General features: G+C 65.2%; 99 protein-coding genes and 2 pseudogenes (1 of these 101 running past the window's edge). 48 read left to right on the top strand and 53 right to left on the bottom strand.

The annotated features are described in order from the left end of the window. The 3 genes from DY468_RS01860 to DY468_RS01850 all read right to left on the bottom strand — a co-directional run. Positions 1-175, bottom strand: partial view of a FadR/GntR family transcriptional regulator gene (locus DY468_RS01860; protein WP_164601840.1) — the beginning only. Its footprint begins 560 nt before the window's first position; only the first 175 of its 735 coding nucleotides appear in the window; it begins with the start codon at positions 173-175; its stop codon lies beyond the left edge, outside the window. A gap of 184 nt (positions 176-359) precedes the next feature. Next, entirely contained in the window at positions 360-1,379 is a 1,020-nt protein-coding gene (gene ilvC / locus DY468_RS01855) for a ketol-acid reductoisomerase (RefSeq protein ID WP_164601838.1), read from the bottom strand. Between the two features lie 193 nt (positions 1,380-1,572). Next, the gene (locus tag DY468_RS01850) at positions 1,573-2,448 is read right to left on the bottom strand and encodes an EamA family transporter (protein ID WP_164601836.1); all 876 of its coding nucleotides are present in this window, start codon (positions 2,446-2,448) and stop codon (positions 1,573-1,575) included. Between the two features lie 213 nt (positions 2,449-2,661). On the opposite strand from DY468_RS01850, the gene DY468_RS01845 reads away from it, so the two are divergent. Continuing rightward, positions 2,662-3,060 carry a host attachment family protein gene (locus tag DY468_RS01845; RefSeq protein WP_164601834.1) on the top strand — a complete coding sequence of 133 codons (399 nt, stop codon included), beginning with the start codon at positions 2,662-2,664 and terminating at the stop codon, positions 3,058-3,060. Positions 3,061-3,086: 26 nt separating this feature from the next. Here the strand turns inward: DY468_RS01845 and DY468_RS01840 are convergent, their stop codons facing one another. The 5 genes from DY468_RS01840 to miaA all read right to left on the bottom strand — a co-directional run bounded on the left by DY468_RS01840 (position 3,087) and on the right by miaA (position 7,773). Continuing rightward, a complete protein-coding gene (locus tag DY468_RS01840) occupies positions 3,087-3,431 on the bottom strand; it encodes a type II toxin-antitoxin system PemK/MazF family toxin (RefSeq protein WP_164601833.1) in 345 nt (114 codons plus the stop codon). After that, positions 3,428-3,763 carry an AbrB/MazE/SpoVT family DNA-binding domain-containing protein gene (locus DY468_RS01835; RefSeq protein WP_164601830.1) on the bottom strand — a complete coding sequence of 112 codons (336 nt, stop codon included), beginning with the start codon at positions 3,761-3,763 and terminating at the stop codon, positions 3,428-3,430. Before DY468_RS01835 ends, DY468_RS01840 begins: the two co-directional genes overlap by 4 nt. Positions 3,764-3,829: 66 nt before the next feature. Further along, complete coding sequence (gene ilvN / locus DY468_RS01830) at positions 3,830-4,372, bottom strand: acetolactate synthase small subunit (protein ID WP_107343983.1); 543 nt, start codon at positions 4,370-4,372, stop codon at positions 3,830-3,832. A 140-nt stretch (positions 4,373-4,512) separates the two neighbouring features. Then, positions 4,513-6,291: an acetolactate synthase 3 large subunit gene (locus tag DY468_RS01825; protein ID WP_164601828.1), complete on the bottom strand. Its 1,779-nt coding sequence runs from the start codon at positions 6,289-6,291 to the stop codon at positions 4,513-4,515. A gap of 531 nt (positions 6,292-6,822) precedes the next feature. Next, positions 6,823-7,773: a tRNA (adenosine(37)-N6)-dimethylallyltransferase MiaA gene (miaA, locus tag DY468_RS01820; RefSeq protein ID WP_164601883.1), complete on the bottom strand. Its 951-nt coding sequence runs from the start codon at positions 7,771-7,773 to the stop codon at positions 6,823-6,825. Here miaA and serB point away from each other — a divergent pair. Beyond that, positions 7,772-8,665 (top strand): phosphoserine phosphatase SerB, encoded by an 894-nt coding sequence (gene serB, locus DY468_RS01815; RefSeq protein WP_164601826.1) that lies wholly within the window; start codon positions 7,772-7,774, stop codon positions 8,663-8,665. The two genes, miaA and serB, sit on opposite strands and share 2 nt — an antisense overlap. 44 nt (positions 8,666-8,709) lie before the next feature. Here the strand turns inward: serB and DY468_RS01810 are convergent, their stop codons facing one another. Further along, entirely contained in the window at positions 8,710-9,252 is a 543-nt protein-coding gene (locus DY468_RS01810) for a hypothetical protein (protein WP_349644229.1), read from the bottom strand. A 375-nt stretch (positions 9,253-9,627) separates the two neighbouring features. On the opposite strand from DY468_RS01810, the gene DY468_RS01805 reads away from it, so the two are divergent. Then, on the top strand, positions 9,628-11,379 hold the full coding sequence (locus tag DY468_RS01805; RefSeq protein WP_164601824.1) for an ATP-binding protein: 1,752 nt from the start codon (positions 9,628-9,630) through the stop codon (positions 11,377-11,379). 4 nt (positions 11,380-11,383) lie between these two features. Here the strand turns inward: DY468_RS01805 and DY468_RS01800 are convergent, their stop codons facing one another. Then, on the bottom strand, positions 11,384-13,777 hold the full coding sequence (locus DY468_RS01800) for a TonB-dependent receptor (protein ID WP_502706204.1): 2,394 nt from the start codon (positions 13,775-13,777) through the stop codon (positions 11,384-11,386). 302 nt (positions 13,778-14,079) lie between these two features. Here DY468_RS01800 and DY468_RS01795 point away from each other — a divergent pair. After that, positions 14,080-14,559, top strand: a pseudogene (locus DY468_RS01795) (MgtC/SapB family protein). 8 nt (positions 14,560-14,567) lie between these two features. Here the strand turns inward: DY468_RS01795 and DY468_RS01790 are convergent. Then, positions 14,568-15,191 (bottom strand): ParB-like protein, encoded by a 624-nt coding sequence (locus tag DY468_RS01790; protein WP_164601822.1) that lies wholly within the window; start codon positions 15,189-15,191, stop codon positions 14,568-14,570. A gap of 242 nt (positions 15,192-15,433) precedes the next feature. Here DY468_RS01790 and DY468_RS01785 point away from each other — a divergent pair, with 242 nt between their 5' ends. The 8 genes from DY468_RS01785 to DY468_RS01750 all read left to right on the top strand — a co-directional run bounded on the left by DY468_RS01785 (position 15,434) and on the right by DY468_RS01750 (position 23,541). Continuing rightward, positions 15,434-15,787: a hypothetical protein gene (locus tag DY468_RS01785; RefSeq protein ID WP_164601820.1), complete on the top strand. Its 354-nt coding sequence runs from the start codon at positions 15,434-15,436 to the stop codon at positions 15,785-15,787. Between the two features lie 171 nt (positions 15,788-15,958). Continuing rightward, positions 15,959-16,240: an acyl carrier protein gene (locus DY468_RS01780; protein WP_011157577.1), complete on the top strand. Its 282-nt coding sequence runs from the start codon at positions 15,959-15,961 to the stop codon at positions 16,238-16,240. Positions 16,241-16,267: 27 nt separating this feature from the next. After that, positions 16,268-16,738, top strand: coding sequence for a 3-hydroxyacyl-ACP dehydratase FabZ family protein (locus tag DY468_RS01775; RefSeq protein ID WP_164601818.1), 471 nt, complete (start codon positions 16,268-16,270; stop codon positions 16,736-16,738). After that, positions 16,731-17,939 carry a beta-ketoacyl-ACP synthase gene (locus DY468_RS01770; protein ID WP_164601816.1) on the top strand — a complete coding sequence of 403 codons (1,209 nt, stop codon included), beginning with the start codon at positions 16,731-16,733 and terminating at the stop codon, positions 17,937-17,939. Before DY468_RS01775 ends, DY468_RS01770 begins: the two co-directional genes overlap by 8 nt. A gap of 10 nt (positions 17,940-17,949) precedes the next feature. After that, entirely contained in the window at positions 17,950-19,230 is a 1,281-nt protein-coding gene (locus DY468_RS01765; RefSeq protein WP_164601814.1) for a beta-ketoacyl-ACP synthase, read from the top strand. A 96-nt stretch (positions 19,231-19,326) separates the two neighbouring features. Beyond that, positions 19,327-20,349 carry a zinc-binding dehydrogenase gene (locus DY468_RS01760; RefSeq protein ID WP_013503178.1) on the top strand — a complete coding sequence of 341 codons (1,023 nt, stop codon included), beginning with the start codon at positions 19,327-19,329 and terminating at the stop codon, positions 20,347-20,349. After that, positions 20,349-21,281 carry a lipid A biosynthesis lauroyl acyltransferase gene (locus tag DY468_RS01755; RefSeq protein ID WP_164601812.1) on the top strand — a complete coding sequence of 311 codons (933 nt, stop codon included), beginning with the start codon at positions 20,349-20,351 and terminating at the stop codon, positions 21,279-21,281. The genes DY468_RS01760 and DY468_RS01755 overlap by 1 nt, the downstream gene beginning before the upstream one ends. 481 nt (positions 21,282-21,762) lie before the next feature. Next, on the top strand, positions 21,763-23,541 hold the full coding sequence (locus DY468_RS01750; protein WP_246700846.1) for a B12-binding domain-containing radical SAM protein: 1,779 nt from the start codon (positions 21,763-21,765) through the stop codon (positions 23,539-23,541). A gap of 15 nt (positions 23,542-23,556) precedes the next feature. On the opposite strand, the gene DY468_RS01745 is transcribed toward DY468_RS01750, so the two are convergent. From DY468_RS01745 to DY468_RS01705, 9 genes are all read right to left on the bottom strand, one after another. Next, entirely contained in the window at positions 23,557-24,672 is a 1,116-nt protein-coding gene (locus tag DY468_RS01745; RefSeq protein ID WP_164601808.1) for a polyamine ABC transporter substrate-binding protein, read from the bottom strand. 7 nt (positions 24,673-24,679) lie between these two features. Then, entirely contained in the window at positions 24,680-25,837 is a 1,158-nt protein-coding gene (locus DY468_RS01740) for an aminotransferase (RefSeq protein WP_164601806.1), read from the bottom strand. Positions 25,838-25,859: 22 nt separating this feature from the next. Then, on the bottom strand, positions 25,860-26,186 hold the full coding sequence (locus tag DY468_RS01735) for a rhodanese-like domain-containing protein (RefSeq protein WP_164601877.1): 327 nt from the start codon (positions 26,184-26,186) through the stop codon (positions 25,860-25,862). A 198-nt stretch (positions 26,187-26,384) separates the two neighbouring features. Further along, a complete protein-coding gene (locus DY468_RS01730; RefSeq protein WP_164601804.1) occupies positions 26,385-28,274 on the bottom strand; it encodes a potassium transporter Kup in 1,890 nt (629 codons plus the stop codon). Positions 28,275-28,505: 231 nt separating this feature from the next. Continuing rightward, positions 28,506-29,330: an OmpA/MotB family protein gene (locus DY468_RS01725; protein ID WP_164601802.1), complete on the bottom strand. Its 825-nt coding sequence runs from the start codon at positions 29,328-29,330 to the stop codon at positions 28,506-28,508. A 33-nt stretch (positions 29,331-29,363) separates the two neighbouring features. Continuing rightward, positions 29,364-30,137 (bottom strand): motility protein A, encoded by a 774-nt coding sequence (locus DY468_RS01720; RefSeq protein ID WP_164601800.1) that lies wholly within the window; start codon positions 30,135-30,137, stop codon positions 29,364-29,366. Positions 30,138-30,450: 313 nt separating this feature from the next. Then, on the bottom strand, positions 30,451-31,320 hold the full coding sequence (gene pssA / locus DY468_RS01715) for a CDP-diacylglycerol--serine O-phosphatidyltransferase (RefSeq protein ID WP_164601798.1): 870 nt from the start codon (positions 31,318-31,320) through the stop codon (positions 30,451-30,453). Positions 31,321-31,394: 74 nt separating this feature from the next. Beyond that, positions 31,395-32,093, bottom strand: coding sequence for a phosphatidylserine decarboxylase (locus DY468_RS01710; RefSeq protein ID WP_164601796.1), 699 nt, complete (start codon positions 32,091-32,093; stop codon positions 31,395-31,397). A 52-nt stretch (positions 32,094-32,145) separates the two neighbouring features. Then, on the bottom strand, positions 32,146-34,143 hold the full coding sequence (locus DY468_RS01705) for an ABCB family ABC transporter ATP-binding protein/permease (protein WP_164601794.1): 1,998 nt from the start codon (positions 34,141-34,143) through the stop codon (positions 32,146-32,148). 195 nt (positions 34,144-34,338) lie between these two features. Between DY468_RS01705 and DY468_RS01700 the strand changes: the two genes are divergently transcribed. Then, complete coding sequence (locus tag DY468_RS01700; protein WP_164601875.1) at positions 34,339-34,938, top strand: LOG family protein; 600 nt, start codon at positions 34,339-34,341, stop codon at positions 34,936-34,938. A gap of 188 nt (positions 34,939-35,126) precedes the next feature. Then, positions 35,127-37,196 carry a c-type cytochrome gene (locus DY468_RS01695; RefSeq protein WP_164601792.1) on the top strand — a complete coding sequence of 690 codons (2,070 nt, stop codon included), beginning with the start codon at positions 35,127-35,129 and terminating at the stop codon, positions 37,194-37,196. 24 nt (positions 37,197-37,220) lie between these two features. Here the strand turns inward: DY468_RS01695 and DY468_RS01690 are convergent, their stop codons facing one another. The 6 genes from DY468_RS01690 to cysS all read right to left on the bottom strand — a co-directional run bounded on the left by DY468_RS01690 (position 37,221) and on the right by cysS (position 44,424). After that, positions 37,221-38,630, bottom strand: a complete 1,410-nt coding sequence (locus DY468_RS01690; RefSeq protein ID WP_164601790.1) for an FAD-binding oxidoreductase — start codon at positions 38,628-38,630, stop codon at positions 37,221-37,223. An 11-nt stretch (positions 38,631-38,641) separates the two neighbouring features. Then, on the bottom strand, positions 38,642-40,201 hold the full coding sequence (locus DY468_RS01685; protein ID WP_164601788.1) for an acetolactate synthase large subunit: 1,560 nt from the start codon (positions 40,199-40,201) through the stop codon (positions 38,642-38,644). A gap of 204 nt (positions 40,202-40,405) precedes the next feature. Then, entirely contained in the window at positions 40,406-42,004 is a 1,599-nt protein-coding gene (gene cimA, locus DY468_RS01680) for a citramalate synthase (protein WP_164601786.1), read from the bottom strand. After that, positions 42,001-42,507 (bottom strand): GNAT family N-acetyltransferase, encoded by a 507-nt coding sequence (locus DY468_RS01675; RefSeq protein ID WP_164601784.1) that lies wholly within the window; start codon positions 42,505-42,507, stop codon positions 42,001-42,003. The genes cimA and DY468_RS01675 overlap by 4 nt, the downstream gene beginning before the upstream one ends. Then, a complete protein-coding gene (locus tag DY468_RS24880; protein WP_271102509.1) occupies positions 42,507-42,638 on the bottom strand; it encodes a hypothetical protein in 132 nt (43 codons plus the stop codon). The genes DY468_RS01675 and DY468_RS24880 overlap by 1 nt, the downstream gene beginning before the upstream one ends. 325 nt (positions 42,639-42,963) lie before the next feature. Next, on the bottom strand, positions 42,964-44,424 hold the full coding sequence (cysS, locus tag DY468_RS01670) for a cysteine--tRNA ligase (protein ID WP_164601782.1): 1,461 nt from the start codon (positions 44,422-44,424) through the stop codon (positions 42,964-42,966). 303 nt (positions 44,425-44,727) lie between these two features. Here cysS and DY468_RS01665 point away from each other — a divergent pair, with 303 nt between their 5' ends. Both DY468_RS01665 and DY468_RS01660 read left to right on the top strand, forming a co-directional pair. Then, entirely contained in the window at positions 44,728-45,036 is a 309-nt protein-coding gene (locus DY468_RS01665; protein WP_164601780.1) for a hypothetical protein, read from the top strand. A 196-nt stretch (positions 45,037-45,232) separates the two neighbouring features. Beyond that, positions 45,233-46,414 (top strand): DUF2865 domain-containing protein, encoded by a 1,182-nt coding sequence (locus DY468_RS01660; RefSeq protein ID WP_164601778.1) that lies wholly within the window; start codon positions 45,233-45,235, stop codon positions 46,412-46,414. Positions 46,415-46,466: 52 nt separating this feature from the next. Here DY468_RS01660 and DY468_RS01655 read toward each other — a convergent pair whose 3' ends face one another. Next, on the bottom strand, positions 46,467-46,892 hold the full coding sequence (locus DY468_RS01655; protein ID WP_164601776.1) for a cupin domain-containing protein: 426 nt from the start codon (positions 46,890-46,892) through the stop codon (positions 46,467-46,469). A 470-nt stretch (positions 46,893-47,362) separates the two neighbouring features. On the opposite strand from DY468_RS01655, the gene DY468_RS01645 reads away from it, so the two are divergent. Next, positions 47,363-47,938 (top strand): hypothetical protein, encoded by a 576-nt coding sequence (locus DY468_RS01645; RefSeq protein WP_164601774.1) that lies wholly within the window; start codon positions 47,363-47,365, stop codon positions 47,936-47,938. A 24-nt stretch (positions 47,939-47,962) separates the two neighbouring features. Here DY468_RS01645 and DY468_RS01640 read toward each other — a convergent pair whose 3' ends face one another. From DY468_RS01640 to rpiA, 6 genes are all read right to left on the bottom strand, one after another. Next, entirely contained in the window at positions 47,963-49,720 is a 1,758-nt protein-coding gene (locus DY468_RS01640; protein WP_164601772.1) for an NAD+ synthase, read from the bottom strand. A gap of 46 nt (positions 49,721-49,766) precedes the next feature. Then, positions 49,767-50,120, bottom strand: a complete 354-nt coding sequence (locus DY468_RS01635) for a diacylglycerol kinase (protein WP_164601771.1) — start codon at positions 50,118-50,120, stop codon at positions 49,767-49,769. Positions 50,121-50,450: 330 nt separating this feature from the next. Continuing rightward, positions 50,451-51,839, bottom strand: a complete 1,389-nt coding sequence (locus tag DY468_RS01630) for a class II 3-deoxy-7-phosphoheptulonate synthase (protein WP_164601769.1) — start codon at positions 51,837-51,839, stop codon at positions 50,451-50,453. Between the two features lie 186 nt (positions 51,840-52,025). After that, complete coding sequence (gor, locus tag DY468_RS01625) at positions 52,026-53,411, bottom strand: glutathione-disulfide reductase (RefSeq protein WP_164601767.1); 1,386 nt, start codon at positions 53,409-53,411, stop codon at positions 52,026-52,028. Between the two features lie 17 nt (positions 53,412-53,428). After that, complete coding sequence (locus DY468_RS01620) at positions 53,429-53,938, bottom strand: DUF2059 domain-containing protein (RefSeq protein WP_164601765.1); 510 nt, start codon at positions 53,936-53,938, stop codon at positions 53,429-53,431. A gap of 32 nt (positions 53,939-53,970) precedes the next feature. Beyond that, the gene (gene rpiA, locus DY468_RS01615; RefSeq protein WP_164601763.1) at positions 53,971-54,669 is read right to left on the bottom strand and encodes a ribose-5-phosphate isomerase RpiA; all 699 of its coding nucleotides are present in this window, start codon (positions 54,667-54,669) and stop codon (positions 53,971-53,973) included. Positions 54,670-54,819: 150 nt separating this feature from the next. Here rpiA and DY468_RS01610 point away from each other — a divergent pair, with 150 nt between their 5' ends. The 5 genes from DY468_RS01610 to DY468_RS01590 all read left to right on the top strand — a co-directional run bounded on the left by DY468_RS01610 (position 54,820) and on the right by DY468_RS01590 (position 59,898). Then, the gene (locus DY468_RS01610; protein ID WP_164601761.1) at positions 54,820-55,497 is read left to right on the top strand and encodes an HAD-IA family hydrolase; all 678 of its coding nucleotides are present in this window, start codon (positions 54,820-54,822) and stop codon (positions 55,495-55,497) included. 161 nt (positions 55,498-55,658) lie between these two features. Beyond that, the gene (locus DY468_RS01605; RefSeq protein WP_164601759.1) at positions 55,659-56,108 is read left to right on the top strand and encodes a hypothetical protein; all 450 of its coding nucleotides are present in this window, start codon (positions 55,659-55,661) and stop codon (positions 56,106-56,108) included. Positions 56,109-56,214: 106 nt separating this feature from the next. Then, entirely contained in the window at positions 56,215-57,249 is a 1,035-nt protein-coding gene (moaA, locus tag DY468_RS01600) for a GTP 3',8-cyclase MoaA (protein ID WP_164601757.1), read from the top strand. 173 nt (positions 57,250-57,422) lie between these two features. Beyond that, on the top strand, positions 57,423-58,019 hold the full coding sequence (locus DY468_RS01595; RefSeq protein ID WP_164601755.1) for a TRAP transporter small permease subunit: 597 nt from the start codon (positions 57,423-57,425) through the stop codon (positions 58,017-58,019). 37 nt (positions 58,020-58,056) lie between these two features. After that, positions 58,057-59,898, top strand: coding sequence for a TRAP transporter large permease (locus DY468_RS01590; RefSeq protein WP_164601753.1), 1,842 nt, complete (start codon positions 58,057-58,059; stop codon positions 59,896-59,898). A 200-nt stretch (positions 59,899-60,098) separates the two neighbouring features. Here DY468_RS01590 and DY468_RS01585 read toward each other — a convergent pair whose 3' ends face one another. Beyond that, entirely contained in the window at positions 60,099-61,190 is a 1,092-nt protein-coding gene (locus tag DY468_RS01585) for a TRAP transporter substrate-binding protein (RefSeq protein ID WP_164601751.1), read from the bottom strand. 247 nt (positions 61,191-61,437) lie between these two features. Continuing rightward, complete coding sequence (locus tag DY468_RS01580; RefSeq protein ID WP_164601749.1) at positions 61,438-62,553, bottom strand: Mrp/NBP35 family ATP-binding protein; 1,116 nt, start codon at positions 62,551-62,553, stop codon at positions 61,438-61,440. A gap of 297 nt (positions 62,554-62,850) precedes the next feature. On the opposite strand from DY468_RS01580, the gene DY468_RS01575 reads away from it, so the two are divergent. The 6 genes from DY468_RS01575 (at position 62,851) to DY468_RS01550 (ending at position 67,194) form a co-directional block, all read left to right on the top strand. Continuing rightward, positions 62,851-63,720, top strand: a complete 870-nt coding sequence (locus tag DY468_RS01575; RefSeq protein WP_164601747.1) for an NAD(P)-dependent oxidoreductase — start codon at positions 62,851-62,853, stop codon at positions 63,718-63,720. 163 nt (positions 63,721-63,883) lie between these two features. Then, a complete protein-coding gene (locus tag DY468_RS01570; RefSeq protein ID WP_164601745.1) occupies positions 63,884-65,479 on the top strand; it encodes a sensor histidine kinase in 1,596 nt (531 codons plus the stop codon). Between the two features lie 44 nt (positions 65,480-65,523). Then, positions 65,524-65,748: a DUF1289 domain-containing protein gene (locus tag DY468_RS01565; protein ID WP_164601743.1), complete on the top strand. Its 225-nt coding sequence runs from the start codon at positions 65,524-65,526 to the stop codon at positions 65,746-65,748. Positions 65,749-65,770: 22 nt separating this feature from the next. Further along, the gene (locus DY468_RS01560; protein ID WP_164601741.1) at positions 65,771-66,307 is read left to right on the top strand and encodes a TIGR02281 family clan AA aspartic protease; all 537 of its coding nucleotides are present in this window, start codon (positions 65,771-65,773) and stop codon (positions 66,305-66,307) included. A gap of 189 nt (positions 66,308-66,496) precedes the next feature. Beyond that, a complete protein-coding gene (locus tag DY468_RS01555) occupies positions 66,497-66,871 on the top strand; it encodes a type II toxin-antitoxin system RelE/ParE family toxin (protein WP_164601739.1) in 375 nt (124 codons plus the stop codon). Continuing rightward, positions 66,868-67,194 carry a helix-turn-helix domain-containing protein gene (locus DY468_RS01550; RefSeq protein WP_164601737.1) on the top strand — a complete coding sequence of 109 codons (327 nt, stop codon included), beginning with the start codon at positions 66,868-66,870 and terminating at the stop codon, positions 67,192-67,194. Before DY468_RS01555 ends, DY468_RS01550 begins: the two co-directional genes overlap by 4 nt. Before the next feature lie 22 nt (positions 67,195-67,216). Here the strand turns inward: DY468_RS01550 and dusA are convergent, their stop codons facing one another. From dusA to DY468_RS01530, 4 genes are all read right to left on the bottom strand, one after another. Beyond that, complete coding sequence (dusA, locus tag DY468_RS01545) at positions 67,217-68,206, bottom strand: tRNA dihydrouridine(20/20a) synthase DusA (RefSeq protein WP_164601736.1); 990 nt, start codon at positions 68,204-68,206, stop codon at positions 67,217-67,219. A 109-nt stretch (positions 68,207-68,315) separates the two neighbouring features. Continuing rightward, positions 68,316-71,399, bottom strand: coding sequence for an efflux RND transporter permease subunit (locus tag DY468_RS01540; protein WP_164601734.1), 3,084 nt, complete (start codon positions 71,397-71,399; stop codon positions 68,316-68,318). An 11-nt stretch (positions 71,400-71,410) separates the two neighbouring features. After that, entirely contained in the window at positions 71,411-72,532 is a 1,122-nt protein-coding gene (locus DY468_RS01535; protein ID WP_164601732.1) for an efflux RND transporter periplasmic adaptor subunit, read from the bottom strand. Positions 72,533-72,602: 70 nt separating this feature from the next. Further along, positions 72,603-74,141, bottom strand: coding sequence for an efflux transporter outer membrane subunit (locus tag DY468_RS01530; RefSeq protein WP_164601730.1), 1,539 nt, complete (start codon positions 74,139-74,141; stop codon positions 72,603-72,605). Between the two features lie 114 nt (positions 74,142-74,255). Here DY468_RS01530 and DY468_RS01525 point away from each other — a divergent pair, with 114 nt between their 5' ends. Together DY468_RS01525 and DY468_RS01520 are read left to right on the top strand one after the other, a co-directional pair. After that, on the top strand, positions 74,256-74,921 hold the full coding sequence (locus DY468_RS01525) for a TetR/AcrR family transcriptional regulator (protein ID WP_164601728.1): 666 nt from the start codon (positions 74,256-74,258) through the stop codon (positions 74,919-74,921). A gap of 318 nt (positions 74,922-75,239) precedes the next feature. Continuing rightward, positions 75,240-77,231, top strand: a complete 1,992-nt coding sequence (locus DY468_RS01520) for an adenylate/guanylate cyclase domain-containing protein (protein WP_164601726.1) — start codon at positions 75,240-75,242, stop codon at positions 77,229-77,231. A gap of 21 nt (positions 77,232-77,252) precedes the next feature. On the opposite strand, the gene DY468_RS01515 is transcribed toward DY468_RS01520, so the two are convergent. From DY468_RS01515 to DY468_RS01490, 6 genes are read right to left on the bottom strand one after another with little or no spacing between them, the layout of a single operon-like run. Continuing rightward, positions 77,253-77,810 (bottom strand): hypothetical protein, encoded by a 558-nt coding sequence (locus DY468_RS01515; RefSeq protein ID WP_164601724.1) that lies wholly within the window; start codon positions 77,808-77,810, stop codon positions 77,253-77,255. 48 nt (positions 77,811-77,858) lie between these two features. Further along, entirely contained in the window at positions 77,859-79,055 is a 1,197-nt protein-coding gene (locus tag DY468_RS01510) for a patatin-like phospholipase family protein (RefSeq protein ID WP_164601722.1), read from the bottom strand. A 29-nt stretch (positions 79,056-79,084) separates the two neighbouring features. Next, positions 79,085-79,366 carry a hypothetical protein gene (locus tag DY468_RS01505; RefSeq protein ID WP_164601720.1) on the bottom strand — a complete coding sequence of 94 codons (282 nt, stop codon included), beginning with the start codon at positions 79,364-79,366 and terminating at the stop codon, positions 79,085-79,087. A gap of 1 nt (position 79,367) precedes the next feature. Further along, a complete protein-coding gene (locus DY468_RS01500; protein ID WP_164601718.1) occupies positions 79,368-82,418 on the bottom strand; it encodes an efflux RND transporter permease subunit in 3,051 nt (1,016 codons plus the stop codon). Further along, the gene (locus tag DY468_RS01495; protein WP_164601717.1) at positions 82,415-83,488 is read right to left on the bottom strand and encodes an efflux RND transporter periplasmic adaptor subunit; all 1,074 of its coding nucleotides are present in this window, start codon (positions 83,486-83,488) and stop codon (positions 82,415-82,417) included. Before DY468_RS01495 ends, DY468_RS01500 begins: the two co-directional genes overlap by 4 nt. Continuing rightward, a complete protein-coding gene (locus tag DY468_RS01490) occupies positions 83,485-84,573 on the bottom strand; it encodes an efflux RND transporter periplasmic adaptor subunit (RefSeq protein ID WP_164601715.1) in 1,089 nt (362 codons plus the stop codon). The genes DY468_RS01495 and DY468_RS01490 overlap by 4 nt, the downstream gene beginning before the upstream one ends. Before the next feature lie 78 nt (positions 84,574-84,651). On the opposite strand from DY468_RS01490, the gene DY468_RS01485 reads away from it, so the two are divergent. From DY468_RS01485 to DY468_RS01470, 4 genes are all read left to right on the top strand, one after another. Then, complete coding sequence (locus DY468_RS01485; protein ID WP_164601713.1) at positions 84,652-85,275, top strand: TetR/AcrR family transcriptional regulator; 624 nt, start codon at positions 84,652-84,654, stop codon at positions 85,273-85,275. Positions 85,276-85,387: 112 nt separating this feature from the next. Then, positions 85,388-86,404, top strand: a complete 1,017-nt coding sequence (locus DY468_RS01480) for an LLM class flavin-dependent oxidoreductase (protein ID WP_164601711.1) — start codon at positions 85,388-85,390, stop codon at positions 86,402-86,404. 125 nt (positions 86,405-86,529) lie between these two features. Continuing rightward, entirely contained in the window at positions 86,530-88,053 is a 1,524-nt protein-coding gene (locus tag DY468_RS01475) for a helicase HerA domain-containing protein (protein ID WP_164601709.1), read from the top strand. Between the two features lie 97 nt (positions 88,054-88,150). After that, positions 88,151-89,260, top strand: coding sequence for an S-(hydroxymethyl)glutathione dehydrogenase/class III alcohol dehydrogenase (locus DY468_RS01470; protein WP_164601708.1), 1,110 nt, complete (start codon positions 88,151-88,153; stop codon positions 89,258-89,260). A gap of 260 nt (positions 89,261-89,520) precedes the next feature. On the opposite strand, the gene DY468_RS01465 is transcribed toward DY468_RS01470, so the two are convergent. Beyond that, positions 89,521-90,201 carry a TetR/AcrR family transcriptional regulator gene (locus tag DY468_RS01465; RefSeq protein WP_164601706.1) on the bottom strand — a complete coding sequence of 227 codons (681 nt, stop codon included), beginning with the start codon at positions 90,199-90,201 and terminating at the stop codon, positions 89,521-89,523. 162 nt (positions 90,202-90,363) lie between these two features. On the opposite strand from DY468_RS01465, the gene DY468_RS01460 reads away from it, so the two are divergent. The 3 genes from DY468_RS01460 to DY468_RS01450 are packed head-to-tail and all read left to right on the top strand — an operon-like array spanning position 90,364 to position 93,472. Next, positions 90,364-92,376: an FUSC family protein gene (locus DY468_RS01460; protein WP_164601704.1), complete on the top strand. Its 2,013-nt coding sequence runs from the start codon at positions 90,364-90,366 to the stop codon at positions 92,374-92,376. Beyond that, entirely contained in the window at positions 92,376-92,585 is a 210-nt protein-coding gene (locus DY468_RS01455) for a DUF1656 domain-containing protein (RefSeq protein WP_011157507.1), read from the top strand. The genes DY468_RS01460 and DY468_RS01455 overlap by 1 nt, the downstream gene beginning before the upstream one ends. 11 nt (positions 92,586-92,596) lie before the next feature. Beyond that, positions 92,597-93,472, top strand: coding sequence for an efflux RND transporter periplasmic adaptor subunit (locus tag DY468_RS01450; RefSeq protein ID WP_164601703.1), 876 nt, complete (start codon positions 92,597-92,599; stop codon positions 93,470-93,472). Positions 93,473-93,725: 253 nt separating this feature from the next. Here the strand turns inward: DY468_RS01450 and pqqE are convergent, their stop codons facing one another. The 5 genes from pqqE to pqqA all read right to left on the bottom strand — a co-directional run bounded on the left by pqqE (position 93,726) and on the right by pqqA (position 97,094). After that, positions 93,726-94,904 (bottom strand): pyrroloquinoline quinone biosynthesis protein PqqE, encoded by a 1,179-nt coding sequence (gene pqqE, locus DY468_RS01445; protein WP_164601701.1) that lies wholly within the window; start codon positions 94,902-94,904, stop codon positions 93,726-93,728. Continuing rightward, complete coding sequence (pqqD, locus tag DY468_RS01440) at positions 94,901-95,209, bottom strand: pyrroloquinoline quinone biosynthesis peptide chaperone PqqD (RefSeq protein ID WP_164601699.1); 309 nt, start codon at positions 95,207-95,209, stop codon at positions 94,901-94,903. Before pqqD ends, pqqE begins: the two co-directional genes overlap by 4 nt. 4 nt (positions 95,210-95,213) lie before the next feature. Next, positions 95,214-95,978 (bottom strand): pyrroloquinoline-quinone synthase PqqC, encoded by a 765-nt coding sequence (gene pqqC, locus DY468_RS01435; protein ID WP_349644225.1) that lies wholly within the window; start codon positions 95,976-95,978, stop codon positions 95,214-95,216. Further along, entirely contained in the window at positions 95,975-96,901 is a 927-nt protein-coding gene (pqqB, locus tag DY468_RS01430; RefSeq protein ID WP_164601695.1) for a pyrroloquinoline quinone biosynthesis protein PqqB, read from the bottom strand. The genes pqqC and pqqB overlap by 4 nt, the downstream gene beginning before the upstream one ends. A gap of 112 nt (positions 96,902-97,013) precedes the next feature. Next, positions 97,014-97,094, bottom strand: coding sequence for a pyrroloquinoline quinone precursor peptide PqqA (gene pqqA / locus DY468_RS01425; protein ID WP_013503240.1), 81 nt, complete (start codon positions 97,092-97,094; stop codon positions 97,014-97,016). Between the two features lie 337 nt (positions 97,095-97,431). Between pqqA and DY468_RS01420 the strand changes: the two genes are divergently transcribed. The 9 genes from DY468_RS01420 to DY468_RS01380 all read left to right on the top strand — a co-directional run bounded on the left by DY468_RS01420 (position 97,432) and on the right by DY468_RS01380 (position 109,420). Further along, complete coding sequence (locus tag DY468_RS01420) at positions 97,432-98,163, top strand: GntR family transcriptional regulator (protein WP_164601693.1); 732 nt, start codon at positions 97,432-97,434, stop codon at positions 98,161-98,163. Positions 98,164-98,310: 147 nt separating this feature from the next. Next, positions 98,311-99,588, top strand: a complete 1,278-nt coding sequence (frc, locus tag DY468_RS01415) for a formyl-CoA transferase (RefSeq protein ID WP_164601691.1) — start codon at positions 98,311-98,313, stop codon at positions 99,586-99,588. 168 nt (positions 99,589-99,756) lie between these two features. Then, a complete protein-coding gene (gene oxlT, locus DY468_RS01410; protein WP_164601689.1) occupies positions 99,757-101,049 on the top strand; it encodes an oxalate/formate MFS antiporter in 1,293 nt (430 codons plus the stop codon). Positions 101,050-101,149: 100 nt separating this feature from the next. Continuing rightward, positions 101,150-102,130, top strand: coding sequence for a 2-dehydropantoate 2-reductase (locus DY468_RS01405; protein WP_164601687.1), 981 nt, complete (start codon positions 101,150-101,152; stop codon positions 102,128-102,130). Positions 102,131-102,348: 218 nt separating this feature from the next. After that, positions 102,349-103,134, top strand: a complete 786-nt coding sequence (locus DY468_RS01400) for a fumarylacetoacetate hydrolase family protein (RefSeq protein ID WP_164601685.1) — start codon at positions 102,349-102,351, stop codon at positions 103,132-103,134. A gap of 248 nt (positions 103,135-103,382) precedes the next feature. Beyond that, the gene (locus DY468_RS01395; protein WP_164601683.1) at positions 103,383-104,378 is read left to right on the top strand and encodes an NAD(P)H-dependent flavin oxidoreductase; all 996 of its coding nucleotides are present in this window, start codon (positions 103,383-103,385) and stop codon (positions 104,376-104,378) included. Positions 104,379-104,423: 45 nt separating this feature from the next. Further along, positions 104,424-105,395, top strand: a complete 972-nt coding sequence (locus tag DY468_RS01390; protein WP_164601681.1) for a zinc-binding dehydrogenase — start codon at positions 104,424-104,426, stop codon at positions 105,393-105,395. Between the two features lie 131 nt (positions 105,396-105,526). Continuing rightward, positions 105,527-106,906, top strand: a complete 1,380-nt coding sequence (locus tag DY468_RS01385; RefSeq protein ID WP_164601680.1) for a cation-efflux pump — start codon at positions 105,527-105,529, stop codon at positions 106,904-106,906. 204 nt (positions 106,907-107,110) lie between these two features. Continuing rightward, a complete protein-coding gene (locus DY468_RS01380; RefSeq protein WP_164601678.1) occupies positions 107,111-109,420 on the top strand; it encodes a PAS domain-containing sensor histidine kinase in 2,310 nt (769 codons plus the stop codon). A gap of 307 nt (positions 109,421-109,727) precedes the next feature. Here DY468_RS01380 and DY468_RS01375 read toward each other — a convergent pair whose 3' ends face one another. Then, on the bottom strand, positions 109,728-113,198 hold the full coding sequence (locus tag DY468_RS01375) for an autotransporter domain-containing protein (protein ID WP_164601676.1): 3,471 nt from the start codon (positions 113,196-113,198) through the stop codon (positions 109,728-109,730). 404 nt (positions 113,199-113,602) lie between these two features. Here DY468_RS01375 and DY468_RS01370 point away from each other — a divergent pair, with 404 nt between their 5' ends. Together DY468_RS01370 and DY468_RS01365 are read left to right on the top strand one after the other, a co-directional pair. Then, on the top strand, positions 113,603-114,625 hold the full coding sequence (locus tag DY468_RS01370) for a helix-turn-helix domain-containing protein (protein WP_164601674.1): 1,023 nt from the start codon (positions 113,603-113,605) through the stop codon (positions 114,623-114,625). 78 nt (positions 114,626-114,703) lie between these two features. Beyond that, positions 114,704-114,961, top strand: a complete 258-nt coding sequence (locus DY468_RS01365) for a hypothetical protein (protein WP_164601672.1) — start codon at positions 114,704-114,706, stop codon at positions 114,959-114,961. A gap of 57 nt (positions 114,962-115,018) precedes the next feature. On the opposite strand, the pseudogene DY468_RS01360 reads toward DY468_RS01365, so the two are convergent. After that, positions 115,019-115,343 (bottom strand): annotated as a pseudogene (locus DY468_RS01360) (bifunctional [glutamine synthetase] adenylyltransferase/[glutamine synthetase]-adenylyl-L-tyrosine phosphorylase); the annotation flags it as partial.

Raw genomic sequence — 115,343 nt, 5'->3', positions numbered from 1 at the left:
GCATCGCATCCAGCACCGCCAGCGCCTCGCGCACCGAGCTGCGCGCCACCCCGAACCGCTCCGACAGTTCCCGCTCCGACGGCAGCCGATCGCCTTTCGCCAGCCGATGATGCTGCACGAACTCCAGCGTCTTGCGGACCGTATGGGAGGTCTCGGAATTGAGCGGGGGCGTCATAACTGACCCTACCAATCTGGTCAGACCAGATCAAGCAGGCGGGCTGCGGCGGATTGCACCAGCACCAAACGAAAACGGGACCGCGTCGCCGCGATCCCGTTTGCATCGAGTGTATCTGGAAGCCCAGCGCCGAGCACAGCGATCTCCCTCGCCCCGCTGTTGCGGGGAGAGGTGACTACCCGGCTTAGTTCTTCGACTTGTCGACCAGCGCGCCCTTCTTGATCCAGGGCATCATGTCGCGGAGTTTCGCGCCGACTTCCTCGATCGGGTGCTGCGCCAGCTTGGCGCGGGTGGCCTTGAACGAGGTCTGGTTGACCTTGTTCTCGAGCATCCAGTTGCGGGTGAAGATGCCGTTCTGGATGTCTTCCAGCACCCGCTTCATCTCCGCCTTGGTCTCGGCGGTGACGATGCGCGGACCGGTGACGTACTCGCCGTATTCCGCGGTGTTGGAGATCGAGTAGTTCATGTTGGCGATGCCGCCTTCATAGATCAGGTCGACGATCAGCTTCACTTCGTGCAGGCACTCGAAATAGGCCATTTCCGGCGCGTAGCCGGCTTCCACCAGCGTCTCGAAGCCGGCCTTGATCAGCTCGACCAGACCGCCGCACAGCACCACCTGCTCGCCGAACAGATCGGTCTCGCACTCTTCCTTGAACGAGGTCTCGATGATGCCGGCGCGGCCGCCGCCGATCGCCGAAGCGTAGCTGAGGCCGAGGTCGTGGGCATTGCCCGACGGATCCTGGTGGATCGCGATCAGGCTCGGCACGCCGCCGCCGCGCTGATACTCGGAGCGCACGGTGTGGCCCGGGCCCTTCGGCGCGACCATCAGCACGTCGAGGTCGGCGCGCGGCTCGATCAGGTTGAAGTGGACGTTGAGGCCGTGGGCGAACAGCAGCGCCGCGCCCTGCTTCATGTTGTCGTGCAGATGCTCGCGATAGATGTCGGCCTGCAGCTCGTCCGGCGTCAGCATCATCATCACGTCGGCCCACTTGGCGGCCTCGGCGACTTCCATCACCTTGAAGCCGGCGTTTTCGGCCTTCTTGGCCGAGGCCGAGCCCTTGCGCAGCGCGATCGCCACGTCCTTGACGCCCGAATCCTTCAGGTTCAGCGCGTGGGCATGGCCCTGGCTGCCATAGCCGATGACGGCGACCTTCTTGCCCTTGATCAGGTTCAGATCGGCGTCGCGATCGTAGTAAACTCGCATCCTCGTTCCTCTTTCTCGGCGGCCCGTCCCGCCCGTGCTGGTATGATCGGGCCAAGCCGGCCGACCGTTGAATTGCCGCTGGTTTTTAGGGGTCCGGGTGTCCGGACACAAGCCCGCGGCGGCGATTTGTGGCGGTTGGGACAGCATGGCTGCCGCGATACGAAAAACCCGCCGTTTAAGACTTTTGGCTCTCTCAGCCGACCTCCGGCAGTGGCGGCCGGGCGCGGCCGAACAGCAGCATGATGGCGAGGCCCGCGACCACGATCAGCATCCCGGCGAGCCGCAGCGGCCCGAACGTCTCCCCGAACACCAGGCTCGACGCCCCCGCCCCGATGAACGGCACCAATAACGCAAACGGCACCACCTGCGCGGAGCTATAGGCATGCAGCAGCCGTCCCCAGATCCAGTAGCCGATGGTGGTCGAGCCGACCGACAGCGCCAGCATCGCCGCCATTACGCCCGGCGACAGATGCGTCAGCGACTGAACGATGGCCGGGACGCCATCGCTGACCCAGGCGGCAAGCGCCAGCGGCGGCAGCGACGCCAGGCTGATCCAGGCGAATAGATCGAGCATCGGTACGTTGCGTGCTTGCCGCAGCAGCAGATTGGAAAAGGCAAAGGCGATCGGCGCCGTCATGGTGACGGCAAAGGCCAGCAGTGTGAAATCGTAGCCGACGGTGAAGCAGATCATCAGCAGGCCGCAGGCTGCGACACCAATCCCGGCCAGTTGCGCGCGGGTCGGTCGTTCCCCGAGCAGCACCGCCGCAAAGGCAATCGTGAACAGCGCCTGGCTCTGCACGATCACCGCCGTCAGCCCCGCCGGCACACCCTGGGCGATGCCCCAGCTCTGGGTCAGATACTGCCACACCAACAGCAGGCTGATGCCGATCCACACGGTCCAGGCCAGTTGCGGTCGCGGCAGCAGCAGGCATGGCAATGCGGTGATGGCGAAACGGAGCAGATTGAGCACCGTCGGCGACATTTCGGTCAGGGCGTAGCGTGTGAACACGAAGCCGAGGCCCCAGATCAATGCGATCAGCAGCGCGAGCGCCGTGTCGGCTGGCTTCATTTCGTTTCCGCCCTGCTCGGCCGCGAGGGTCGCGTGCCGTTGATGGTTCCTAGCTGATCATCGGCGCGCGCGTTAGCCTGCCGAGCGCGGACCTGTTCCGCGCAACGATGCCGCACCCGAGCGACGGAACGAAACGCAGGCCGAGCAGGTTGCCACAGCGAACGGCGATCTGAACAAGCCGTCTTCGCCCAATGAAGGAGCTGCATTCCCGTCATGACTCTGATCCCGCACAACGCCCTCGTCGTCGTCGCTGATGGCCGCGGCGCGATTTTGCTGCGCAACACCGGCAAGCCGGCCGAGGTAACGCTGCGTCACGAACGCAAACTCGAGCCGACCAATCTGGACGACGACGGCCCGTCAGGCTCGCGCCCCGAGGATCAGACCAAAAGTCAGACCGACGAGGCAACTTTCGCCAAGCAGCTCACCAACACGCTGAACAAGATGAAGCTCGACGGAGAGTTCGATCAGCTCGTACTGGTCGCCGACCCGCAGACGCTCGGTCAGATCCGCCCGATCCTGCACAAGACCGTCGAGGCTTCGCTGATCCGCTCGCTGGCGAAGGATCTCACCAACCACCCGCTCGACCAGATCGCCGAGGCGATCGCGGCGTAGCGGCATTACTGAAGCCGCCAGTTTGTCTACGTAACGGCGATGATGCCCAGAAGCGTACCCAATCGTGCGCGCACCTCTTCGAGCAGGGAATCTGGTGCGCGCTCCACGATCCGGAACATCCGGGAGCTGCGATGGATGGTCCTGATCTGATCGATTTGGACCGCACCTCGGGTCCTCATTCCTTCGGGGAGCGCGACATTGAAAGGCCAATCGCCCACCTTTGAGGTGATGGGACAGACGATCGCGCGGCTCGATCGCTCATGATACAAGCGCGGAGTCAGGATCAACGACGGGCGTCGTCTGCCCTGCTCCGTGCCGAGGACCGGGTCGAATTCAACCCATGCCACATCCCCGACATCGGGATCGCTCATTTGGGAGAGCGGTGTCGAACCGGCGTTCGACGCGGAGTTTCGGAAAGTTCGTCATCGATCGTGATTTCGCCCCGCGAGTACTCATCGTCGATAATTTCCGAACCGCGATCCGGCCCCCAATCGACCATCGGAGGCTCATTCGCGGGGTCCATCTGCGCGATGAGGTCTTCGAGGCGGTAGCGCGGACGGCGTGGCGCAGCCCTTACGCGCAACTCGCCGGCGTCGGTCCACATCTCGACTTCGCTTCCCGGAGCGATCTTTAAGTCTTCGAGAATCGTCTTGGGCAACCTCAGCGCAGCGCTATTGCCCCATTGAGCCACAAGACCCTTCATACCAGCCTCCGGCGTTTCGGATATCCAATGTATATCCGAAACGCACCGGTGCCAAGGGTTCGCCCCTTACATCCCCTCGGCGCCGCGGCCGATGGCGGCGACGCCGGTGCGGACCACTTCGACCAGCCCGAGCGGGCGCATCAGTTCGATGAACTGATTGATCTTCGACGAGTTGCCGGTGATCTCGAACACGAAGCTCTCGGTCGAGGCGTCGATCACCCGGGCTCGGAAGGCCTCGGCGAGCCGCAGCGATTCGACGCGATGCTCGCCGACGCCCCGTAGCTTGACCATCGCCAGTTCGCGCTCGATCGAACGGCCGCTCAGCGTCATGTCGACGACGCGATACACCGGGACCATGCGGTCGAGCTGGTTCTTGATCTGCTGGATCACCATCGGCGTGCCGGTGGTGACGATGGTGATCCGGGACAAGTGCTTCTGCGCCTCGGTCTCCGACACCGTGAGGCTTTCGATGTTGTAGCCGCGGCCCGAGAACAGCCCGATCACTCGGGCCAGAACGCCGGGCTCGTTCTGCACGATCACCGACAGCGTGTGAGTCTCGTTCGGATCGTGGCGCTCTTCCATGAAGTAAGCGGATGCGGGCTGGGTCATGTCTGTTCTCAGGTTTGAGCCGAATTGTCAGTGAGCGTCATTGCCGGGCTTGACCCGGCAATCCATCACTCTTGCGAAGATCGATGGATGCGCGGGTCAAGCCCGCGCATGACGTCGTTGTTGAAGCCAAGCGCCTTGGATCACACCAGCGCCTTGCCGCCGGCGAAGGCGGCTGCGGTGGCTTCGTCGGTAGCTTCGGCCGGCAGCAGCATTTCGTTGTGCGCCTTGCCCGACGGGATCATCGGGAAGCAATTCTCCAGCGCGGCAACGCGGCAGTCGAACAGCACCGGCTTGTTGACCTTGATCATGTCCTGGATCGCGCCGTCGAGATCCGACGGCTTGAACACCTGCATGCCGACCGCGCCGTAAGCCTCGGCGAGCTTGACGAAGTCGGGCATCGCCTCGGTGTAGGAATGCGACAGCCGGTTGCCGTGCAGCAGCTGCTGCCACTGCCGCACCATGCCCATGTACTGGTTGTTGAGGATGAAGATCTTGATCGGCAGCTCGTACTGCACCGCCGTCGCCATCTCCTGGATCGTCATCTGCACCGAGGCGTCGCCGGCGATGTCGATCACCAAGCTGTCGCGATGCGCCACCTGCACACCGAGCGCCGCCGGCAGGCCATAGCCCATGGTGCCGAGACCGCCAGAGGTCATCCAGCGCTTCGGCTGTTCGAAGCCGTAGAACTGCGCCGCCCACATCTGGTGCTGCCCGACCTCGGTCGTGATGTAGGTGTCACGGCCGCGGGTCGCCTCGTACAGCCGCTGGATCGCGTATTGCGGCATGATGACGTCGCTGCTCTTCTTGTACGCGAGCGAATTGCGCGCCCGCCAGCTCGCGACCTGCTGCCACCACGGCTTGATGTCCGGCTTCTTGGCCTCGGCCTTGAACACGCCGAGCAGATCCTCGAGCACCGTGGCGACGTCGCCGATGATCGGCACGTCGACCCGGATGTTCTTGTTGATCGACGACGGATCGATGTCGATGTGGATTTTCTTGGCGTTCGGCGCGAACGCGTCGGTGCGGCCGGTGATGCGGTCGTCGAACCGCGCGCCGATGCACAGCATGACGTCGCAACCATGCATCGTCATGTTGGCTTCGTAAGTGCCGTGCATGCCCAGCATGCCGAGCCAGTTCTTGCCCGAGGCCGGATAGGCACCGAGACCCATCAGCGTCGAGGTGATCGGGAAGTCGGTGATCTCGACCAGTTCGCGCAGCAGCCGCGACGCTTCTGGACCGGAATTGACCACGCCGCCGCCGGAATAGATCACCGGCCGCTTGGCATTCGCCAGCAACGCCACCGCCTTGCGGATCTGCGCCGGGTCGCCCTTGGTCTTCGGAACGTAGGAGACATGGACGTCGGCCTTGCGCGGCGGATGATAGGTGCCGGTGGCGAACTGCACGTCCTTCGGCACGTCGACCACCACCGGGCCCGGACGGCCCGACGTCGCGACATAGAACGCTTCGTGCAGCACCTTGGCCAGATCCTCGATCCGGCGCACCAGCCAGTTGTGCTTGGTGCACGGCCGGGTGATGCCGACGGTGTCGCATTCCTGGAAGGCGTCATTGCCGATCAGATGGGTCGGCACCTGCCCGGTGATGCACACCAGCGGGATCGAATCCATCAACGCGTCGGCGAGCGGCGTCACCATATTGGTGGCGCCCGGGCCCGAGGTCACCAGCACCACGCCCGGCTTTCCGGTCGAGCGCGCATAGCCCTCGGCCGCATGGCCGGCGCCCTGCTCGTGCCGGACCAGGATGTGCTGGACGTCGGACTGCTGGAAGATCTCGTCGTAGATCGGAAGGACCGCGCCACCCGGATAACCGAAGATGTGCTCGACACCGTGATCCTTCATCGCGCGGACGATCATCGCCGCACCGGTCATCTGGTTCGGATCGTGGCTGTTGCTGTCGCTCATGTTTAGGCTCCGGATGCGCCTCTGGCGCTGACGTTCGGGTGGTTCGGACAAACTGAAGTCGAAGCGTTCGGACAATAAAAAAGGGCCCTTCAAAGGCCCTCAGCGCACCGTCCGTTCGCGGGGTGGAGTCTATCCACCCCCGGCGGTGCGCCTGGGTACGATGACGAGAAGCAGGTCGGAAATTTTGTGTCGCATTCGGTCGGCTCAGCTTCCCAAAGGTTGCGCGCGGACCATTACCCCTCAAACCCTGAATGTCAAGGAGACGAAGATCCGAACGGATCAAACCTTAGCCGGATTCCAGGAAGCTCGCGAGCGTCAATAACAGGCAGTCGGCATGCCGCGGAGTAAGATGCGCGGATCGATACGCTGGGGCTGCGGCCTTCTGCGGAGGTGGTCGTGCCTGAACCTCCACGCCAGCGTCCCCTGCCCCAAGCGCGTCATTCCGGGGCGCTCGCGCCAGCGAGCGAACCCAGAATCCGGTGGTTCGGGGGTACGTCTGTGTTTCCAAAACTGTGAAATTCCGGGTTCGCGCTACGCGCGCCCCGGAATGACGGCGTTAAGCAACGCGCCTGCCTCCTCCGGCCGCACCCAGCGGAATTCCGGCAGCTGGTGCCGAAACCAGGTGAACTGCCGCTTGGCATAATGCCGGGTGTCGGCCGCACCGATCGCGGCGGCCTCGTCGAGGGCGATTTCGCCGCGCAGGTGCCGGATCAGCGCCGGCACGCCGTGGGCTTTCATCGCCGGCAGCAGCGGATCGAGCCGGCGCTCAGCCAAGACGGCAACCTCGTCCAGTGCGCCGGCCTGCAGCATCGCGGCGAATCGGGAGTCGATCCGCGCGTACAGCGCCTCGCGATCCGGGGCCAGGAATACCGCCACAACATCGTCCGGGGGCAACAACGGCGGCGAGGCCTGCTGGTGCCAGTCGGTCAATGGCCGGCCGGTCGCCAGCACCACCTCCAGCGCCCGCGCGATTCGGGTGCGGTCTGCGGGCGCCAGCCGCGCCGCAGCCTCCGGATCGTGGCCCGCCAGCTCCGCGTGCAGCGCCTGCACGCCGTCCCGGTCGAGCCGCAACCGCACGGCGTCGCGGACCTCGGCCGGCACCGGCGGCACCGCCGACAGTCCCCGCGTCAGCGCCTTGAAATATAGCCCGGTCCCGCCGATCAGGATCGGCAGCTGCCCGGCGGCGCGCGCGTCGGCCAGCACCGCGGCGGCGGCCTCGACATAAGCCCCGGCGGAGAAATTCACCGCGGCATCGACCGTACCGTAAAGGCGATGCGGCGCCAGCGCCTCCTCGTCCAGTGTCGGCCGGGCGGTGATGATCCGCAGGTCGCGATACACCTGCATCGAATCGGTATTGATCACGACACCGTGCCGCGCCTGTGCCAACCTCAGCGCCAAGGCCGACTTGCCGCTGGCGGTCGGCCCTGCGATAAGCACGGCCGCCGGCCGCCGGCCGCGCCGTTCCGGACCCTCCGCTGTCATGTCGCTCGTCGCTACGCTCATCTGCAATCCGAACAGTCCCGCGCTGGATTCGACCGTGATCGAGGGCGTGCGGGCAGTGCTGCCTCAGCCCAATGAAGCGGTCTGGCTGCACAACGAGGTCGCCGCCGACATTTTTTTCGCCAGCCCCGAAGATCCGCGGGTGCTCGCTGAGCGACTACGCACCGCCCGCGGCGACCTCCCGGTGGACGTCGTGGTGCAACCTGCCGCGACACGGCGCAAGAAGCTTTTTCTCGCCGATATGGACTCGACCATGATCGGGCAAGAATGCATCGACGAGTTGGCGGGCTTGGTCGGGTTGAAGGACCACGTCGCCGCGATCACCGAGCGAGCGATGCGCGGCGAGATCGAATTCGAGCCGGCGCTGCGCGAGCGCGTCGCGCTGCTCGAGGGGCTACCGCTCGAAGTGATCGGCCAGGTGCTCGACACCCGGATCACGCTGACGCCGGGCGGCCGCGCGGTGGTGCAGACGATGCGCGCCAATGGCGCCTACACCTGCCTGGTGTCTGGAGGCTTCACCCAGTTCACCCATGTGGTCGCCGAACGGCTCGGCTTTGCCGAGCACCGCGCCAACGAACTCCTGAGCCAGGACGGCAAGCTGACCGGCACTGTCGCCGAGCCGATCCTCGGCCGCGACGCCAAGCTGGCGACGCTGCTGGAGCTGCGCGAAGCCGACGATCTCGATGCGATCGACACCCTGGTGGTCGGCGACGGCGCCAACGATCTCGGCATGATCCAGGCTGCCGGTCTCGGCATCGCCTACCACGCCAAGCCGGCGGTCGCCGCAGCGGCCCACGGCCGGATCGACCATGGCGATCTCACCGCGCTGCTCTACGCGCAGGGCTATCGCCGGGACGAATTCGTCGAGGACTGATCCGGCCGCAAGGGCATTGTCGCGCAGCGGCAGCGTCCCATCGCTTACGGTAGCAGGTCCCGGCGATAGTGCTCGTGCAGCTCGGCCAGCATGACACCGGAGGCTGTCATGATCGCATGGATGTGCAGCACGAATGCCTCCGGCGGCGAAAAGCCCTTCGCCGGCGCAAGCTGCTCCAGCATCGCCGCCGCCTCGGATTGATCGCTCCCGCCCTCATCGGTGCGCAGCGTAGCTAACGGGGTCCGCTCGGGCCGCAAGACCGCCACCACGGCGCCATAAGGCCGGCTGCCGGCGGCAACCGCTTCACGCAGCGGCAGAGGCAACCGCTCGGGAATGTACCAGTTCTCTGCTTCCGACAGGACACGCCTGCCCCAATGCAGCCAGACTCGGCGGCGGCGCAGCGTCTCGCCTGCTCGAGGCTGCAGAGGTCCGTGATATCGATCGGCAGCCATCTCCTCGTCACCGTGCAGTGTGATCGCGATCGCTTCTGCGTCGCAAGGATGATGACGGCGACACCAAGCGATCAGCGCCGCTGTCGCGGTGTCGTGAGCTTTCATGACTCTCAGAAACTCGTCGACGCTGGTCACCAACTGTGTCCGGATCTGCACTCTCTGCCGCCCGCGAGTCGCGGCGCACGCGCCGGGTATCGATCTCCCGCACTGATTCCGCCATTGATCCATCCTCCAATGCGGCATCGCGTCATCGCCAGGACGGCATTCGATCGCCGGAGCATCCTTGTCATCGTCAACGGCGCGTTAATCCAGATCGCGCGAGTGTCATTCAAATGATGCACATCGTCGCCGACGAGAACCTCGACACAGGCCCCGACGGCCCTCGGACGCACGCCGGCCAACCGATCAAGGGCTGACGCGACGGCGCTCACTTAACAGTTTGTCCAACAACGCTGCCCATAGTCGCCCGCGACATTCGATCGTTCATCCGACATTCGTGAGTTGCGAGACATGGCAGAAGCTGTCGCTCAAGCGTCGTTCGGCAAGGTAATCTCGGTGCGCGGCTCCGGTGCGCGTGTCGGGTTGCTGGCGTCGAGCCGGCTGGTGCCCTCCGCGGTCCGCGCCACCGTGGGCCGCTTCATCAGCATCCGCACCGCGAGTTCCACCATCGTTGCAATCATCACTGAGGTCTCCAGCGAAAACCTCGCCGATACCGACGAGCACATCGCCGTCGCCTCCGTCGATCTGCTCGGCGAGATCCTGCCCGGTCCGCAGCGCCCCAAGTTCCAACGCGGCGTCACCAACTACCCGACCATCGGCGACGCAGTTGAACTGATCTCAAGTGAAGACCTGCGCATCATCTACGAGCCGAGTGGCTCGGACCAGATCAATGTGGGCACGCTGCAGCAGGATCCCTCGGTCGTCGCCTATGTCGATATCGAAGAGATGCTCTCGAAACATTTTGCCGTGCTCGGCTCGACCGGCGTCGGCAAGTCGACCGGCGTATCACTGCTGCTGAACGAAATTCTGAAATCGCGTCCTGCGTTGCGGATCTTCCTGCTCGACGTTCACAACGAATACGGTCGCTGCTTCGGCGATCGCGCACTGGTGCTGAACCCGCGCAATCTGAAGCTGCCGTTCTGGTTGTTCAATTTCGAAGAGATCGTCGACGTGCTGTTCGCCGGCCGGCCTGGCGTGGCGGAGGAACTCGACATCCTCGCCGAGGTGATCCCGATCGCCAAAGGCCTTTACGTGCAATACACCAACACCGACCGGCTGGGCTTCAAGCGGGTCGATCCGAAGACGATCGGCTACACGGCGGATACGCCGGTTCCGTATCGGCTCGTCGACCTGATTTCGCAGATCGACGAGCGGATGGGCAAGCTGGAGAACCGGTCCTCGCGCATCACCTACCACAAGCTGATCTCGCGCATCGAAACGGTGCGAAACGATCCGCGCTACGCCTTCATGTTCGACAACGCCAATGTCGGCGGCGACACCATGGCCGAGGTGATCAGCCATCTGTTCCGCCTGCCGGCCAACGGCAAGCCCATGACCATCATGCAGCTCGCCGGATTTCCGGCCGAGGTGGTCGACTCGGTGGTGTCGGTGCTGTGCCGGATGGCATTCGACTTCGGCCTGTGGAGCGACGGCGTATCACCGCTGCTGTTCGTCTGCGAAGAGGCCCACCGTTACGCTGCGGCCGACCGCGCCATCGGTTTCGGCCCGACCCGCAAGGCGGTGTCACGCATCGCCAAGGAAGGCCGCAAATACGGGGTCTATCTCGGCCTCGTCACTCAGCGCCCGGCCGAACTCGACGCGACGATCCTGTCCCAGTGCAACACGCTGTTCGCGATGCGGCTCGCCAACGACCGCGACCAGTCGCTGCTGCGCTCGGCGGTGTCGGACGCCGCTGCCAACCTGCTCTCCTTCGTTCCCTCGCTCGGCACCCGCGAAGTGCTGGCGTTCGGCGAAGGCGTGGCGCTGCCGACCAGGCTGCGCTTTAAGGAAGTCCCGGCGCAGCAGCTGCCGCGCAGCGATGCGGCGATTTCAACGATGCCGTCGGCCGCGGCCGGCAACGACATGCACTTCGTCGGCGCCGTGCTGGAACGCTGGCGCGGAGCCACCTCGCATCGCGACGTACCGAATGATCCCGTCACAACCGAGCGTCCGCTCGCCCGCACACTGGACGCCCCGATGCTACAGCCTTCGCTGGGTCTCGACCCCGATCGCTTCTCGCTGCTGAAAAAGCCGCTGCGCTGAAACCTCAGAAGTCGAAGCTCGCCGAGACCAGATAGGTCCGCGGCGCGCCGGGGCTGAGGATGCCGCGGCCGGTTGTCGCCCAGTAGTTCTCGCCGGTGACGTTCTGGACATTGGCCCGCAGGGTCACAGGAACTCGGTCGATCTTGGTGGCGTAGCGAACGCCCAGATCGAGCGTGGTCCAGGCCGGAATGCTCTGGGTGTTGGCCTGATCGTAGAACTGCGACGCGGTGTGGATCACCCGGCCGGTCATGGTTACGCCGCGAGCGGGCCCCGGCAGGTCGTATTCGCCGTAGAGATTGAGCTGCATCGTCGGGACGCCAACCGCCGTGTTGCCGTTGTAGACGGGATTAGACGCTTTCGTCAGCACGCCTTCGATCCAGCTCACGCCGCCGACGACGCGCAATCCCTCGACCGGCTGCCCGAACACATTGAGTTCGACGCCGCGATTGCGTTGTTCGCCATTGAGCGCAAACACCCTGGTGGTCGGATCGAGGAAGCCGTTCGGCTGCTTGATCTCGAAGCCGGCAACCGACACACCGACCGGGCCAAAGTCATATTTCGCGCCGGCCTCGACCTGCTTCGATACTGTCGCGGGGAAGCTCTGGTTGAGGTTGACCGCATTGGTCGGCGGCGCCGTCGAAGTCAGACCTTCGATATAGTTGGCGTAGAGCGACAGCCGCTCGATCGGCTTGATGACCAGACCGGCGCCCGGAGAAAACGCATCGTTGCGCGCATCGGACGTCACCAGGCCCGTCACTGGGCTCAGTGTCTTGGCGTCGATGCCCTGCCAGCGACCGCCGATCGTCAGCTCGACGCGATCATTCAGGATCGACATCGTATCGGCAATCGCGATGCTGCGGTTGAAGCGCTCCGCTGTCGTCGGCGAGGTCCGCGGCAGTCCGGCATCGCTGCGCGGCGGCGCGTACACCGGATTGTAGATGTTAGAGGTGATCGCCGCACCAACCGGAATGTTGGTCAGGCCGGTATCCTGCCAGAGGCCGGATGCCGCGACGCCGACCCGGTGCTTCACCGGTCCGGTGTCGAACTGGCCGCGCACCCCGACCTCGCCGGTGTTGCTGTTGGTCTGAAACGGAGTCAGTTGGATCGTATCGCGGTAGTCGCCACGCGCGTTGATGATCGACGGCAGACCGCCGAAATAGACCTGATGAAATTCGCTATGGCCGTAAGCGGCATAGACGGTGAGCTGATCGGTCAGATCATACTCGGCGCGGATCGCGGCCGATTTGTTGTTGCTGTCGCGATATTCCCAGGGCTGCTGCTGATTGATCCGCAGATCCGGCGCTTGCGGGATCGGAAAGCCCGGCAGCACCGAGCGATTGCGCAGCGGCGAATTGAAGTCGACCTTCTGATAGCCAAGGTCGAGGCCGACCCGCAGGCGTTCACCGCGATAATCGAGGGCGAGCGACGTGACGCCGTATTCCTGTTTCTGGTTGTCGATCGGCGTGCTGCCGGACTGATACGCGCCGTTGAAGCGGATTCCCCACTCGCCATTGGTCCCGTAACGTCGACCGACATCGATGGCGTTGTAGCTCTGCGCGTTGGAGATGAATCCGGTCGTGAACCGCGTCAGCGGCACGTCACCGGCGCGTTTCGGAATCAGGTTGATCGTCCCGCCGATCGTGCCGAACGGCGGCATGCCGCTCAGCATCGTGCTGGGGCCGTGCTGCACTTCGACGCGTTCGATCGGCTCGAGCGCCGGATTGAAGGAGTCGGCGACGCCGTACAGGCCGTTGAAGGCGATGTCCTGGGCAAACACGGGGAAGCCGCGAATGAAGAAGCCCTGGATGCCGCTGTAGGCCGGCACGTTGGAGCGCACGGAGGGATCGTTGCCGAGCACGTCGAGCAGTGTTCGCGACTGCTGATCGCGGATGAGCTTCTCGGTGAAGCTGGTGAGGCTGAACGGCGTCGACATCACGTCGCGGTTGCCGAGCAGACCGACGCCGGCACCGCGCGCAACCTGATCCCCGGGAAAGCCAGCCGGCAAAGTCGCCTGCAGAGCGCCTGCCGAAACCGGACGGGGCTGCGCTGCGGCGCTGGCCGGGTTCGGAGCACGCCGGTTGGCTGTTGATCGCGACGCTTGCGACGGCCTGCGCTGCGGGGACGTCGCCGCGGCCCGGCGGCGTGACGTCTCGACGACGATGGCAGGTAGTGAACGTCCTGTCGCGCTCGCCGGAGATTCCGTTGAAGCACCCGGAGCGGAAGCCGGCGCAGGAGCTTCCTGTGCAGCAGCCGGATGAGAGAGGAGGAGAACCGACGCACAGACAAACGACAGCGCTCCCGCTGCCGGGAAATTCAGGTCCTTCAACATGCCCCCCAAAAGATCTTCAGTCGGTGATGCCGCCTTGTGCTCGGCTGTGCAGATCACCAACGGCGCCATCCGATAAGCAAACGGCGGTAACGGGCACCACTAGAACCGTTCTAGCGTGCTGTTGAAGAAGCCAGCGGCATGTGTCCCAACGTGATTTTCCTTTGATGTGAGCACAGGCTTGCCCTCGAGATGCGAAGAAGTGTCGCACCTGCCCCACGCGGACTGATCGGCATCTGAGAGAGCCCAACGCGCGCGTGCTGGATCCGCCCATGACAACCTGATCGGCTCGAAGAACAGATCCGCAATCATCGCGTTATTCGGAACGGCACGACGCAAGCGGCACGGAGCTTCGACGCGAGGGAGGACTGGCGTTGCTACCCTGGTGGGACATCCTGCAGCGTCTTGGCGTCGCCGCGATTGCCGGCGGCCTGATCGGGCTCAACCGCGACCTCAAGAACAAGCCGATCGGGATGCGCACGCTGGCGCTGGTGGCGCTCACCTCCGCACTGCTGGTGACGCATGCCGATCATTCGGCGACGATCGATCAACTTTCCGATCCGACCAGCCGCGTGTTTCAGGGCATTCTCACCCGCATCGGCTTTCTCGGCGCCGGCGTCATCGTCCGCAGCGGCAACCGACTCGAAATCCACGGACTTACGACCGCGGCATGCACCTAGCTCGCCGCCGGCATCGGAATTGTCTGCGGTGCCGGCCAGTGGCTAATCGTCGGCGTGGCGCTGACGATCACCTTCGCGGTGCTGATCGGCGGACATCCCGCCGAGCGACTGCTCCATCGCCTGCTCGGCGGCGCCAAGGACGAACGCGGGCACCGCGCCGCGCCCGAAGATTGAAGCCGGGATCAAACGTCCGCGACCGGTCCGCACCAGCCGGGCAGATAGATCGCGTCCTTGCTTTTGGCGAGGGCCAGCGCCTTCTCGGTCGCGTTCTGAAAATCGGCGGTGACGCTCTTGCGCGACAGCCGTCGGCGCAGGAAGTCGGCCCACAGGAACTCGCTGAACGGAGTCGTGTCCTTGGCGTAGCCGCCGACGCGGCGCAGCTCGCCGGCCAGGCTGCGGAACGGGTCGTCCTCCAACTCCGCGACAGTCTTGGGAATCTCGCGGTAGTGATGCCGCTCGCCTTTGGCATCATATGGATACACCCAGCGCCGGCTGTCGAGCACCACCCAGAACGCCTCGCGATCGACCATGGTGAGATCGGCGATCACCGTGACCAACACGTCCTTGACGCCTTCGTCGTGCAGCGCCCGCGCCAGATGATGATGATCGATGACGTAGTGTTTTTTGCCCGGGCCGAGCACCACCGGGATCATGTGCTTGCCGAGCAGCTCGGCCTGCTTCTTCGCCTTGTGCTGACGCCAGCGCAGTCGCTTTTCCTTCACCTCGCGCATCCCGACCGTCATCTGAGTCGGCCGCAGCGACAGGATCGGGATCGTATGCAGCACCGGTTCGCGCGGGTTGGTCATCGCTGATCTCCTGAAGGCCGCGGTCCGGCCCGACTGTTTGTTGGCGTCGCCCTTTGGCAACGTAGCGCGCCACCTGCAGCCAAGCACGTCCAATTCGAAGAGCGCCGGGCGCGCTGCAAGGGCCGAGAACAGCGGATCGGACAGCCACGGCATCCGGTCTATTGCGGAGTTTTCCCGGCGCCGTATCCTTACTAGGATGCAAGAGTCGAACCCGTTCCGGGCGACGGCTGGGACCGACAGCGATGAAGAATCAGCGCATCATTAGCCTTCCCGACGACCACCGCGTGCTGCAATTCCGCCCCCGGGATGCGGCAGAGTTGCCGTCCGATCCGGATGATGCCCGCCCGTCCGCGACTATTCTGCCGTTCCGCCGGGCTGTTGCGCAGGTCGATCAGACCGAGGAGGTTGCCGTCTCCGACGAAGCCCCAGACGATTTTCGCCACCGCATGCTGACCAATATCGTCGCGCTGGCTCTCACCATCGGATTGACGGTGACGGGAATTTGGCTCGCCACCAGCATCGCCGATATGCGGCGAACTCAGGACTGCGTTCTGATGGGCCGGCACGACTGCGCGACAATTGCCGCACCGCGCTAGGCGATTCGCGAAAAGCGCCCCCGCCGCCTGCCCAAATCCCGCGCATTGGGCGGATTTGCCTGCCATTGAACTCAGGCCAACGCTCCGTTATACGGGCAATCGACTGTCACCAGGATGACGGCTGAAGCCGCCGTAAATCGGCCATTTCCGACATAATATCAAAGGCTTAAAATGACTTCCACATTCGATCGGGTGGCCACCATCATCGCGGAAACCTGCGACATTCCGCGTGAGACGATCACCCCGGAGAGCCATGCGATCGATGACCTGGGGATCGATAGCCTCGATTTCCTCGACATCGCGTTCGCGATCGACAAAGCGTTCGGTATCAAGCTGCCGCTCGAGAAGTGGACCCAGGAGGTCAACGACGGCAAGGCGACCACCGAGCAGTATTTCGTCCTCAAGAATCTCGCCGCTCGCATCGACGAACTGGTTGCCGCCAAGGGCGCGTAGTGGCGCGGTTCGGAAGCCGCCCACGCCATGAACCTTGAATATTTCCACCTGATCGACCGAATCGCCGAGCTTCGCCTCGCCGACCGCAGCATCACGGTCGAGGCGCGGGTGCCCGAGACCAGCACGATCTTCGAAGGTCACTTCCCCGGCTACCCTTTGATGCCGGGCGTTCTGCTGATCGAGACCATGGCCCAGAGTTCGGGATGGCTGCTGATCGCGCTGATGCAGTTTCAGCGCATGCCGTTCCTGGCAGCGGTCAAGGAAGCCAAGATGCGCACCTTCGTGACGCCGGGCGAGCTGTTGTCGATCGACGTCTCGGTGGTGCACGAAGGCTCCGGCTTCACCATGACCGAAGCGAAGATCAAGAGCGGCGGCAAGCTGGCGTGCAACGCGACGCTGACGTTCCGCCACGTCCCGTTTCCGCATCCCGACCTGCGCGGGCATATGGAAACGATGGCGAAGCAAATCGGATTTCCGGAGCAGATGATCCATGGCTGACACCACCACGTCCCGCGCCGAACCGATCGAAGCCTGGATTACCGGCATCGGCCTCGCCAGCTCGCTCGCCGAAGGGCTCGACGCGCATTGGGATGCGCTCAACGAACGCCGCGTCAACGTCGATACCAAGGGCTTTTCGCCCTACGTGGTGCACCCTTTGGCGCCGCTCAGCTTCGACAAGCAGATCCCGAAAAAGGGCGATCAGCGCCAGATGGAATCCTGGCAGCGGATCGGCACCTATGCGGCCGGTCTCGCGCTGGATTCCGCAGGCATCAAGGGCAACACCGAAATCCTGTCGCGGATGGACATGATCGTTGCCGCCGGCGGCGGTGAACGTGATCTCGCGGTCGATTCCGCGGTGCTCAACGCCGAGGGCTACGGCACCGTGCCGCCCGGCGCGCTCAACGAGCGCCTCATGAACGACCTGCGCCCCACCCTCTTCCTCGCCCAGCTCTCCAACCTGCTCGCCGGCAACATCGCGATCGTGCATGGCGTCACCGGCTCGTCGCGCACCTTCATGGGCGAAGAGGAAGCCGGCGTCGACGCTGCGCGAATTGCGCTGGCGCGGATCGCGGCCGGCCAGAGCGACATCGCGCTGATCGGCGCCGCCCAGAACGGCGAGCGCAAAGACCTGCTGATGCTCTACGAGTTCGGTGACTTCAATCTGAAGGACAACTACGCGCCCGTGTTCGCGCGCGGCCCGAAGGGCGGCTTCGCGCTCGGCTCGGGCGCAGCGTTCCTGGTGATCGAGTCGAAGGCGCATGCCGAGGCGCGCGGCGCCAAGCCCTATGCGCGGCTGAAGAATGTGGTCGCCGACCAGTCGCGCCGCAGCAATGCCGGCGACGTCACCGCGTCGCTGGAGAAGCTGTGGACGCAGCTCGGCCCCCGCGACGGTTCGGCCGCGATCATCACCGGCGCGACCGGTGCCGAGCCGGTGACCTCCGAGGAGACCGCATTCCTGCGCAATCACGCGAGCGCTCCGGTGCGCGGCACCGCGACCCCGTTCGGCCACGTGATGGAAGCGCAATTCCCGCTCGGCATCGCGCTCGCGGCGCTGTCGCTGTCGCGCGGCGCGCTGTATCCGCCGAACGACCCGACTGGTCTCGAAGTTGAAATGAATAAGACCCCCGACCAGATTGTCGTGATCGGGGCGGGCCACTGGCGCGGCGAAGGCATGGCGCTGGTCGAAGCCGTTCGGTAAGGGGGACGTAATGACCGTGACGCGGGACAAATTCGGCAGGCCGATCGTGGTCGTCACCGGCATGGGCGTGGTTACCTCGCTCGGCGCCGGCAAGACCGACAACTGGACCAAGCTCACCGCCGGCGAATCCGGCATCCGCACCATCACCCGCTTCCCGATCGACGGGCTGAAGAGCACGATGGCCGGCACCGTGGACTTCGTCCCGGTCGAGCCATTCTCCTCGGTCGTGCTCGGTGAAAAGCTCGCCGACCTCGCCACCGAAGAGGCGATCGCGCAGTCCGGCATCGGCAGCAAGGGCGACTTCCCCGGCCCGCTGTTTCTCGCGGTCGCGCCGGTCGAGCTGGAATGGCTGCCGCGCCAGGAATTGGCGCGCGCCACCGGCGCCAACACTGAGATCGATTACGACGCCCTGCTCCGCGTCAGCGGCGGCGGCGCATTCACGCAATATCACCGCCGCTTCCTGTTCGGCTCTGTCGCCGATCATCTCGCCGACACCTTCGGCACCAAGGGTTCGCCGATCTCGCTGTCGACCGCCTGCGCCTCCGGTGCAAGCGCGATCCAGCTCGGCGTCGAAGCGATCCGGCGCGGCGAAGCCGATGCAGCGCTATGCGTCGCGACCGACGGCTCGGTCAACGCCGAAGCGCTGATCCGGTTCTCGCTGCTGTCGGCGCTGTCGACCCAGAACGATCCGCCGCAGGCGTCCTCGAAGCCGTTCGCCAAGAACCGCGACGGCTTCGTGATGGCCGAAGGCGCCGGCGCGCTGGTGCTGGAGAGCTACGAGTCGGCGGTGGCGCGCGGCGCATCGATCCTCGGCGTGATCGCCGGCTGCGGCGAACTCGCCGACAGCTTCCACCGCACCCGCTCGAGCCCGGACGGCAAGCCGATCATCGGCTGCATCAACAAGACGCTCGCCGATGCCGGCATGAGCGTCGATCAGATCGACTACATCAACGCCCACGGCACCGGCACGCCCGAGAACGACAAGATGGAGTATCTCGGCATCTCCAGCGTGTTCGGCGAGCGGGCTTCGTCGCTTCCGGTGTCGTCGAACAAATCGATGGTCGGTCACACGTTGTCGGCGGCCGGCGCCGTCGAAGCGATCTTCTCGCTGCTGACGCTCGAGCATCAGCGGATTCCGCCGACCATCAATTACGATGTGCCTGATCCGGCAATTCCGCTCGACGTGGTGCCCAATCAGGCCCGCGACGCCCGCGTCACGACCGTGATGTCGAACTCGTTCGGATTCGGCGGCCAGAATGCGTCGTTGATTCTGACCCGCGAACCGACCTGATTGCCTCTCGGTCGCAGTTCCGGCCGCCGCGGTTGACGCCGCGGCCGCCAGCGGCGATACGCAGGGCGCAAGCCTCCAACCGTTCGGACGAACCCCATGCGCGCGCTCACCCTCGTTGCCGATCGCAATCTCGTGGTCGCCGACCTGCCGTCGCCCCCGCCCCCGGCGGCCGGCGAAGTGCAGGTCCGCATCGCCGCGGTGGCGCTCAACCACATCGACGTGTGGGGCTATCGCGGCATGGCCTTCGTCAAGCGCAAGCTGCCGATCGTGGTCGGCGCCGAAGCCTCCGGCACCATCGAAGCGGTCGGTGACGGCGTCACAGCGTTCAAACCCGGCCAGAAGGTCGTGATGTACGGCGCGCTGACCTGCGGCCACTGCAAAGCGTGCCAGGAAGGCCGCGACAATCTCTGCGAAAACGTCGGCGGCCTGATCGGCTTCCACGTCGACGGCTTTGCGCGCGAGCTGATGAACATCGCCGCACGGCTGGTGATTCCGGTGCCAGACGGCGTCGACCTGCGCGACGCCGCCTGCGCCCCGATCGCGTTCTCGACCGTGCAGCACATGCTGTTCGACAACGCCAAGCTGCAGCCGGGCGAGACCGTGCTGGTGCATGCCGGCGGCTCCGGCATCGGCACCGTCGCGATCATGATGGCGAAGGCGATCGGCTGCACGGTGATCACCACCGTCGGCGACGATTCCAAGATCGAAGGCGTCAAGAAGCTCGGCGCCGATCACGTCATCAACTATCGCCAGGACCGCTTCGAGCACGAGTGCCGCAAGATCACCAAGAAGAAGGGGGTCGACGTGGTGTTCGAACACGTCGGCGCCGACACCTTCAACGGCTCGCTGCTCAGCCTGAAGCGCGGCGGCCGACTGGTGACCTGCGGTTCGACCTCGGGCCCGACCACCACCCTCAACCTGATGCAGCTGTTCCAGCAGCAGTACAAAATCTTCGGCTCGTTCGGCGCGACGATGAAGAACATCGCCGAAAGCCTCGACAAGATGGCGGCCGGCATGCTGCCGGTGATCGACACCGAAGTGCCGCTCGACGACGTCGGCGCCGCGCTGAAGCGGATGGAAAGCCGTCAGGTGTTCGGCAAGATCATCGTCCGGTTCTGATGAAGGTCGCCCTGTATCGCGCTAAGCTGCGCGCCCAGCGCGCGGCCAAGGACGTCGTCGGCAAGATCGTCGGGCCGGTGGCGATCGGCGCGCTGCATCTGGCGCGGAAGTTCGATCCGGACAAGAGCGCCAGGCTGTTCGGCGCGGTCGCCCGCAAGTTCGGCCCGTTGCTTCCGGAACAACGGATCGGCCGCGACAATCTGACCGCGGCGTTTCCCGAGAAATCGCCCGAGGAGATCGAAGCGATCCTCTCCGGCGTGTGGGACAATCTGGGGCGCGCCGTCGCCGAATTCGCGCATCTGGATTCGGCGTGGGACTATGACGTCGACCATCCGGAGCGCAGCCGCATCGAGATCACGCCGCGGTCGCTCGAACTGTTCGAAAAGCTGCGCGACGACGGCAAGCCGGCGCTGATCTTCGCCAGCCACCTCGGCAATTGGGAGCTGCCCGCGGTCGCCGCCGTCTCGCACGATCTCGACACCGCAGTGCTGTACCGCCGGCCGAACATCGAAGCCGCCGACCGTATCGTCGAGGAAATCCGTTCGGTGAAGATGGGGCAGCTCGTCGCCGCCGGCTCCAGCGCGCCGTTCAAGCTGGCGAAGGCGCTGCAGGACGGCAAGCACGTCGGCATGCTGATCGATCAGCACTTCACCAAGGGCGTCGACGTCACCTTCTTCGGGCGCACCGCGAAGGCCAACCCGCTGCTCGCCAAGCTGCTGCGGCAGATCGAATGCCCGCTGCATGGCGCCCGCGTCATCCGCCTGCCCGACGGCCGGTTCCGTGCCGAGCTCACCGAAGAGATCGAGCCGATCCGCGATGCCGACGGCCGGATCGACATCCAGGGCACGATGCAGGCGTGCACCTCGGTGATCGAAAGCTGGATCCGCGAAACGCCCGAGCAATGGCTTTGGCTGCACCGCCGGTGGCGCTAGGCATCCGCGTAGTCGGCGCTTAGTACGTTCGCCTCCGTCCGATTGTCCGAGTTCCGCTTAGCTCACTCAATGTTCGCCCCATATCTGGGCCTGCCTTGGCTATCCAGGTCCGCTCGCGACGGCGCGCTCATTGCCCGAATGTCCGCGCTCACTGAGCAGATCTGCTCACATAGCGAAGCGCCTGGGCATCGAAGGAACCGGTAAACCCGATACTCCTGCGGCCGGCGGTCAGCTTGACCCATCCAGGTATTAACCTCACAGTGGCGCGCGCAAATCACTTTGCGGCCGTCCACCTGGATCGAGGAAATACATGGAACTTCCGAGGCGTGCCCGCGGTGATGAACTCCTGGTTCCCGGCAAGATGGCAGGCTTGCGCGCGCGCCTTCGCCGGCTCTCCGGGCAGCATGACCTGACGACCGTCATCGTCAGCGCTTTCGATCATCGCACCCGTGTCCTCCCCTTCGTGCTTGCGGATACCCGCATGGCGCCCGGCGGGGTCCGTGCGATCGGCTCCGCCCTCGCCGATGTCGGCTTCGACAAGACACGGATCGTGCTGCAGCAGTGGAACCGGAACTTCAGCCCGCTGCAGATGCGCCTCGACGGCCGCATCCCGGATCTGTTCCTGATCTCCAGCATGCATCTGCATTCGGCCGAATGCGATCGCCTGATCCGGGAGGCCTGCCAGATCGACCCGGATAAGCGCCCCCTGATCATGGTCGGCGGCCCGCGCATCCGCTACGAGCCGTGGCATGTGTTCAATGTCGGCCCGGGCGCGTCCGCGGATGTCGCCGTCAGCGGCGAGGAATACGTCTTCCTCGAACTGCTGGAAGTGCTGCTGTCGATGCGGGCGGCCGGGGAGTCGATGCGGTCGGTATTCCAGCGCGCCCGCGACGGCGGCGCGCTGGACGAGGTCGCGGGGCTCGTTTATGGCCGCCCCTCGCCGCGCGGCGATCGGATCGAGGAACTGGTCGACACCGGCGTGCAGCGCCTGCTCGGCGATCTCGACGAACTGCCCGACCCGGTGCACGGCTACAAGCTGCTGGAGCCGCCGAGCAACGGCGCCACGCTGGCGAGCCAGGCGCTGCCGGCCAATCGGGTGAAGCGCTACAGTCCGATCTCCAGCATCGTGATGACCGCGGGCTGCAAGTTCCGATGCTCGTATTGCCCGATCCCGGCCTACAACCAGTCGCAGTTCCGCGCCAAGAGCGGCGAGCGCATCGCCGAGGAAATCGGACAGATCGCCAGCACCTTCGGCATCTATCACTTCTTCGGCGCCGACGATAATTTCTTCAATGACACCAAGCGCACGTTGGACATCGCCGGGACGCTGGCGCGCAAGCGGTCGGAACGGCCGTTCTGCAAGGTGCGCCTTGGTACCGAAGTCACCGTGCACGACACCGTCGGGATGCGCGATCATCTGCCGTTGATCCGCGACGCAGGCTTCGCCGCGGTATGGCTCGGCGTCGAGGACATGACCGCAACGCTGGTCAAGAAGGCGCAGGACAAGGACAAGACCCAGCTCGCCTTCCGGCTGCTGCGCGAAAACAACATCCTGCCGATGCCGATGATGATGCACCACGACAGCCAGCCGCTGGTGACGTGGAAATCGAACTACGGCCTGATCAATCAGATCCGGCTGCTGCGGCAAGCGGGCTCGATCACCACCCAGGTGATGATGCTGACGCCCGCCCCCGGCTCGAAGTGGTACGAGAACGTGTTCCAGTCGGGCATGGCGTTCAGCCGCGCCGGCGACGTCACCGTCGAGCCGCACATCATGGACGGCAACTACGTCGTCGCATCGAAGCACCCGCGGCCCTGGCTCAAGCAGCTCAATCTGCTGATCGCCTACACCTACTTCTTCAACCCGATCCGCTTCCTCAGCGCGCTGGTGTTCTCGAAGTCCGCCGACGTGTTCTCCAGCGCCGAAACCCGCCCCGCCCACGAGGTCGCGCACTTCTCGCCCGCCAAGCGGATGCGGCGGCGGGCCTGGCTGAAATTCCGCGCCCACATCGTCGATGCCGGCGCGCAGATCTACGGCATGATCGGATTGGCCCAGACCTATCGGCGCACTGCCGGATGGGCGTGGCGGCTGCTGCGCGGCGATATCGAGCGGCACGACCGTGCGCCGGTCAGCCCGATCCCGATGCGCGGCGTCGGCGACAAACGGTCGGACCACGCGCTGCCGGGCACGGTCGATCTCAGAGACCTCGAACCGGCCGGTGGCATCGAGCCGCCGGCGCGGAAGGTGGCGAGCCGCTGATTGCTTGCGGGGCGCTCAGCGCCCCGTCTTCACCCGCGTCCACAGCCGGTTGATGCTGCGCTGTGTCGCCGGATCGCGCGCGGTGATGACGAACAACCGCGCCAGCGTCGCGTCGTCCGGATAAATCGCCTTGTCGTTCAGCACCCGCGGGTTGATGAACTCCTGGCTGGCCTTGTTGCCGTTGGCATAGGACAGGAAGTCGGAATTGCGCGCGGCGATGTCCGGCCGATACAGGAAGTTGAGCAGTTCATACGCTTCGGCGACGTTCTTGGCATCGGCGGGAATCGCCAGATTGTCGAAGAACATCTGCGCCCCTTCCTTGGGGATCGCATAGCCGATCTCGACGCCGTTATGGGCTTCGGCAGCGCGCGACTGCGCCTGCTTGATGTCACCCGACCACGCCACCACGAGGCAGATCTCGCCGGTCGCCAGCGCGCTCAGATACTCCGAAGAATGGAACTTGCGGACTGACGGCTGCACCTTGCCGACCACCTCGGCGGCCTTTTCGAGGTCGTCCTTGTTGGTCGAATTCGGATCGCGGCCGAGATAGGTCAGCGCCGCCGGCAGGATGTCGTCGGCGGAATCCAGCATGTGGACGCCGCAGTCCTTGAACTTCGCCAGGTTCTCCGGCTTGAAGATCATCTCCCAGCTGTCGATCACGGCACCCTCGCCGAGAATCCGCTTCACCGCAGCGACGTTGTAGCCGATGCCGGTGGTGCCCCACATGTAGTTGACGGCGAACTGATTGCCGGGGTCGTACAGTGCCAGCTTGTCGGTGACGAAATCCCAGGCGTTCTTCAGGTTGGGAAGCTTCGACTTGTCGAGCTTCTGGAACACGCCGGCTGCGATCTGCCGCTGCAGGAAGTACGCGGTCGGCACCACGACATCGTAGCCGGATTTGCCGGCGAGCAGCTTGGTTTCCAGCGTCTCGTTGGCGTCGAAGGTGTCGTACACCACCTTGATGCCGGTCTCGCGCGTGAAATCCTCGAGCACGCCCGGCGCGATGTAGTTCGACCAGTTGTAGAAATTGACGGTGCGGTCCTGCGCCGAGCCAGGCAGGATGAGCGACACCGACAACGCGATCCCCGCGCCCAAAGTCAGCAGTCGCCGCCGCATCGTGTCACGCATCATCAAATCCCTATCGCCCGTGAACCGCATCCGACAGGCGCTCGAGGGCGGTGTCGAGCGTCTGATCCTTTTTGGCGAAACAGAACCGCACCACGGAGGTGACCGGTTCTTCCTCGTAGAACGCCGACACCGGAATCGCCGCGACCTTGTAGTCGGTGACGATCCGCTTGCAGAACGCCTCGTCGGTCTCGTTGAGACCGAGCGGCGACAGATCGACGGTGAGGAAATACGTCCCCTGCGAGCGGATCACCGGAAAGCCGAGACTGGACAGCCCCTGCGCCAGCCGGTCGCGGCTGCGGGCCAGATCCTTGCGCATCTGCAGGAAGTAATCGTCGCACTTGCCGAGCCCGTAGGCGACGGCGACCTGCAGGTTCGGCGCCGTGGTGAACGCCAGGAACTGGTGCACCTTGGCGGCGACCCGCAGCAGCTTCGGTGCGGCGCAGACGAACCCGACCTTCCAGCCGGTGAGCGAAAAGATCTTGCCGGCGGAGCCGATCTTGATGGTGCGGTCGCGCATCCCCGGAATCGTAATCAGCGGGATGTGGCTGAGACCGTCGAAGGTGACGTGCTCCCACACCTCGTCGCAGATCGCCACCGCGTCGAATTCCTGGCAGAACCGCGCCAGCAATTCGAGATCCTCGCGCGGATAGACGACCGCGGCCGGGTTGAGCGGGTTGTTGAAGACGATCGCCTTGGTCTTGGCGTTGAACACCCGCCGCAGCGATTCCTCGGTGATCCGCCAATGCGGCGGCTCGAGCCGGACCAGGCGCGGAATCCCGCCGGCCTGGCGGATGATCGGAAGATAGGAATCGTACACCGGCTGAAACACGATGACTTCGTCGCCGGGCTCGACCACCGACAGGATGGCGCTCGCCAGCGCTTCGGTCGCGCCGGAGGTCACCATCACTTCGGTCATCGGATCGAGCTGGACGCCGTACCAGTGCGCGTAGTGAGTCGAGATCGCCTGGCGCAGCTCCGGCAATCCCATCATCGACGGGTACTGGTTGTAGCCGTTCAGCACGGCGTCCGCGGCGGCGCGGCGGATGTCTTCCGGCCCCGGATCGTCGGGAAAGCCCTGCCCCAGATTGATCGCGTCGTTGTCGCGCGCGAGCTGCGACATCGCCTCGAACACGGTGACGGGCAGATCGGCGAAGACCTTGTTGCTCATCGGATGACGGTCATGGTTCGGATCAATGACCCGGCTTGGTCGGCAAACCGGCCGCCTTCCAGCCGAGGATGCCCCCGGCAAGATGCCGGGTGTAGGCGAGGCCCGCGGCTTGGGCGGCCATCGAGGCGGTGACCGAGCGCTTGCCGGAGCGGCAGGCAAATACGACCTGCTTGCCGGCCGGATCGGGGATCGCCTTGGGGTCGAAGGTCGACAGCGGAACCACCACGGCGTCGGGATAGGCCTCCACCGCCACTTCGTTCGGCTCACGAACGTCGACCAGCAGATAGCGCCCATCGGCGATGCCCTTGGCGACGTCCTGCGGTGTCAAATCTTCAACCTGGCCTACCACTCTCAAATCTCCCGCGATCGCACTGCCCGGATCGATGAGCGCAACACCGAGAACGAGGCTCGACGATTGCGGCGCCAGCGTTGCGCCTAGCGCGAGGAAAATCAAGCTCTGCAGCGTCTTGGCGGCCATCTTTGCTGGATAAGCGAACCGAGGCGGGAAATCACCGCCGCTTTGGTCGAAGCTCTCGGGCCGCCCCGATCAGATGGTGACCTGGGCCCCGACCTCGACCACTCGCCCGGTCGGGATCTGGAAGTAGTCGGTGGCGTCGTTGGCGGACTTCGACAGCGCGATGAACAGGTCGGTTTGCCACTTCGGCATCGCCGACCGGGCCGCAGGCTTGAGCGACCGGCGCGACACGAAGAACGAGGTCGACATGATATCGAACGACCAGCCGAGCTCGCGCGCCAGCACCAGCGCCTTCGGCACGTTCGGGCTCTCCATGAAGCCGAAGCGCAACCGGACTTTGCTGAACTTATCGCTGACCCGCTCCAGCCGGATTCGATCCGCGGGATCGACACGCGGCGTATGGACGGTCTCGATCGTCAGGACGACATTGTGCTCGTGAAGCACCTTGTTGTGCTTCAGATTGTGCAGCAGCGCCGGCGGAACGAACTCGGCATCGGCGGTGAGAAACACCGCAGTGCCCTTCACGATGTGCGGCGGATGCTTCTCCAGGCTCGCGATCAGATCGTCGAGCGGCACTTCGGCGCGGCGCGCCTTGATCGTCAGCACGCCGACACCGCGCCGCCAGATCCAGATCAACAGCGCCAGAGACAGACCGAACAGCAGCGGCAGCCAGGCGCCTTCGAGCAGCTTCATCAGATTGGCGCTGAAGAACATCGTGTCCACGAGCACGAACGGCACGATCAGCAGCGCCGCAGCCGCCGCGCTCCATTGCCACAGCTTCCAAATCACCACGAAGGCCATGATGCCGTCGACCACCATGGTGGTCGACACTGCGATGCCGTAGGCGGAAGCCAGCCCGCTGGATGTCTGGAACACCAGCACCAGCAGCAACACGCCGACCAGCAGCATGGCGTTGACGCGCGGCAGATAGATCTGCCCGGCGTGCGTCTCCGAGGTATAGCGCACTTCGAACCGGGGCAGCAGACCGAGCTGAACCGCCTGGCTGATCAGCGAGAACGCGCCGGTGATCACCGCCTGACTGGCGATCACCGTCGCCGCCGTCGCCAGCAGCGTCAACGGCAGCACCATGCCGTCCGGCACCATCCGGTAGAACGGATTCTCCAGAGCCGCGGGATGCGCCAGCACCAGCGAGCCCTGACCGAAATAGTTGATCAACAGAGCCGGCAGCACGAAGCCGAGCCAGCCGGTCTGAATCGGGCCGCGGCCGAAATGGCCGAGATCGGCATAGAGCGCCTCGCCGCCGGTGACGGCCAGGAACACCGCACCCAGCGTCACCAGCCCGATCGTGCCATGGCTGGCGAGGAATTGCGCCGCATACCACGGGTTGATGGCGGCCAGCACGGACGGGTCGTCCATGATGTGCATCGCGCCGAGTGCGGCCAGCGCGGAAAACCACACCAGCATCACCGGGCCGAAGGCGCGAGCGACGACGGCGGTGCCGTGGCTCTGTACCGCGAACAGCGCCAGCAGGATCACCACCGTCAGCGGCACCACATAGGGCTCGAGCGCGGGAGCTGCGACCTTGAAGCCTTCGACCGCCGACAGCACCGAGATCGCCGGCGTGATCATCGAGTCGCCGATGAACATCGAAGCGCCGATCACGCCGAGCACCAGCAGCACTGTGCTGCGGCGGCCGAGCGCACGCTGTCCGAGCGCCATCAACGACAGCGTCCCGCCCTCGCCGTTGTTGTCGGCGCGCAGCAGCAGCAGAACGTATTTTGCGGTGACCACAATCAGCAGCGACCACAGGATCAGCGACAGAACGCCGAGCACCAGAACACGGCTGGCCGGGCCGCCATGGGTCGCACCGGCGACCGCCTCGCGGAAGGCGTAGAGCGGCGAGGTCCCGATGTCGCCGAACACCACACCGATTCCGCCGAGCGTCAGCGCCCAGAAACCGGTCTTGTCGGGGGCTTCGCTGGTCGCGGTGGCGATGGCCATGGCTGCGGTGAAACGCTCGATTCAGGTCCTGATCCGAACCTCCGCGACCGTCTCTGTGGAATTTTCGCTCGCACAGGCCATGCCGACCGCCAAGGCACCGACAAAACTAGCGGTGATGTCGTCGCCAACGCAACCGCGGCCCATGCGTTCCGACAATGTCGGACGCGGACGAGATCTGATCGTTTGCGGCGGGCGTCGGGAAAGCGCGCCACAGCCGGCGCGACAGGCGTGCTACGGCTTCAAGCCGGGCGGCAGCGCCGGACTTTCGCGCATCAGCGTGATCGTCACACGGCGATTGGCCGCGATCGACGGATCGTCGGGAAACAGCGGCTGACTGTCGGCCTTGCCGGTCACCGCGAAAATGTGCGAGCTCGGCAGCCCTTCCCGCTCCAGGATCTGGCGAACCGAATTGGCGCGATCCGACGACAGGTCCCAGCCGTTGTAGTCGCTGCGCTCCGGCAGCAGACCGGACGAGGTGTGACCGACGATGCTGACCCGCAGCGGCGTGGCGCGTAGCGGCACCGCGAGCCGCTGCAGCAGCAGCCGCGTCCGCTCGAACGGCACCTTGGAGCCGTCGGCGAACATCGAGCGGCCGTCCTGATCCATGATTTCGAGGTTGAGCCCCTGCTTGGTCTCCTCGAACATGATGTTCTTCGACAGCTCGGCGATCTCCGGCATGTTCTGCAGCGCCTGCCGCAGCGACGCCGACGCCATCGCGAACTCACGATCTTCTTTGGTGTTGATGCCTTCGTCGCGCGTCACCTCGCCGGGCGACGGCTTGGCGGTCGACAGCTCCGGATTGACGTGTTCGGTGTTCTTGACCTTGCCGCGGGTCGGCAGACCGTCGTTCTCGATGATGCCCGAATAGCGCGCATCGCTCTGCACGCCGAACGCCTCGCGCATCGAGCCGGCGACGATCATCAGCTTGGCTTTGTCCTGGGTCGAGAACGCGACGAGCATCACGAAGAAGCTCATCAACAGACCCATCAGGTCTGCGAAGGTGACGAACCAGCCGTGGCCGCCGGCGTGCTCTTCGGCTTTCTTCTTCTTGGCCATGGCCGTCCCTTCCGGCGATCGACAGAGGTCGGGTTAAGCCGGGACCGTTTCGTCTTCTTCCGAACGGTGCTTCTCGGGCAGATACGCCAGCAGCATTTCGCGCACGAGCGTCGGGCTCTTGGAGTCGCGGATCATCAGGATGCCGTCGATGATCAGCGTCCGGTTGGTTTCTTCGTCGATCTTCTTGGTGTGCAGCTTGTCGGCGATCGGCAGACAGAACAGGTTCGCGACCAGCGCGCCGTACAGCGTCGCCAGCAGCGCCGTGGCCATGAACGGGCCCAGCTTCGACGGGTCCGACATGTTGGAGAACATCTGCACCATGCCGATCAGCGTCCCGATCATGCCGAACGCCGGAGCGCAGTCGCCGATAGCGCGATAGATCTTGCTGCCTTCGTCGAGGTGCATCAGGAAGTTGTCGCGATCACGCTCGAGGTTATCGCGGATGAATTCGATGTCGTAACCGTCGGCCACGTAGCGAATGCCCTTGGCCAGGAACGGATCGTCGGCTTCAACCTTTTCCAGGCCGACCGGACCCGACTTACGGGCGATCTCGGCGATGTTGGCGAGTTCGTCGACCAGGTCGCGGGCCGACAGCCGGCTCATCGTGAAGGCGAATTTTGCGCCGAGCGGCAGACCGTGGAGCATCACGTTGAGTGGAAAGCGGATCATCGTGGCGGTCAGCGAGCCGCCGAAGATGATGATCATCGCGTGTTCGGAGATGAACATATGGACGTCGCCGCCCATCAGCATCATCACGGCAATAACTGCGATGCCGCCCACCAGGCCGGCTGACGTCATGATGTCCATTATTCACTCCGACGCAACCACTCGCGCACCAGCCAGCGCTGGCGGCGGCGCGGCACGTTCTGCGCTGCGCGGTTTCACCGTAAGCGGCGCGCCATTAAAGACGCGTAAAGTTAACCGGGGACTGGCGGGAATGCGGGGCCGCTAACCATCACGAAGCAACAAACTATTCACTTTTTGCCGACGCCCCTCGGGAATGTCCGAGGTTGAGGCGAGCAGTAAACGGCATCGGTCGCGAGGCTCCGCCGCAACGATCAGAGCCTTCAGGCTGCAGAATTCCGGTCTGCGGCCAGATCGCGAAACCGCGGCAAACGCCTCAGTTGAGCCGCACCGGACGGTCGTCGTCGCGTGAAATCGGCTCGGTCACGACCAGCGCCGGCTTCTGGCCGGGCGCGCTCCCGGCGGTCTTTTGCGCCGCCGCGGTGCGCTGATGGTCGCGATACGACCGCCAGCCGACCGGCAGGCTGAGCAGATACAGCACCGAACACGCCGACAGGATGTGCCAGGGGTAGCCGATCAGCAGCGCGATGAACAACACCACCGAGACGAACAGCGGCAGCACCATTTCGGGCGCCACCCGCATCTTCACCGTCTTGCCGGAGAACACCGGCAGCCGCGACACCATCAGGAACGCGATCAGCAGCGTATAGACCGCGGTCAGCACCGCCGGCGGGGTCGGCGCGCCGAGGAAGCCCATATAGACCGGCAGCAGCACGGTGATGGCGCCGGCCGGGGCCGGAACGCCGGTAAAGAAGTTGGCGGCGAAAGCCGGCTTGTTGGGATCGTCCATGGTGGCGTTGAACCGCGCCAGCCGGAGGCCGCCGCTGATCGCGAACACCATCGCGGCGATCCAGCCGACGTTGTTCAAATCGTGGAGCTGCCAGAAATACAGGATCAGGCCCGGCGCGACGCCGAAATTGACGAAATCCGCCAGGCTGTCGAGCTCGGCGCCGAATTTCGACTGGCCCTTGATCATCCGGGCGACCCGGCCGTCGATGCCGTCGAGCACCGCCGCGAACACGATCGCGGCGACCGCCAGCTCCATCCGCCCCTCGGTCGACAGCCGGATGGCGGTCAGGCCGGCGCAGATCGCCAGCAGGGTGATGACGTTCGGCACCAGCAAACGCACCGGAATCGGCCCGAACCGGCGACGCGGCGTCTCAGGGGAATTCAGATCGAAAGGCATCTGTCTCGCTCTCGTCTCGGAACCACCATCCTGCGCGGCCATCATGGCAACCTTCGGGCCGGTCGGACCCGATGTTAGTCGGTCCTGTAGGTCCGTCCAGTGTCGTTGCCCTTGAGGTCGGCCAGCACCGTCTCGCCGGCAATCGCGGTCTGCCCTTCGGCAACCAGCGGCTTGGTGCCCTCGGGCAGATAGACATCGAGCCGCGAGCCGAACCGGATCAGGCCGAAGCGCTCGCCGGCGACCAGCGGCTGGCCCTCACGGACGAACGACACGATCCGCCGCGCGATCAGGCCGGCGATCTGGATCACGCCGATCTGGCCGTGCTCGGTCGACAGCACCATCGAATTGCGTTCGTTGTCTTCGCTCGCCTTGTCGAGCTCGGCATTCACGAACTTGCCGGGCGAATACACGATCCGCTCGATCCGGCCGGCGACCGGGCTGCGATTCACATGGCAGTTGAACACGCTCATGAAAATCGAGACGCGCGGCAGCGGCTTGGCACCGAGGCCCAGTTCGGGCGGCGGAATGATGTCGACCACCATCGACACCCGGCCGTCGGCCGGTGATACCACCAGCCCTTCCCGAACCGGCGTGGTACGCGGCGGATTGCGGAAGAAATAGGCGCACCAGATCGTCAGCACGGTGCCGATCCAGCCGAGCGGCGACCAGATCCAGAACAGGATCAGCGTCGCCAGCGCAAAGCCGCCGACGAACGGATAGCCCTCCCGATGAATCGGCGGGATCTGGGCGCGGACGGAATTGACGATGGACATCGGGAGTCCCCTAACTTCGAAAGCCTATTACAACAGGGCGCTGCAACAACGATTACTCCGCCGCCGACGAAGTTGCCAGATCGTCGTCGGGCTTGGTCGGCCTGGCTGGCGCATCCGCAGCAAGATCCGACGCTTCCTGTTGACGAATCGGCGTTTCCTCTTCGCCGATCAACGCCAGCCGCTCACGCGCCTCTTCGGCCTCGCGCTGCCTGTTCCACATGCTGGCGTAAAGCCCGCCGGCCGCCAGCAACTGCGCATGGGTGCCGCGTTCGGCGATCCGGCCCTGCGCCAGCACGATGATCTCGTCAGCCCCGACGATGGTCGACAGCCGGTGTGCGATCACCAGCGAGGTGCGGTTTTGTGCCACACGCTCGAGCGCACCCTGAATCTCGTGCTCGGTGTGGCTGTCGAGCGCCGAGGTCGCTTCGTCCAGCACCAGAATCGGCGGCGCTTTGAGAACCGTTCGCGCAATGGCGACGCGTTGCTTCTCGCCGCCGGAGAGTTTCAGCCCCCGCTCGCCGACCTCGGTCTCGTAGCCCTTCGGCGAGGCCTTGATGAAGGCGTCGATCTGCGCGGTCTTGGCCGCCTCCTCCACCTCGGCGTCGGTCGCGTCCCAGCGGCCGTAGCGAATGTTGTAGCGGATGGTGTCGTTGAACAGCACGGTATCCTGCGGCACCATGCCGATCGCCGCGCGCAGCGACGTCTGGGTGACGTGCCGGATGTCCTCGCCGTCGATCGTAATCCGGCCGCTGGACACGTCGTACAGCCGGAACAAGAGCCGCGAGATCGTCGACTTGCCGGCACCCGACGGGCCGACGATTGCCACCGTCTTGCCGGCCGGGACTTCGAAGTTGAGGCCCTTCAGGATCGGCCGTGACGGATCATAAGCGAACTTCACGTCCTCGAACCGGACGGTGCCGGCGCTGACCACCAGCGGCTTGGCGCCGGCGCGATCCTCGACCTCCGGCTTGCGCGACAGCACCGCGAACATCTTCTCGATGTCGATGATCGCCTGCTTGATCTCGCGATACACCATGCCCATGAAGTTCAGCGGCTGATAGAGCTGAATCATCATCGCGTTGATCATCACGAAATCGCCGACCGTGTTGGTGCCGTTACGCACGCCGGAGGCGCACATCAGCATCGTCGCGGTCAGGCCGAAGGTGAAGATCACCGCTTGCCCGGCATTGAGAACCGCCAGCGACGTATAGGTCGAAACGCTGGCCTCTTCGTAGCGCTGCATCGACTTGTCGTAGCGCTTCGCCTCGCGCTCCTCGGCGCCGAAATACTTCACCGTCTCGTAGTTGAGCAGCGAGTCGATCGCCTTCTGGTTGGCGTCGCTGTCGGAATCGTTCATGCGGCGGCGAATGCCGATCCGCCATTCGGTCGCCTTGTAGGTGTACAGCATGTAGAACACCACGGTGACCATCACGGCCGCGACGTAGCGCCAGTCGAACTGCCACAGCAGCACCGCCATCACGAGCGACAGCTCGATGATCGTCGGCACCAGTTGCAGGATCACCATCCTGACGATCACTTCGATGCCGAGCCGGCCGCGCTCCAGCACCCGGGTCAGGCCGCCGGTCTTGCGCTCGAGATGAAACCGCAGCGACAGGTCGTGCATGTGCACGAAGGTGCGATACGCCAGCTTGCGCACCGCGTGCATAGCCACCTTGGCGAACACGCCGTCGCGCCATTGCGTCAGCACAGCCATCAGCGCGCGGATCAGGCCGTAGCTCGCGGTCAGCGCCAGCGGCGACGCGATCAGCCACAGCGTCCAGTTCGACGGCTCGAACGGTGCGGTGTCGGCCCCGGTCAGCGCGTCGGTCGCCCATTTGAAGGTGAACGGCACCACCAGCGTCGCCGCCTTGGCGGCGATCAGCAGCACGATCGACCACACCACCCGCATCTTCAGGTCGGCCCGGTCGCCGGGCCAGATGTACGGCCACAGATGCACGAGCGTGCCGCCGAGCGTCGCCTTCTGCGCGGTCGCGTCTTCCGGAATCGCGACAGGAGAGCCGCTGCTCGAATGCGAGTGAGGGTGAGCCATCAACAGGTGCCTGAGAGAGTCCGTGGGCCGAATCCGATCTCGCGATCGAAATCGCTCGCCGGGCTGGTCTTCATATAGTGTTTCACCTTCGCCTTGCACCCTGCGGCGAGGATTCTTTGCGTCATAACAGGCTGTTGCACGGGCATGGCGGTGCCCGTCTTGACGCTGTCATCCCGCGGTGCCACATCCGCCACCATGAGCGAGATCAAGACCGTCTGCGTCTATTGCGGCTCCGGACCGGGCAGCAATCCGCGTTTTCTCGAGGCCGCCACTGCGTTCGGCAAGGAACTCGCCGACAACGGCGTCGGCCTGGTCTACGGCGGCGGGGCGATCGGGCTGATGGGCGCGGTGGCCAATGCGGTGCTCGACCACGGCGGTTCGGTCACCGGAATCATTCCGGGCTTTCTCAGCGCCAAGGAGATCGCGCTCGGCCGCGTCTCCGAGTTGATCGTCACCGAGGATATGCACGAGCGCAAACGGCTGATGTTCGAGCGCTCCGACGCCTTCGTGGCTCTCCCGGGTGGAATCGGCACACTCGAAGAACTCGTCGAGCAGATGACCTGGCAGCAGCTCGGCCGCCATACCAAGCCGATCCTGATCGCCGATATCGACGGCTTCTGGCAGCCGCTGCTCGAATTGCTGGCGCACATGCGCAACACCGCCTTCATCCGCCCCAACCTCGCGGTCGAGGTGCTGAAGGCCGACAAGGTCGCGGACATCCTGCCGAAACTGCAGGCCGCTGCCGCTCCCGTGTCCGAGCGGGCGATGCCGCCGGAGATTGCCGAGCGGCTGTGAGCGCCCGCTCCGCCTCTCTGTGTTGAGGCTCTGCTCCCCATGTCGGCGCGGGTGAATGTCGGGCTGCTCGTAACGAGATACCTCACGCCCTCCGACAAACCATGACGATCTAAGGACTTGGCCCGAGTTGAGGCGGCGTTGCGGCGCGCCTAGCGTCGCACCGCAACAAACCTCGAATCGAGTCCGATATGTCCCAAGCCCGTGGCCGGTCCGCCAAAGCCCTCGCCTTTCTCGCCGCCTCGGCACTGGTCGTGATCGGCGGCGCGGCGCTGTGGATCGTCCAGCCGCCGGCTCTCGACCCCACGCTCAAAGCTGTCGATACCAAGGTCGATCCCGATCTGATCAAGCGCGGCGCGTACATCGCGCAGGCGGGCGACTGCGTCGCCTGTCACACCGCCCCCGGCGGCACGCCGATGGCCGGCGGTCTGAAGCTCGACACGCCGTTCGGCAGCCTGTGGTCGACCAACATCACACCCGATCGCGCCACCGGCATTGGTAACTGGACGTTCTCGGAGTTCGACCGCGCGATGCGCAAGGGCGTCGCGGCGGACGGCCACAACCTCTATCCGGCGATGCCGTATCCGTCCTACGCCAAGATCAGCGGCGACGACATGGCCGCCCTGTGGGCGTATCTAACCCAGGGCCTCGCGCCGGTGGCGCAGGCCAATCGCCCGCTGGAAATGAGCTTCCCGTTCAACATGCGGATCGGTCTCGCATTCTGGAACGTCGCGTTCCTCGATGCCTCGCCGTTTAGGTCGGAGCCGAACCAGGACGCGCTGTGGAATCGCGGCGCCTATCTGGTGCAAGGCCTCGGTCATTGCGGCGCCTGCCACACCCCGCGTGGTCTCGCCTTCCAGGAGAAGGCGATGAGCGATGCCGGACCGAACGGAGCCGACTATCTGGCCGGCGCCAAGGTCGAGCATTGGAACGCGCTGAACCTGCGCGGTCTGTGGACCGTGCCCGACACTGTCGAGATGCTGAAGACCGGTCAGAACCGCTTCGCCACCGCGGCCGGCGGCATGACCGACGTGATCCGGCACTCGACCCAGCACATGACCGATCAGGATCTCACCGCGATCGCCACCTATCTGAAGGCGCTGCCGACCGACCGGCCGGCGCCCGCGATCACCATGGCCGAAGTGCCGGCGTCGACCTACTCGACGCCGGGCGGCCTCGGCTACACGCAGTTCTGCGCTGATTGCCACCGCGGCAACGGCGCCGGCGTGCCGGGCGTATTTCCGCCGCTCGCCGGCAATCCGACGATTGCGGCCCAGGATCCGGCGACGCTGGTCCACATCACCCTCACCGGCTGGAAGACGACCGCAACCGCCGCGCATCCGCGGGTGTGGACAATGCCGTCGTTCGCCCGTCTGAACGATCGCGAGATCGCCGACATCCTCAGCTTCGTCCGCGCCAATTGGGGCGGCAACGCCAGTGCTGTCACCGCCGAGCAGATTGCCTCGGCGCGGGCCGCACTCGATCCGAAGATCGACACCTCGCGGTTCGAGACGCCGCGGATCGCCGATATCCTGTCGCAGCCGAACGCCGAGCAGCTCGTCCGCGGCATGCGGCTGAACGCCGAAACCCACACGCTGTTGCCGGACAATGTCGGCAACGACCTGAACTGTGCCTCGTGCCACCTCAACGCCGGCACCGTCGCCGATGGCAGTCCCTATGTCGGCGTCGCAGCGTTCTTCCCGAGCTACGCGCCGCGCGCCGGCCGCGTCATCACGCTGGAGGACCGCATCAACGGCTGCTTCCTGCGCTCGATGAACGGCAAACCGCTGCCGGTCGACGGTGCCGATATGAAGGCGATGGTGGCGTATTTCGACTGGATGCAGGGCTCGACCAAGCCGGAGGACAAGGTCGCCGGACGCGGCGTCGGCAAGGTCGATCAGTCGCTGGTGCCCAATCTCGACAACGGCAAGGAGATCTACACGGCGCGCTGCGCGGTGTGTCACGGCGATAACGGCGAAGGGCTGAAGGACGCGGCCGGCCGCGTGGTGTATCCGCCGCTGTGGGGGCCGCGCTCGTTCAACATCGGCGCCGGCATGGCCCGAACCTACACGGCGGCCGCTTTCGTCAAACGCAACATGCCGATCGCCAGCCACGACAAATTCCCGCTCGGCCAGGGCGAACTGACCGACCAGGAGGCAATCGACGTCGCCGCCTATTTCAGCCACATGGAGCGGCCGGACTTCCCCGGCAAGGTCAAGGATTGGCCGAAGAACCCGAAGCCGAAGGACGCGCGCTACTGATCGCACCGGCGCAACGGCCTCCCATCAACGTCCGCCGACCACCGGGCCGGGGTCAAAGATCTTGCCGGGGTTGAGAATGCCCTTGGGGTCGAGCGCCAGCTTGAGCGTCCGCATCAGGGCGATCTCGTTGGCGCTGCGGCTGACATAGAGATACGGCTTCTTCTCCAGGCCGACGCCGTGCTCCGCCGACACCGAGCCATTGCAGGCGGCGAGCGGCCGGTACACCAGCGCTTCGACTTTCGGCCGCAGCGCCAGATACTCCATCGGCTTGACCTGCACGACGACGTGCAGATTGCCGTCGCCGAGATGGCCGAAGATCCACAGCCGGTGCTCGCCGATTTCGCTTTCCAGCGTCTCCCGCAACGTCTCGGCATAGCCTTCCATCGCGGCGATCGGCAGCGAGACGTCGAACACGATCGGCAGGCCGCCTTGCAGCACCTGCCCGACGTCGTCGCGGAGCGCCCAGAACGAGCGGCAATCCTCATCCGATTGCGCGATCGCCGCGTCCGCGATCAGGCCGGATTCCAGCGCCGTCTCCATCGCCGCGGTGAAGCGCTGGCTGTCGAGGTCGAGATCGGAGCCCTGGCTTTCGACCAGCACGTAGTAAGCGTGGTCCTGCCCGATCGGCGGCCGTCCCTTGGCGGGCGCAGTGGTGATCAGCCGGTAGAACGACTGCCACATCACCTCGAAGGCCGACAGCGTGCCTCCGAGCGCGCGGTCGCAATGCTTCAGGAACTTCGCCACCGCATCGAAGCTGTCGAGACCGACGAACGCCATGTTGGTGGCGAGCGGCTTTTCGCGCAGCCGCAGCACCAGCCGCGTGATCACGCCGAGCGTGCCTTCCGAGCCGATGAACAGCTGCTTGAGATCGTAGCCGGCGTTGTTCTTGATCAGATGGTTGAGCGAGGACAGCACGGTGCCGTCGGCGAGCACCACTTCGAGGCCGAGGATCATGTCGCGCGTCATGCCGTAGCGGATCACGCGATTGCCGCCGGCATTGGTAGCGGCGTTGCCACCGAGCGTGGCGGTGCCGCGCGAGCCGAGATCGAGCGGAAACGCCAGATCGTGCTTGTCGACTTCGTCCTGCAGCGCCTGCAGCGGCACGCCAGCTTGCACCACCGCAGTCCGCTGCTTCGGGTCGATCTCCTCGATCGTGCGCATCCGCTCCAGCGACAGGATCACTTCGCTCGGCTCGGCGTCGGCGCCGTGAACGAGACCGGTCAGACCGCCATGGGTGACGACGTGAACGCCATTGGCGTGGCACCAGCGCAGGATCTCCGACACCTGCTGCGTCGAGGTCGGCCGCACTAGCGCCGCGGCCTTCAACGTATCGAACCGATAGGTGCCGGCGGAGCGCTTCGACAGCTCGGCGGCATCGAGCACGCCGCCGTCGCCGACGATGGTGCGAAGTGTGCCGACGATATCCAGGGTCATCGGCCGCTCCCTCAGATCAAGGCTTCGATCAACCGCGGGCCGCGCTGACTCATCGCCGAAGCGTATTGCGCGGAGAACTCCTCGGCGGTGGTGGCCCGGCTGGCTTCGACGCCGAGACCTTCGGCGATCTTCATCCAGTTCATTTCCGGATTGTGCAGATCGAGCATCGACAGCGCATTGGCGCCGGCGCCGGAGGCACCGACCCGCTGCAGCTCGATGTTGAGGATCGCGTAGGAGCGGTTGGCGTAGATCACCACGGTGACGTCGAGCTGCTCGCGCGCCATCGTCCAGAGTGCCTGCATGGTGTAGGCGGCGCCGCCGTCGCCGTGCGGACAGATCACCTTGCGATCCGGGGCCGCAATCGCCGCGCCGATCGCGAGCGGCAGCCCCTGCCCGATCGAGCCGCCGGTCAGCGGCAGATGGGTGTGCGGCCGTGCCTTCGGCAGGATCATCTGCAACGGCAGGCCGGACGTGTTGGCCTCCTCGGCGTAGATCGCGTGGTCGGGCGTCAGATGCGCGATCGCCTGCGCGACGCCGAGCGAATTGAGCTTGCCCTTCGGCAGGTCGGGCAACGCGAGCTGAGTGCGGGCGGCGGGCTGGGCCGGCGCGCCCACCGCGGCAGCGAGATCCTTCACTGCCTGCGCGCCATCCTCGTGCAGCTGCGCCAGATAATCGATCAGGCAGCCGTCCGGCGCGCCCCAGCTCGGCTTGCCGGGATAAGCAAAGAACGACACCGGCGGCTTGGCGCCGACCAGGATCAGTTGCTCGACGTCTTTGAGGAAGGCGGTGATCTGCTCCGAGAAATACGGGATACGCTCGAGCGGCACCCGGCCGGCGCCGAGCTCGGTCTGCGGCGCGAAGGTGTCGCACAACAGCCGGACGCCGGTCTTCGCCGCGACCCGTCCGGCCGCTTCCAGCGCCTCGCCGAGCAGCGCCGATCCGCGCAGCAGCAGCGCCGACTTTTTGCCGTTCGACAGCAGCTTGGCAATCGCCTCGACGGTGTCGGCCGCAACCTTGGCCGGACCGATCTCCGGCAGCTTGTGCGCCGCGCGCGCGGCCGGATTCCAGGCAACGTCCGCCGGCATGATCAGCGTGGCGATGCCGCCCGGCGCCGCGCAGGCCGCCTGCACGGCCCGCGCCGTATCGCTCGCCACCGCGCCGGCGCTCTTGGATTCATGGATCCAGCTCGACACCGGCCGGGCAAAGCCGGCGATGTCGGAGGTGAGCGGCGCGTCGTATTGCAGATGATAGGTCGCATGGTCGCCGACGATGTTGACGATCGGCGTCGCGGCGCGGCGGGCGTTGTGCAGATTGGCAAGGCCGTTGGCGAGGCCGGGGCCGAGATGCAGGAGGTTCACCGCTGGCTTGCCGGCGATCCGGCCGTAGCCGTCGGCAGCACCGGTGACCCCGCCTTCGAACAGGCACAGCACAGGCCGCATCCCGCTGACCGAATCCAGCGCCGCGACGAAGTGCATTTCCGAGGTGCCAGGATTGGCGAAACATACTTCGACGCCGCAATTCACCAGCGTCTGAACGACCGACTGCGCCCCATTGATCCCGTCCACGAGCATTCCCCCTGTGGCCGGCGTCGACTGCGCCGGGCTACGACCTGTTTGGGGGATATGTTGTCAGCGGGATGCGGCGATGACAACCGCGCTCAGGGCATTGTTTTCTCGTCATTGCGAGGAGCGAAGCGACGAAGCAATCCAGCTCGATGCACGGAGCTGGATTGCTTCGCCTTCGGCTCGCAATGACGGGGAAAGGACTAGGCAGAATTATACCGGCGCGTTCGACTGCACCAGCTTGTAGACGACCGAATCCATCAGCGCCTCGAACGAGGCATCGATGATATTCGGCGACACGCCGATCGTGGTCCAGCGCCGGCCGTCCTCGTCCTCGCTCTCGATCAACACCCGAGTGACGGCCTCGGTGCCGCCATTGAGGATACGAACACGGTAATCGACCAGCTTCAGGCCCTCGATGTACTTCTGATACTTGCCGAGATCCTTGCGCAGCGCGACGTCGAGCGCGTTGACCGGGCCGTTGCCTTCGGCGGCCGAGATCAGCGTCTCGCCGGCGACCTCGACCTTGATCACCGCCATCGCCACCGTGACGCGCTGGCCGTGCGAGTTGTAGCGCTGCTCGACATTGACGTCGAACTTATCGACCCGGAAGAACTCCGGCACGGTGCCGAGCGTGCCGCGTGCGAGCAGATCGAACGAAGCATTGGCCGACTCGTAGGCGTAGCCGGCCGCTTCCCGCTCCTTCAGCTTCTCGACCAGACGCGACAGCCGCGGATCGTCGCGATCGAACTGGATGTTGGTCCGCGCCAGCTCGGCCAGCACGTTCGACTTGCCGGCCTGATCCGACACCAGCACCTTGCGATGGTTGCCGATCGACTCCGGCGGCACATGCTCATAGGTCTGCGGATCCTTCAGCACCGCCGAGGCGTGAATGCCGGTCTTGGTGACGAAGGCGCTGCCGCCGACGTAAGGCGCGTGCTGATTGGGCGCGCGGTCGAGGATATTGTCGAGCGCGCGCGACACCTGCACCAGGCTCGCCAGCTTGTCGTCGGAGACGCCGATCTCGAACTTGTCGGCGAATTCCTTCTTCAGCTTCAGCGTCGGGATCATCGAGCACAAATTGGCGTTGCCGCAGCGCTCGCCGAGGCCATTCAGCGTGCCCTGGATCTGCCGCGCGCCGGCCCGCACCGCGGCGAACGAATTCGCCACCGCCTGCTCGGTGTCGTTGTGGGCATGGATACCGACATGCGCGCCGGGGATGTGCTTGACCACCTCCCCGACGATGGCCTCGACCTCGTCCGGCATGGTGCCGCCATTGGTGTCGCACAGCACCACCCAGCGCGCACCGGACTCATAGGCCGCCTTGGCGCATTGCAGCGCGAACTCCGGATTGGCCTTGTAGCCGTCGAAGAAGTGCTCGCAATCGACCAGCACCTCGCGGCCCCTCTCCTTCGCCAGCGAGACGCTGTCGCGGATCGAGGCGATGTTCTCCTCGTTGGTGGTCTCGAGCGCGACCCGGACCTGATACTCCGACGATTTGGCGACGAAGCAGATCGCCCCCGCCTTGGCTTCGAGCAGCATCGCGATGCCGGGATCGTTCGAGGCCGAGCGGCCGGGCCGCCGGGTCATGCCGAAGGCGGCGAAGGTCGCGCGCTCGAGGTTCTGATCCTGGCCGAAAAATTCGGTATCGAGCGGATTGGCGCCGGGATAGCCGCCCTCGACGTAATCGATGCCGAGATCGTCCAGCAGCGAGGCGATCAGCTTCTTGTCGTGCAGGGTGAAATCGACGCCGTTGGTCTGGGCGCCGTCTCGCAGCGTGGTGTCGTACAGATAGAGACGTTCGCGGCTCATGAGGAGGCTCCGGGCGCGGCGGCATCCGCCAGCGACTTTGTCATCGTGGTGTTGGCGAGCCATTCGCCATTGATCGAAACGGTGTTGCGTTGCCTGGCGACGTAGCCGCGCTTGGCGAAGAATTCGGCGGCGTTGTCGCTGGCATCGACGGTGAGCACCAAGGTGCCGCGCGCGCCAGCGAGCTTTTCCAGCGCATCGATCAGCGTCGCCCCGGCGCCGCGGCCGACGTAGTCGGGATGCACGTACAGCATGTCGATGTGGTCGGGCCCCTTCAGCGAGGCGAAGCCGACCGGCATGCTCTCCAGCGTCGCGATCAGCGTGAGCTGGCCGGCGAGACGCGCGGCGAATTTGGCATCGTCGTCAGCCGCCGAGGCCCAGGCCTCCTGCTGCTCCTCGCTGTAATCGTCCGCGGTGAGCTGCTCGATCGCCGCCACGAAGATCGCAGCAGTGACCGCCGCGTCCTCGGGCAGATACGGCCGCAAGGCGGGTTGCGCGGTGCTCATCACCAGAACCCGTACAGCTTCAGCACCAGCGCGGTGGCGCCGGCCAGCAGCACAATCTTCAGCGCGATGTAGTACAGCCAGTGCTTCGGAAACGGCGTATCAGGCCGCCCGGTCGGCTTTTGCTCGGTCATCGCGCGATCTCCGTTGATAGTCTTGCTGCGACTGCAGTCACGCTCGTCATTCCGGGATGCGCTGCGCCAGCAGCGCAGACCCGGAATCCCGAGGTTGTGGCGACGAGATTCCGGGTTCGCCCGCTGCGTGGGCGCCCCGGAATGACGGGGTGAGGCAGTGTATCGCCACACACACTCACGTCATGCGCGGGCTCGACCCGCCTGCGGGGCCGAAGCCCCTTCGGCGCGGCGAATGCCCGCGCATCCATCATCGAAACAATGGCTGCGTCGTTTGTTCGATGGATGGCCGGGTCAAGCCCGGCCATGACGACCGTGGAAAAGACACTCACCGCGCCAACTCCCACGTCGTCACCGGCTTGCCATCGGCATCCTTGCCGTCCTTCAGCACCACGCCCATCGCGGCGAGTTCGTCGCGGATGCGGTCGGACTCTTTCCAGTCTTTCCCGGCTCTCGCACTGGCACGAGCGTGGATCAGCAGATTGATCTGCTCAACATCGATGCCGGCATTTTCGACTAACGACTTCTTTCGCTCAGAATTCCCACGCGACAACAGGCCGAGTAACATAGCCGAAGCTTTGAGATGCGACTGAGCGTCCGGGCCGGTTCGATCGCCCAACATGCTAACACCCAGCACCATCTGCTCCAGAACAGGTGGATGCGCCATTTGATGAAGGCGAGCAATTGCTGCCGACGTATTGAGATCTTCTGTCAGCGCTTCAACGAAGATCTTGTCCGGATTTTCTGCCGGCTCGATGTCACCAACGAATTCGTACCAACCGTCGAGAACCTTCGCACTTTCTTCCAATCCCTTCACCGTCCAATCGATGGGCGAGCGGTAGTGCGTCTTGAGCATGTTCAACCGGATCACTTCGCCCGGCCAATCGTTCAGCAGCTCGCGGATGGTGATGAAGTTGCCGAGGCTCTTCGACATCTTCTCGCCTTCGACCTGCAGGAAGCCGTTGTGCATCCAGGTCTGCGCCATGCGCGAGGTGTGGAAGGCGCAGCAAGACTGCGCGACTTCGTTCTCGTGGTGCGGGAAGACCAGATCGATGCCGCCGCCGTGGATGTCGAAGGTCTCGCCCAAGTGCTTCCACGACATCGCCGAGCACTCGATGTGCCAGCCGGGGCGGCCCGGCGTGGCGATGCCAGCCGGCGACGGCCACGACGGCTCGCCGGGCTTGGACGGCTTCCACAGCACGAAGTCGGTGGCATCGCGCTTGTACGGCGCGACATCGACGCGGGCGCCGGCGATCATCTCGTCGAGCGAGCGGTTGGCGAGCGATCCGTAGCGCGGCAGCACGCCGTTGGCAGCGTTCATCGCGCCGGGCGAGAACAGCACATGGTCCTGCTCGACATAAGCGAAGCCGCCGACGACCAGCTTTTCGATGATGCTGCGCATCTCGCCGATATGCTCGGTGGCGCGCGGCTCGACGGTCGGCCGCAGGCAGCCGAGCGCATCGACGTCGTCGTGGAATTGCCGTTCGGTCTGCTCGGTGACCTTGCGGATCGCCTCGTTCAGCGGCAGGCCGGGATAGTCGCGCGCGGCGCGGTCGTTGATCTTGTCGTCGACGTCGGTGATGTTGCGGACGTATTTGACCTGGGCCTCGCCATAGAGATGGCGCAGCAGCCGAAACAGCACGTCGAACACGATCACCGGCCGGGCATTGCCGATATGAGCGAAGTCGTAGACCGTCGGGCCGCAGACATACATCCGCACGTTGGCCGGATCGAGCGGCGCGAAGCGGCGCTTCTCCTTCGTCAGCGTGTCGTAAAGGCGCAATTCCATGGATACCCGTCCCCTGCGGCCGGGCGTCCAGAGCTCTCGATAGGAGAAAAGACGGCCTCAGCCAGCGTGTCAGCTAGCTAATAATCTCGCAGCGAATGCAAATGGCGAGGAAACCGTTCATCGCCGCACCATGGCGAGCGCCCTACCCGTCGTCAAGCCCGTCGATCGCCCGAAGCGGCGGGCGGCCCCCGATTTTCGTCGCGACCGGCGCACGATTCCGCCCCGGGTTCCGCCGCATGGTTAACGATTCTTAACCCTTTTAGGGGTATCGGATGGAGGTCATCCCCTCGTTCCTGGTGCGCCATGAAACTGATTCCCGCCCTCTTCGCCGGTGCAGCGCTGGTTGCCGCCTCGTCGGCCTTTGCCGATAGCCGGGTCTTCATCGTCGCCAATCAGCCCGACGGTTACGGCGTCGACCTGTGCCTCGCCCGCAGCGAGAAATGCGGGGCTCCAGCAGCGGCGGCCTATTGCCAGTCCCGCGAATTCGCGCAGGCGGTGGCCTATCGGCGGGTCGATCCGGACGAAATCACCGGCGCGGTGCCGAAATCGGGCGGTCCGGCCTGCACCCATGGCGGCTGCAGCGAATACGTCGCCATCACCTGCCAGCGCTGACCGCGTCCCGACCGGCCGGCCGCCGGTGGCGGCTTCGCCACAGAGACGCCCCGGAAACGACGTGACCCTGCCGAAAGAAGCGGCTAAGAACCGGGCGTCGCCGCGGGCTCAACGGGAGCTTTCCGCGGCCCGATCGTGCGAATTTGTCGAGGTGATTCGGCGGATCGCCGACGTCATCCCCCGTTCGGATTGCTGAATGCCCGACATGTTCGACTCCGCGACTCGTCTCCGCTTGTTCGCCGGCGCTGTCGCACTCGCCGCATCGACGCTGTCTTCCGCCGCGCTCGCCCAGCAGGGCTATCCGCCCCCGTCCGGCTACAACTCGCCGGGCTATCAGCAGGCGCCGCCCGCCGGCGCGCAGGGCGGCCAGGTGAACCCGATCTGCCCGCGGCTGGAAGCGCAGCTCGCCTCGATCGACCGCGGCGGCATGGACCAGGGCCGCGCCGACCAGATCCGCCGTTTCGAAGATGCCGCCAACCGCCAGCAGGCCGAGCTCGACCGCGTCAGCATGCAGGCCAAGCGGATGGGCTGCGAAAGCTCCGGCTTCTTCTCGCTGTTCAGCGGCCAGTCGGCGCAATGCGGCCCGATCAACAACCAGATCCAGCAGATGCGCGGCAATCTCGACCAGATGAATTCGTCGCTGGAGCGGCTGCGCAGCGGCGGCCCCGGCGGCAACGACCGCGAAAATCAGCGCCGCTCGGTGATTCAGTCGCTGGCGCAGAACAATTGCGGCCCGCAATACGCCGCAGCGGCGCAGCAGCAGGGCGGCGGCCTTTTCAACAATCTGTTCAACGGCGGCAACAGCAGCCCGGCGCCGGGGTTCGGCATGCCGGGCGGCGACTACGGCAACGCCGAAGGCGGCACCTTCCGCACCGTCTGCGTGCGCAGCTGCGACGGCTATTATTTCCCGATCTCGTTCGCCACCGTGCCGAGCCGGTTCGCCGACGACGAGCGCACCTGCAAGAGCCTGTGCCCCGCCTCGGAGGCGTCGCTGTACGCCTATCGCAATCCCGGGCAGGACATGAACCAGGCGGTCTCGATCAACGGCCAGCCCTACACCTCGCTGCCGAACGCGTTCCGCTATCGCCAGTCGTTCAACCCGTCCTGCAGCTGCAAGCCGGCGAACCAGACCTGGGCCGACGCCATGAAGGGCGTCGACGATCGCTCCGCCGCCGAGCATGGCGACATCATCGTCACCGAAGAGAGCGCCAAGAAGCTGTCGGCGCCGCCGACGCAGCGCACCTCGGCCAAGAGCGGCGGCAAAGCCGCGCCCGCCACCGCGTCCAATCAGCCGGACCCCGGCGCGCCCGCGACCGATCCGAGCAAGATCCGCACCGTCGGTCCGAAATTCTACCAGACCCCGCCGACCGCCCAGTAAGCAGCGATCGGCGCCCTCGCGTGCGGCCCTGGCCTCCCCGTCGCTGGACGCCTCAGGCCGGGCTGGCCAGTGGCTTGCCCTTTTCGACGATGTAGTTGACCATCAGCCGGGTCTTGGTGGTCGAGGCCTTGCCGCCGGCATGCGGCGTGTCGGGCGGCACCTGGAAGGCGTCGCCGGCCTTCACCGTCCGGGTCGGCCGCCCCTCGATCGGCAGCTCGAGTTCGCCCTCCATCACATAGGTCGACTCGATACCGGGATGGGTATGGCGACCGACGGCCGCGCCGGGATCGAGCGTCACGTCCATGATGATCGTCTCATAACCCGCCGCCGGGCCATCGGTGCGGCTCAGGATCTTGCGCGTAACGCCGTTCGCCGTGGTCGCGGCCGCACCTTGCGCGAACGCTTCGGTCGCCCCGAACCCCGCGATGCTGCAGATCGCACAGCCTGCGACCGCCGCAAATCCTCTCCGTGTCAGCATGACGTTCCTCCATCATCCACCCGTCTGCGCGGGCGTGGTGAAAGTCTGGCAGAGACCACGGGTGTTGGGAAGGACGTTCTACCAAGATGGTAGTAGCCTCGGCTGCCGAGCTTCCTGATATCCCCTGTCGACGATACACTGGCGATATTCATCGCGCGCTGGAGGCCGCAGGTGACTTCCCGGACCGCCAAGATCTTCACGACCGACAGCGGTCAGGCCGTCGAGCTGCCAGCGGCCTTTCGCTTTGAAGGCAGGAAAGCGTTTGTGCGCCGCGATCAACCGCGGGCCTTCGCCATTACGAGTCGAGGATTGGGCGGAGATGAATTGAAGATCTAGCTGTCCAGATGATGCGGAATAAAATCTTGGAATGGCGGGAGCGACCAAGCCTCGGATTCCGTTTCATTCAGGCTACAGCGCTACATACTCTAGAAACAATTTAGCTACTTGAAATATTGAAATTCGGAGCGACCATGCTCGACAAACCTGAACTTGAAAGGCGCGCCAAGCTCATCGTAACTGAGTGCGATGGGATTCAACCCATATTCATCGCGTTTTACATTGAAGCCATTTACTACGCAGCCGAACGAGCCGAAGTTGCCTTTGCAGACTTTTCCGAAGGCGCAAAGTTGGCTCAATCCGCGTCGGCCACCGTAGCGAGCGCACAAGAAGCATTAGGCCATGCGGCCGCTCTTTCGCGGTTTTTCTTCCCTGTCGAGAAAAAGGCGCTTCCAAGAGCGAGAGGCGCTCGACTGCGGCAACTCTTCGCAGTCAGCAACAACTCGCCGCTACAGAATCGCGAGCTTCGCAACGCCATAGAGCACTTCGACGAGCGGCTGGACGAATATCTGCTAGGCGATATTGCCGGCTACATCCTTCCTAGCCCAATGGTCGAAGACTCCGACCTTGCTGACGAAGCTCTTAGTCACATCTTTCGACTGGTCGACCCGAAAACAAAGACATTCGTCCTTCTCGGGAAGAAATATCCATTCGGTCCTATGCACGATGAAATCACGCGTATTGCAGATCTCTCCCGGGCAATGCGATGACCTATTCGTCCATAAACGAGACAATCACCCCTCGAACGCCTCGCTCGACGCCCGCCCAGCCTTCGCCACCAGCGTCTCGTCCGGCGCCGGCAGCGCTTCCGCCTTATCGCGAAAACGGTTGGTGATGGGGTAGCGCCTGTCGCGGCCGAAGTTTTTGCGGGTGACTTTGACGCCCGGCGCGGCCTGGCGGCGCTTGTATTCGGCGATGTTCAGGAGGCGGTCGATGCGGACGACGGTGTCCTTGTCGAAGCCTTCGGCGACGATGCTGGCGAGCGGCTCCTCGCGTTCGACCAGCCGCTGCAGGATGGCGTCGAGCACGTCGTAAGGCGGCAGCGAATCCTGGTCGGTCTGGTTTTCGCGCAGCTCCGCGGTCGGCGGGCGGATGATGATGCTTTCGGGAATCACCTCGCCGTCCGGGCCGAGCGCATCGTCCGGCTTCCAGCGGTTGCGGAGCGACGACAGCCGAAACACCTGGGTCTTGTAGATGTCCTTGATCGGGTTGAAGCCACCGTTCATGTCGCCGTACAGCGTGGCGTAGCCGACGCTCATCTCCGATTTGTTGCCGGTGGTCACCACCATCGCGCCGGTCTTGTTGGAGATCGCCATCAGCAGCGTGCCGCGAGTGCGCGCCTGCAGGTTCTCCTCGGTGATGTCGCGTTCGAGGCCTGCGAACGGCTTGGCCAGGATCGCCTCGAAGCCTTCGACGGCTTGCGCGATCGGCAGCACCTCGTAGCCGAAGCCGAGCGCACCCGCGAGCCGGCCGGCGTCGTCGAGCGACACCTGCGCGGTGTAGCGGAACGGCAGCATCACGCCGCGAACCTTGTCGGCACCGAGCGCATCGACCGCGATCGCCGCGCACAGCGCCGAGTCGATGCCGCCGGAAATGCCGAGCAGCACGCCGGGGAAGCCGTTCTTGCGGACGTAGTCGCGCAGGCCGAGCACGCAGGCCGCGTAGTCGGCCTCGTCGCCTTCGCGCACCGGTGCGACCGGTCCGTCGCAGCGCCAGCCCGCCGCGCCCCGCACGAAGCTCAGCGTGGTGATGCTCTCGACGAAGCCGGGCAACTGAGCGGCCAGCGTGCGATCGGCGTTGAGTACGAACGAGGCGCCGTCGAACACCAGTTCGTCCTGGCCGCCGACCTGATTGACGTAGACCAGCGGCAGATCGCTCTCGGTGACGCGCGCCACCGACACCGACATCCGCATGTCGGTCTTGCCGCCTGCGTAAGGCGAGCCGTTCGGCACGATCAGGATCTCGGCGCCGGTCTCGGCCAGACACTCGACAACGTTCTCGTACTCGTCGGATTCCTCCAGCCAGGTGTCCTCGCAGATCGGCACGCCGATCCGCACTCCGCGGATCGTCATCGGGCCTGACACCGGCCCGCGGGAAAACACCCGCTTCTCGTCGAACACGCCGTAGTTCGGCAGATTAACCTTGGTGCGGACCGCCGCGATCCGGCCGCCGTCGAGCAGCGCGCAGGCGTTGTACAGCTTGCCGCCGTCCACCCAGGGCGAGCCGATCAGCATCGCCGGGCCACCGTCGGCAGTCTCGCGCGCCAGCTCCTCGATGGCGGCGCGGCAGGCTGCCTGGAACGCCGGCTTCAGCACCAGATCTTCCGGCGGGTAGCCGGCGATGAACAATTCCGGATAGACGATCAGATCGGCGCCGTCGGCAGCCGCCTGGCGGCGCGCGGCGCGCGCCTTGTCGGCATTGCCGGCGATGTCGCCGACCGTCGGGTTGAGCTGGGCGAGCGAGATCGTCAGGCGGGCGGCATTTTCGGTCATGGCCGAGATGTAGCCGCAGGCCGCGGCCTCCGCAATCGGCGCTGCGTCAGAGCAGCCCCAGCCGCTCAGCCAGCGCGAACAGCCAGACCAGACCGGCGATGGCCAGCGCGACGCCGACGGCCGCCGAGCCCATGTCCTTGACCCGGCCGATCTGCGGGTCGTGTTCGGTGGTGAGCCGGTCGGCGAGCTTTTCGATCGCGGTGTTGAGCAGCTCGACCGTGAGCACCAGCGCCACTACCGCGACCAGTTCGACGCGCCGCGTCGCCGTGGTGCCGATCAGCCAGGCGGCGGGCACGGCGAGGACGAGCGCGACCAGCTCTTCGCGGATCGCAGCCTCGGAGCGGGTCGCGAATTTCAGTCCGCGCCACGAATTGATCGTCGCCCGCCAGAACCTCAGCACCTGATTCCGCAGCCCCTATGTATCGTCATGCCCGCGCGTGTCGCGGGCACCTGCGTATTGGAAAGCCAAGCAAGTGAAGGCTCGGATCACCTGCCCGTCGGCCATCCGCGCAGAGCAGGTCTCGAGCGCTTGATGGATGCAATATCGCCCTCGCCACCTTGCACTGAGTCCTCATCCTGAGGAGCCCGGCGCAGCCGGGCGTCTCGAAGGATGGGGCCACACTGCACCAGTGGCCCATGGTTCGAGACGGCGCTGCGCGCCTCCTCACCATGAGGTTGTGCGTGCGGCGGGCATCCCGATCGCGCGCCACTTCAACGGCAAGCCGAGCCTCTACAGCCCGGCCGCCGCCTGCAGCGGGCTGGCTTTGCCGGCGCGGCCCTGCTTGAGGAGATCCGCGATCAGGAACGCCATGTCGATCGACTGTTCGGCGTTGAGCCGCGGATCGCAGGCGGTGTGATAGCGGTTGTTGAGGTCTTCGTCGGTGATGGCGCGGGCGCCGCCGAGACACTCGGTGACGTTCTGGCCGGTCATTTCCAGATGCACGCCGCCGGCATGCGTCCCCTCCGCGGCGTGAACCGCGAAGAACGACCGGACTTCCGACAGGATGCGATCGAACGGCCGGGTCTTGTAGCCGGAGTTCGACGTGATGGTGTTGCCGTGCATCGGATCGCACGACCACACCACCGTCCGGCCCTCGCGCTTCACGGCGCGAACCATCGCCGGGAGGTGCTCGCCGATCTTCTCATGGCCGAAACGGCCGATCAGCGTCAGCCGGCCCGGCTCGTTCTCGGGATTGAGGATGTCGATCAGCTTGAGCAGTTCGTCGGTCTTCAGCGACGGACCGCACTTCAGGCCGATCGGATTCTTGATGCCGCGGAAATACTCGACATGGGCGTGGTCGAGCTGGCGGGTACGGTCGCCGATCCACAGCATGTGGCCGCTGGTCGCGTACCAGTCGCCGGTGGTCGAGTCGACGCGGGTCATCGCCTGCTCGTAGCCGAGCAGCAGCGCCTCGTGGCTGGTGTAGAAATCGGTGGTGCCAAGCGAGGAATCGACCGCGAAGGTCAGACCGCAGGCGCGCATGAAATCCAGCGCACCGGAGACGCGATCGGCGAGATCCGCATAGGCCTTCGACTGCGGACTGTCGCTGACCGACTGCAGCATCCAGCTATGCACGTTCTCGACGCTGGCGTAGCCGCCCTTGGCGAAGGCGCGCAGCAGGTTCAGCGTCGCGGCCGATTGCCGGTAGGCTTCGATCTGCCGGCGCGGATCGGGCACGCGGGCTTCCTCGGTGAAGGCGACGTCGTTGATGATGTCGCCGCGATAGCTCGGCAGCTCGACGCCGTCGCGCTTCTCGACCGGGGCCGAACGCGGCTTGGCGAACTGGCCGGCGATACGGCCGACCTTCACCACCGGCGAAGCGCCCGCATAGGTCAGCACGATCGCCATCTGCAGGAAGACGCGGAACAGGTCGCGGATGTTGTTGGCGCCGTGCTCGGCGAAGCTCTCGGCGCAGTCGCCGCCCTGGAGCAGGAAAGCGTCGCCGGCCGCGACGGTCGCCAGTGCCTTCTTCAGGTTGCGCGCCTCGCCCGCAAACACCAGCGGCGGAAAGCTCGTGAGCTGCGCCTCGACATCCGCGAGCGCCTTCGCGTCGGGATATTGCGGCATCTGCTGCACCGGCTTGGCGCGCCAGCTATCGGGTGTCCAGCGTTCGGACATAGGCCACTCCTGAAGAAACAAGCCGCCAGTTAAAAATGGGTCGCGGCGGCCGCGTTATACACAGCCGCCCAGCCAACCGCTAGTTGGAAATCCGCCCAAGGATACAACCCCTTGCGGGAAAAGCCTATTTTGTTGTCGGGGGCGGCTCGCCTGAAATGTCGGCAGACCGCCCGGCCCCGGCAGCAGCTATTCCGCGGCTTCGCGGAGGTAGCGCGCGCTGCGGGTGCGCATCGTCACCAGCTCTTCGGCGGCGGTGGGGTGCAGCGCCATGGTGCCGTCGAAGTCGGCCTTGGTGGCCTTCAGCTTCATCGCTACCGCCACCACCTGAACCATCTCGGCGGCGTCAGGGCCGACGATATGGCAGCCGAGCAAGCGGTCGGTGGTGCCGTCGACGATCAGCTTCATCAGCACGCGCGACTGGCTGCCCGAGATCGTCCCCTTCATCGGGCGGAAATCGGTCTTGTAGATGTCGACGACGTTGTACAGCGCCCGTGCCTGATCTTCGGTGAGCCCGACGGTGCCGACCTGCGGCTGCGAGAACACCGCAGTCGGAACGCAGGCATAGTCGACCAGGATCTGTTTGCCGCCGAACACATTGTCGGCGAAGGCATGGCCCTCGCGGATCGCCACCGGGGTCAGATTGGTGCGATGGGTCACGTCGCCGACCGCATAGATGTGCGGCACCGAGGTGCGGCAGTGGTCGTCGACGGCGATGCCGCCATTGTCCGGATTGATCGCGACGCCGGCCTTTTCGAGGCCGAGATTGGCGACCGCCGGATGCCGGCCGATCGCGAACATCACCTGATCCGACGCGATGCTGGAGCCGCTCGACAGATGCGAGGTGTATTCCTCGCCGAGCTTCTCGACAGCCGTCACGGTGCAGCCGGTGATGATGGTGATCCCTGCCCGTTCCATCTCGGTGCGGACATGGGCGCGCACGTCCTCGTCGAAGCCGCGCAGAATATTGTCGCCGCGGTAGACCACCGTGACGTCCGAGCCGAGGCCGGCGAAGATGCAGGCGAATTCGAGCGCGATGTAGCCGCCGCCCTGGATCAGGATGCGCTTCGGCTGCTTTTCGAGGTGAAACACCTCGTTGGACGAGATCACATGCTCGATGCCGGGAATCGCCTTGCCGTGATTGGGCGCGCCGCCGGTCGCGATCAGGATGGTCTTGGCGCGCACTTTCTCGCCGGTCGACAGCAGCAGCGTGTGCGGGTCCTCGAACACCGCGCGCGCCTTGATGGTGCGGGCGCCCGCCTTCTCGACGTTGGTCGCGTAGATCTGCTCGAGCCGCGCGATTTCCTTGTCCTTGTTGGCGATCAGCGTCGACCAGTCGAACTCGGCGGTCGGAATCGTCCAGCCGAAGCCGGCCGCGTCGCGGATCTCCTCGTGGACCTGAGAGGCGTAGACCATCAGCTTCTTCGGCACGCAGCCGCGGATCACGCAGGTGCCGCCGAACCGATACTCCTCGGCGACGACGACGCGGGCGCCATAGCCGGCTGCGATCCGCGCGGCCCTTACGCCGCCCGAGCCGCCGCCGATAACAAACAGGTCCGCGTCGAAGTCGCTCATGTCGCCTCTCTGATCGATCAGATGTTCTTGCCGCGCTTGCGCATCTCGCCGCGGAATTCGCCGTTCACTTCCTCGGCGAACTTCTGCGCCCACTGATTCATGAACTGCATGCTTTCGGCAATCGACTTCGGCTCCTGATTCAGCAGTTTCTGGCCGAGCGGCGACTTGTAGAAGGTGACGAGATCCTTGAGCTCCTGCTCGGTGAAGTCGGTGGCGTAGATCTTCGCCATGCCGTCGCCGATTTCCTTCTCGCGGCCCGCCATCTTCTTGGCGATCACCTCCGCGACCTGCTTGAGATCCTGCTGATAGTTCAGGTTGCTCTGCATCAGCGTGTCCATGGTGCGCTGAATGATGTTGGGCACCGCCTGGGCATAGATCGCGCCGGCGCGCTTCAGTTGCAGGATCTCCTTGGCGTAGGCGAGCGAGGCCGGCGACGGCTGCTTACCCTGCGCCTGGGCCTGATGCCCGACCATCGCCAAGCCGAACACCAGAGCGGCGGCCAGCAATGCCTTCGACAGATATTTCATTCCAATTCTCCTGAGATGCAGCTTATCGGCGCTCATGCGCGTTCGATGGTTCGAATTCCGGCAGCCCCCGCCAGCACGACGGTCCGCGCCATTCCGACGAACAGCCCGTGCTCGACTACGCCCGGGACGGCACACAACGATTGGGCCAGGCGAGGAGCGTCGGGTATCCGCCCGAGATGGGCATCGAGGATCCAGTGGCCACCATCGGTGACAAAAGCATGGCCGTCCTTGCCGGGCCGGAGCTTTAATTCGCCGGTACAACCGGCCGTGGCGAGAACCTGCAGCACCGCCCGGCGGGTTGCCGCCAGACCGAACGGAATCACTTCGATCGGCAGCGGAAACCGGCCGAGGCTGTCGACCAGCTTGGATTCGTCCGCGATCACGATCATGCGATCCGAGGCGGCCGCGACGATCTTCTCCCGCAGCAGCGCCCCTCCCCCGCCCTTGATCAGATCGAGATTCGCATCGACCTCGTCGGCGCCGTCCACGGTCAGGTCGAGGTGGTCGATTTCATCGAGCGTCGTCAGCTTGATACCGCAGCGCTCGGCGTCGGCCCGCGTCGCTTCGGACGTCGGCACGCCCACCACATTGAGGCCGGCGCGAACCCGCTCGCCCAGCAGCTCGACGAAATGCTTGGCGGTCGACCCGGTCCCGAGCCCGAGCTGCATGCCGTCGCGCACATGCTCCAGGGCCTGAGCCGCGGCGCGGCGCTTCAACTCGTCCTTGTCCATCATCTGGCCACCCGTTTCCCGCCCGCAAATCGTCCCCGGCGCGGCGCAGGCATATCTAGCGGCGTTTGCGCGCTGCGAACAGCACGGATTCCGGTGACCAGGACGTTGTGAGCGGTTGCAGAAACGCGCAGAGAACGCTAGCGATCAACCATGACCGCATCTCCCATTGTTGTCTTCGATCTGGACGGCACGCTGATCGATACCGCGCCCGACCTGATCAACGCCCTGAATTTCATCCTGGTCCGCGAAGGCATGCCGGCCGTGCCGATGGCCGTCGCGCGCAACATGATCGGGCAAGGCGCACGACGCCTCCTCGAGCGTGGCCTCGAACTCGACGGCCGGATCATCGCGCAGGACGACGTCAACCGGCTGACGGTCGATTTCATCGACTATTACGCCGCCCACATCGCCGACGAGTCGCGCCCGTTCGAAGGGCTGGAAGCGACCCTCGACGAGCTGTCGGAGAGCGGCTACCGGTTCGCAGTCTGCACCAACAAGCTCGAATGGCTGTCGAAGCTGCTGCTCGACCGGCTCGGCCTCAGCCCGCGCTTTGCGGCGATCTGCGGAGCCGACACCTTCGGCGTGGCCAAGCCCGACCCCGCGATCCTGCGCGAAACCGTCGCCAAGGCGGGCGGCGACCTGTCCAAGACGGTGATGGTCGGGGATGCCGGGCCGGATGTCGGGGTGGCGCGCCGCGCCGGCGTGCCGGTGATCGGGGTGGAATTCGGCTACACCGAGGTCCCGATCGCGGAGCTGAAACCGGACCTCCTGGTCGGCCATATGCGCGACCTTCCGCAAGCGGTCGGACGGCTGCTGCCGCGCTCCTGATCCGACGCCGATACCGTTGAAATTGTGGCGAAATTCGGTTCGTTATTGGATCGCGTTAACTAACTCTTAAGTTTGTCTGGGGCGCGGTTGCCAGCGTTGCGGCAGGCTCCTATGGTCCGCCCGGGACTGTGGCTGATCGCCGCAATAACGGATGGGATAACATGCGTCACCTGGTTGTCATCGCCCTGGCAGGGCTCTCGCTGGGCGGTTGCGCGTCGATGTCCGACGCCTTCAAGTCAACGCCGCCGGACGTTACGGTACAGCTCGACTCGGTTCCGCCGGGTGCCGATGCCATGGCCTCGACCGGCCAGAGCTGTAAGACCCCCTGCTCGGTCAAAGTGCCGCCGGCCGACTTCAACGTGACCTTCACGATGGACAAGTTCCAGACGGCGACGGTGCCGGTTCAGGTCGTGGTCGCGCCGGGCAGCTTCATGTCCGAAGGCACGACGACGGTGACACCGAACCCGGTCACCGCTGAGCTGCAACCGGCGAAGCCGGCCCGCAAGGCGCGCCATGCAAGCAAGCGCAAGCCAAAGCCGGCGGCCGCAGCGCCTGCGAGCGAAGCGCCGGAGGCGGCTTCGCCGTTCCCCGCGCCTTCGGGCACGCGCTGAGATATTGCATTGCACCACGCTGCGCGATTGTGCGCGGCGTCGATCGTGCCTAGATAGTGGCTGGCCGCCCGCAACAACGGGCGGCGACCGCGACAGGGCACGCCACATGACCAGCGCCGCGATCACTGCGCCGACCGAACTGAATCGGCCGATGACCGATCCGTTCGGGCGGACGATCGACTATCTGCGCGTCTCGATCACCGACCGCTGCGACCTCCGCTGTGTCTATTGCATGGCGGAAGACATGACCTTCCTGCCACGCGCCGACCTGCTGTCGCTCGAAGAGCTCGACCGCTTGTGCTCGGCTTTCATCGCCAAGGGCGTGCGCAAGCTGCGGCTCACCGGCGGCGAGCCGCTGGTCCGCCGCAACATGATGTCGCTGGTGCGGTCGCTGTCGCGACACCTGAACAGCGGCGCGCTCGACGAACTCACCCTCACCACCAACGGCTCTCAGCTCACCCGCTTCGCGGCCGAGCTCGCCGATTGCGGCGTCCGGCGCATCAACGTTTCGCTCGACACGCTCGATCCGGCCGAATTCCGCCGCATCACCCGCTGGGGCGACCTCGACCGGGTGCTGGCCGGGATCGATGCCGCCCGAGCCGCCGGTCTGGCGGTCAAGATCAATACCGTGGCGTTGAAAGGAACCAACGAGGACGAGATCCCGTCGCTGATACGATGGGCGCACGGCCTCGGCATGGGGCTGACGCTGATCGAAGTTATGCCGCTCGGCGAAATTGGCGAAGGCCGAATCGATCAGTACGTGCCGCTGTCGCTGGTCCGGGCCAAATTGGCCACCAACTACACGCTGACCGATCTGCCCGATCGGACCGGCGGACCGGCGCGCTACGTCCGGGTCGAAGAGACCGGCGGCAAGCTCGGATTCATCACTCCCCTGACGCACAATTTCTGCGAGTCGTGCAATCGGGTGCGGATCACCTGCACCGGGACCATCCACACCTGCCTCGGCCAAGAGGACGCCTCCGACCTGCGGCGGCCACTACGCGCCTCCGCCGACGACGCGCTGCTCAACGCCGCAATCGATCGGGCCATCGGCACCAAGCCGAAGGGGCACGACTTCATTATCGACCGCAATCACAATCGCCCAATGGTCAGCCGGCACATGAGCGTCACCGGCGGCTGAGAGCTTCCGCCCGCAGACTAATCATTATGCTGAAGACCGCTCCTGATTGCTATTTTCCAATTGACGGAACGATAATGCACTGATTTGGTGCCCTCGCTTCGCGGGCCCTCGGCTGCAAAAGCCGCTTCGCGTCTTCGTTGCGCAGGCCTGGCGAAACGGGAGGAGACCGAGCGTTGCGAGCATTGCTTGGACTGAGCAGGACCATCGACGCCTTCAATACGGTGATCGGCCGCTGGCTGTCGTGGCTGATCGTGGTGGCGGTTCTGATTTCGGCGACCAACGCCGTTGTCCGCAAGCTGTTCGACATGTCGTCCAACTCGTTTCTGGAATTGCAGTGGGTGCTGTTCAGCGTGGTGTTCATGCTGTGCTCGCCCTGGACCCTGCTCAGCAACGAACACATCCGCATCGACATCATCAATCACAACCTGCCGCTGAAGCTGCGCGGCTGGATCGACATGATCGGCCACGTATTCTTCCTGATGCCGTTCGCGATCATTCTGTTGTGGTGGTCGGTCCCGTTCTTTCTGGTGTCCTACCACCAGAACGAACAATCGTTCAGTGCCGGCGGCCTGCCGCAGTGGCCGGCCAAATCGCTGATCATGATCATGTGCGTGCTGCTGATCATTCAGGGCATCTCGGAGATCATCAAGCGTTTCGCCATGATGGTGGGCGCGATTCCAGACAGCAACGCATCCGCACAAGGCGCGCACAGTTCGGCGGAGATGGAAGCCGAGCGACTGCTCATCAACATCGGCGGCGATCAAAAGTAAGCCGCTTCGTGGTCATCGCATTGGGGGGCCGGTCCGCATGACCGCACTATTGATCCACTACATGGCGCCGATCATGTTCGCGTCGTTGGTGGTGTTTCTGCTGCTGGGCTATCCGGTGGCGTTTTCGCTCGCCGCCAACGGCCTTCTGTTCGCCTTCCTAGGCATCGAGCTCGGGCTGTTCCGTCCCGACTTCCTGCAGGCACTGCCCGATCGCGTCTACGGGGTGATGAACAACGAAACGCTGCTGGCGATTCCGTTCTTCACCTTCATGGGACTGGTGCTGGAGAGATCCGGCATGGCCGAGGATCTGCTCGAGACCATCGGCCAGTTGTTCGGCTCGATCCGCGGCGGCATCGCCTATGCGGTGGTGTTCGTCGGCGCCCTGCTCGCCGCCACCACCGGCGTGGTCGCCGCGTCGGTGATCTCGATGGGTCTGATCTCGCTGCCGATCATGCTGCGCTACGGCTACGACCGCCGCGTCGCCACGGGCATCATCGCCGCGTCCGGTACGCTGGCCCAGATCATTCCGCCGTCGCTGGTGCTGATCGTGATGGCCGACCAGCTCGGCCGTTCGGTCGGCGACATGTACGAAGGCGCGTTCATTCCCGGCATCGTGCTGTCGCTGCTGTATGCGCTGTACATCTTCCTGGTGACGATCTTCGCCCCGAAGGCGGCGCCCGGTCTGCCGCTCGAAGCGCAGACGCTGCGTGAGCCGGAGACTGCGCGGCACCCGCTGATCATGCCGCTGGCGGCGCTGTCGGCCGGCGGCGCGGCGTATCTGTTCGCGGTGCATTGGGGCTCGTTCGACTGGAGCAAGCCCGCGTTCGACAAGGTCGGCCTGTCGCAGCTGGTGATGCAGGGCTTCTGGTTCGTGATCCTCACGGCCGTGCTGTTCCGCCCGTTCATCGGCATCATCCGCACCATGACGATGTCGCTGTATCTGGTGGTCGCCGCCTCGACCGCCGCCGGCATCGTGGCGATGGGCTTTACCGAGGTCAAATCGGGTGCCGACTACATCGTGCTGACGATGTCGATCACCGTCGCGCTGTCGTTCGTGATTGCGGTGCTGAACCGCCTGCTGCGGCTGAAGCTGCTGTCCAAGCTCGCCGAGCAGGTCGTGTTCGTAATGGTGCCGCCGCTCGGCCTGATCTTCCTGGTGCTCGGCACCATTTTCATCGGCGTCGCGACGCCGACCGAAGGCGGTGCGATGGGCGCAGCCGGCGCGATGCTGCTGGCACTGATGAAGGGCCGGCTGAGCTTCGACCTCACCCGCCAAGCCACCGAGTCGACCGCCAAGCTGACCGCCTTCGTGGTGATGATCCTGGTCGGCGCCCGCGTGTTCTCGCTCACCTTCTACGGCGTCGACGGCCACCGCTGGGTCGAAGAGCTGCTGGTGTCGCTGCCCGGCGGCCAGCTCGGCTTCCTGATCTTCGTCAACGCCTTTGTGTTCGTGCTGGCGTTCTTCCTCGACTTCTTCGAGCTCGCCTTCATCGTCATCCCGCTGCTCGGCCCGCCGGCGGAGAAGCTCGGCATCGACCTGATCTGGTTCGGCGTCATCCTCGGCGTCAACATGCAGACCTCGTTCATGCATCCGCCGTTCGGATTTGCGCTGTTCTATCTGCGCTCGGTGGCGCCGAAGCTGCCTTATATCGACCGGATCAGCGGCAAGCAGATGGCACCGGTCACGACGGGGCAGATCTACTGGGGCTCGGTGCCGTTCGTGATCATCCAGCTCATCATGGTTGCCCTGGTGATCGCCTTCCCCGGAATGGTGATGCACTACAAAGGCGCGGCCTCGACCGTCGACCCCTCCAAGGTCCAGATCGAGATTCCGCAGATCGAAATGCCGCAGCTCGACTTCGGCCCGCCGAAATTCTGATCGAGGACGGCTTCCCCTTCCCGTCATTGCGAGAAGCGAAGCGACGAAGCGATCCAGTACAGTGCACTGAGCTGGATTGCTTCGCTTCGCTCGCAATGACGGTGGAGCTGCCCCCCGTGTTCGTAAGAAGACTGGTAACAACAAAAAGCCCGGCCTCCTCGCGGAGGCCGGGCTGATTGTTTGCTGCGATGCTTGCTGGATCAGCCGCGGGTGCGCGAGCGGATCATGAAGCTGTCGTAGGTGTATTCGGCGACCTGCCACCACAGATACTGATCCGAGCGATAGGCTTGCATCGCATCGATCGCCTTCTTGAAGTCGGGGTTCTTCGCGGAAAGCTCGCCCCACAGCTCGTTGGTGGCCTTGAGGCAGGCGTCGAGGATTTCGTTCGAGAACGGGCGAAGCTGCGTGCCGCTGGCGACCAGACGCTTCAGCGCGGTCGGGTTCTGCATGTCGTAGCGCGCCGCCATCCAGGTGTTGGTCGCTTCCGCCGCATTGGCGAGGATCGACTGGTAGCTCTTGGGCAGCGCGTTGAACTTCTCGAGATTGGTGAAGGCGTGGACGGTCGGGCCACCTTCCCAGAAGCCCGGATAGTAGTAGTACTTCGCGACCTTCTGGAAGCCGAGCTTCTCATCGTCATACGGGCCGACCCACTCGGCGGCGTCGATGGTGCCCTTCTCCAGCGCCGGATAGATGTCACCGCCGGCGATCTGCTGCGGAACCACGCCGACCTTCTGCAGCACCTGACCGGCAATGCCGCCGATCCGCATCTTCAGGCCGTTCAGATCCGCGACAGTCTTGATTTCCTTGCGGAACCAGCCGCCCATCTGGGTGCCGGTGTTGCCGCAGGGGAAGCCGACCAGGCCGTACTTCTTGTAGAATTCATTGGCGAGTTCGTTGCCGCCGCCCTGATACAGCCAGGAATTCTGCTGACGGGCGTTGAGCCCGAACGGCACCGAGGCGAACACCGCGAAGGTCGGATCCTTGCCGACATAGTAGTACGACACGGTATGGCACATTTCGACGGTGCCGTTGGAGGTGGCGTCCAGCGCCTGCAGGCCGGGGACGACTTCGCCCGCCGCGAACACCTGAATCTGGAATTTGTTGTCGGTCATCTCGGCGACTTGCTTGGCGAGATATTCCGCACCGCCGTAGATCGTATCGAGCGACTTCGGGAAGCTCGACGTCAGCCGCCACTTCACCTCGGGCGACGATTGCGCGATCGCCGGCGAAGCCACCGCTGCGGTTGCAGCAGCGCCGGTAGCCGACACTTTCAGAAAGTCACGACGTTTCATAAGGCATCTCCTTGTTGCCGGCGTTTTTTCCGGATTCCATGCGCGTCCGCCTCGAAATTGGCGAACCGCGGAGCCGTTGGTGGCGAAGCGTCTCTAACACGGATAGTCACCCGCGGAAAACGTCGCGACCAAGCAGATAACTGAGATTCAACCAAAGTCGAAGATCGAAATTTCTGCGCTGCCGCACTGCCTGGGCAGGATTGCGGCCAGCGCCGAGGGCCGCGTCAGCATGTCGCTTCGCAGTGCATCAAATGGTCGCGAGCGACTGCAGCCTATCGCGTACCTTGGCGGCAATCGCGCGGTAGATCGTCGCGTGCGGACCATTCGGTTCGCTCTCGACCACCGGCCGGCCCGCGTCCGAGGTGGCGCGAATTTCCATGTGCAACGGAATCTCGCCGAGGAACGGCACACCGAGTCGTTCGGCTTCGTGGCGGGCTCCACCGTGGCCGAACACGTCGGACCGGGTGCCGCATTCCGGACACAGGAAGTAGCTCATGTTCTCGATGATGCCGAGCAGCGGCACGTTGACCTTGGTGAACATCGCGAGGCCACGGCGGGCGTCGATCAGCGCCAGATCCTGCGGCGTCGACACGATGACCGCCCCCTTCAGCGGCACGGTCTGAGCGAGCGTCAACTGCGCATCGCCGGTGCCGGGCGGCATGTCGACCACCAGCACGTCGAGCTTGCCCCAGTCGACGTCGCGCAGCATCTGGGTGATCGCCGACATCACCATCGGCCCACGCCAGATCATCGGCGCTTCTTCGTCGACCAGAAAGCCGATCGACATGATCGACAGGCCGAAGCGTGCAATCGGAATCATCCGGCGGCTGTCGTCGAGCTGCGGCTTCTCGTTGATGCCGGTCAGCCGCGGCACCGAGGGGCCGTAGATATCGGCATCGAGCAGTCCGACCTTGAGGCCGAGATCGCGCAGGCCGAGCGCGAGATTGAGCGCGGTGGTCGACTTGCCGACGCCGCCCTTGCCCGAAGCGACCGCGATGATCGCGCCGACACCGGGAATCTCCGCCTGCTTCGGGAGGCCGGCTCCCGGTGCGCCGGCGGGTCGATGAGCCGACACCGGCGCCACGCCGGGGCGCTGCGCTGCCGGCGCGCTGCCGGGCTTGCGCTCCGCAGTGAGCGCGACCAGCGCGCTCGCCACGCCCGGCGTGCCGCGCACCGCGGCTTCGGCCTCGCTGCGAACACTCTCCCAGGCGCGAGCCTCAGCGGCATCGACATTGATCGAGAAGTACACCTTGCCGCCGGTCACGGCGATCTCCGACAGCACGCCGGCTTTTGTCAGCGGTACGCCGCGCGGTGACATCACTTTCGCCAAGCTGTCGAGGATCTGTTGCTGGGTCACGCTCAATGGGAGTCTCCTGCCGGCGTCGCGTCCACCGACCACATGCAAACGATCGGTTCAAGCCAGGAAATGCTTCGTCGTCCGAGGCGATCGGATCGACCGCCAACGGCGCTGGTGAGATGTATCGTCCGAACCATGCTGCAGTGCAAGGCACGCCTCGCGACGCGACGGTCGCGAGGCCTTGCTCCGCAAGGTTCGCGCCCTATGCTGGCGGCTCCTCCTCGCGCGCCTGCAATCGGGCCGCCCTCACCTCAACTCGATCAGGCGCCGCCCGGTGCGCGTCGCAAATTGAAGGGTCCAGACATGGCCAAAGTCGCTTTCCTCGGTCTCGGCGTCATGGGGTTTCCGATGGCTGGACATCTCGTGACGAAAGGAGGCCATGAGGTGACGGTGTACAATCGCACGGCGGCCAAGGCGCAGGCCTGGGCCGACAAGTTCGGCGGCCGCACCGCGCCGACGCCGGCCGAGGCCGCTGCGGGTCAGGATTTCGTGATGGCCTGCGTCGGCAACGATGACGACCTGCGCGCGGTGACGACCGGTGCCGGCGGCGCGTTCGGTGCGATGAGCAAGGGCGCGATCTTTGTCGACCACACCACCGCATCGGCCGAGGTCGCGCGCGAGCTCGACGCGGCTGCGCACAAGGCCGGCTTCCACTTCATCGACGCACCGGTGTCGGGCGGCCAGGCCGGCGCCGAGAACGGCGTGCTGACGGTGATGTGCGGCGGCCGTCCGGAAGACTTCGCCAAGGCCGAGCCGGTGATCGCCGCCTATGCGCGGATGTGCAAGCTGCTGGGCCCCACCGGCAGCGGCCAGCTCACCAAGATGGTCAACCAGATCTGCATCGCAGGCCTGGTCGAAGGACTGTCGGAGGGCATCCACTTCGCCAAGAAAGCCGGGCTCGATGTCAACGCGGTGATCGACACCATCTCCAAGGGCGCGGCGCAGTCGTGGCAGATGGAGAACCGCCACAAGACCATGAACGACGGCAAATACGATTTCGGCTTCGCGGTCGAATGGATGCGCAAGGATCTGTCGATCTGCCTCGCCGAAGCGCGCCGCAATGGCGCCAGCCTGCCGGTGACCGCGCTGGTCGACAATTTCTACGCCGAGGTCGAGAAGATGGGCGGCAAGCGCTGGGACACCTCCAGCCTGCTGGCGCGGCTGCAACGCTGATCGCAGGGAGCGGCGCAATCGCGGTTTTCACGGGCCGTTCACCGCGATTGTTAGCCACCTGTTAACCGGAATAATCTTCCCTTTAAGGCTGCTCTTAAGGATTTGTGGCCAGATATAGTCTGGGGAAACCGCGCGCGTTCGCGCGCAGCGATTGTGTTGGTTGATGAGTGAGTCCGCCGAAAAGCCTGAAGTTTTCCAGCTTCCGGCTGAACCACCGGTGGCCGCGCCGGCGCGCAACCGGCGGGCGGCGGCTCAGCGGGTCCGCGAGGCGCGCGATCGTCTGACCTCGACCAGCGGCACCCGCCCCGCCTTCGACCACGAACTCGTCCGCCAATACGCCGAGACCCGCCTGTCCGCCTCCTACGTGGTGATGCTGCTGGTGGTGGTCACCGGCATTCTGTTCGGCGTGTGGATGGATCCGCTGGCGGCCGGCGCCTGGACCGTGGGGATGCTCAGCATCCACGCCGTCGTGATCCGCAACTGCAACCACTTCCTCAAGGAAGCCGCCTCGGTGCCGCGTACGCGCATTTGGCGGCGACGGTTCGTGTTGCTCGATCTGCTCTACGGCCTGGCCTGGACCTCGATCCTGGTTCACCCGACCGGACTCAGCGTGGTGTCGAGCACGCTGTTGATGTTCCTGATGCTGCTGGTGGTGGCGGTGTCGTCGATGCTGGCGGCGAGCCTTCCGGTCGCGGCCCTGGCCGCCACCCTGCCGGTGACCGCAACGATCGCGGTGAACTTCGCGCTCAGCGGCTCGTTCGAAAAATATGTGCTCGCCGCGCTGACGGTCGCCTCCGAGATCTACTTCGCGCTGCTTGCGCACCGTCTGCATTCGACCACGCTGGCGACGCTGCAGGCCCGCGCCGAAAAGGACGTGCTGATCGCCGAACTCGAGCAGTCGAAGGCGATCTCCGACGAGGCACGGCATCGCGCCGAGGCCGCCAACGTCGCCAAGTCGCGCTTTCTGGCGCAGATGAGCCACGAGCTGCGCACGCCGCTCAACGCCATTCTGGGCTTCTCGGAAGTGATGAAGAGCGAGATTTTCGGCGCGCATGCGGTGCCGGCCTACAAGGACTATTCCGCCGACATCCACAATTCCGGCGTCCACCTGCTCAACCTGATCAACGAGATCCTCGATCTGTCGCGGATCGAAGCCGGCCGCTACGAGCTGAACGAAGAGGCGATCTCGCTGGTCCATGTGGTCAGCGATTGCCATCACCTATTGAAGCTGCGGGCCACCAGCCGCGGCATCACCATCCACGAAGTGTTCGAACAGGGCATGCCGCGGATCTGGGGCGACGAACGCGCCGTGCGCCAGGTGGTGCTCAATCTCTTGTCGAACGCGATCAAGTTCACCCCGCAGGGCGGCGAGATCTGGCTCAAGGCCGGCTGGACCGCATCGGGCGGTCAGTATCTCAGCGTCAAGGACACCGGCTCGGGGATTCCGGAGGAGGAAATTCCGATCGTGCTCGCCTCGTTCGGCCAGGGCTCGAATTCGATCAAGTCCGCCGAGCAAGGCGCCGGCCTCGGGCTGCCGATCGCCAAGAGCCTGATCGACATGCACGGCGGCACCTTCACGCTGAAGTCGAAACTGCGGATCGGCACCGAAGTGATCGTCACCTTCCCGCCCGAACGGGTGATGTCGGCCCTCGCCCCGGTGGCCGACGAGGCGCCGCCGCTGCAGCCCGACGCCATCGAGACCACCCCCACGGCACGGTTGCGCCGGCAGCCGATCATGAACGCCGGCACCGGTTTGTGAGATCGGGACTTGCGGGAGGCGACCAATGTCAGCCACCATCCGACATGAGCATCGAAACGCCCTGCATCGCGGTCTGCATGATCAATCCGCAGACCGACCTCTGTTACGGCTGCGGCCGCACCATGCCGGAGATCGCGCGCTGGCCGCGAATGGCCAGCTCCGAACGGCTCGCCATCATGGCCGGCCTGCCCCAGCGCATGGCCGACGCCGGCATGGACGTGCCGAAGCCCCGGCAAAAGCGTCCATCCAGGACCGACGCGACGTCGTAGCCGCGCCGGCTTCAGGTGCGCCATGACCCGCATGCTGCTGGTGCTTCTGGTGTTGCTCGGCACTGCCGGCGCCGTGGTGGCCTATGGGGATCCGAAGCGGATCTCGGCGGCAGGCGACGTCATGTCGACGATGCTGAAAAAGCGTATTGCAGCCGCCACCGCGGCGGCCGACGCGGCCCAGGCCCGAATGGTCGACATTCCTCGGGGAACCGGCGGCGAGTTCACCGTGGTCGCGAAGGTCAACGGCATCAACGCCCCGATGGTGATCGACACCGGCGCCACATCGGTGGTGCTGACCTATGAGACCGCCAAAGCCGCCGGCCTGCCGCTGGAGCTGCTGACCTTCAACGTCGAGCTGGAGACCGCCGGCGGCCACACCCGCGCCGCGCGGCTGTCGCTCGACAGCCTGGCGATCGGCAAACTGGTCGAGCGCTCGGTCCCGGCCCTGGTGGTGCCGCGCGGCCAGATGAAGACCAACCTGCTCGGGATGAGCTTCCTCGATCGCCTCGAAAGCTGGGAAGTCCGCGCCGATCAGCTCCGCCTGCGCGGGTATCCGTAGCCATCATCGTTCCAAAACTGTCGAAATCTTGGGCGCAGCCATGGTTTGAACCACGGCAACGCTCGGGCACGGCCAGCATCAATGCGCGGAATGCCAGTGCCCGCGAAGATGCAGCGAGGGTTTGCCGGCACGACAAACGCCTTGAGAAATATAGCTCTGAGGACTACATTCATTCAGCCGCGTGGCAGCATGGGCGTCTACCAAACCAAGGAGTTCGCCAAGTTCGCACGGAAGGCGAAGTTGGACAGTGCCGACTTGCTCGTCGCAGCTGCGGACGTCGCCGAAGGGCGATGGGATGCGAGCCTCGGCGGCGGTGTGTTCAAACAGCGGATCGGCCGCAAGGGTGGCGGCAAGTCCGGCGGCTTCCGCACCATCATTGTTTGCAGGATGGGAGCGCACAGTTTCTTCGTTCATGGCTTCGCCAAGAACCAGAAGGCCAACATCTCGGCCAAAGAACTGGACGCACTGAAGAAGCTGGCCACCGTCTTGCTCGCACTCGATGTCGAAGCCCTCGAGACCGCGATTGCGGCGGGTGAGATATCAGAAGTAACGGGACGACCATGACGAAGCCGACCAGCAAACGTGAGAGCGCCATCCTCGCAACGGTCCACAAGACCGCCGCTGGCCTCGCCCGCGCGAAAATCATCGACAAAGCGACGATGCGTGAGTTCGACGAACTGTGCCTGACGCGGGTCGATCCGATGGCGCCCGACGAGATCAAGGCGTTGCGGGAACGCGAGCAGGTCTCGCAGCCGGTGTTCGCGCGCTATCTCAATGTCCGCAAAGACGCGGTGAGCAAGTGGGAACGCGGCGAGAAGCGGCCCGACGGCCCATCGCTGAAACTGCTCAACCTCGTCAAAGCCAAAGGTCTGAGCGCTATCGCGTAGTGCGCACCTCGCGGGCCGCGGCTCAAGCCGCTTCGGTCGCCCGCTCCGTCACCGCCACCATTGCCTTCAGCAACACGCTCGCGTCGGCATCCGGCTTGACACCGAATTCGGACAAATAGCGCCGGAACGCGCGCGCGCCGGGCACGCCCTGATACGCGCCGATGACGTGGCGAGTGATGGCGTGCAGACGCAGGCCCTGCGCGAGATGCCGCTCGATATAAGGGATCAGCGCTTCGAGCGCCTCCTTCATCGAGGGATATTGCGCAGGCTCGCCGAACAATTCGGGATCGACGTCCAGCAGCCGCCACGGCTCCTGATAGGCGGCGCGGCCGAGCATCACGCCGTCGACGTGATCGAGATGCCGTTTGGCTTCTGCGATGCTGCCGATGCCGCCGTTGATGATGATCGGCACCCGCGGCATCGCCTGCTTCAGCCGATACACCCGATCGTAATCGAGCGGCGGGATATCGCGGTTCTCCTTCGGCGACAGCCCGTTCAGCCAGGCCTTGCGGGCGTGCACGATCAGCGCATCGGCACCGGCGGCGACCACCGCCCGCGCCAGCGCATCGAGCGCGACTTCCGGGTCCTGATCGTCGATGCCGATCCGGCACTTCACCGTCACCGGCACGGCGACCGCGCGCTTCATCGCGGCGACGCCTTCGGCGACCAGATCAGGCTCAGCCATCAGGCAGGCGCCGAACCGGCCCTCCTTCACCCGATCGGACGGGCAGCCAACATTGATGTTGATCTCGTCGTAGCCGAAATCCTCGCCGATCTTCGCCGCGGTGGCGAGATCGGCCGGATTGGAGCCGCCGAGCTGCAGCGCCACCGGATGTTCGCTCGCATCGAAACCGAGCAGCCGCTGCCGGTCGCCGTGGATCACCGCTCCGGTGGTGACCATCTCGGTGTAGAGCAACGCACGCTTGGTCAGCAGCCGATGGAACACGCGACAATGACTGTCGGTCCATTCCATCATCGGCGCGACGGAGAATCTAAATGCCTGATCGTTCACGGATTTTCAGCGCAGCTCGGGTTTCGATACATCGTCCTCCGTCGTCTTACGCGATCTCGGCTGATTTTTGTATCCTTGGGACCGTCCTGGGGCAGCGCCCGCCTTTCGTTCACGCCTGATGCGGCGCAGGTTCGGCAGCGCCCTGATCCGCCTCGGCCGCATGAGTTTTGGCCATCAGCACATAAGCGGCCGGCACCACGTAGAGCGTGAACAAGGTTCCGATCGCGAGCCCGGTGCCAATCACCAGACCCAGATTGTAGCGGGCAGCCGCCCCCGCCCCGGAGGCGATGATCAGCGGGACAACACCGAGCACCCTCGCAGCCGTCGTCATCAGGATCGGCCGAAGACGCAGCGTCGCCGCTGCGATGATGGCATCGCGCTTGGATTTGCCGGCAACCTGCTCCTCGTTCGCCACTTCCAACATCAGGATGCCGTGCTTACTGATCAGGCCCATCAGCGTGGTCAGGCCGACCTGGGTATAGATGTTGATACTGGCTCCGCCGAGCCCAAGGCTGATGAAGATCAGCGCGCCAGCGAGCGACATCGGAACCGACAGCAGGATCACGACCGGATCGCGGAAGCTGTTGAACAGCGCCGCCAGAGACAGAAAAATGACGATCAGCGCAAACGCGAAGGTCGTGACGAAGCCGCCGCTTTCCTGAACGTATTGCCGCGACGCGCCGCCGAAGTCGATCGTATAGCCCGCGGGCAAGGTCTGCTTGGCGAGATCCTTGAGGGCCGTGATCGCATCGCCGGTCGTCACTCCCGGTGCGACGACGCCGGAGATCGTGGCAGCATTGACCTGCTGGAAGTGGTTGAGCGATTCCGGAACGGTCTTCTTCTGGATGCTCGCAACGGTCGACAGCGGCACCATCGTGTTGTCGGAGGCGCGGATATAATAGTCGAGCACCTGATCGGTGTTCAGCCTCGCCTCCTGCTTGACCTGCGGAATCACCTTGTAGGACCGTCCGTCGAGGCTGAAATAGTTCACATAGCCGCCTCCGAGGAGGCTCGACAACGCCGCACCGACGTCGCTCATCTTGAGCCCGAGCAGCGACGTCTTCTCGCGATCGATGACGACCGACGCCCGCGGCTGATCGATTTTCAGGTCGTTGTTGAGAAAGATGAACAGGCCCGTGTTCAACGCGTCCTGCATGAATTTGTCGGCGACGCCGTTGAGCTTGTCGAACCCTTCGGATGTGCCGATCACCACCTGCATCGGCAGACCGTTCGACCCCGGCAGCGGCGATTGTTGGAAAGCGACGATCTTCTGACCGGCGACCTCGTTCAGCTCCTGCTGGATCATAGGCTGCAGCGTTTTCGTGGTCGCCTTGCGCTGATCCCAGGGCTTCAGCACCCATCCGGCGATGCTGGTGCTCTGCGCCTCGACCTGGAACACAGCTTCCGTTTCCGGATGCTTCTTGAACGTCTCGTAAGCCTGTTTGGTGTACAGCAGCTTCTGCTGCAGCGTCGCATCCGGCGCGGATACGCTCTGCGCCAGGATGATGCCTTGATCTTCTTCGGGCGCCAGCTCGCTCTGCGACGAGGTGTAAAGCCAATACACGCTACACAGCACCAGACCGGCAAACACCGCAACGACCGGCAGATAGTTCAACGCGCCGGCGAGGGATCTGGAATACGCGGCGGTCACTCGCCCCATCACCTTGTCAACCGCGAGCACCATCCGCGACTCGAGGTCTCCGCCGGCATGGTCCACCGGCCTGAGCATGTGCGCCGACATCATCGGCGTCAGCGTCAGCGCGACAATCGCCGAGATCGTCACCGCACCCACCAGCGTGAAGGCGAATTCGGTGAACAGCGCCCCGGTGAGGCCTCCCTGGAATCCGATCGGAACATAGACGGCGATCAGCACGACCGTCATCGCGATGATCGGGTTGGCGAGTTGGCGGGCCGCAGCGAACGCCGCCTGACGCGCCGTCATTCCCTCTTCCATATGGTGATTGACGCTCTCGACAACGATGATGGCGTCGTCGACCACGAGGCCGATGGCGAGCACCAGCGCCAGCAGCGTCAACAGGTTGATGCTGAACCCGAACACCAGCATCATCAGGAAGGTGCCGATCAGCGACAGCGGAATCGCGATCACCGGAATCAGCACCGAGCGCCACGAGCCGAGGAACGCGAACACCACCAGCGTGACGATCGCCAACGCCTCCACCAGCGTGTGGATCACCTCATCGATCGAGCTGTTGACGAATTCGGAGCTGTCGTAGATCACTCCCATCGTCAGCCCATTGGGCAATTGCTGCTCGATCCCAGGCAGCGCGGCGCGCACGCCCTTGATGACGTCGAGCAGATTGGCGGTCGGCGCGATCTGAATTCCGATATAGACGGACTGGCGTCCGTTGAACATCGTCGCGGATTCGTAATCGTCCGCGCCGAGCGTGACGTTGGCGACGTCCTGCAGACGAACGATCGCGCCATTGACTTGCTTGACGATCAGCTTCTTGAACTCGTCGACGCTGTGCAGGCTGGTCGAGGCCGTCAGATTGACCTGCACCATCTGGCCCTTGGTGTTGCCGAGGCTTGCGATGTAGTCGTTGTTGGTCAGCGCGGTGGCGACTTCGCTCGCCGTGACGCCATAGGCAGCGAGCCGGACCGGATCGAGCCAGGCGCGCATCGCGAAGGTCTTGGCGCCGAGCAGTTCGGCCGTTTGCACGCCCTCCACCGCCTGCAGTTTCGGCTGCACCACGCGCAGCAGATAATCCGTGATCTGATTGCTGGCGATCACGTCGCTGCGGAATCCGATGTACATCGAATCGATGGTCTGCCCGACCTTGACGCTCAGCACCGGCTGCTGCGTTCCCGACGGCAGCTGATTGAGCACCGAGTTGACCTTGGTATTGATCTCGGTCAGAGCCTTGCCGGTGTCGTAGTTGAGCCGCAGATTGACGGTGATCGTGCTGGTCCCGGTCGTGCTGGTCGACGTCATGTAGTCGATGCCGTTCGCCTGCGCGACCGCGTTCTCCAGAGGCTGCGTGATGAAACCGGCGACGACGTCCGGATCGGCTCCCGGGTAACTCGTCGTCACCGTGACGATCGCATTCTGCGTCCGCGGATATTGCAGGATCGGCATCCCACTCATCGCGCGCAGCCCGAGCACGAGAATCAACAGGCTGACGACGATCGATAGAACCGGCCGGCGGATGAAGATGTCGGTGAAGGACGACATGGGAGCCCCGCTCAGCGATCGACGATCGTGGGATTGGCGTCGTCGGTCGGAACGACGGCGTTGTTCACTTTCACCTGAGAGCCGTTGTGCAGTTTCATCTGTCCGGCAATCACGACCTGATCGCCGGGCTGCACGCCGGAGGTCACGGCGATCTGGTCGCCGCGCGTCTCCCCGGTCTTGACGAACACCTGCTTGACGGCCAGCCCGGTGCTCGAGCCATCCTTCTTCTCGACCAGAAAGACGATGTCGCCATACGGATTTTCGGTGATCGCGGTCTGCGGCAGCGTCACCAGTTCGGCTGGATCGCCGATCAGGATCTCGACCGTCGCAAACATGCCGGGCACCAGCCGGTGGTCGGCATTGGCGAATTCGGCACGGACCTGCACGTTACGTGAGGTGCTGTCGACCTTCGGATTGATGGCCGTGATCTTCCCGTCGAAAGCATCTTTTGGGTAAGTATCCACCCGCGCCTTGACGCCCTGCCCGGACTTGATGTTGGCGATCGCCTGCTGCGGCAGATAGAAGTCGATGAACACCGGATCGAGCGACTGCAGCGTGACGACCGTGGTCCCGGCGCCGAGGTACTGTCCGAGATCGACCGAGCGAATTCCGAGCCGCCCTGAGAAGGGGGCGGTCAGGATCTTCTTGTTGACCACCGCCTGCTGCTGCTCGACTTGCGCGATGGCCTTCTTCAGGTTGGCGACGTCGCTGTCCAGAGTCGCCTGACTGACGGCGTGGATCTTGATCTGCTCCTGGTCGCGCTTGAGGACGATGCCATTGAGATCCGCAGTCGCCTTCAGCGCCTCGAGGTTGGAGATGTCCTCATCGGCGCGCAGCCGCAGCAATACCTGGCCTGCCCGAACGTCGTCGCCGGACTTGAAGTTCAACTCCGTCACGGTGCCGGCGCTCTCCAGCGCCAGATCCGCTCCTTTTTCCGCGCGCACGCTGCCCACCGCCTTGATGGTGGTCTGCCAAGGCATGACCGTGGCCTGCGCCGTGGCGACCGTTTGCGGCGGATCGCGCAGCGAAGCGAGCGCCTGTTTGATCATGCTCGCCTTGAAGGTCTGGAAGCCGTACAGAGCGCCGAAGATCAGGCCGACGGCTGCCAGCATGATGATCATGCGTTTCTTCATCGATGTATCTCCTGTCCGCGGGCGAACGGCGAGCCGCCGAGCGCGATGCCCGAGCTCACGGTCGTTCCGATCAGTTGCCCTGTAGCAAGCCGGCTTCAGTGCGGGGGAATGCCTGCGCGGTCTGGTCCATACGGTTCCACCAGCCGCCGCCGAGTGCCTGATACAAGGCCGCCGTGTCGCTGTAGCGCGCCGCCTGAGCTTTCACGCGGGCGATGACCGCTTGCTGATAGTTCTGCTGCGCCGTCAGCACGGAGGGATACGTCACAGCGCCGGAAAGATACTGCGAACGGGAGATCTTCAGATTGTCCTGTGCGGCGCGCTCGTAGGCGAGCTGCGCCTTCAGGGTCTTGGCGTCCGCCTGGATCGCACGCAGCGAGTCCGCCACGTTCTGGAATGCGGTGATCACCGTGCTCTTGTAATTCGCATAAGCCTGCTCGCGCAGCGCGATCGCCGCCTCCTTGTCGTGAAACAAGGTGCCACCATCGAACACGGTCTGGGCGGCGCTGGCCGCAGCACTCCAGGCTATCGAACTCGGCGAGAACAGCTTGTCCGGCGTCAGACTGGAGCCACCGTAGCTGCCGCTGAGATTCACTTGGGGCAGCATGTTGGCGATATTGACGCCGACGGTGGCGGTGGCCTTGTGCAGACTAGCCTCCGCCGCGGCAATGTCGGGACGCTGGCGGACCAGCGACGACGGCACACTGACCGGAAGGTTGCGCGGCAGCGTGAGGCTCGCAAGGCTGACGTGTTCGCCGCGATCCTGGCTGGGCAGACGCCCGAGATAGGCCATCAGCTGGCTGCGTTGCTGCGCGAGCTGCTTCTCCAGCGGCGGCAAAGTGGCCTGTGTCTGTGCCAGCGTCGATTGTTGCGACAACACGTCGGAACGAGCCACGGCGCCGAGATCGAATTGTCGCTGGATCAGGACGAGCTGCTCGTTCTCGGACTTGATGATGTCGTTGGTTGCTTCGATCTGCGCGCGAAGCGACGCGTCGTTGATCGCCGCGGTGACGACATTCGCAGTGAGGCTGAGATAGCTCGCTTCGAGCTGGAACCGCTGATAGTCGGCCTGCGCCTGCAACGACTCGATCTGGCGGCGCGTGCCGCCCCAGATATCCAGCGCGTAACTCACGCTGACATTGGCGTTGTACAGGTTGAACAGGCTGCCGGGGCCATTCTGACCGGTTGTGGCGGAAGACACCCGTTCGCGGGTGACGCTGCTGCCGGCTGAGACTTTCGGCAACAACGCCCCCTGCTCCGCCAACACGTTCTCGCGTGCCGCCCGCAGGGCGGCCTGGGCGGCAGCAATATCCGGATGGTTCTGGATCGCTTCGGCGACGAACTCGTTGATCTGCCGATTGTGAAACACCGACCACCAATCGCCGGGAAGGTCCCGTCCAGGGCGGAAGATTTGCGCTTCTCCGGCATGCGTGTCCGCCATCGCGGTCGGCGGCAGCTTGCCTTCGCGCACGTAGCCGCCGACGGCGGGCGGCTCCAGCGGAACGAAGTCAGGCCCGACCATGCATCCGGCCAGCGCAAACAGCGAGGCCGTACCGGTTACCCTGAGCACCCACCCCCATAACGCTGTAGCGTATTGCTTCTTTAGAATCATGGCGGGTGTGGCTTTTTCAAACTAAACCGTACAGTTCAATATACCGTAGGACGGACCTGATCAGGGAGTCAATATGAACCAAACCGTTCAGTTCAATTTCGTAGAGGGAACGCAATGAGCATTGCCGCTTCGGACCGAGCAAGTACGGCCCGGCAGATGCGTCCCAAGGCCCAGCAGATATTGGACGCGGCGCGAGTTGTGTTTCTGGACTCCGGCTTTGACGCCTCGTCGATGGACGCGATCGCACGCCAGGCCGCGGTGTCGAAGGCAACGCTCTACGCGCATTTCGAGAACAAAGAGGATCTGTTCGCAGCGTTGATCCGGTTCGAATGCCAGGCGATCGGCGCCAGTTTGTATCGGCCGGACCCAGACGCGGAGGCTTGGGCAGACGAATTGGAGAAGTTGGCGAACAACCTGCGGTCGATTTTCACCGAGAACGACGCGCCTGCCCTCTACAGGATCATCGTACCTGTCGCAGTGCGTTTTCCGCGCCTTGCGCAGATCTTCTTCGAAGAAGGCCCGGGAGCCGCAATCCGCGACACCTCTGCTTACCTGCAAAGGCTCTGCGAGGCCGGCAAACTGCAGATCCCGAACCTGGAAGCTGCAGCCGAACAATTCATCTTTCTGGTCAGCGGAGACATGGAGTTGAGGAGCGCCCTCGCTCTTTCGCCAAAGTCCACAGAGCAGAGTCGAGCTCTGGTCCGCGCCAGTATCGATATGTTCGTCCGATACTACACCGCGTCGGCGTCCTCGACATCGCGAGCCATCACCGCTCCGTAAGACCCATCGCAAAGCGCTCCTGTCGGCAACTCCGCCCCGGATCGGTGATGTTCGCGGCGGTCAGGCGGGCGCTTGCCTCCGGCCGGCGTTCCGCCTCCCTCGCCTTTCGACCAAGCCGCTAATCACTCAGACACCTCATTTGTTTGACGGACCGCAATGCTCGCGAGGTGCCGAGCGCGGTCTGTTGACAGCGCGATCAGTCCCTGACGATAGTTCCCTCGTCGCAGCATGAGCCAGCCGCCTCGCGGCTACCGCCAAGCGCTCCGCGTCTCTCCGCATCGCGACACCGTCCTTTGGGCGGCAAGCACAGGTTCTTCCATGAAATTCACCACACGATTGGTCCTGCTGGTCACGGTGCTGACGGTCGGCGCCACGCTCGTGACCGCGGCCCTGCTGACCTGGACCACACGGCGCGCGATCATCACGGAAGCCGAGGCGTCGGGAGAAAAGGTCGCGCGGCTGCTGGCGCGCAGCGCCAGCCTCGCCGCATCGATCCCCACCGAGGTCGAAGGCATCATCGCCGGAGAAATGGCGGCGGAAGGCACCCTGCTCGGGCATTTCGTGGAAGCAGCCGAACGCGCCGGGATGACACCGGACGAAATCAATCGCCGACTCCAGTCGATTACCGACCAGACCACGCTCGACGAGATCTGGATCACCGACCAGAAAGGCCACGCTTATCTGCACAGCCTGCCGGACGTCGATTTCACCTTCAGCAATTCGCCGCAGCTCCAGCCGCAGGCCTATGCCTTCTATGATCTGCTCACCGGCAAGAAGAAGGTGGTCGAACAGGACGCCCGCAAGCGCGACATCGACAATCAGCATTTCAAATATGTCGGCGTCGGCGGCGTCGACAAGCCGCGCATCATCCAGGTCGGGCGCGACGCAAAATTCCTGCAGCAGCTGACGATGAAGATCGGCTTGCCGCGCACGGTCCAGAACCTGCTGGCAGACCGCGATATCGACGCGGTGTGGGTGTTCGACCGGAAACTCGACGCGCTGGTCGGTCCCGGCGTTTACGGAGCGACCAACCGACGCGACGGTCCCAACGAGGCCGAACTCGGCCCGGTCCGCTTGGTGATCGCCGACGGTCAGGTCCGCCATGTCGAGAGCCGCGAGAATCTGAGCGTCATCGCGCCGGTGCGCAACGATCAGAAGGAGATCGTCGGTGCCGCCCTGGTTCGCCTGCCGATGAACCGGGTGTGGGCCACGGTGCAGAACCAGGTCGAGATCGCCGCAGCGACCGCGTCCGCGATCGCCGCACTCGGCATTCTGCTGTCGATCGGCGTCGCCCGTTATCAGTCGGCGCCGCTGCGCCAGATCACCCGCGCCGCTGCCGCACTGGAAACGCAGAAGTTCGATCCGGCGCAGCTCGCTCCTGTAGCGGAGCGCAGCGACGAGCTCGGCCAGCTCGCACGGGTGTTTACCGGCATGGCCGGACAGGTCGCCGCGCGCGAAGAATATCTCGACTCGATGGTGAAGCAGCGCACCGAGGAACTGGAGACCCGCAACCGCAGTCTCGAAGGGTTGTCGGCGGCGCTGTCGAAGTATCTGTCGCCGCAGGTCTACTCCTCGATCTTCAGCGGCCATCAGGTCGCCGAGATCGCTTCCAAGCGCAAGAAGCTGACGATCTTCCTGTCCGACATCGCCAACTTCACCGCCACCACCGACAAGCTGGAGTCGGAAGATCTCACCGCGATGCTCAACCGCTATCTCGCCGAAATGGCGCAGATCGCGCTCAAGCACGGAGCCACCATCGACAAATACGTCGGCGACGCCGTGCTCGCCTTCTTCGGCGATCCGGAGAGCCGCGGCGTCAAGGAGGACGCGGTCGCTTGCGTGATGATGGCGATCGAAATGCAGGCGAAGCTGAGACAGCTCGAAATGGAGTGGATCGACACCGGCGCCGAGCGTCCATTCCAGGTCCGCATCGGCATCAACACCGGCTTCTGCACCGTCGGGAACTTCGGCAGCCCGGATCGGATGGACTACACCATCGTCGGCGGCGCCGTGAATCTGACCTCGCGGCTCGAACAGAGCTGCGAGCCCGGTTCGATCCTGATCTCGCACGCGACCTGGTCGTTGGTCAACGACCTGATCGACGCCGAGGAACGCCCGGCTCTCACCGTGAAAGGCTTCGACGAGCCCTTGCGATCCTATGCGGTGCGCGGCTTGAAGGCGGCCGCTTCGACCGAAGTGATCCGCAAGGAATTGCCGGGGATGCAACTGTTCATCGACACCGGCACGGCGGACCGTGCCGAGGTCAGACAGACCCTGACGAAAGTGGTGGAAGATCTCGACAGGAGCTGACCAGCGGCTGGCAGCTCGGCGCTACCGGTCGGGCGCCACGGTGATTTCCTTGAGCGCGCCATCCGCCACCACCACCACGACGAATACCAGCTTGTCGTCGTTCAGATGCAGCCCCGCGCTGACCGCGCGACCGCGGCCGAGCTTCTCGGCGACCGCCACCGCTTCCGAAAGTCTCATCCGGGCTTTCCCGAAGCCTGCGAGTTCGCGCTGGGTCTCGGGCGCCAGATCGGAGGTCCGCATCTCGGCCTGCGTGCGCAAAATCTTGCGGGTGGCGGCATCGATGATCGTGGTCAACACCTCGCCGCCGCGGACCGCTTTGACCTCGAAGTACGGAGCGGCGCCGTCGTCGCTCAGATTGAGGTCGTAGACCCGCGCGCCGGGCAGCCTCTTCTCCACCGACCGGATCAAATCCGCGCCGCTGCCTGGGGCGATCGTCAGTGAACCGGTCGGCTCGTCGCCTGAGCTCACCGCCGGTGGCGGATCGGCTGTCTCACCGCCGCGGTCGGACCATGCAGCCGTGGCCGGGCACAGCAACAGGACAGCCGCGGTGACCGCGGTTGCAAACCGGTTTGCCGGCATCGTCGTCTCCCCCACCCAACGCAAAGCCCCACGTCCGACAGCGCGCCGTCAGCGGGCGCCCGCGACGCGTTGCGCCTCGGTCTGCTTCGCCATCGGAGCCGGCGGAGCATCGTCGGATGGCGGCGCACTCGACCAGGCACGGCCGCTGCGGGCACGGTCGTAACCGTATTGGTACAACGCCCGCATATAGGGGGTGTCGAAACCGGCCGGCGACGGCGGCCGGTCGCTTTCGATATAGCTCAGATGGAAGCCATATTTGTTGCGCCGGGCCACCGCGTAGGTGCTGTAGAGGATCGACCGGGTCTGCGCCTTGATCATGGTCGACGACGCGCGTGCGGCGATGTCGAGCGTCCGGTCGCGAACCACCTGGAATTCCGGCTCGATCTTGTTGTTCATCAGAATGTAGAGCTGCAGGTTCAGCGCTTTGGCCCCGGAGGCGCTGCGCAGCAGATAGGCTTCCGGCAGTGTCAGCACCGGCGACATCACGCCGCCGTCGACGTGCATCTCCTGAAACGTGGCGCCGTTCGCCGCTTCGGCGGTGACCAGCATCGGCGGGAACACCGCCGGGATACTGGCCGAGGCCGCCACCACGTTGCGGAACAGCTCGAGGCTGGCCGGCGTCCGCAGTGAGGCGATCCGGCCCATGTTCCAGATCACTGAGCGCTGCGAGTCGAGATTGGTGGTGACGACGAACAGCAGCCGCCCCTTGGCGTATTGGTCGGCCACGTCCGAGACGAACTGCGCATCGATGTAGCGCGCCACCAGTTCGCGCAGCCGCTGATTGCCGAACAGGCCGGAACCGAAGATCGCGTTGAGCGGGTTGGGATCTTCCAGCAGGCTCGCGGCGATCCCGCTGGTGTAGAGCTGGCGCAGCGTTTCGTCGTAGCTCGGGCCGAGAAACGCGAACGGCGCAATCAGCGCGCCGGTGCTGACTCCGGAGACGATCGAGAACGACGGCCGGTTGCCGGCCGCGCTCCAGCCAGCCAAGACGCCGGCTCCGTAAGCCCCATCGGCACCGCCACCCGACAGCGCCAGATAGTTCCGCGGTCCGCTGCCCAATCGCTCTTCGCGGAATGCAGCCGGCGGATCATCGGCGTACTGGCGCAGGTCGTCGCGATCGAGCACCCTGGCCTGGGCGGCTTCGGCGGCAGTGTACTGCACGCGGGGCACGGTGGCGCACCCGGCGAGCCAACCGCTCGACGCCAACACCCACAGCACGATGAAGAAACGCAGCACACGCGGCATCAGGGCACCCGCCAGATCGAGAACTGAACTCAAGGAGCCGACAGCGCGCCGGCCAGCGAACCGCTCTGCACATCGACAGTGTCGAAACGTTGTCCCGGCCCCCCGGCACGTTCGAGATAGTCCTGATGGATCGCCTGAACGGTCTTGCGATCATCGAACTTCACCCGCCAACTGCTCGGCGAGCCCTGCCCGACGATTACCCCCTCTCGGTTACCGTAGAGTGGATGCCGCTCGCGGCCGAGCGGACTCATCCGAACGCGGTCGCCGCGGCACAGCGGAAGATCGGGTGGTGTTTGACTTGAACTGGCCATCCTAAGCCTCTTGTGTCGGCGCCTTGATGCGGAACCACGCGATGTACAGCGCTGGCAGGAACAACAGGGTGAGCACCGTGCCGACGATGATGCCGCCCATCATCGCGTAAGCCATCGGTCCCCAGAACACTTCGCGTGCGATAGGGATCAGCGCCAGGCTGGCCGCCGCCGCCGTCAGCATGATCGGCCGCATCCGGTGCTCGGTCGCTTCCACCACCGCATCCCAAGGTGGCCGTCCCTCGCTGCGGAGCTGCTCGATCTGCACGATCAGGATCACCGAGTTCCGGATCAGGATGCCGATCAGCGCCAGCACGCCGAGGATGGCGACGAAGCCGAGCGGCGCACGGCTCGGCAGCAGCGCCGCAACCACGCCGATCAGCGCCAGCGGCGCCACCGCGAACACCAGGAACAACCGCTGGAAGCTCTGCAGCTGGATCATCAGCACGGTGGCCATCACGAACAGCATGATCGGCACCACCGCGACGATCGGCGCCTGCGACTTGCCGCTCTCTTCGACCGCGCCGCCGACGGTGACCGAATAGCCGACCGGCAGCTTGGCGGTGAACTCGCCGACCGAGTGCTTCAGCTGCTCCACCACCGTCGCCGGCTGGACCTCGTCGACGACGCTGGCTTTCACCGTCACGGTCGGCAGCCGAGACCGGCGCCAGATCGTCGGTTGCTCCAGCTCGTAGCGGAATGTCGCCACCGCGGCGAGCGGCACGGTCTGGCCGCTCCCCCCGGACAATTGCAGATTGCGCAGCGTCTCGATCGAGCCACGCTCGGCGTCGTTGGCGCGGCCCACCACGTTGATCAGGTAAATGTCGTCACGCACCTGGGTGATGGTCGCACCGTCGAGGATGCCGTTGAGGGTCGAAGCGATGTCTTCGGAGGTGACGCCGAGCTGCCGTGCCTTGTCCTGCAGCACGTCGACTTTGATCACCCGCGCCGGCTCCATCCAGTCGAACACCACTTCGCCGAGATGCGGATTGGCCGCGACCTCGCCGGCGAGCTGCTGCGCGAAGCCGCGCACCTTGGCGATGTCCGGTCCGCTGACGCGGTATTGAACCGGCCGTCCCACGGGCGGCCCGATGTCGAGCAGTTTCACCAGAGCGTCGGTGCCCGGGAAGGTTTTGCGCAAGTAAGCCTGCAGCTCCGGCCGCAGCCGGTCGCGGTCTTCCAGACTCTTGGTCACGATCACCATCTGACCGAAGGTCGCGGTGGAGGGCTCGACATCGAACGACAGCACGAAGCGCGGCGCGCCCTGGCCCACATAGGTCGACCAATGATCGATCCCCGGCCGCCCCGCCAGCGCCTCGCGCTCGAACTTGGCCATCTGCGCATTGGTCTCCGCGATCGAACTGTTCTGCGGCAGGTTCCAGTCGACGATCAGTTCCTTGCGGTCGGAATTCGGGAAGAACTGCTGCTGCACGAAGCCCATGCCAACCAGCGACAGCGCGAAAGCCCCCAGCGTCAGGCCGATCGTCAGCCAGCGATGCTGCATACAGAAGCCGAGCGTCCGGCTGAACATCGTGCCGAACCGCCCCTTGGTCTCGTGATGCTGCTTCATCTTGTCCGGCAGGATGGTGACGCCGAGCAGCGGCGTGAACAGCACCGCGACGATCCAGGACGTCAGCAGCGACACCGCGATCACCACGAACAGCGTGAAGGTGAATTCGCCCGCCGCGCTGTTGTTGAGACCGATCGGAATGAATCCCGCCACCGTGACCAGCGTGCCGGTCAGCATCGGAAACGCCGTCGAGGTGTAGACGTGGGTCGCCGCTTTGGAGAGCGAGTCGCCGACCTCCAGCCGCGCCACCATCATCTCGACCGCGATCATCGCGTCGTCGACCAAGAGGCCGAGCGCGATGATCAGCGCGCCGAGCGAAATCCGCTGCAGCGAGATCCCCGAATAGGACATCACCATGAAGGTGATCGCCAGCACCAGCGGGATCGAGATCGCGACCACCAGGCCGGCGCGCATGCCGAGGCTGATGAAGCTGATCACCAGCACGATCGCCACCGCCTCGAACAGCGCCCGGGTGAAGCCGGACACCGCCTCGTCGACGATCTGCGGCTGGTCCGACACCAGATGCACTTCGGCGCCGACCGGCAGATCGGCGGAGATCCGCTTCATCTCCTCCTTCAGCGCCTCACCGAACTGCAGCAGGTTGGCGCCGGCTTTCATGCCGATGGTCAGCGCGATCGCCGGCTCGCCGTTGAAGCGGAACAGCGAGGTCGGCGGATCGACATAGCCGCGGCGGACGGTGGCGACGTCCGTCAGCGGAAAAAACCGGTCGTTGACCCGCAGATTGATCGCCTTGAGGCTTTCTTCCGAGGTGAACTGGCCGCTGACCCGGACGGCGATCCGCTCCGGCCCGGCCTGCAGCACGCCCGATGGCGTGATCGCGTTCTGCGCCTGCAGCGAGCTGACGATGGTGCGCTGATCGAGGCCGAGCGCCGCCACCTTGCGCGGGGAGAATTCGAGATAGATCACTTCGTCCTGCGCGCCGACGATGTCGACGCGGCCGACATTCGGCACCTGCAGCACCTTGGCGCGCACTTCCTCGACCTTGTCGCGGAGCTGGCGCTGGGTCAGGCCGTCGCTGGTGAACGCGTAGATGTTGCCGAACACGTCGCCGAAGCGATCGTTGAAGGCGGGGCCGACCACGCCCTGCGGGAAGTCGCCCTTGATGTCGTTGATCATGTTGCGCACGCGCACCCAGGTGGGCTGCACGTCGCGCGCCTTGGTGGTGTCGCGCAGATTGACGAACACCGTGGTCTCGCCGGCCGTGGTGATGCTCTTGGTGTAGTCCAGCGACTCCAGTTCCTCGAGCTTCTTTTCGATCCGGTCGGTGACCTGCCGGGTGGTCTCCTCGGCCGAGGCGCCGGGCCACTTCGCCTGGATCACCATGGTCTTGATGGTGAACGCAGGGTCTTCCTCGCGGCCGAGGTCGAGATACGAAAACAGACCGGCCGCCATGAAGGCGATCATGAAGTACCAGACCAGCGAACGGTGCTGCAGCGCCCAGTCTGAGAGATTGAACGACTTCACGGCGTGACTTCCCGTTCGAACCGGACCATTTGGCCTTCCTGCAGATGATGGACGCCGGCGGTGACGATCCGCATGCCGGCCTCGAGTCCATCGGTGACCAGAACTGTGCCGTTGTCGCTCGGCGCGACCTGCACGCTGCGCTTAGCGACCGATCCCTTGGCGGTGTCGATCATCCACACGCTGGCCTGATCGCCCTCGCGCAGGATCGCGGTCGCCGGCAGGCGGAAGCCGCGGCTCGGCTTGCCGGGGATCAGCGTGGTGATCGTGGTGCCGAGCCGGAACGTCTCGGGCGGATTGTCCAGCGTGATGCGAACACGCCGCGCGCGGGTGACCTGATCGGCCTGCGGCGCGATCTCGCGCACCTTGCCGTCGACCCGAACGCGCGGATCGAGCTGCAGCGCCACGGTGAGCGGCGTGCCGATCTTCAGCATGCCGACCAGATCTTCGGCGACGTCGATCACCGCCTCACGAATGTCGGGCCGAGCGACGGTCGCGACCATCTGGCCGGGATTGACCACCTGACCGACCTGCGCGCCGACCGCGGTGACGACGCCGGCATACTGCGCCTCGATCTTGGTGTAGCTCAGTTGCTCGCGCGCCTTGGTCAGCGCCGACTGGGCGCGGACCACCGCAGCCTGCGCGGCGGCGTCGCCCTGCTCGGCGCTGTCGAGCGTCGCCTTGGTGGTGGCGCCGGTCTCGATCAGCGCGCGTTGCCGGTTGGCGGTGCCGCTGGCGTTGACGAGCTGCGCCTGCGCGGTCGCCAGATCGGCCTGCGCCGAGCGCACCGCGAGTTCGGCCGCGAACGGATCGACCGCCGCCAGCGTCTGGCCCTTCTCGACGACGTCGCCGATATTGACCGGACGGGCGATCAGCCGGCCGAGCATGCGAAAGCCGTAGTCGGTCTTGAACTGCGGCTCGACGGTGCCGACGACGGCCAGATTGGTCGCCTGCAGCGGCGCGATCACCGTCGACAGCACCGGCCGGATCACCGGCTTGGTCTCCGACTTGTCTTCGCAGCCAGCGACGAGCAGCGCTGCCGCGATCACCGCAACGATCCGTGGCGCGCTCATGCGGCGCCTCCCGCTTCGGCGACGACCTGCCCGGGCCGCAGCATCTTGCCGCCATCGACCACGACGCGGTCGCCGACCGACAAGCCTCGTCCGATCACGATCGAGTTGGTCTCGTAGCGTTCGACGGCCACGCTTTTCAGGACAACCTGATGCGTCTTCGGATCGACCACCCACACCGCTGAGCCGCTCTGGTCGGCGGTCAGCGCGCTCCACGGCAGCACGATCTTGTCGACTGCCCGGCTGTAGCCTTCGCCGACCACGACACTCCCGAGTGTCATCTCGGGCGGCGGGTTTTCGATCGACAGTTTGACGCGAACCGAACCGGTCTTCGGATCGACGGTCGGCGAAATCTCGCGCGGCTTGGCGAGCGCCGTGACCGCAGGATTCGACACCAGCGACAGCTTGATGGTGTCGCTGCCGACCGGGATCAGGAAGATCGCCTCATAGACGTCGAACACCGCGTCGCGGGCGCCGTCTTCGGCCAGCGTGTAGGCCGACTGCGCGGACTGCGCGACCTGCCCGACCTCGACGTTGCGTGCGGTGATGATGCCGGCGGCGCTGGCGCGCAGTTCGGTATAGCCGAGCGCATCCTTGGCGATGCCGAGTTGCGCCTTGGCGGTGTCGACCGAACCTTCGGCCGCGCGCAGCCCCTCCTGCGCCTGATCATAGGCGACGCGGGTGGTGAAGCCGGACGCCATCAACGTCTTCTGGCGTTCGTAGGTCGCGGTGGCGAGACGGAGCTGGGCTTCGGCGGCCGTCAGCGCCGCCTGGGCGCCGACCAGATCGGCGCGCTGTTCGGTCGGATCGAGCCGCGCGAGCAGATCGCCGGCGTTGACGTGAGCACCGACGTCGACCAGCCGCTCGACCACCCGGCCACTGACCCGGAACGACAATTCGGTGGAGACACGCGCCTGAACGTCACCGGTCAGCCGGATCACGGTGCTGCGGGGCTGGGTATGGACCACCTCGGTCTTCACCAGCGTCACCGGGCGTTCCCGCCTGGCCTCCTCGCCGCACCCCGCCAGGGAGGCGGCAACCATCAGCAGCACCACGGGTCTGAGCCAAAGCATCAGGAATTCGCCCATTCGATCAAGAGCATTGCAGTGCAATATTATTGACTGACTAGAAAGTCAATAGTAAAAGTACCAGCAGGAGTTCGCCCCATGCCGCCTGCCGTGACCAAACGCGCCCGACGCAAAGCCGAGCGCCCCTCGGAAATCCTCGACGCCGCGTTCGAGGAGTTTGTGCTGCACGGCTATTCGGCCACTCGGCTGGAAGACGTCGCCGCGCGCGCAGGCGTGACCAAGGGCACGATCTATTTTTACTTCGACACCAAGGAGCGGGTGTTCGAAGAGATGGTCCGGCACAAATCGCACTCGTTTCTGCCGGGCCTGAAGGACTACGCGCTCACCCTCCCCGGCTCGGCCACCGAACGGCTGCGCGGCTTGATCGCCTTCACCTATGGCCACATTGCGGAGAACCGCGAGTCGCGCGAAATCCTGCGCTTCCTGATCGCCGAAGGCGGCCGCTTTCCCGATCTGGTCGACCGTCACTACGAGGAATTCGTCGCGCCGATCATCGATCAGTTCAGGGCAGTTATCGACCAGGGCGTCGCCGCCGGCGAATTCCGCAATGCGCCCGCCGCAGGCTTCACCGAGATCGTGATGAGTCCCGCGTTGCTGCTCAGCCTGTGGTCGCTGCTGTTTGGCTCCCGCAAGGAGTTCGATTTCGTCGCCTTCACCGAAGCCAGCGTCGATCTGCTGCTGCGCGGCCTGGCGAAAGATTGACGCATCACGCGCGACACGCGTGTGATGATCCATCCAAGCCATGCTTGCTCGGAGGCTTTTCTGAGGCGGCAGGCGCACTATCTACAGCCTTCACATCGTCAGGGCTGTCTCCATGAAGAAGATCGGTTTTCTCTCGTTCGGCCATTGGTCGCCGCAGTCACGCACGCGTTCGGCCGCCGATGCGCTGCTGGAGACCATCGATCTGGCGCAGGCCGCCGAACAGCTCGGCGCCGATGGCGCCTACGTTCGCGTGCACCATTTCGCCCGGCAACTCGCCTCGCCCTTCCCGTTGCTCGCCGCCATCGGCGCCAGAACCAAACGCATCGAGATCGGCACAGCCGTGATCGACATGCGCTACGAGAATCCGCTGTACATGGCCGAGGACGCCGGCGCCGCCGATCTGATCGCCGGCGGCCGGCTGCAGCTCGGCATCAGCCGCGGCTCGCCCGAGCAGGTGATCGATGGCTGGCGCTATTTCGGCTATCAGCCGGCCGAGGGCGAAAGCGACGCCGACATGGGCCGCCGCCACGCCGAAGTGCTGCTCGACCTCTTGCGCGGCCAGGGCTTCGCGCAGCCCAATCCGCGGCCGATGTTTCCAAACCCGCCCGGACTGCTGCGGCTCGAGCCGTATTCGGAAGGCCTGCGTGACCGGATCTGGTGGGGCGCCGGCTCCAACGCCACCGCGGTGTGGGCCGCCAAGCTCGGCATGAATCTGCAGAGTTCGACGCTGAAGAACGACGAGACCGGCGAGCCGTTTCACGTTCAGCAGGCGGCGCAGATCCGCGCCTATCGCGACGCGTGGAAACAAGCCGGCCACACCCGCACGCCGCGCGTTTCGGTCAGCCGCAGCATCTTCCCGCTGGTCGACGACCGCGACCGCGCCTATTTCGGCCGCGAAGGCCACCAGCAGGATCAGATCGGCTATCTCGACGAACAGACCCGCGCGATCTTCGGCCGGTCTTACGCGGCCGAGCCCGACGCGCTGATCGAACAGCTCAAAGCCGACGAAGCGCTCGCCGAAGCCGATACGCTGTTGCTGACGATCCCCAATCAGCTCAGCGTCGATTACAACGCCCATGTGATCGAGGCCATCCTCACCCACATCGCGCCGGCGCTCGGCTGGCGCTGATTCGCACGGTGCGTCCGCAACGCTGATGTGCGTGCATAACACCTGCGGAACCGCCGCGGGTGCTCGACGCGGCGCGCCCAGGTTGTTAAGCCCCCTGCTCGCGAAAGGAGACCTCGGGCCGAGCCATGACCGTTGCGATCGAAATGGGGCAAACCAATTCAGGCGCAACCGCGGCTCTCGATCTCGAGGAACTGCTGGCGACGCGGCTGTTGGTGCAGGGCAATTCCGGCTCGGGCAAGTCGCATCTGCTGCGCCGCCTCCTTGAGCAGAGCGCGCCCTGGGTGCAGCAGGCGATCATCGATCCCGAAGGCGACTTCGTCACGCTGGCGGAGCGATTCGGCCATCTCGTCATCAACGCCGAAGACCACACCGAGCGCGGCCTGCAGGTTGCCGGCGAGCGCGCCCGCATCCACCGCGTCTCGGCGGTGCTCAATCTCGAAGGCCTGGACGCCGAGAACCAGATGCGCCGCGCGGCGGCGTATCTCGACGGCATGTTCAACACCGCGCGCGACCATTGGTATCCGATGTTGGTGGTGGTCGACGAAGCGCAACTGTTCGCGCCCGCCGTCGCCGGCGAAGTGTCCGACGAAGCGCGCAAACTGTCGCTCGGCGCGATGACCAATCTGATGTGCCGCGGCCGCAAGCGCGGCCTGGCCGGCGTCATCGCCACCCAGCGCCTCGCCAAGCTCGCCAAGAACGTCGCGGCCGAAGCCTCGAACTTCCTGATGGGCCGCACCTTCCTCGACATCGACATGGCCCGCGCCGCCGATCTGCTCGGCATGGAGCGGCGGCAGGCCGAAGCGTTTCGCGATCTCGAGCGCGGCCAGTTCATGGCGCTTGGGCCCGCACTGTCGCGCCGGCCGCTCGGCTTGCGGATCGGGCCGACCGAAACCCATCCACGCAACTCGACGCCGCGCCTGATGCCGCTGCCGGAAGCGGGCTTGGAAGATGCGCGCGCCGTGATCCTCGCAGCGCCGCCGCCGGAGACCACGGCAACGCGGCCGCAGCGCCGCGCCCCAGCGCCGGATCTGCTCAGCCAGTTGATGGCGGCGAAGTCGGTCGCGATCGACACCACGCCAGAGCCCGAGGCGCCGCCGCTCAGCGACGAGCAGATCGCCGAGCGCCGCGATCGGCTCGACCGCATCCTGCGCGCGATCCTGGCCGAGCCGGATGCCGGCTTCCGCGCCATCGGCGTGCTGTATCAGGAGTTCGTGGTGCGCTGCCGGATCGAAGGCCTCGCCACCGCGATCCCGGACATGACCGAATTTCGCCGGATGCTGACCCACGCCCGCGCCGGCCTCACCACCGAAATGGCCGCCGACGATGCGTGGCAGGACGTGACGCTGCGCGCCTCGACCCTGCCCGACGATATGCAGGGCGTGTTCATGATCATCGCCCGCGCCGCCAAGGAAGGCTGGCCCTGCCCCGGCGACGCCGCGATCGCGCGGGCCTACGGCACCCACTCGCTGCGCCGCGCCCGGCGCCTCCTGACCTACATCGAAGAACAAGGCCTGATCGTCTGCCAGTTCGACGGTGCCGGCCGCCGCACCGTGACGCTGGTCGAACTCGCCTGGGCCACCGCCCCCGGCGATCCCAACGCGCCGGACGATCTGCCGATCGAAGACGAACCGCGCGCCGCCTCGGCGTGAGCCCCGTCGCCCTACCGCCTAGAAAACGGTTCAAGTCGGCGCGCCGATTTGCGATACGAGAGGCAATCGCAGTTTCGCCGATGCCAGGAGGATCGCCATGAAGACACGGGCCGCCGTTGCGTTCGAGGCCAAGAAGCCGCTCGAAATCGTCGAGCTGGATCTCGAAGGGCCGAAGGCCGGCGAGGTGCTGGTCGAGATCAAGGCCACCGGCATCTGCCACACCGACGCCTACACGCTCGACGGCTTCGATAGCGAAGGCATCTTCCCGTCGATCCTCGGCCACGAAGGCGCGGGCATCGTGCGCGAAGTCGGCGCCGGCGTCACCTCGGTGAAGCCGGGCGATCACGTCATCCCGCTGTACACGCCGGAATGCCGGCAGTGCAAAAGCTGCCTGAGCCAGAAGACCAATCTCTGCACCGCGATCCGCGCCACCCAGGGCAAGGGCCTGATGCCGGACGGCACCTCGCGGTTCAGCTACAAGGGCCAGACCATCTATCACTACATGGGCTGCTCGACGTTCTCGAACTTCACCGTTCTGCCGGAGATCGCACTCGCCAAGATTCGCGAGGACGCGCCGTTCGACAAGAGCTGCTACATCGGCTGCGGCGTCACCACCGGCGTCGGCGCGGTGGTCAACACCGCCAAGGTCACGCCCGGCTCCAACGTCGTGGTGTTCGGCCTCGGCGGCATCGGCCTCAACGTGATCCAGGGCGCCAGGATGGTCGGTGCCGACAAGATCGTGGGCGTCGACATCAATGACGACAAGGAAGAATGGGGCCGCCGCTTCGGCATGACACATTTCGTCAACCCGAAGAAAATCGACGGCGACATCGTCCAGCATCTCGTCGGGCTCACCGACGGCGGCGCCGACTACACGTTCGACTGCACCGGCAACACCAATGTGATGCGCCAAGCACTGGAAGCGTGCCATCGCGGCTGGGGCGTCTCGGTGGTAATCGGCGTCGCCGAAGCCGGCAAGGAAATCTCGACCCGCCCGTTCCAGCTCGTCACCGGCCGCGTCTGGAAGGGCAGCGCCTTCGGCGGCGCCCGCGGCCGCACCGACGTGCCGAAGATCGTCGACTGGTACATGAACGGCAAGATCGAAATCGACCCGATGATCACCCACGTGCTGAAGCTCGAAGAGATCAACAAGGGTTTTGATCTGATGCACGAAGGCAAGTCGATCAGGTCGGTGGTGGTGTTCTAGAGCCTTTCATCACCTGATCGAAGCGGCCCCGGATATCTAGCGAAAGGGCGAACAGCTTCCACGTCATTGCGAGCCAACGGGTCCGGCCTCTGGCCGGCCCGATGACAGGCTCCGCGAAGCAATCCAGTGGCTCGATGCACTGAGCTGGATTGCTTCGTCGCTTCGCTCCTCGCAATGACGGAGCCATTGTCTTGCGGCCAGCCCGAACTCACGACGTCTGGCTCTCCTGGGACGAAAGCGGCCAAAGTCCTCTTCGTCCCTCACCGCCCTGCCTCGCCGGAAAACATCAGTTCGAGCTGTGCCTCGAACAGCCCCGCGATGTCGACCGGGTGGTCGCGATCGATCAGCTGGTTGTTGAGAATGCCCATCCACACCGGCGCGATCAGCAAATGCGGGTGGCGTATCAACCGATCATCGGGCAGTTCGCCGCGCCGGCGCGCCACCGGCGCCAACCGTTTGATCTGGTCGAGCACCGGATCGAACATCTCGCGGCGATAGATCTCGACCAGCGCCGGAAACCGCACGCCCTCGACGATCACCAGCCGCGCGATCGCCGCCCGCCCCTTGCGCTCGATCTCGCCGAGCGTGATCAGCAGCGTCCGGCGCAGGAACGCCTGCACGCTCTCGTCGCGCCCGCGCCTCTCCTCCAGGATCTCGCCGAGCGCGCCGACCAGCTCCTGCTGCACCACGCCGGCGAACAGCGCTTCCTTGGTGGCGAAGTAACGATACGGCGTGCCCTTGGCGACGCCGGCGCGCTGCGCCACGCTGGCGATGGTGGCATCGGCAAAACCCTTGTCGAGAAACTCCGCGAGTGCCGCCCGCACGATGCTCGCTTTGGTTTGCGCGGTCTTGTCCGGGCTCGGCCCGCGCGCGACCCGTTTGGAACGAGCCGCCGCATTGCTGGTCAGCGTTTTTGCGGACGTCTGTTTGGACTTAGGCATGGTCGCGTCCTGAACGATGAAGCTCGGCATAATTCTCGCGGGTCGTCATCTTGACATAAAATGACCCCATGGTCATTTATGTAAAGGTCGCGCCAGATACCAGCCCTTTTCACCCGAGAAGGCGCCGCGCACCCCTCCTTTCGGAATCTAGGATTTCCGCCGATGTCGCTGCCCGACGAGCAGCAATGGCTGTTTGCGTTCAAGACGTTCGCCGCTGCGATGCTGGCGATGGCGATCGGGCTGTGGCTCGATCTGCCGCGGCCGTATTGGGCGGTGGCGACGGTCTACATCACCTCGCATCCGCTCTCCGGCACGACGCGGTCGAAGGCTGTGTTCCGCGTCCTCGGCACGTTGATAGGCGCCTGCGTCGCCGTGGCGATCGTTCCTAATCTTGCCGGCGCGCCGCCGCTGCTGGTGCTCGCGATCGCGCTATGGTCGGCGCTGTGCATCTACGTGTCGGTGCTCGACCGCTCGCCGCGCAGCTACGTGGCGATGCTGGCGGGCTACACCACCGCGCTGATCGGATTTCCGACTGTCGATACGCCGAACCAGATCTTCGACATCGCGCTGGCGCGGACCGAGGAGATCGTGCTCGGCATCACCTGCGCCGCCGTGGTCTCCAGCGTGGTGTTTCCACGCTCGGTCGGCCCGCTCGCGGCGCAGCGCGTCAAGGCGTGGTTCAAGCACGCCCATGCCAGCGTCCGCGACGCCGTCAGCCTGAACAAGAGCCCGGCGGCAGAAACCCATCGTCTGCAGGTCGCCGCCGACTCCGCCGACATCGAAAACCTCGTCACCTTCCTCAGCTACGACACAAATCTCGACCAGAGCGCGACACGTTGGATCAAGCAGTTGCAGCCGCGCATGCTGCTGTTGTTGCCGGTGATGTCGTCGGTCGCCGATCGCCTCGACGAGTTGCAGCCGCTGGGCGGCCCTTCGGCCCCGGTCGCGGCACTGGTGGAGCGCACCCGCGTCTGGATGGAAGGCGACGAGCCCGGTGACGCCGCGGTCCGCGATGCGCTGCTCACCGACGTTCAGGCCGAGATCGATCGGCACCCGCATCGCGCCGCGTGGCGCGACCTGCTCGAACTCGGACTGCTGATGCGGCTTCGGGATCTGCTTAACATCCAATCCGACTGTATCGCGCTGGCGACGGCGACCACCGGAAATGCCACCACGCTCGATGCGCCCTTGCACTATCCGATCGAACAGCATGTCGCGGTGGTGAAGCATCAGGACCACGGCATGGCGCTGCTCGCCGCGTTCGTCACGCTGTTCACCGTGATCACCTGCTGCACCTTCTGGATCGTGTGCGCCTGGCCGGCCGGCGGCACCGCCGCGATGATGGCGACGGTCGGCACCAGCCTGTTCGCCGCGCGCGACGATCCGTATCCGTCGATCGTCGGTCTGACCAAGTGGACCATCGTGGCCGCTTTTGCTGCGGCCGCCTATCTGCTGCTGATCCTGCCGGCGGTGCACAATTTCGAGAGTCTGGCGCTGGTGCTGGCGCCCGCCTTCATTCTGTACGGCGTGCTGATGGGCGCGCCCGCGACCTATCCGATCGGCCTCGGCCTCGCCGTCAACACCGGCAGTCTGATCGCGCTGCAGGAGATGTACACCTTCGATACCGCGAGCTTCCTGAACTCGACTGTGGCGGTGGTCACCGGCACCGGCCTCGCCGCGCTGGTCACCGCGGTGCTGCGGCCGGTCGGCGCCGAATGGAGCGCGCTGCGCCTGATCAACGCGAACCGCGCCACGCTGGCGCAGGCCGCCGATATCAGCAGCGAGAACCAGCGCGCCAGCGTCGCGGGCCTGATGATCGACCGCATGATGCTGCTGGCGCCCCGCGCCGCCGCCGCCGGCCACACCATGCCGGAAGCGCTGCGCGAGCTGCGCGCCGGCTTCAACATTCTCGACCTGCATCGGGCGCGGCTTGAGCTGTCGCGCGGCGCCCGTCGCCGGCTCGAGCTGCTGCTGATCCGGCTGGAGCGGCACTACGCGTCGGCTTCGATAGCGCCGCCGTCCGGACTGCTCCGAACCCTCGACCGCGCCCTCGCCGCGGTGCGCGACGAGCCGAGCGGCACGGCGCGGCGCGCGGTGCTCGGCCTCGTCGGCCTGCGCCGCTGCCTGTTTCCGACCGCGAAGCCGCCGCGCCTCACCCTTCAGGAGGCCGCCTGATGACTGCTGAACTCAACATCCTCGGCGTGTTCGTGCCGACCATCCTGATCTGCGCCGCCGCGGCCTTCATTCTCACCAGCCTGGTGTCGCGCCTGCTGGTGTGGCTCAACTTCTATCACCTCGTCTGGCATCACACCTTGTTCAATCTCACCATCTTCGTCGTCATCGTGTTCGTCGCTCTCGGTCTGGTTTCGGGGTGGCCGCAATGAAAGGGCCAGCCATGGGAAAAACTCCGCTTCTGCTCGTCCGCCTCAGCGTCACCACGCTCGGCGTGCTGGTCGCCGCACTGATCGGCTGGCGGCTGTGGGTGCACTACGAGATCGAGCCGTGGACCCGCGACGGCCGGGTTCGCGCCGACGTCGTCGCGGTGGCGCCGGACGTCTCCGGCCTGGTCTCCGAGGTGCTGGTCGTCGACAACCAGGTGGTGAAGAAAGGCGACATCCTGTTCCGGATCGATCGCGAGCGCTTCACTCTGGCGCTGCGTCAGGCCGAAGCCGCGGTCGAAGGCCGCGTCGCCGCACTCGACGCCGCCAACAAGGATCTGGCGCGCTATCGCAATCTCAGCAGCGACGCCGTCACCGAGCAGAAGCGCGAGCAGGTCACCGCCACCCAGGCCGAGGCCCAAGCTGCGCTGCATCAGGCAATCGCCGATCGCGACCTCGCCAAGCTCAACCTCGACCGCTCCGAGGTCCGCGCTCAGGTCGGCGGGCTGATCACCAATTTCGATCTTCGGCCGGGCGCCTATGTCAACGCCGGCAGCGGCGTTGCGGCGCTGATCGATCAGGCGACCCTGCACGTCGATGGTTACTTCGAGGAAACGAAACTGCCGTCGATCAAGGTCGGCGACCATGCCGAAGTCCGGCTGATGGGCGAGCGCAGCCCGCTTTATGGTCACGTTCAGAGCATCGCCGGCGGCATCGAGGATCGTGACCGCAGTGCCGGCGCCAAGCTGCTGCCGAACGTCAACCCGACCTTCAACTGGGTGCGGCTGGCGCAACGCATCCCGGTGCGCATCGCGCTCGATCAGGTGCCGCCCGACGTCCGCCTCGTGGTCGGCCGCACCGCCACCGTGGTGATCGAGCGCCGCGGCGGCTGACCGCGCTGCACGACCTATCTTCCGTCATTCCGGATTGCGCGCTCTTGCGTGCAAGTCCGGAATCCATAGTCCCTGGACTCGCGGTGACGCACGGCGGCGGCGAAGCTCTGCCAAAAAACAAAAGCCGGTGGTTATGGATTCCGGGCTCGCACTGCGCGCGCCCCGGAATGACAAAGGATGGATTGTACTTGTGGTGAAGATTCCGGGCTCGCTCACTGCGTGAGCGCCCCGGAATGACGAAAAAGAGGCTGCGCTACTCGCCCTCGACCGTGCCACCGGCAAAATTGCGATACAGGAAGCGATCGCTGCCGGACGCGGCCTCCGCTTCTGCAGTCTTGAAGATGCGCTCGTGCAGCGGCGATAGCGCGCAGGCTGGGTCGGTCGCGGCGGCATCGCCGGCCAGCGCGAAGGCCTGACAGCGGCAGCCGCCGAAATCAATCTCCTTGAAGGCGCAGCTGGCGCAGGGCCGCTGCATCCATCCGGTGCCGCGATAGCGATTGAACGCCTCGGCGTTCCGCCAGATCTCGGCGATCGACGCGCCACCCCTAACGGACGGAAAGTCGAGCCCAGTGATGGTTTCGGCCGCATGGCACGGCAGCACCTTGCCGCTCGGTGAGATATTGAAGAATTGCCGGCCCCAGCCACCCATGCATTTCTTCGGCCGCGCCGCGTAGTAGTCCGGAATCACATAGTCGATCGCCAGCACGCCTTTCAGCCGCTCGCGTGCCGCCTCGACCGTCGCGGTGCAATCCTCGATCTGCTGTAATGTCGGCATCAGTGCGGCGCGGTTTTTCAGCGCCCAGCCGTAATACTGCACATTTGCGACTTCGAGCCGGTCGGCGTCGAGCTGCACCGCCATCTCGATGATGTCGGGCAGCAGGTGCAGGTTCTGCCGGTGCATCACCGCATTGACGGTGAGTGGCAGATCGAGCTCGCGGGTCCAGCGCGCCACCTCGAGTTTCTTGGCGTGCCCGCCGGCAAAGCCGGCGACGCGGTCGGCGATCTCTGCCTCGCTGCCCTGAAAACTGATCTGCACATGCGCGAGCCCGGCATCGGCCAGCGCCGCCAGCCGCTCGCGGCTCAGCAGCACCGCGGAGGTGATCAAATTGGTGTAGAGCCCGACCTCGGTGGCGTGACGCACCAGCTCGACCAGATCCTTGCGCGCGGTCGGCTCGCCGCCGGAGAAATGCACCTGCAGCACGCCGATGCTCGCAAGTTCGCTGAGCACCCGCTTCCACTCGTCGGTCGACAGCTCCGCCCCGCCCCGCTCCAGCTCCAGCGGATTGGAGCAATACGGGCATTGCAGCGGGCAGCGATGCGTCAGCTCCAGCAGCACGGCGAGCGGAATGCCGAAGGTCTCGGCGACGCTGCCGGGCTTCTCCAGCACGGCGATGCCATCGGTCGTCGCAACGCTGGTAGCAGTCTCGGTCACGGCGCGGTCTCCCGCGCCTCGGTGAGAAAGCCCTTGTCGGCGAGATCCTGCAGCATCGCGATCACGTCGCGGCCGATCTCGGCGCGGCCCGCGGCGTACTTCGCCGCCAGCGCATCGATGATCGCCGCCACATCGCGCGCGCCGTCGCAGAGCTGCAGGATTTCGACCGCGATCTCGTCCGGCGCCAGCACCCGCTCCGGCGCCAGGATTACCCAGCGCTGCCTTGTATCGTCGAACTTCAGACGGGCGTGCCGCGGCAGCACCGGGCGGCTCGCCTCGCTGACGCTGATGCGGCGCGGCGCCATCGGCTCAAGACCCTTGCGGCACGAACGCGCCGGGCGGGATGTGGCCATCGACATAGGCGTGATGCAGCGCGTCAAGCTGCGCCCACAGCACGTTGGTCTTGAAGATCAGCGCGTTGCACACCGCCTCGCGCTCGGCCGGGGTGGTGGCGTGCTGCTTGACGTAAGTCAGCGCAAAGTCGGCATCGCGCGGCGCCTGCTCCAGGCGGCGCTTGAAGTAGCTCATGATCTCTGGGTTGACGAAGTCGTAATGCGCCAGCATCCCGGAGATGCGCTCCTCGTGCAGATTGGGCGCGAACAATTCGGTGAGCGACGATGCGATCGCTTCCAGCGGTGTGCGGTCGCGAACAAAATGCACATAGGCGTCCACCGCAAACCGTGTCGCCGGCAGAATGCCTTGGGTGGACTCGACATAAGCGCTGTCGAGGCCGAGCCCTTCGGTCAGTTTCAGCCAGCGCTCGATGCCGCCTTCGCTACCAAGATCGCCGTCGTGATCCTCGATGCGATGCCGCCACTCGACGCGGGTGGCGCGGTCGCGAAATCGCGAGATCACCACCGCGTCCTTGATCGGGATCGAGCTCTGATAATAGTAGCGATTCAGCGCCCAGGCCTGCACCTGGCCTTTGTTGAGCTTGCCGCCGTGCAGCAGGCGATGAAACGGATGTAGATTGTGATAGCGCGCGGCGCCGATCTGGCGCAGCGCCGCTTCCAGCTCATCGGCATTCGCGAGCGGCGCGGCGCCGTTCAGCGAAAACGCGGTCATCGCATTCACAGCGTCACCTCCGTGCCGTCCGCCGGGATCTGCCAGCCGGCCGCTTCGATCTGCCCGCGCTCGGCCGAGCGAGTCAGCAGCGCCGGGTTGGAATTGTTGATATGGACGAACAGCTTTTGCCCGATGCCGAGATCGGCCAGCGCCGCGATCGCGCCATCGTGGCCCGCCATCGCGATGTGTCCCATCGCCTGTCCGGTCTTGGTGCCGAGGCCGGCCGCGATCAGTTCGTCGTCGCGCCACACCGTGCCGTCGAACAGAACCAGCGGCGCGCCGGCGAGCCGTGCCTTGAGATCGTCGGTAACGCGCGCACACGCGGTCAGCACGTGCACCGTCTGGCCTGCCGCTGTCTCGGTGATGGTCAGGCCGAGCGTATCGCCCTCGCCGTCTGCACCGCCGGGATGGGTCTGGCCTTCAAGATACCACGCGCCCTTCCCAGGCACCGTAAAGGCGGTCACCTCGAGGCCGGACGGCGCGCCGTCCGGCAGCCGAAGGGCGAACGGCTGATCGACCGCAATCGGATGTCGCGCCACCAGTTTTTCGTTCAGCACGTTGAAGATGCTGTTGGCCTTCAGGATCGCCAGCACCTTGGCGTGTGCATAGATCGTGAACGGCGAGCCCTCGCGCATCGACAACAGGCCAGCGACCGCATCGACTTCGCCATTGGTCAGGATCACACCGGCGATCGGGCTGTGGCGCAGCGCGTCGGCGCGCGGATGCAGGTGCGGCGTGGCGATGATCTGCTGGCGTAAATCCGGGGCGGCGTTGATCAGGAACCAGTGGGCGCCGTCTGCACTGAGTGCCACGGACGCCTGGGTACGGCGAAGTTCGGGATCGGCAAAGGCCGCGCGGCAGACCGGACAGCCGCAATTCCACTGCGGCACCCCGCCGCCGGCTGCGGCGCCGAGAACGATCACCCGCAGCATCGACCGCCTTCCACTCAAGTCTTCAACGACGACTCACGAACGCTCACCGTCGCGACCGACAGAGACTGCCGGCCGCGCCGTGTGCCGTCGTCACAACGAAGCTGCGATTCGATTACTTGCGCGCCGCGCAGGCGTACATGTTGATTTCCATGCCGACCGCGATCTCGACGATTTCCGGTTTCTTCCAGGCCATGAGGTCCTCCCGATTTGCTGGTCTGATGCCGCAATGGAGTGAGGATAGGTCTGCTTCCTAACCCGCGCAAGCAAACAGCGTTGCGCGGTGCAGCGATCACTCCGCGGTGAAGCGGCGTCCGACCAAGGCGGTGCGTCCGGGCCTAATCACGCCTCACCGCGCCAAACCGCCCGGCCGCTGTGGTCGCCAGCCCCCCGGCAGTCCCAGCGCTTGGCATGCCAGAACGTCCCGCGAACACTCCGCGAACGCACAAACTGCCTTGAGAACGCCTTGACCGCTTGGCATCTGGTATGCCAGAGCAAGGCAACGGTGGCCCCGGGGCCGCCAGAGGAACTCCATGATCGCGCGTGCCCGCCCCACTCCGAACGAGACGCCCACCGAGCCCGAGCTCGGCATCATGCGACTCGCGCCGGAGACCAGCTTCAAGACCAAGGCCTATGAGGCGCTGAAGCAGGCGATCCTGAAAATGGACATCTACACCACGCCCGAGCCGGTGATGCTCGACGAGCGCGCGCTGTCGGACAAGCTCGGCGTCAGCCGCACGCCGATCCGTGAAGCGATCGCGATGCTCGAACAGGAAGGCCTGGTGAAGGCGGTGCCGCGCCGCGGCATCATCGTGGTGCGCCGGACCAAAGCCGAGATCGTCGACATGATCCGCGCCTGGGCGGCGCTGGAGAGCATGGCGGCGCGGCTGATCACCATCGTGGCGCGCAAGCGCGACATCGCGGCGCTGCGCGACGTGTTCAAAGAGTTCGGCGCCGACCGGCTGCCGCAGGATCACATCGACGAGTATTCGCGCGCCAACATCGTGTTCCACCAGACGCTGATCTCGCTGAGCGAGTCGCCGGTGCTGGTGGACATGACCAACGACATCTTGATCCACGTGCGCGGCTATCGCCAGCTCACCATCGGCCGCAAGGAGCGCATCGCCGCCTCCCTGCCCGAGCATCTGGCGATGATCGAGGCGCTCGAAACCCGCGACACCGAACTCGCCGAGAAGCTGGCGCGCGATCACACGCTGCGGCTGGCAGCTTACGTCGAGACTCACGGCCAGGAGCTGTTCGCCTGACGACCGCCTATCCACGTCATAGCGAGCCGAAGGCGAAGCAATCCAGGACGCAAGCACGGGCCGCTGGATTGCTTCGCAGCTTCGCTCATTGCAATGACGAACTGAGAACTAACCTCGACAAGACATTGAACACCACGGAGTAACCAGATGACCAAGGCGCTCGACGGCGTTCGCGTTCTCGACTTCACCCATGTCCAATCCGGCCCGACCTGCACGCAGCTCTTGGCGTGGTTCGGCGCCGACGTGATCAAGGTCGAGCGTCCTGGCAGCGGCGACATCACCCGCGGTCAGCTGCAGGACATCCCGAAAGTGGACAGCCTGTATTTCACCATGCTGAACCACAACAAGCGGTCGATCACGCTCGACACCAAGAACCCGAAGGGCAAGGAGGTGCTGACCGCGCTGATCCGCACCTGCGACGTGCTGGTGGAGAATTTCGGCCCGGGCGTGCTCGACCGCATGGGCTTCACCTGGGAGAAGATCCAGGAGATCAACCCGCGGATGATCGTCGCCTCGATCAAGGGCTTCGGTCCCGGCCCGTATGAAGACTGCAAGGTGTACGAAAACGTCGCGCAGTGCACCGGCGGCGCCGCTTCGACCACCGGCTTCCGCGATGGCCTGCCGCTGGTCACCGGCGCGCAGATCGGCGACAGCGGCACCGGCCTGCATCTTGCGCTCGGCATCGTCACCGCGCTGTATCAGCGCCACCACACCGGCCGCGGCCAGCGCGTCACCGCCGCGATGCAGGACGGCGTGCTCAATCTCTGCCGCGTCAAGCTGCGCGATCAGCAGCGCCTCGCCCACGGCCCGCTGAAGGAATACAGCCAATTCGGCGAAGGCATCGAATTCGGCGAAGCGGTGCCGCGCGCCGGCAACGATTCCGGCGGCGGCCAGCCCGGCCGGATCCTGAAGTGCAAGGGCTGGGAGCAGGATCCCAACGCCTACATCTACGTCATCACCCAGGCGCCGGTGTGGGAGAAGATCTGCGACGTGATCGGCGAGACCGGCTGGAAGACCCATCCGGACTACGCCACGCCGCCGGCGCGGCTGTCGCGGCTGAATGAGATCTTCGCCCGGATCGAGCAGTGGACCATGACCAAGACCAAGTTCGAGGCCATGGAAATCCTCAACGCCGACGACATCCCCTGCGGCCCGATCCTGTCGATGAAGGAGATCGCCGAGGATCAGTCGCTGCGCGCCACCGGCACCATCGTCGAGGTCGATCACCCGGCCCGCGGCAAGTACCTGTCGGTCGGCAATCCGATCAAGCTGTCGGACTCCCCCACCGAGGTGAAGCGCTCGCCGCTGCTCGGCGAGCACACCGACGAAATCCTGCGTGACGTCCTCGGCTACAGCGACGCGCACGTCGCCGAGATCCACGATTCCGGCGCGACCGCTCCGCCGCGCAAGCAAGCGGCGGAGTAATTGCTGCATCGCATTCGCCGCGCCCGAACACCACGGGCGCGGTCGGACTAACTCGTCCGCATGTCATAACAAGTCAGGTTGTTATTTCCCTCCTTGCGCCTTGTGATTAGCACGATCACAATGGCGACGGTACGGCTCCCGACAGAGGCGCCGGCTCACGGAGGAAACATGACGGACACTGTGCATGGAGTGCCCGCCGCTCAAACGCGGCGCGTGAGTGAAAGCTATCGCTGGACGCAACTCGCCATCGGCGTCGGCGCGATGGTGATGATCGCCAACTATCAATACGGCTGGACGTTCTTCGTCCCCGACATTCAGAAAACCTTCGGCTGGGACCGCGCCTCGATCCAATGGGCATTCACTCTCTTCGTATTGTTCGAGACCTGGCTGGTGCCGATCGAAGGCTGGTTCGTCGACAAATACGGGCCGCGTCTGGTGGTGCTGATCGGCGGCATCCTGTGTGCGATCGGCTGGGCGATCAACGCGCATGCGACGACGCTGTCGGGCTTCTATCTCGGCATGATCGTCGCCGGGATCGGCGCCGGCGCGGTGTACGGCACCTGCGTCGGCAACGCGCTGAAATGGTTTCCCGACAAACGCGGCCTGGCGGCCGGACTGACGGCGGCGGGTTTCGGGGCCGGCTCGGCGCTCACCGTGGCGCCGATCCAGGCAATGATCCGCGACTCCGGCTTTCAGACCACCTTCATGTATTTCGGTCTCGGCCAGGGCATCGTGATCGTGTTCCTGTCGCTGCTGCTGCTCGCGCCGAAGCCGGGACAGGTGCCCTCTCCCACCCGCAACGCCAACGTGTTCCAGACACGGCGCGACTACCGGCCGACCGAAGTCCTGCGACAGCCGGTGTTCTGGCTGATGTACTTCATGTTCGTGATCGTCGGTGCCGGCGGGTTGATGGTCACAGCCAATCTGAAGCCGATCGCTGCCGACTGGAAGATCGCCGACACGCCCGTCACGTTGATGGCGATGACGATGACTGCGGTGACGTTCGCGGCCACGTTCGATCGCATCCTCAACGGCCTGACGCGGCCGTTCTTCGGCTGGGTGTCGGACAAGATCGGCCGCGAGAACACGATGTTCATCGCGTTCGGGCTCGAAGGCATCGGCATCTACACGTTGCACATCTTCGGGCACGATCCGGTGTGGTTCGTGCTGCTGTCGGGCTTGGTGTTCTTCGCCTGGGGCGAGATCTACTCGCTGTTCCCGTCGACCTGCACCGACACGTTCGGGGCGAAGTTCGCCGCCACCAATGCGGGGCTGCTCTACACCGCCAAGGGCACGGCGGCGCTGCTGGTGCCGTTCGCCAATTCGCTACAGCAATCCAGCGGCAGTTGGGATCTGGTGTTCCTGATCGCGGCGGCCGCCAACATCCTGGCGTCGCTCTTGGCACTACTGGTGCTCAAGCCGTGGCGGCGCAGCGTCGTCGCCAAAAGCGAAATGGTTTGATCGGCGCGGCGGCGACGTCCGCGCCACAGGCCAATCTGGTATCACCGCGGCGTGGCCGAACGGCCACGCCTGTCTTGTCGTCTGTCTGATGGGAAATCGCATGAAGATCTGTATCTATGGCGCCGGCGCAATCGGCGGTTATCTCGGCGTTCAGCTCGCCCGATCCGGCGCCGCCGACGTCAGCCTGGTGGCGCGCGGCGCGCATCTGCAGGCGATGAAGGAAAACGGGCTCAAGCTGCTGATCGAGGGCGAAGAGCGGGTGATCCAGCCCAACGCCACCGACAAGCCGGCCGATCTCGGCGTGCAGGACGTCATCATCATCTGTCTGAAGGCGCATTCGATCACCAGCGCGATCGACGCGATGAAGCCGCTGCTCGGCTCGCACACCCGCATCGTCACCGCCGTCAACGGCGTGCCGTATTGGTACTTCCACAAGCATGGCGGCGCCGAATTCGAAGGGCGCACGCTGGAGAGCATCGATCCCGGCGGGCGGCAGTGGAACGAACTCGGCCCTGAGCGCGGCATCGGCTGCATCGTCTATCCGGCGACCGAGATCGAAGCGCCCGGCGTGATCCGCCACGTCTATGGCGACAAATTCCCGATCGGCGAGCCGTCGGGCGAAACCACGTCGGACGTCGAGAACCTGTCGAAGGTGTTCGAAGCTGCCGGGCTGAAAGCGCCGATCCTCGATCGCATCCGCGACGAGATCTGGCTGAAGCTGTGGGGCAATGTCTGCTTCAATCCGATCAGCGCGCTCACCCATGCGACGCTCGACGTAATCGCGTCCGATCCGGCCACCCGCGCGCTGTCGAAGGCGATGATGCTGGAGGCGCAACAGATCGCCGAGACCTTCGGCGTCAAGTTCCGCGTCGACGTCGAACGCCGCATCGAAGGCGCCCGCAAGGTCGGCGCCCACAAGACCTCGATGCTGCAGGACCTGGAACGCGGCCGCCCGATGGAGATCGATCCGCTCGTCACCGTGGTGCAGGAGATGGGCAAGATGACCGGCATCCCGACGCCCGCGATCGACGCCGTGCTCGGCCTCGTGATCCAGCGCGCCAAGGTGGCGGGGCTGTACTGACGGTTCACCGTCCCACACCCCGTCATTCCGGGGCGCTCGCGCCAGCGAGCGAACCCGGAATCCCGAGGTTGTTAGCAACGAAGCCTCTCCCCGTCATTGCGAGCGCAGCGAAGCAATCCAGAAGCGCCGGGCACGGAGCTGGATTGCTTCGTCGCTACGCTCCTCGCAATGACGCTGAAAGAGCTTCAGTTATCGGAACGACAAAGGAGACCATCGCCGTGACCAAATGGGTTCGCTTTCGCGCCAAGGGCGCGGTCGGGTTCGGCACGATCGCGCATTCCGATATCACCGTGCTTGACGGCGACATGTTCGGCGCCAACAAACCGACCGGGCAGACGCTGCAGCTCGGCGATGTCGAGCTGCTCAGCCCATGCGCACCCGGCAAGATCATCGGGCTGTGGAACAATTTTCGCGCGCTCGCTGCGAAACTGAACCAGTCGATTCCGGCGGAGCCGTTGTACTTCCTCAAAGCCACCACCAGCGTCGCGGCGCACGGTGCCGTGGTGAACCGTCCCGCCTCCTACGACGGCAAGGTGGTGTACGAGGGCGAACTCGGCATCGTGATCGGCAAGCGCGCCAGCAACATTTCCGAAGCCGATGCCGCGTCGCACATCTTCGGCTACACCTGCGTCAACGACATCACCGCCGCCGACATCCTCAATCGCGATCCGAGCTTCCCGCAATGGGCGCGCGCCAAGAGCTTCGATGGCTTCGGTCCGTTCGGCCCGGCGATAGCCACCGGGCTCGATCCGCAGGCGCTATCGATCCGCACCATCCTCAACGGCGCTGAGCGGCAGAACTATCCGGTCGCCGACATGATCTTTGCTCCGCACAAGCTCGTCAGCCTGTTGTCGCACGACATGACGCTGGAGCCCGGCGACCTGATCTGCTGCGGCACCTCGGTCGGCGTCGGCGTGATGAAGGAGCCGGTCAACGCCGTCACCATCGCGATCGAAGGCATCGGCGAACTGCACAACGAATTCCGCCAGACGGCGAAAGCCTGACGCTCTCTCGCCACACACACGTCATTCCGGGGCGCGCGAAAACGCGAACCCGGAATCCCGAAGTTGTTTTCACGACGCCGAGATTCCGGGTTCGCTCGCTGGCGCGAGCGCCCCGGAATGACTCGGTGAGATGACGCTCCCCTCCCCACGCATTGGACATTTCGCTGGCGCTTCGGCAATCTCCCGGCCGCCAGCAACAGCAACAGCAACAGGCGCGTCAGGCGCCGGAATGTCCAAGGGGGACCCAAATGATCAAGACCCGTTTCACCGAAGCCTTCGGCGTCGAACATCCGATCGTGCAAGGCGGCATGCAATGGGTCGGCCGGGCCGAGCTGGTTGCCGCCGTCGCCAATGCCGGCGCGCTCGGCATGATCACCGCGCTGACGCAGCCGACGCCGGAAGATCTCGCCAAGGAAATCGCGCGCTGCCGCGAGATGACCGACAAGCCGTTCGGCGTCAATCTCACCATCCTGCCGGCGATCAAGCCGCCGCCTTATGCCGAGTATCGCCGCGTCATCATCGAGAGCGGCGTCAAAATCGTCGAGACCGCCGGCAACAAGCCGCAGGAGCACGTCGAGGAGTTCAAGAAGCACGGCGTCAAGGTGCTGCACAAATGCACCAGCGTCCGCCACGCGCTGTCGGCGGAGCGGATGGGTGTCGACGGCATCTCGATCGATGGCTTCGAATGCGCCGGCCACCCGGGTGAGGACGACACCCCCGGCCTGGTGCTGATCCCGGCCGCCGCCGACAAGATCAAGATCCCGATGATCGCCTCCGGTGGCTTCGCCGATGCGCGCGGCCTGGTCGCGGCGCTGGCGCTCGGCGCCGACGGCATCAACATGGGCACCCGCTTCATGTGCACCAAGGAGAGCCCGATCCATCAGGCGGTGAAGGAGAAGATCGTCGCCAACGACGAGCGCTCCACCGACCTGATCTTCCGCACCCTGCGCAACACCTCACGTGTCGCCAAGAATGCGATCAGCCAGCAGGTGATCGAGCTGGAGAAGCAGGGCGCCACCTTCGAGCAGGTCAAGGAGCTGGTCGCCGGCTCGCGCGGCAAGATGGTCTATGTCAACGGCGACACCGACGAAGGCGTATGGTCGGCGGGCATGGTGCAGGGCCTGATCCATGATATTCCAAGCTGCGCCGAGCTGGTGTCGCGGATCGTGCGCGAGGCGGAAGCGATCATCCGCGGCCGGCTCGAAGCCATGACCTCGGGCGGCGCACGCGAGGCCGCGGAGTAAGACGCGCGCGCCGGGCCGGCGCCGCGAGAACAGGACGAGCTTGTGATGAAAGCCTATGTCTACGGCGCCGCCGGCGCCGCCATCACCGAAGTCGACAAGCCGGCGGCGCCGAAAGGTCCGCAAGTCCTGATCCGGGTCCGCGCCTGCGGGCTCAACCGCGCCGACCTCGGCATGACCAAGGGCCACGCCCACGGCGCCGCCGGGGGCGTCGGCGCCGTACTCGGCATGGAGTTCGCCGGCGAAATCGAAGCGGTCGGCGACGAGGCCTATGGCTGCAAGGTCGGCGACCGGGTGATGGGCTCCGGCACCGGCGCGTTCGGCGAGTACACCCTCGCCGACCACGGCCGGCTGCTGCCGATCCCGGACAAGATGAGCTTCGAGGACGCCGCCACCCTGCCGGTCGCCCTCACCACGATGCACAACGCGGTCATGGCGATCGGCAAGCTGCGCTCCGGCCAATCGGTGCTGGTGCAAGGCGCCAGCTCCGGCGTCGGGCTGATGGCGATGCAAATCGCCAAGCTGAAGGGCGCCCGCACGGTGATCGGCTCGTCGACCGACAAGGGCCGGCGCGACAAGCTGCACCAGTTCGGCGCCGATCTGGCGATCGATTCCTCCGGCGACGGCTGGGTCGATCAGGTGCTCGCCGCGACCGGCGGTGCCGGCGTCGACCTCGTGATCGACCAGGTCTCCGGCAAGGTCGCCAATCAGAACCTCGCCGCCACCCGCGTGCTCGGCCGCATCGTCAATGTCGGCCGGCTCGGCGGCACCCATGCCGAGTTCAACTTCGATCTGCATGCCGCGCGCCGGATCGACTATGTCGGCGTCACCTTCCGCAGCCGCAGCATCGAGGAGATCCGCGAGATCTTCCGCCAAGTCCGGGGCGACATCTGGCCGGCGATCGAATCGCGCAGCCTGAAGCTACCGATCGACAAGGTGTTCCCGTTCGCCGAGATCGGCGCCGCGTTCGCGCACATGGAAGCCAATCGCCATTTCGGCAAGATCGTGGTGACGATCTGAGCCGGTTTCGCACCGGCCACGGCCATCTTAATTGAAACTAATTCGCAGCTTGTGCGAACGGACCCGTTACCCACCAGCGTCACGGATCCGGTGCCTTTCCGGCGTCGCACGAGACTGCTAAATCCCGCGCTATGAACGATATCGCCAGCACCAAATCGCGAGTGGCCGCGATCTCCGTCGTCGCGAGTGCGAGCATGGCGGCGGCGAAATTCGCCATCGGCATCGCCATCGGCTCGCTGGCGCTGATCTCCGAAGCGCTGCACAGCTCGATCGATCTGGTCGCCACCATCATCACCTGGTTCGTGGTGCGGATCTCGGACCGGCCGGCCGACGACGCGCATCACTACGGCCACGGCAAGATCGAGAGTCTGTCGGCGCTCGGCGTGATCGCCCTGCTCTATGTTCTGGCCGGCGGCATCCTGGTCGAAGCCTACAGCCGGCTGAGCGAAGGCTCGACTCCGCCGACCTTCTCCTATCTGGCCTTCGCAATTCTCGGCGTCGACATCGTCGTCAATCTGTGGCGTGCCTGGGCGCTGCATCGGACCGCGGTCGCCACCAAAAGCCAGGCGCTGGCCGCCGACGCGTTGCATTTCGGCTCCGACGTGCTCAGCTCGTTCGCGGTGATCGCCGGCCTGAGCTTGTCGGCTTTCGGCTTCGCCTGGGGCGACGCCGCCGCGGCGATCGGCGTCGCGGCGATCGTCTCGATCCTCGGCCTGCGGCTCGGCCGCTCGACGATCCAGACTCTGCTCGACCGCGCGCCGGACGGCGTGTCGGAGAAGGCGCGCGACGTCATCACGGCTGTGCCGGGCGTGGTCGGCATCGAGCGGCTGCGCACCCGCATGGTCGGCCCGACGCATTTCATCGACGCCCTGGTCGAAGTGCCCCGCACCTATCCGATCGACCGCATCGACGAGATCAATCGCAAGGCCCAGGAATCGCTCACCGCCGAGTTCGGCGATGCCGACCTCACCTTCACGGCAATTCCGGTGGCCCGCGACAATGAAAGCGTGCGCGAGCGCATCATGGTGATCGCGCGCAATTCCGGCCTCGCCGTGCATCACGTCACGGTGCACGATCTCGGCCACAAGCTGATCGTCAGCATCGATCTCGAGGTCGACGGCGAGATGCCGCTGATCGACGCCCACGACATCGCGCACCGGCTCGAGGATCACATCCGCGAGGATTTCGGCACCGACGTCGAAGTCGACACCCATATCGAGCCGCTGGAGCCCGAACTGCCGCAAGGTTACGACGCGGCGCCGTCGCGCGTCGCGGAGATCCGCACGGCACTGAACAATCTCACCCGCAACGGCGCGATCCACGACGTCCACAGCGTCCGCGTCCGCGACACCGAGGCCGGCGAGATCGTCAACTTCCACTGCTACGCCGATCCGTCGATGAGCGTGATCGCCGTGCACGATCATGTCGACGAGATCGAGCGTCGCCTGCGTGCCGAATTCCCGAGCGTGAAGCGCGTGATCAGTCACGCCGAGCCGCCGAACGCCGATTGAGCGCTGCGCACGCCGCAGCCGTTCTCGTTTCGGACTCGACTCACGAAAAAATGTCGGCGCGATTCACCTTTGGATAAGGATTTTTCAGACCCCCGGAATCGTTGACTCTCGACAGCCCGCTAAAAGTCGATTCAAATCCTAACTGTGATTCGAACGGCGCTCGCTGCTCGAACGGGGCAGACGGATACTTGGTGGGGGCCACGTATGGCGCGCGTGCAGGCGGCGGACGCGTGCGGTCAATCTGATTCGATCAAAGGATTGGCGCAATCGATCGCTAAACCCGCGTATCATCGCCTGCTGAATGCAGAGCCGATCTTGCGGCGAGCAGTCCCTCTGCTGATCATCGCTTTCCTCGTCACCATCTTCTTCGGCGCCGCCGTTCAGATCATCGAGCAGGGCAAACAGAAGCGCGGTGCGCTGAACCGCGATCTCAGTGCGCTCGCCGATCTGCTGGCCGAGCGGCTCGAACACATCGGCGTCGTGAGGCTGGATCGTCCCGCCTCGATCGAACGCCTGCAGGATCTGCTGCCCGGCCTGATTCCGTCGTGGGGCATCGCCGCCGGACGCCACGTCATCGTCACCAGTGCCGATCAGCGGATTCTCGCGCGGCTGCCGGTCGGCAGTCCGACCGGAATCGACAACCGCTTTCTCGAAATCCTGGGCGCAGCATCGCTGACCAAATCCGGCCAGCAGAATGGGATCGCCGAGATCCTGCTGCCGGGCGGCACCTCTGCGCTGGCGACCACGCATGTGGTGAAGTCGCTGCCGGGCCAAGTCATGATCATTCAGGAGGACACCGGCTCGGTGTTCCGGTCGGACACCGCACTGCAAGTGACGCTGTCGGCGACCACGGGTTTCGTGGTGCTGATCCTCGGCTTCGCATTCCATTGGCAGTCGACTCGCGCCCGCGAAGGCGACCTGATCAACGACGCGGTACGCAGCCGGATCGACACCGCCCTCAACCGCGGCCGTTGCGGCCTGTGGGATTGGGATCTCGGCCGCGGCCGAATCTTCTGGTCGCAATCGATGTTCACCCTGCTCGGGCTCGAGAGCCGCAACGACCTGTTGACCTTCGGCGAAGTCAACGCCCTGGTCGAGGGCGACGACATCGACCTGTTCGCGATCGCCGACGAACTGATGGACGGCCGCGTCGATCACATCGACCACAGCTTCCGGATGCGGCACGCGCAAGGTCACTGGATCTGGCTTCGGATGCGCTGCGAGCTGACCCAGGAAGCCGACTCAACCGACAAGCATCTGATCGGCATCGCCGTCGACATCACCGAGCAGAAGAGTCTCGCCGAGCGCTCGGTCGAAGCCGATCTGCGTCTGCGCGACGCGATCGAGACCATCCCCGAAGCCTTCGTGCTGTGGGATTCCGAGAACCGCCTGGTGCTGTGCAATTCGCACTTCCAGCGGCTGCACAAGCTGCCGGATTCGGCGGTCGAACCCGGCACCTCCTACGAGACCATCCTCGAAGTCGGCCGGATGCCGCAGCTCCGCACCCGGCTGTGCGACAATGGCGGCGTCGCACCGGGCGCCCGCACCTTCGAAGCGCAGCTCGACGACGGCAACTGGCTGCACATCAGCGAACGCCGCACCAAGGACGGCGGCTATGTCGCGGTCGGCACCGACATCACCAGGATCAAGGCTCACGAACAGAAGCTGGTCGACAACGATCTGCGGCTGCGCGCCACGGTCGCCGATCTGAAACTGAGCCAGGCGCAGCTCGAGAAGAAGACCAAGGAACTGGTCGACCTCGCGCACAAATACTCGCTGGAGAAAACCCGCGCCGAGGAAGCCAATCAGACCAAGTCGAAATTCCTGGCCAATATGAGCCACGAGCTGCGCACGCCGCTCAACGCCATCATCGGCTTCTCGGAGATCATGGGCAGCGGCATGTTCGGCACGCTCGGCTCGGAGAAGTACCAGGAATACTGCCACGACATCATGACCAGCGGCCATTACCTGCTGGAGGTGATCAACGACATCCTCGACATGTCGAAGATCGAAGCCGGACGGATGCGGCTGGAGATGGAGCCGCTCGACCTCTCCAAGACGATCGGCGAGTCGCTGAAGGTCGTCGCCGGCCGCGCCGAGCACAAGCACCTCGATCTGCGCGCCGAGGTCGGCGATCAGATCCCGATCGTCGCCGACCGCCGCGCCATCAAGCAGATCCTGATCAATCTGTTGTCCAACGCGGTGAAGTTCACCCCCGACGCCGGTCGCGTCACGGTGCGCAGCCGGATCGCCGGCGACCAGATCGTGCTGATGATCGCCGACACCGGCATCGGCATTCCGCCGCAGTCCCTGCGCCGCCTCGGCCAGCCGTTCGAGCAAGTCGAGAGCCAGCTCACCAAGACCTACCACGGCTCCGGCCTCGGCCTCGCGATCGCCAAATCGCTGGTCAATCTGCACGGCGGCGCGATGCGCCTGCGCTCGACGCTCGGCGAAGGCACCGTGGTGATGGTCAGCCTGCCCCGCGCCTGCCGCCAGCGCCAGCTCGCCGCCTGATCTCGTCAGGCCTGTTCTCTTCACCGATCGGTCTCATTCACACTCTGCCTCTGTGCTGCGCTGGCATGACTCCGCACTGAGGAAGGAGATTCCGGGTTCGCGCTACGCGCGCCCCGGAATGACTCGTGGTGAGTGAGACCTACCATTCACAACGTCATTCCGGGGCGCGAGCGCAAGCTCGCGAACCCGGAATCCCGAGCTGTTCTGGTCAATGCCGGCAGCCCGCTCCCTCAGCCAACGCGCGCAAAAAACACCCCGGTTCTGATCGCTCAGAACCGGGGCTTTGCATGCACTCTACGTAGTTGGCTTACCAGTTGACGCGGGCGCCGGCGGAGACCTGGTGGCTGGTGGCGTTGCTGCGGAATTCGCCGCTATAGGCGGCGAACAACCGGAACGTCTCGGTGCGCCAGCCGGACAATTTGGCGCCGACCAGCGCCGCGTTGCGACCCGGCTGCGCCGCATCGACCAGGAACGCTTCGTCGAGCAGCGCAGCTTCGCTGACCAGCGTGGTGTCGCGCAGATCGTAGCCCCAGCCGACCTTCAGCTCCGGCGCCAGTGTGGTGCCGTCGATGGTCCGCAGCCGCCCGCTCACCGCCGCGCCGACCGTGGAGGTCAGCTTGTCGTAGGTCCGTGCCGCGTAGACGAGGCCGATCGGCAGCTGGCTTTCGCTGTAGGCATCGCGGCGGAAGCCCTGCCAGGCCAGGCCGACGAACGGCTTCAGCGTCACGTCGTGCCCCATCGCGAACCGATAGCCGGCCTCGAACGTGGTGCCGACGCCGACGCCATTGGCGCTGCCCTGCAGGCTGGTCGGCGACAGCAGGATCTGGCGGCTGGTCGCCATCTGGCTCGGACCGGCCGCGATCCGGACATCGAGCACGGCGGCGCCCGGCGTCCAGCTCGCATAGGCAGCGCCGGCGTAAGTATCGACGGTGCCCTGCATGTCGGTGCTGGTCGCGGTGGTGCGCGTATAGCCGAACGCGCCGCCGGCGCTGAAGCTGTTCGAGAACCGGCGATCGGCACCGACCGCGAAACCGGCGCTGACCGCCTTCGAGCCCGACAGACCATCGCTGTCACCGACCCGGCTGTTGCGGCCAAAGCCCTGGCCCCACACCGACCAGCCGTCCTGCACCCGCTCGGCCGGCGAGATGCTGGCGAACGCATTCATTGCCGAACTGGTGCCGGCGCTCATCGTGTTGCGCCCCGCATAGGACAAGGCGAACGACTGCGCGGTGCCATTCTGGCCGATTTCGCTGCCGGACGTCAGCGCGTCCTGGCGGTCGCCGATCGCACCGAGGAAGCCGGTGAACGCCTGCAGCGGCGCGCTCGCCATTGCCGGCTGGCCGGGCCCGGCGAGCTGATCGAGCGCCTTGTCGAACTGCGCCTGGGTGTCGAGCTTGTACAGCGCGTCGTACAGCGCCTTCTCGTTGGCGGTCGGCATCTCGCCGGAGGCTGCGCGTTCCTTGTCGAGAATGCGGGCGATCGACTGTTGCGTCGGAGCGAGCTTGTCGGCATCGGCGAGCTGGCTGAAGCTCGCCGGGGTCACCACCAGCGTGATCGAGGTCGGGCTGTAGATCAGGTCGAACCGGCCGTTGGCCGGCAGCCCCGAGGTCGGCTGCACCAGATTGGAGAAACTGCCCGCGGTGCTGGCGCCGTTGGTCGCCTGCACGAAGGCGAATTCGGTGCCGATCGCCGGCGTGTAGTTGCTCACGGTGCCGACGCTGCCGCGCAGCACCGGGGTCAGCGAGCCGGCCGCGTAGAACACATTGCCGGCGCCGGTGACGTAGATCTTGTCGTAGGTGCCGGGGCCGCCGGGCACGATCAGCGAGCCGTCGATATCGATCCTGGTATTGGCCGTTGCGGTCAGCGTGACGTTGCCGTTGAAGGTCAGCGAGCCGACCGAGTTGCCGTTCAGCACGGTGCCGGCCGGCACCACATTGTTACTCACCAGATCGCCGATATTGGCCATCTTGCCCGGCGACAGCGTGCCCGCGATCACCGTGTCGCCGGCGATGGTACCAAAGCCGGCCAGGGTCGCAGGCTGCGCCACTTCGAGGCGATGGCCCGCAGACATCGTCAGCGTGCCGTCGACGGCGAGCGTGCCGAGCTGAGCGAACACATTGCCGCCGGCGTTGGTGCGGCCGGAGACGCTCAGAATACCGGTGCCGACTTTGGAGAAGTCGCCGTCGGTGGTGAGCAGCCGGCTCCAGTAGGTGGTTTGATCGGCGGCGACCGACACCGCCGTGTTGGCGGCGAGCGTGGTCGGCCCGTCGGTGGCGCGATCGAGCCGGATCAGACCGTAACCGAACACGGCATCGACGCCGGGCGCGCCGAGATCTTCCGTGGTCGAGAACAGCAGGCGCGACAGGTCCTGCGCGTTGTAGCTCGGATTGGCCTGGATCAGCACGGCAATCGCTCCCGACACCGTCGGCGCGGCCATCGAGGTGCCGGATTCGAACGCGTAGGTGTTATCGGGGACCGTCGAGTACACCTCGGCCCCGGTACGATCGTCACCACCGGGCGCGGCGACGCACCAGCTTGCGGTGACGCCGCAGAGGTTCGAGTACCAGGCAGGCGCCTTGGTGATGCCGACCGACATCACGGCGATGAGTTGGCCATCCTGATGCTGAAGCGCGGTGGCGTCGATCTTCTGGCCCTGATCGTCGTAGACGCCGAGCCCGGCGTGAGCCGGATTGAGGAACGGCAGCAGCGCCAGACCGGACGGATTGCGCGCCGCGAGCGGGTTGGAACCGCGATCGTTGCCGTTGGCGGCGACGACGATCTTGCCGGCCTTCAGCGCGTTGAGCGCAGCTTCCGCTTCGTCATCGATATTGCCGATGGTCCATTGCGTCAGATTGGTCAGACCGTTGAAGTTGGGGCCATAGCTGGCGTTGTAGACCATCGTCCCCGACAGGCCGGCGAAGTAGTTCAGCGCGCTCGCGGAAGAATCGCCGCTGCCGAACACCGAATAGCCGGTCGCGGTCAGAATCCGCAGCGGAATCACGCTGGCGTCGTAAGCGACGCCGTGGGCGTCCACATTGGTGAACTTCTCTGCCGCGATGATGCCGGCGACGTGCGAGCCGTGAATGTCGGTCGGCGTCAGTGGCGTCAGCTCGGTGGGATCGTACGTCGTGCCGTCCCTGTAGACGTAGTTCCTGCCGAGATTGGTCCGCAGCTTGTTGATCAGGCCGGCATTGGTGGTATCGAACCCGGTATCGGCAACCGTGACGGTGACGCCGGCGCCGGTGAAGCCGCGATTGTAAGCTCCCTGCGCGCCGATCAGATCGAGGTTCCAGGTCTGCTGCGCCGTGGACGGCAGCGGGCTCGGCAGGTTCGGCGAGTTGTTCGCCGCCATCGCGACGTTCTGGTACGACGACGCGCTCAGCCCCGAAGCGGAGGCGGTGCGAGTCGCAAGGACCTGCGCGGCGTTCGGCGCAAGCATCATCCGCTGCCCGGAGGTGAGCACGCCGAGATCGGCGGCGGTCGTGACATCGCGCAGCGCCGTCGGCGCCAGCGCGGAGACGTGGCGCACCACCGCGTCGCGCAGCCCAGGATCGCGATACGTGCTGTCGTAAGCCTGTGCGATCAGCGCACGCTCGCCCTGCCGCATCGCTTCGGCGAACTGCGCCTTGATCTCGGGCGACAACGCCGACTTTGCGATCGATCGCGGCTTGGCTGCCGACTCGGCCGCATACAAAGCCGCCGACACCGGAGCACTGACAAGAAACGTCGTACACAACAGCAGCGACGAGAGATGACGAAAACGCCCCACGGTGCTCACGGACTTCCCCTTGCTAGTTCGGCATGCGCCACTCCCGCCGGCGCAGCCGTCTGTTATCTCCGGTCGGCGAACTGATCGATGAGCACTCCGCCGCGGTGTTCGTCCCGTTCTAATTCGGTGCGAACGCATCGCGACAGAGCAGAACGTTTGGATTCAGGTTGACGGCGACGCTTTCCTTTGACCTTGCGTCTCAAAACCGCACGCGGCGCCCTCGTCGGGCCACCGAACCGCCGCCAACAGCGATACACGCAGCGCGCGCAATACGAGAATGTCGCATCCGGCTGCGGGCAGCGCGAAGACGAATCGTCATCCTCGGAAAAAGCCGCTAGGCTGGAACCAACTGGCCGCGAGGCGGCACGAGAAACCGACAAATGATCGAGCCGGCTTGAAGATCAATCGACCCGATGGCGTCCCTTCCCCGTCTCTATTACGTGACCTCCGGCCTCGATGAGGCCAACGCATTCGCGACCTGGAGCGCGGTGATCTCGCCGCTGTTCGAGCCGCGTCCCTGTGCGCCGAGCCGGAAGACGCCGACCGGTTCGGCGTCCGGCATCATCATCGGCGACCTTGTGGTCGCCAAAGTCGCGTTCAACGCCCAGGATTTCGTCCGCGACCCCCAGCGCATCGCGCTGACGCCGGACCACCTGCTGCTGCACCTCTATGTTTCAGGCGGCTTCAACGGCGAGGTGACGCGGCAGCAGACCGTGATCGGCCCCGGCAAGGTGGCGTTGATCGATCTCGCCTGCCCGATCTCGACCCGTGCGTTCGCGTCGAACACGATGTGCCTGATCGTGCCGCGCCGACTGCTGGCCGGCGTGCCGCTGCACAGCCTCAAGCCGAGGCTCGACCCGCTGCGCAACGACCTGCTGGCCGCCTATATCCGCTCGCTGCAGGAGCGCAGCGCGCAACTGACCGAGGCCGATGTCGCAGCCACCGTTGCGGAGACTGCCGACTTCCTGCGCCGGCTGCTGGCGCCGACCGCCGAGGCGGACCTCGCACCGCAACGCGGCGCCGACGAGACCATTCTGGCACTCACCGAAGCGCTGATCCGCGACAACTTGGCACGGCCAGAGCTGTCGCCCGACTGGCTGGCGCAGCAGCTCGAGGTGTCGCGCGCGTCGCTGTACCGGTTGCTGGCCGATCGCGGCGGGGTGATGCGCTATGTCCAGGAACGGCGCCTGCTCGCCGTGCAGGCGGCTCTCGCCGATCCCTTGGAGACGCGGCGGCTGTCACGCCTCGCGTCCGATCTCGGCTTCAAGAGCGAGGCGCATTTCAGCCGCACGTTCCGCGCCCGGTTCGGCGTCACCGCCAGCGCCTATCGCAAGGCGCAGCTCGATGCTTCCTCAACAATTCAGCTCACCAGCCCGGCCGTGGTGCAGCAATGGTGGACGGCCGTGGCGCAGGATCCGCTGCGGCAGGCCGGCTGAGCTAGCCGAAAAGCCGGCTTGTCCGGCTTCGAAGCCGCCGTGTAAGAGCGGGCAACGATTGACGCAAGGAGCCCGGCCGTGGACTTCAGTGCCGCCTTCCATCAGACCTCGGTCTGGATGTTTCGACTGGCGATCGTCGGCGCAGCGGTCGGCATCGGCTACGTCGTCATGACCAAGCAGGACGAAGCGCCGACGGAGGCGCGCGGTGCCGCTGCAGCGCTGGCCGACGATGGCGTCACCGGCTGCCAGCCGATCGGTCACACCGCGAGCGGCAAGCTGGTGTATTCGATGGATTGCGAGCAGGTGCCGGCGGCCGGCGCCGAAGCGGCGAAGTAATCGCAAGCTGGCTGCACGAGCACGCAGCGATCGCGCCGCGGATCGCTGCGCCGCTCGCTACGCGCCCTCGCCGCCGATCAGGCGGTTGAAGATCGCGCGCACGTCGGACTGGGTTTCCTTCACCCGCGCCTGCAGTGACGAGAAGTCCGGCGCATCGCCGGCCCGCACCATCACCCGCAACAGGTCGTCGCCGGCGGTTTCAGGCTTGAACTTCTCGCTGACGCACAGCCGCAGGATCTGCGTCAGGTCCTGATACAGCCGCGCCGCGGGCCGCAGTACCTCGGCGTCGGCGGAGGCCAGGAAGCCGAGCCGCGTCGCATTGTCGAGCGCGGCGAGCGTGTTGACGTGGAGAATATCCGGCGCCTGGTTTGCGTTGCCGAGC

Origin of the sequence: Rhodopseudomonas sp. BR0M22, assembly GCF_010907035.1 — a bacterium.
Lineage (GTDB): Bacteria > Pseudomonadota > Alphaproteobacteria > Rhizobiales > Xanthobacteraceae > Rhodopseudomonas.
The sequence above is the reverse complement of the archived record's forward strand: the minus strand, read 5'-3'. Positions and strand labels throughout refer to the sequence as shown.

Coding starts and splice junctions, on each gene's coding strand:
- ilvC (WP_164601838.1), bottom strand. CDS start 1,379: ATGCGAGTTTACTACGATCGCGACGCCGATCTGAACCTGATCAAGGGC.
- DY468_RS01850 (WP_164601836.1), bottom strand. CDS start 2,448: ATGAAGCCAGCCGACACGGCGCTCGCGCTGCTGATCGCATTGATCTGG.
- DY468_RS01845 (WP_164601834.1), top strand. CDS start 2,662: ATGACTCTGATCCCGCACAACGCCCTCGTCGTCGTCGCTGATGGCCGC.
- DY468_RS01840 (WP_164601833.1), bottom strand. CDS start 3,431: ATGAGCGATCCCGATGTCGGGGATGTGGCATGGGTTGAATTCGACCCG.
- DY468_RS01835 (WP_164601830.1), bottom strand. CDS start 3,763: ATGAAGGGTCTTGTGGCTCAATGGGGCAATAGCGCTGCGCTGAGGTTG.
- ilvN (WP_107343983.1), bottom strand. CDS start 4,372: ATGACCCAGCCCGCATCCGCTTACTTCATGGAAGAGCGCCACGATCCG.
- DY468_RS01825 (WP_164601828.1), bottom strand. CDS start 6,291: ATGAGCGACAGCAACAGCCACGATCCGAACCAGATGACCGGTGCGGCG.
- serB (WP_164601826.1), top strand. CDS start 7,772: ATGTCGCTCGTCGCTACGCTCATCTGCAATCCGAACAGTCCCGCGCTG.
- miaA (WP_164601883.1), bottom strand. CDS start 7,773: ATGACAGCGGAGGGTCCGGAACGGCGCGGCCGGCGGCCGGCGGCCGTG.
- DY468_RS01805 (WP_164601824.1), top strand. CDS start 9,628: ATGGCAGAAGCTGTCGCTCAAGCGTCGTTCGGCAAGGTAATCTCGGTG.
- DY468_RS01800 (WP_502706204.1), bottom strand. CDS start 13,777: ATGGCGCCGTTGGTGATCTGCACAGCCGAGCACAAGGCGGCATCACCG.
- DY468_RS01790 (WP_164601822.1), bottom strand. CDS start 15,191: ATGACCAACCCGCGCGAACCGGTGCTGCATACGATCCCGATCCTGTCG.
- DY468_RS01785 (WP_164601820.1), top strand. CDS start 15,434: ATGAAGAATCAGCGCATCATTAGCCTTCCCGACGACCACCGCGTGCTG.
- DY468_RS01780 (WP_011157577.1), top strand. CDS start 15,959: ATGACTTCCACATTCGATCGGGTGGCCACCATCATCGCGGAAACCTGC.
- DY468_RS01775 (WP_164601818.1), top strand. CDS start 16,268: ATGAACCTTGAATATTTCCACCTGATCGACCGAATCGCCGAGCTTCGC.
- DY468_RS01770 (WP_164601816.1), top strand. CDS start 16,731: ATGGCTGACACCACCACGTCCCGCGCCGAACCGATCGAAGCCTGGATT.
- DY468_RS01765 (WP_164601814.1), top strand. CDS start 17,950: ATGACCGTGACGCGGGACAAATTCGGCAGGCCGATCGTGGTCGTCACC.
- DY468_RS01760 (WP_013503178.1), top strand. CDS start 19,327: ATGCGCGCGCTCACCCTCGTTGCCGATCGCAATCTCGTGGTCGCCGAC.
- DY468_RS01755 (WP_164601812.1), top strand. CDS start 20,349: ATGAAGGTCGCCCTGTATCGCGCTAAGCTGCGCGCCCAGCGCGCGGCC.
- DY468_RS01750 (WP_246700846.1), top strand. CDS start 21,763: ATGGCGCCCGGCGGGGTCCGTGCGATCGGCTCCGCCCTCGCCGATGTC.
- DY468_RS01745 (WP_164601808.1), bottom strand. CDS start 24,672: ATGATGCGTGACACGATGCGGCGGCGACTGCTGACTTTGGGCGCGGGG.
- DY468_RS01740 (WP_164601806.1), bottom strand. CDS start 25,837: ATGAGCAACAAGGTCTTCGCCGATCTGCCCGTCACCGTGTTCGAGGCG.
- DY468_RS01730 (WP_164601804.1), bottom strand. CDS start 28,274: ATGGCCATCGCCACCGCGACCAGCGAAGCCCCCGACAAGACCGGTTTC.
- DY468_RS01725 (WP_164601802.1), bottom strand. CDS start 29,330: ATGGCCAAGAAGAAGAAAGCCGAAGAGCACGCCGGCGGCCACGGCTGG.
- DY468_RS01720 (WP_164601800.1), bottom strand. CDS start 30,137: ATGGACATCATGACGTCAGCCGGCCTGGTGGGCGGCATCGCAGTTATT.
- pssA (WP_164601798.1), bottom strand. CDS start 31,320: ATGCCTTTCGATCTGAATTCCCCTGAGACGCCGCGTCGCCGGTTCGGG.
- DY468_RS01710 (WP_164601796.1), bottom strand. CDS start 32,093: ATGTCCATCGTCAATTCCGTCCGCGCCCAGATCCCGCCGATTCATCGG.
- DY468_RS01705 (WP_164601794.1), bottom strand. CDS start 34,143: ATGGCTCACCCTCACTCGCATTCGAGCAGCGGCTCTCCTGTCGCGATT.
- DY468_RS01700 (WP_164601875.1), top strand. CDS start 34,339: ATGAGCGAGATCAAGACCGTCTGCGTCTATTGCGGCTCCGGACCGGGC.
- DY468_RS01695 (WP_164601792.1), top strand. CDS start 35,127: ATGTCCCAAGCCCGTGGCCGGTCCGCCAAAGCCCTCGCCTTTCTCGCC.
- DY468_RS01690 (WP_164601790.1), bottom strand. CDS start 38,630: ATGACCCTGGATATCGTCGGCACACTTCGCACCATCGTCGGCGACGGC.
- DY468_RS01685 (WP_164601788.1), bottom strand. CDS start 40,201: ATGCTCGTGGACGGGATCAATGGGGCGCAGTCGGTCGTTCAGACGCTG.
- cimA (WP_164601786.1), bottom strand. CDS start 42,004: ATGAGCCGCGAACGTCTCTATCTGTACGACACCACGCTGCGAGACGGC.
- DY468_RS01675 (WP_164601784.1), bottom strand. CDS start 42,507: ATGAGCACCGCGCAACCCGCCTTGCGGCCGTATCTGCCCGAGGACGCG.
- DY468_RS24880 (WP_271102509.1), bottom strand. CDS start 42,638: ATGACCGAGCAAAAGCCGACCGGGCGGCCTGATACGCCGTTTCCGAAG.
- cysS (WP_164601782.1), bottom strand. CDS start 44,424: ATGGAATTGCGCCTTTACGACACGCTGACGAAGGAGAAGCGCCGCTTC.
- DY468_RS01665 (WP_164601780.1), top strand. CDS start 44,728: ATGAAACTGATTCCCGCCCTCTTCGCCGGTGCAGCGCTGGTTGCCGCC.
- DY468_RS01660 (WP_164601778.1), top strand. CDS start 45,233: ATGCCCGACATGTTCGACTCCGCGACTCGTCTCCGCTTGTTCGCCGGC.
- DY468_RS01655 (WP_164601776.1), bottom strand. CDS start 46,892: ATGCTGACACGGAGAGGATTTGCGGCGGTCGCAGGCTGTGCGATCTGC.
- DY468_RS01645 (WP_164601774.1), top strand. CDS start 47,363: ATGCTCGACAAACCTGAACTTGAAAGGCGCGCCAAGCTCATCGTAACT.
- DY468_RS01640 (WP_164601772.1), bottom strand. CDS start 49,720: ATGACCGAAAATGCCGCCCGCCTGACGATCTCGCTCGCCCAGCTCAAC.
- DY468_RS01630 (WP_164601769.1), bottom strand. CDS start 51,839: ATGTCCGAACGCTGGACACCCGATAGCTGGCGCGCCAAGCCGGTGCAG.
- gor (WP_164601767.1), bottom strand. CDS start 53,411: ATGAGCGACTTCGACGCGGACCTGTTTGTTATCGGCGGCGGCTCGGGC.
- DY468_RS01620 (WP_164601765.1), bottom strand. CDS start 53,938: ATGAAATATCTGTCGAAGGCATTGCTGGCCGCCGCTCTGGTGTTCGGC.
- rpiA (WP_164601763.1), bottom strand. CDS start 54,669: ATGGACAAGGACGAGTTGAAGCGCCGCGCCGCGGCTCAGGCCCTGGAG.
- DY468_RS01610 (WP_164601761.1), top strand. CDS start 54,820: ATGACCGCATCTCCCATTGTTGTCTTCGATCTGGACGGCACGCTGATC.
- DY468_RS01605 (WP_164601759.1), top strand. CDS start 55,659: ATGCGTCACCTGGTTGTCATCGCCCTGGCAGGGCTCTCGCTGGGCGGT.
- moaA (WP_164601757.1), top strand. CDS start 56,215: ATGACCAGCGCCGCGATCACTGCGCCGACCGAACTGAATCGGCCGATG.
- DY468_RS01590 (WP_164601753.1), top strand. CDS start 58,057: ATGACCGCACTATTGATCCACTACATGGCGCCGATCATGTTCGCGTCG.
- DY468_RS01585 (WP_164601751.1), bottom strand. CDS start 61,190: ATGAAACGTCGTGACTTTCTGAAAGTGTCGGCTACCGGCGCTGCTGCA.
- DY468_RS01575 (WP_164601747.1), top strand. CDS start 62,851: ATGGCCAAAGTCGCTTTCCTCGGTCTCGGCGTCATGGGGTTTCCGATG.
- DY468_RS01570 (WP_164601745.1), top strand. CDS start 63,884: ATGAGTGAGTCCGCCGAAAAGCCTGAAGTTTTCCAGCTTCCGGCTGAA.
- DY468_RS01565 (WP_164601743.1), top strand. CDS start 65,524: ATGAGCATCGAAACGCCCTGCATCGCGGTCTGCATGATCAATCCGCAG.
- DY468_RS01560 (WP_164601741.1), top strand. CDS start 65,771: ATGACCCGCATGCTGCTGGTGCTTCTGGTGTTGCTCGGCACTGCCGGC.
- DY468_RS01555 (WP_164601739.1), top strand. CDS start 66,497: ATGGGCGTCTACCAAACCAAGGAGTTCGCCAAGTTCGCACGGAAGGCG.
- DY468_RS01550 (WP_164601737.1), top strand. CDS start 66,868: ATGACGAAGCCGACCAGCAAACGTGAGAGCGCCATCCTCGCAACGGTC.
- DY468_RS01540 (WP_164601734.1), bottom strand. CDS start 71,399: ATGTCGTCCTTCACCGACATCTTCATCCGCCGGCCGGTTCTATCGATC.
- DY468_RS01535 (WP_164601732.1), bottom strand. CDS start 72,532: ATGAAGAAACGCATGATCATCATGCTGGCAGCCGTCGGCCTGATCTTC.
- DY468_RS01530 (WP_164601730.1), bottom strand. CDS start 74,141: ATGATTCTAAAGAAGCAATACGCTACAGCGTTATGGGGGTGGGTGCTC.
- DY468_RS01525 (WP_164601728.1), top strand. CDS start 74,256: ATGAGCATTGCCGCTTCGGACCGAGCAAGTACGGCCCGGCAGATGCGT.
- DY468_RS01520 (WP_164601726.1), top strand. CDS start 75,240: ATGAAATTCACCACACGATTGGTCCTGCTGGTCACGGTGCTGACGGTC.
- DY468_RS01515 (WP_164601724.1), bottom strand. CDS start 77,810: ATGCCGGCAAACCGGTTTGCAACCGCGGTCACCGCGGCTGTCCTGTTG.
- DY468_RS01510 (WP_164601722.1), bottom strand. CDS start 79,055: ATGCCGCGTGTGCTGCGTTTCTTCATCGTGCTGTGGGTGTTGGCGTCG.
- DY468_RS01505 (WP_164601720.1), bottom strand. CDS start 79,366: ATGGCCAGTTCAAGTCAAACACCACCCGATCTTCCGCTGTGCCGCGGC.
- DY468_RS01495 (WP_164601717.1), bottom strand. CDS start 83,488: ATGAGCGCGCCACGGATCGTTGCGGTGATCGCGGCAGCGCTGCTCGTC.
- DY468_RS01490 (WP_164601715.1), bottom strand. CDS start 84,573: ATGGGCGAATTCCTGATGCTTTGGCTCAGACCCGTGGTGCTGCTGATG.
- DY468_RS01485 (WP_164601713.1), top strand. CDS start 84,652: ATGCCGCCTGCCGTGACCAAACGCGCCCGACGCAAAGCCGAGCGCCCC.
- DY468_RS01480 (WP_164601711.1), top strand. CDS start 85,388: ATGAAGAAGATCGGTTTTCTCTCGTTCGGCCATTGGTCGCCGCAGTCA.
- DY468_RS01475 (WP_164601709.1), top strand. CDS start 86,530: ATGACCGTTGCGATCGAAATGGGGCAAACCAATTCAGGCGCAACCGCG.
- DY468_RS01470 (WP_164601708.1), top strand. CDS start 88,151: ATGAAGACACGGGCCGCCGTTGCGTTCGAGGCCAAGAAGCCGCTCGAA.
- DY468_RS01465 (WP_164601706.1), bottom strand. CDS start 90,201: ATGCCTAAGTCCAAACAGACGTCCGCAAAAACGCTGACCAGCAATGCG.
- DY468_RS01460 (WP_164601704.1), top strand. CDS start 90,364: ATGTCGCTGCCCGACGAGCAGCAATGGCTGTTTGCGTTCAAGACGTTC.
- DY468_RS01455 (WP_011157507.1), top strand. CDS start 92,376: ATGACTGCTGAACTCAACATCCTCGGCGTGTTCGTGCCGACCATCCTG.
- DY468_RS01450 (WP_164601703.1), top strand. CDS start 92,597: ATGGGAAAAACTCCGCTTCTGCTCGTCCGCCTCAGCGTCACCACGCTC.
- pqqD (WP_164601699.1), bottom strand. CDS start 95,209: ATGGCGCCGCGCCGCATCAGCGTCAGCGAGGCGAGCCGCCCGGTGCTG.
- pqqB (WP_164601695.1), bottom strand. CDS start 96,901: ATGCTGCGGGTGATCGTTCTCGGCGCCGCAGCCGGCGGCGGGGTGCCG.
- pqqA (WP_013503240.1), bottom strand. CDS start 97,094: ATGGCCTGGAAGAAACCGGAAATCGTCGAGATCGCGGTCGGCATGGAA.
- DY468_RS01420 (WP_164601693.1), top strand. CDS start 97,432: ATGATCGCGCGTGCCCGCCCCACTCCGAACGAGACGCCCACCGAGCCC.
- frc (WP_164601691.1), top strand. CDS start 98,311: ATGACCAAGGCGCTCGACGGCGTTCGCGTTCTCGACTTCACCCATGTC.
- oxlT (WP_164601689.1), top strand. CDS start 99,757: ATGACGGACACTGTGCATGGAGTGCCCGCCGCTCAAACGCGGCGCGTG.
- DY468_RS01405 (WP_164601687.1), top strand. CDS start 101,150: ATGAAGATCTGTATCTATGGCGCCGGCGCAATCGGCGGTTATCTCGGC.
- DY468_RS01395 (WP_164601683.1), top strand. CDS start 103,383: ATGATCAAGACCCGTTTCACCGAAGCCTTCGGCGTCGAACATCCGATC.
- DY468_RS01390 (WP_164601681.1), top strand. CDS start 104,424: ATGAAAGCCTATGTCTACGGCGCCGCCGGCGCCGCCATCACCGAAGTC.
- DY468_RS01385 (WP_164601680.1), top strand. CDS start 105,527: ATGAACGATATCGCCAGCACCAAATCGCGAGTGGCCGCGATCTCCGTC.
- DY468_RS01380 (WP_164601678.1), top strand. CDS start 107,111: ATGGCGCGCGTGCAGGCGGCGGACGCGTGCGGTCAATCTGATTCGATC.
- DY468_RS01370 (WP_164601674.1), top strand. CDS start 113,603: ATGGCGTCCCTTCCCCGTCTCTATTACGTGACCTCCGGCCTCGATGAG.